Genomic DNA, 112,855 nt, shown 5'->3' with positions numbered 1-112,855 from the left:
TTCGCCAACCAGTGCTAGGCTGTGCCCGACAAGTGCGGCGAATCTTATAGGCGAGCCTCTAGGCCGTCAACACATTTCTCCAAAAAATTTAAATTATTGAAGGGGTTAGGGCATTTGCCCGACCACTCGCCTTTGCCCTCGAGCCATGTCGTGCGAGAATGCGCACTCTTTATGGTTTCTTTCTCGATGGTTAATCACGCGTCTATGACTGCACACCTAATCGATGGCAAGGCGATCGCCGCCAACCTGCGCAAGCAGATCGCTCAACGGGTCGAGGAGCGCCGCCAGCAAGGCCTGCGCACGCCGGGCCTGGCAGTGATTCTGGTCGGCACCGACCCCGCCTCCCACGTCTATGTTTCGCACAAGCGCAAGGACTGCGAAGAGGTCGGTTTCATTTCCCAGGCGTTCGACCTGCCCAGCGATACCACGCAGCAAGCGCTCACCGAGCTGATCGACCGCCTCAACGACGACCCGGCCGTCGATGGCATCCTGCTGCAATTGCCGCTGCCGGCGCACCTCGACGCCTCCCTGCTGCTCGAGCGCATTCGCCCGGACAAGGACGTCGATGGTTTCCACCCTTACAACATCGGTCGCCTGGCCCAGCGTATTCCGCTGCTGCGCCCGTGCACACCGAAAGGCATCATGACCTTACTCGAAAGCACCGGCCAGGACCTGTACGGCATGGACGCGGTGATCGTCGGCGCCTCCAACATCGTGGGTCGGCCAATGGCCATGGAGCTGCTGCTCGGTGGCTGCACGGTCACCGTATGCCATCGCTTCACCCAGGATCTGGCCGGCCATGTCGGTCGCGCCGACCTGGTGGTGGTGGCCGCTGGCAAGCCGGGCCTGGTCAAAGGCGAGTGGATCAAGCCAGGCGCCATCGTCATCGACGTCGGCATCAATCGCCAGGAAGACGGCAAGTTGGTGGGCGATGTGGTCTATGAGACCGCCCTGCCCCGCGCCGGCTGGATCACCCCAGTGCCAGGTGGCGTCGGCCCGATGACCCGCGCATGCCTGCTTGAGAACACGCTGTACGCCGCCGAAGAGCTGCACAAGTAACACAGCGCCCGATGAGAACGGCACCCCTGGCGGGTGCCGTTTTTTTGCCCGCCTACTCGCCTTCGCCGCCTTGCTCCCTACCCTTGGCAAGCTGCTTGCACAGCTCTCGCGCAGCGCCGGCCATCGCACATCCTCCTTATCTTGCGCAAACGATACACGCACCGATCCAGAGCGTGGCCGCCGTCAATGCCCCATAACTGGTCAGACCGGTCAGGCCAAAAACCCTTGCAATATGGGATTTTTCGCGGTTCCATGACTGCGCGCTGAACAAACCGGTAAGACCACAATAATTAAGTCCTGCGCTCTTTCGCCCCGTGCGGCATCGAAGCAAGGATACCGATCTGAGATCTCTCCCATGCTCAAATGGTGCTCGCGTTCGATCTTCCTGCAAGTTGTGCTCGGCCTTGCTCTCGGCATTGCCTGCGGCCTCAGCTTCCCCGACCTCTCCCTGCAACTCAAACCCCTCGGCGACGGCTTCATCAAGTTGATCAAGATGCTCATCGGCTTGATCGTGTTCTGCGTCGTGGTCAGCGGCATCTCCGGCGCCGGTGACTTGAAGAAGGTTGGACGCATCGGCCTGAAATCGGTCATCTACTTCGAAGTGCTGACCACCATCGCCCTGGTCATCGGCTTGGTCTTCGCCTTTACCAGCGGTATCGGCAGCGGCGCCAACATTCACCTTGACCAGCTCTCCGCCGCCGATGCCGGCAGCCTGGCCGAGCGCGGCCAGCATCTGCATGGCGCTACCGCTTTCTTCATGGACCTGATCCCCACGTCGGTGATCGGTGCCTTCGCCGATAACAATATCCTTCAGGTGCTGTTGTTCGCCGTGCTGTTCGGCAGCGCCCTGAACCTGGTGGGCGAATCGGCCGCCGGTATTTCGCGGCTGATCAATGAACTGAGCCACGTGATCTTCCGCATCATGGGCATGATCGTGCGCCTGGCACCGATCGGCGTGTTTGGCGCGATCGCCTTCACCACCAGCAAGTACGGCCTGGAATCGCTGCAGCACCTGGGTGGGCTGGTGGCGCTGTTCTACCTGACCTGCGCCGGCTTCGTACTGATCATTCTCGGCACCGTGATGCGCGTGTCGGGCTTGAAGCTGCTGCCGTTCATCAAGTACCTGCGTGAAGAGCTGACCATCGTGCTGGGCACCGCATCCTCCGACGCCGTGCTGCCGCAGATCATGCGCAAGCTTGAACACCTGGGTATCGGCAGCTCGACCGTCGGGCTGGTGATCCCTACCGGTTACTCGTTCAACCTCGACGGTTTCTCGATCTACCTGACCTTGGCCATCGTGTTCATCGCCAACGCCACCGGCACGCCGTTGGAGATGACCGACCTGCTGACCATCCTCCTGGTGTCGCTGGTGACTTCCAAGGGTGCCCACGGCATCCCAGGTTCGGCACTGGTAATCCTGGCGGCGACCCTGACCGCGGTACCGGCGATTCCGGTCGTCGGCCTGGTGCTAGTGTTGGCAGTGGACTGGTTCATGGGTATCGGCCGGGCACTGACCAACCTGATCGGCAATTGCGTGGCCACCGTGGCGATCGCGCGCTGGGAAAAGGACATCGACCTTGAGCGCGCGCAGAAGGTGCTCGATGGCAAACCGGGCTTCGCCATGACGCCGCGCAAGCCAGCCAACCCCCATCAACAGGAATTCTGAGCGAACCCGGCCGGCGTTGTCGCCGGCCCTCGCAGGAGCGAACCGTGATCAGCTCATCGACCGTCGTCAACTCAGTGGTGGAAAAACTGCGCAAGGCCCTGGCCCGCGGCCAGTGGCGCTCTGGCGACATGCTGCCTGGGCAGCGCGAGCTGGCCGAGCAGTTGGGCATCAGCCGGCCGAGCCTGCGCGAAGCAGTGACCGTGCTGGAAACCCTGGGCCTGGTACGTTCGCTGCCGGGCAAGGGGGTGCTGGTGCTCGACGCCGAGGCACCGACCCAGGACCCGGCTGGCGAAGCCACCGCGGCGGCAAGCCTGGCCGATGTGCTGGAGCTGCGCTACACCCTCGAGCCGTTCATCGTCGGCCTGGTGGCGCAGTCGGCGAACAGTCAGGACATCGGGCAGCTACGCCTGACCTTGATGGACATGCGCGAAGCCTTGGACGCCGATGACAGCGAAGCCGGGGTCAGTGCCTATATCGCCTTTCACGAAGCGCTGTTTGCCCTGACCACCAATCCGATCTTCCAGAGCGTGGTGCAACAGACCGGCAACGCCTTGAAGCAGAGCGCCAGCATGCTGCGCAATTCGCCCGAACACCTGGCCGCTCGGCTCAAGGAAAACGAAGCCGTGGTACGCGCCATTCGCGATCGCAACAGCGCCCACGCCAGCGCCCAGATGCGCCAGCACATCCTTGCCGAGGGGCTGCGCATGGGCATCGAACTCAACATCCCGGACGATCACCCGGGCCAATGACCACAGGAGAGCGACCATGACCGCCTGCGCCCACGCCGCCCCCCGCCTGCCAGCCCTGCTCGCCGCTGGCGAAACGCGCCTTTCGGCCGAGCAGATCTACCCGCGCCTGTTCGATGCCATTCTCGAGCAGCGCCTGCCACCGGGCAGCCTGCTGCCTGAACAGGCACTGGGCAATGCCTTTGGTGTCAGCCGCACCGTGATCCGCCGAGTGCTCGGGCGGCTGTCCGACCAGCAGGTGATCGTGCAGCGCCCAAGCCACACCGCACACCTGGCTGCACCGGACCCAGATCAGGCGCGTCAAGTGCTCAGCGCCCGGCGCCTGGCCGAGACCACCTTGATCAGCTTGGCCGCCCAGCGCGCACGGCCTGCGCAGATCCGCCAACTGCGGCAATTGGTCGAACGCGAACGCCAGCATCATGAACGCGGCGAGCGCTGCGCCGCCATCCGTCTAGGCGGCGAGTTTCACCTCAAGCTTGCGCAGGTGGCTGCCAATGCACCGTTGGCGAGATTCCTCAATGGCCTGGTGCCGATGACCTCGCTGATCATCGCCCGCTACGAATCACCCTGCTGCGAGCACTGCGCCTGGGAGGAACACGCGGCGATCATCGATGCGGTGGAGGCTGCTGATGCACGGGCGGCGCTGGCATTGATGCACGATCACCTCGATCGGCTTGAGCAAAAGCTCGACCTTGGCGGCTGAGCGCTGCTGGCCTTGAGCGGCGAGCGTGAAGCGCGCTGGCGCGGACTTCAGTGGCGCCTTGCTCTTCAGGCACGGGCCATGGCCGCGGTGGGCAAGCCGAAGATCCGGTCGAACGCCCAGTTGTAGGCGAAGGTGTAACACGGCACCAGAATGATGAAAGCCAAGTCAACCACGAACGCCTCGACCAAGGTCATGTCCAGCCACCAGGCAATCAACGGAATCAGGTACACCACCAAGGTCAACTGAAAGCCGATGGCGTGGGCCACGCGTCGCGCCACGCTGCGCCCGCGCTTGGTCTGGCCGCTCTCCCAGCGCTCGAACAAGCTGTTGTAGATCAGGTTCCACAGCATGGCGATGCTAGTGATCAGCACCGCCAGCGGGCCGGTATGCGACGCCTGGGTGTTGGACAGATACGCCAACCCCAACGTCGACATGCACAAGCCGATCAATTCATAGAATGTGACATAGACCAATTTACGTTTGACGCCCTGCACGGATTACCTCAAGTGATGGAATAGCAAGGCAGCAATCGTGCTTCAATTGGCTTGACAGGAAAAGTAAGCAGCCATCAGATTGACTGACAGGAGGCTGCCATGAACTTTTCCAGCGATAACATCCAGCTGTTTCTAGCGGTGCTCGACCGCGGTTCGTTTTCCGCTGCCGCACGCGCACTGCACCGTGTTCCCTCCGCCGTGAGCATGGCCATTGGCAACCTCGAGGCTGAGCTGGGCTACGCCTTGTTCGAACGCGGTCCGCGCGAGGTGCGGGCCACGGCCCAGGCGCGGGCGCTTGAACCCCATGCCAGGCTGATTGCCGAGCAGCTCGGGCTGCTGCAGGTGCATGCCCTGGAACTCTCCCAAGGGCTGGAGAGCAGCCTGAGCCTGGCTGTGGTGCCGGATATCGACCATCTGCCGCTGATGGCTGCGATTGCCGATCTGGGTGCGCGCTACCCATTACTCGATATCCAAGTGCTCAGTGCGCCGCAGGAGGACGCCTTGCACCTGCTCGACAGCGGCCGCGTCGACCTGTGCCTGGCGTTCGCCGGGCTGCACGTCGACCCACAGCGCAGCTTTCAGCACGTCGGCATGGAGTCGCTGGTCGCCACACTGGCGCCTACGCATCCAGCCTTGGTCGAAGGCCGCATCCGCTACCTCGAAGACTTGGTCAACGTGCGCCAGATTCTGGTGCGCAGCCGAGATCTACCGCTGCTCGACCCACGTCCCTTGATCGGCGCAACGCACTGGTCCACCGACAGTTTCGACCTGGCCTTGCAGATGGTCGAGGCCGGCCTCGGGTGGGGCGATCTGCCGCTGGCCAGGGTTGCGCCGCTGATCGACAGCGGGCGCCTGGTACGCCTGCGGTTCGGCAACACGCGCAATGAGTTGCAGCTGCCGGTTCACGCCTTTTGGCGCAAGCAGCAACCGCTACGGCAAGGTGCGCGCCTGCTGATCGAGTTGATGGCCAGCAAATAGTCCACCGTCCGTCGCGCAACGGCGCAAAAATCCGTAGCCGTATCAACCTTTTAACAGCCAGGCCGATACCCAGGAGACCGGTTCCGCGTTCCGCCACAAGCGCGCGCGGCCCTCCCCTCCATGGCTCAAGGTCTCGAAACATGAACCTGAAATTCCGCCACAAGATCCTTCTCAGCGCCTGCGGTGTCGTGGTGCTGGCCTTTGCCCTGTTCACGCTCTACAACGACTATCTGCAACGCACCACCTTGCGCCAGAACATCGAAGCCTCGGTGCAGCAAGCGGGCGCGTTGACGGCCAGCAGCGTGCAGAACTGGATGAGCGGGCGCATTCTGGTCATGGAAAACCTGGCGCAGGACATCGCCGAACAAGGCGCAGGCGCAACCCTCAATGGACTCATCGAGCAGCCAACCTACGCCAAGAACTTCCTCTTCACTTACCTGGGGCAAGCCAACGGCACCTTCACCCAGCGCCCCGATTCACAAATGCCGCCTGGCTACGACCCACGCCAGCGGCCGTGGTACAGCACGGCGGTCACGGCCGGTCAAACTGCGCTCACGCCCCCTTATCAAGGCGCCTTGGGCGATTTGATGGTGACCATCGCGGTACCCGTGAAAAGCAAGGCGGGTGGTGAGCTGATGGGCGTGGTGGGCGGCGACCTGACCCTCGACACCCTGGTGCAGATCATCAACTCGGTGGACTTCGGCGGCATCGGCCACGCCTTCCTCGCCGACAGCACGGGCCAAGTCATCGTCAGCCCGGACAAAGACCAGGTGATGAAAAACCTCGACGACATCTACCCCGGCAGCGGCTTGCGCGTGGCCACCGGCATGCAGGATGTCACGCTCAACGGCGAAGAGCGGCTGATTTCGTTCGCCCCGGTGGCCGGCTTGCCGTCGGCGCAGTGGTACATCGGCCTGTCGATCGATAAGGACAAGGCTTACGCGGCGCTCAGCCAATTCCGCACGTCGGCGATCATCGCCATGCTCATCGCCGTGGCGGCCATCGCCCTGCTGCTCGGTTTGCTGATTCCGGTGCTGATGCGCCCGCTGACCACCATGGGTCGCGCAATGCGCGACATCGCCGAAGGAGAAGGCGACCTGACCCGGCGCCTGGAAGTGCAGCACCAGGATGAATTCGGTGAACTGGCAAGCTCGTTCAACCGCTTCGTCGAGCGCATTCATACCTCGATCAGCGAAGTGTCCTCGGCCACCCGCCTGGTGCATGACTTGTCGGAGAAGGTGGTGAACGCCTCGAATGCCTCGATCATTGGCTCTGAAGAGCAAAGCATGCGCACCAACAGCGTGGCCGCCGCAATCAACCAGCTGGGCGCCGCCACCCAGGAGATCGCCCGCAATGCCGCCGATGCTTCGCAACACGCCAGCGGCGCCAGCGAACAGGCCCACGGGGGGCGTGAGGTGGTGGACCAGGCTATCCATGCGATGACGGCGTTGTCGCAACGTATCAGCGAGTCGTGCGAGCAGATCGAGACGCTCAATGCCAGCACCGATGAAATCGGCAAGATCCTCGATGTGATCAAGGGTATTTCGCAGCAGACCAACCTGCTGGCGCTCAACGCCGCGATCGAGGCGGCGCGCGCCGGTGAAGCCGGGCGCGGCTTTGCCGTGGTCGCCGATGAGGTGCGCAACCTGGCCCATCGCACCCAGGTGTCGGCCGAAGAGATCCACCGCATGATCACCAGTTTGCAGGTGGGTTCGCGCGAAGCGGTGCACACCATGAACACCAGCCAGGTGTCGAGCGAGCAGACGGTCCAAGTCGCCAATCAGGCCGGCGAGCGTCTGGCCAGCGTGACCCTGCGTATCGGTGAAATCGACGGCATGAACCAGTCGGTGGCCACCGCCACCGAGGAGCAGACCGCCGTGGTCGAGAGCCTGAACCTGGACATCACCCAGATCAACGCGTTGAACCAGCAAGGCGTGGAAAACCTCAACCAGACCTTGCAGCACTGCGACGCCCTGGCCCAGCAAGCCGGCCGCCTCAAACAGCTCGTCGCCACCTTCAGGATCTGACGGCGCCGCAGGCTGCAAGCTGCAAGAAAAAAGCGGGGCGGTGCTGGACTCGACATCTCGAATCCCGCACCGCCCCGCTCTTGCTTTCACTTGGCGCTCGCAGCTTGCAACGTGCAGCTCCCAAGGGGCGCAGTTATAACCTAATAACGAACAATTCTATTTAGCTATATGAACAATCTATATGCTGGCAGGCATCCGATAACGGGCAAAGCTGGGCAGTCGAGTAGCGTATGGATGTAGGTTCTTTCGGTTTCACCATTGCCGGACTGGTGGTGGGCTTCATCGTTGGCATGACCGGCGTTGGCGGCGGTTCGCTGATGACCCCGATTCTGCTGTGGTTCGGCATCAATCCGGCCACGGCCGTAGGCACCGACCTGCTGTACGCGGCCATCACCAAGGCCAGCGGCGTCTGGGTGCATGGCAAGCAGAAGAACATCGACTGGAAAATCACCGGCCTGCTTAGCCTCGGCAGCGTTCCTGCCGCAGCGCTGACCCTGTGGTTCCTCAGTACCCTGCATACCGACACCAGCGCACTCAATGCCATCATCAAGCAAGGCTTGGCCGTGGTGCTTATTCTCACGGCCCTGGCCATCCTGTTCAAATCGCGCTTGCAAGCCTTTGCCAATCGTCACGCCGGCGATCATTACCACCTCAGTGACCGCAGCCTCAACACCCTGACCGTACTGACCGGCGTGGTGCTGGGAATCATGGTCACCCTCACCTCGATCGGTGCCGGTGCGCTGGGCACCGTGGCGCTGTTTCTGCTCTATCCATTTCTCGCTACCCGCCGCCTGGTCGGCACCGAGATCGCCCACGCGGTGCCGTTGACCTTGGTGGCCGGCATCGGTCATGCGGGAATGGGCAACATGGACTGGTCGCTGCTGGGCTATTTGTTGCTGGGTTCGCTGCCGGGCATCTACATGGGTAGCCACCTGACCGGGCGGATTTCCGATCGCGTGCTGCGTCCTTGCCTGGCCGGCATGCTGCTGCTGATCGGTTACAAATTGGCGTTCTGATCAGCACACGGCGCTTGCTCAGCCCAGGCGCAAGCGCCATTGCCCAGTGAAGCTCAGCGTCACCCGCGACAGCGGCAACACATCGATGCGCAGCGCAGCTTCTTGCGCGCAATCCAGCACCGAGGCCAAGGCGGCGCGAATCACCCAAGGGTGAGTGACGGCCAACCAGTCTCCCGGGCTATCGAATGCCTGCAACCAGCCCTGCACACGGGCGCACACTTGCTCGAACGACTCCCCGCCGTGGGGCGCGCTGGAGGGATCGGCCAACCAGCGCGCCAGCGCGTCAGGCTGTTGCGCCTGCAGCTGTTTGAGCGCCAGCCCCTGCCAGCAGCCAAGATTGCAATCGGCCAACGCGGGGACAATTGGCACAGCGGGCGCCAGCCATTGAGCGGTTTGCGTGGCGCGTCGCTCGGGAGCGCTGAGCAGGCGCACAGCCGCTTCAGGCCGCAGCGGTGAGTCGTCGCTCAGCAGAGGGTCATCAGGCCGTGCCAAGCAGCCGTTCTTCTGCGCGAGGGTCAAGGCGTGGCACAGCAAGGTCAGGCGTATGGCTTTCACCGGCGGAGAAATCTCTGTGCAAAAGACCCATTGGTTTACCACGCCAGGGATATTTTTACTGCAACAAAGTCATGGCACAGCGCGGCGGTGGGTTATTATCCTACGCCCACTTAGGCAATCTGCCGTCAGAGCGCTTTACATGCCCAGCCGTACCTGCGACGCCAATCCTTTGCTCAACGCCTTGCGCGAACACACCCGCGACAGCCACAAAGCCTTGGAAGCGCGCCTGCCGTTTTTCGCTCCTTCGTTCGATACCGCTGCCTATCGCCGCCTGCTCGAGGCCTACTATGGCTTTCATGCTCCTCTGCAAGAGCAGCTGCATGACTATCAAGGCCCTGAGCGCAGCAAGATCCCCACGTTGCGCCGCGACCTGCAGGCACTCGGCCTGACCCAGACCGACGTCGAAGCTTTGCCGATCTGCCAGGCGCTGCCCGTGATCGACGGCCCACCCGCTGCGCTTGGTGTGATGTACGTATTGGAGGGCTCGACCCTGGGCGGCCAGGTGCTCAAGCGGGCCATGGCCGAGCGCCTGGGCCTGGACGCTGAAAACGGCTGCGCGTTCCTCGATGTGTATGGACCGTTGACCGGCAGCCACTGGCGCAGCTTCCTCGAGCGGCTGGCCCACGCCTCGGTGTTCCCGGCCGATCAGGCCGTGACGGTGAAAGCGGCTGTCGATACCTTCAGGCTGTTCGAGCGCTGGCTCGCTCACTGTGGTGTGCTGCTTGCGCGCTGAGTCTTGCGGCACCCTGTCACCGTGATCCAGCCGCGCCGCTTTCGCCAGGCCCCTGCAGGCTGAGCCGGCAGGGGTTGCCAGAGGCCCCCTGCGCGTGCTTCAGAAGGTGATGTTCAGCGCCGCGAACAGCGCTCGCCCAGGTTGGTTGTAGGTATTGGCACCGGAGCTACTGGCGTTGCCGCCCCGCAGAATCTGCTTGTCGAACAAGTTGTTTACGCCCACGCGCACATCGTAGTGGGCATTGAATTTGTAACCTGCGCTGACATCGACCAGGCCGTATGCCTCTACATCCTGCTGCGCTTGCAGGTCATAGTCCTGCTCGGTGCGGTAGTTGTAGGTCGGCGATTTCTGCTTGCCGAAATAGGTGCCCGAGAGCTGCAGCGACAGCTTGTCGGTGGCCTGCCAATCCAGGGTGCTGTTGACGGTGTACTGCGGAATCACCGACAGCGGCTCGCCGGTTTCGCGGCTGTCGTTGTCGAGCATCCAGGTCAGGTTGGTGTTCCAGTCGAGGGTCGGCGTGAGAGCGATGAAGACATTGCCCTCCAGGCCTTCGACCCGAGCCTTGCCGGCGTTATCCCACTGGGTGACGCGGCTGCCTGTACCGATGGTGTAGAGCACTTCGGTATCACCGATGATCTTGTTCTGGTAGTCGTTACGGAAGTACGTGGCGCTGGTGCGCCAGGTGCCACGGTCGTAGAGCAGGCCGATTTCCTTGTTGACGCTGATCTCCGGCTTGAGGTCGGCGTTGCCCTGCAAATAGCAGCCGCCATTGTTGCTTTGTTGCACGCTGCAGCCATTGCCCCGGCTGTAGAGCAGGTAGTTGGGATTGGACTGATAGAGATTGGGCGTCTTGTACGCGCGGGCGATACCGCCCTTGACCGACAGCGCCTCGGTCAGCTCATGCGACAGGTTCAAGCTGGGGCTGAAGTTGTCGCCGAAGGTTTCGTGGTGATCGAAGCGCAGGCCAGGGGTGACGGTGGTGTCACCGACGACGATGTTGTCTTCGATGAACAGGGCGTAACTGCGCGCGTTGATCTTCGAGCTGCTGCGGTCGAAGCCAATGAGGCCACCAGCGGAGGGATCCGAGCTTTGTGCACGCAAGGAGCCTTGGTCGTTGAGCGCTTCATAGAGGTATTCGCCGCCCAGGGTCAGCACATGCTCGGTGGCGCCAGCGGCGAATGGCAGGTTCACCTCGGTGCTCAAGCGCGTGTTGCGCAGGCGCGACATGGCCGCTCCTTCCTGGTTGGGCGCGCCCTCGGTGCGCCCCGCCAGGCCCTCGTTGAGCCGCCAGTTGCGCACGTACTCGTAAGCCAGGCTGGTCTTGCTGGTGCCCCAGGTGAAATCGCCCAGGTGAGTCAGGTCGTAGGTGCTGCGCTGCATGACGTTGGTTTCATGGCCATACAGGCTGGAGACGAACTCGACATCGCCACCGCCGTTGCTGTTCATGGTGTCGCCGGCAAAGATATTGCCCTGGCGGCTGTAGCCGGCACTGGCCTCGAAACGATGCTGGTCGTTCAGCCTCCAGCTCAGCAGGCCGTTGAGGTCCTTGTTGCGTACACCTTCGCGTCCGGCGACCAGGTCGCTGGTGGCATGCCCGGCGTTGATGTCGAGATCGTCGGCATCGCTCTTGGCCAGGCCCCCGTAGAGGCGAACACCCAGGTTGTCGGTCAGCCCGCCAGCGAGGTTGAAATTGGCCCTGCGGCTGGCGCCCTCGGCGCTGTCTTGTGGCAGCTGGGTGAACAGGCTGACGCTGCCCTTGAGCGCGTCGGTAGGACGCTTGGTGATGATATTGACCACCCCGCCCATGGCCCCGGAACCGTAGCGCGCCGCCGCCGGGCCGCGCAGGATCTCGATGCGCTCGACCGCCTCGGCTGGCACCCAGTTGGTTTCGCCGCGGGTATCGCGATCGCCGTTCCAGCCATAGCGCACGGCATTGCGCGCGCTGGAGGGTTTGCCATCGATGAGGATCAGGGTGTTTTCCGGGCCCATGCCGCGCAGGTCGATCTGCCGGTTGTTGCCGCGCGCCCCGCTGGCGCTGTTGCCGGTGAGGTTGACGCCAGGTTCGCGGCGGATCAGCTCGGAGAGGTCGTTGGCCGGTGGATGACGCTTGATGTCCTCGGCGGTGATCACCGAGCTGCCGAGTGCCTGGCGCGCTTCGCGCTCGGCGGTGACCAAGGTGTCTTCGATCACCAAGGCATTATCGGCCAACGGCAGTTCCAGGCCCGCCCCAGCTTCCGGCGTGACGGGTCCGCCAGCACTGCTGGCCATGGCCGGCGAAGCCAGCGCTAGCACGGCCAAGGCCAGGCCGTTGGTTGTTCTGGACGACATCGATACTTCTCCCTGCGATTGATGAGCGAACGACAAGCCTTCAGGCTGAGGCTTCCAGGGATGGGGAATATAAAGATTCTCAAATGGGTTTAAATCTTATTTACGAACTTTACATGTTTGTAACCAAGCTTTGCGCAGGTCAGCGACGCTCGTCAGGCGTGCCAGGGAACGCCGCGCTGGTCGCCGCCGTCTACAGTCACCTCTGCCCCTCCACTTGCCGAGAGTCGCCCACCCCATGCTGCCTGCCGCCCTGATCTTCCTGTTCACCTTGACCCTGGTCATCTGGCAGCCCAAGGGCCTCGGGGTCGGCTGGAGCGCCACCCTGGGGGCGGTGCTGGCGCTGTTGTTCGGCGTGGTGTCGCTGAGCGACATCCCCACGGTCTGGGCAATCATCTGGAACGCCACCGGCACCTTCATCGCCCTGATCGTCATCAGCCTGCTGCTCGATGAAGCAGGCTTTTTCGAGTGGGCCGCGTTGCACGTGGCGCGCTGGGCGGGTGGCAATGGCCGGCGTCTGTTCGCCTTCATGGTGCTGCTGGGCGCGGCAGTCTCGGCGCTGTTCGCCAATGACGGGGCGGCGCTGATCCTCACCCCGATCGTCATGTCGATGCTGCTGGCCCTGCGTTTCACCCCGGCTGCGACGCTGGCCTTCGTCATGGCCGCAGGCTTCATCGCCGATACCGCGAGCTTGCCGCTGGTGGTTTCGAACCTGGTGAACATCGTTTCGGCGGATTACTTCGGCTTGGGCTTCAACGCCTACGCAGCGGTGATGGTGCCGGTCAACCTGGTCGCCGTGGCCGCCACTTTGCTGGTGCTGTGGGTGTACTTTCGCCGCGACATTCCTGCCCGCTACCCGCTGCAGGCACTGAAGCTGCCGGCCCTGGCGATCCGCGACCGCGCCACTTTCCGGGTCGGCTGGCTGGTGTTGCTGGGCTTGCTGGCCGGCCTGTTCGTCCTGGAGCCCCTGGGCATTCCGGTCAGCGCCGTGTCCGCTGCCGGCGCGCTGGTGTTGTTCGCGGTCGCCGCGCGGGGCCGGGTGATCAAGACCGGTCGGGTGATGCGCGAGGCACCCTGGCACATCGTGGTGTTTTCGCTGGGCATGTACCTGGTGGTCTACGGGCTGCGCAACGCCGGCCTGACGGACTCGCTGACCGGCGTGCTGAACACCCTCGCCGGCCAGGGCGTATGGGCGGCGTCGCTGGGGACCGGAGTGATCGCCGCGCTGTTGTCCTCCGTGATGAACAACCTGCCCAGCGTGCTGATCGGCGCCTTGTCGATCCACGCCAGCGAAGCGCAGGGGGTGGTGCGCGAGGCCATGATCTACGCCAATGTGATCGGCTGCGACCTCGGCCCGAAAATCACCCCGATCGGCAGCCTGGCCACCTTGTTGTGGCTGCATGTGCTGGCGCGCAAAGGGGTGACGATTGGCTGGGGCTACTACTTCAAGGTCGGCGTGTTGCTGACCGTGCCGGTGTTGCTGGTGACCTTGGCGGCATTGGCGTTGCGGTTGAGCATGTAGGCTAGTCCGGGCCGCTGGACAACCCGGCACAGCCTTCGAAGACGTTAGGCCAATACCTCCTGCTGACGCAGCACCCAGCCACCCTGCCCGTTCACCTCCAGCTTATGGGTATGCAAGCGGGCCAAGGTGCTGCGGTGGCCGACGCTCACCCGCAAGGTGTCTGGCAGCTCATGGCGCAGCAATTCGTACATTGCCTGTTCCAGCCCCTCGTCCATGGCCGATGTGGACTCGTCGAGAAACACCACCTGCGGCCGGTTGTAGAGCACCCGGGCGAACGCCAGGCGCTGCTGCTCACCCACCGACAGAATGCTCGACCAATCACCGTCGACGCTCAGCCGATCCGCCAGGTGCGCGAGGTTGACCGCACGCAATGCCTGCTGCATGCGCGCTTGATCCCCCGCCTGACTGTCGGCTGGGTAGGCAATGGCTGCGCTCAGGTCGCCCAATGGCAGGTAGGGACGTTGCGCCAAAAACAGCGCTTGGGTACCCACAGGGCGCTGTACCGTGCCCTCGGCGTACGGCCAAAGCCCGGCCAGAGCGCGTAGCAGGGTGGTCTTGCCACTGCCCGATGGGCCTTTGATCAGCAGCGCCTGGCCTGCGTGCAAACGCAGGTCGAGGCCGGTGATCAAGGCATGGCCGTCTGGACGCCTGACCTGCAGGCCAACGATGTCCAACCCCTGCGCTTGTGCCTGGGTGTCGACCCGCGGCAAGGCGCTGGCCAACTGGTTGGCGTCCATGAAACCGGTCAAGCGATCGAGGGTGGCGCGGTACTGGGCGAAGGTGTCGTAGGACTCACGGAAGAACGATAGCGAATCCTGCACCTGGCCGAAGGCCTGGGAGGTCTGCATCACATCGCCGAGCTTGATCGCTCCGCTGAAAAAGCGCGGCGCCTGTAGCATGAAGGGAAACACCACGGCCACCTGGCTGACGCCCAGGTTGAAGCCGCTGAACTTGAGGTTACGAAACACCAGCGCCCAGACGTTGCCGATCAGCGCGGCGAAGCGCCCGAGCAGGGTCGCCCGCTCCACCGGCGCACCCTGGTAGAAGGCGATGTTCTCGGCGTTCTCGCGCAGGCGCATGAGTGCATAACGGAAATTGGCGGTGAGTTTTTCATTGAGAAAATTCAGGCGAATCAACGGCTGACCCAGGCGAAAGGCGATCCAGGTCGCGATCAGCACATAGATGTAAACGGCAAACACCATAGCCCGCGGAATTTCATGCCCCGCCACCGCCAGCGGCGCTGACAAACCCCAGAGAATGCCGGTGAAGGCCACCAGCGATACCAGCGCCCCGACCGCACCCAAAGCCAGGGACACGGAGGTGGAGACGAAGGCGTTGACGTCCAGTTCGATACGCTGGTCAGGGTTGTCCACCGGCTCTGCGAGAAAGCGGCCGCGGTAGTAGGCATCGTCTGCAAGCCACTGGCCGGTCAGGCGCTCGGTCAGCCACACCCGCCAGCGAATGCTGAACGCCTGGGTCACATAGAAGCTGAACAATGAGCGCAAGACGTGCACCGTGGCCAGCACCGCGAACACCCCGAGCAGGTACCAGAACGCGGTTTGGTCGAGCGCCTGCAGCGCACTGTAGAAACCGTTGTACCAGAACGAGAACAGCACGTTCATGCGCACCGAGACCAGCGTCAGCACCAGCAGCAGAGCGAACACCAACAGCGGACGCCAACTGCGCCTGAAGGTGAAGTACGGCCCGGCCAGTTGCCAGAACTGGCGGCCCCACTGCGTGTAGCGCACAGCCAAGGTGGCGGCGGCGAGAAAACCGACCAGGGTGATGAGCGAAGCGATGGCCAGCCAGCTCAGGCTTTGCTGCAAGGCCTGGTGCCAGTTCATGTTCATAGCGAGTATCCGTGACGACTGATTGCGCGAGCGTAGCACTGCGCAATCCGTCGCCCGGCATACATGACGGACATTTCATGTTGCGCTACCGGCCCCGGCGTGGTGCCCAGGGCCGGCAGACCAGCGCATCAGCCAAGCGCCTCCACCACTTTGCCATCCACCGCCTGCTCGCCGTGCTCGGCCATCCACTCGCCCAGCTGGCGGCGCATCGCCGGCGTCCAGAAACTCTGCAGGTGCTGGCGCACCCCCTGCACCGCCAGCGCCCGGTCCGGCTCGCTGTCGAAATAGTGGGCGATCTGATTGGCCATCTTGACCAGATTGTCGCTGCTCATCGGCGTACCTCGGCTTTTTCCGCGGTGCGACGCTCCTTGAGCAGGCGTCGCTGTTCGTCACTGAAGTCCTGGTAGCGCTTCTGCCATTCGGACGGATGGAACACCTTGACCACCTCCACCGCAGTGACCTTGTATTCCGGGCAGTTGGTGGCCCAGTCAGAGTTGTCGGTGGTGATCACGTTGGCCCCGGACTCGGGGAAGTGGAAGGTGGTATACACCACCCCGGGTGCTACCCGCGCGCTGACCTTGGCGCGCAGTACCGTCTGCCCGGCGCGGCTGCCAATGCCGACCCAATCGCCGTCCTGAACGCCGCGGCTCTCGGCGTCGCTTGGGTGGATTTCCAGGCGGTCGGCGTCATGCCAGGCGGTGTTGCCGGTGCGCCGGGTCTGCGCGCCGACGTTGTACTGGCTGAGGATGCGCCCGGTGGTCAACAGCAACGGGTAGCGGCTGTTGACCTTCTCGTCGGTGGGGACGTAGCCGGTCAGCATGAAGCGCCCCTTGCCGCGCACGAACTGCTCGATGTGCATGGTCGGGGTGCCGTCGGGCGAGGCTTCGTTGCACGGCCATTGCAAGCTGCCATTGCGCTCGAGCTCGGCGTAGCTGACGCGGTGGAAGCTCGGCGTCAGGCGTGCGATCTCGTCCATGATTTCGGACGGATGCCGGTAGCTCATCGGGTAGCCCAAGGCATTGGCCAACGCCACCGTGGCTTCCCAGTCCGCCTTGCCTGCCAGCGGCTCCATGACCTTGCGCACCCGCGAGATGCGCCGTTCGGCGTTGGTGAAGGTGCCGTCCTTCTCCAGGAACGAGCTGCCCGGCAGGAACACGTGGGCGAACTTGGCGGTTTCGTTGAGGAAGATGTCCTGCACCACCACGCATTCCATCGCCAGCAGGGCTGCGGTCACGTGCTGGGTGTTGGGGTCGCTCTGGGCGATGTCCTCGCCCTGGCAGTACAGCGCCTTGAAGCTGCCATCGAGCGCCGCTTCGAACATGTTGGGGATACGCAGGCCCGGATCCGGTTGCAGGGTGACGCCCCAGGCCTGCTCGAACTCGGCGCGAACGTTTTCGTTGGAAATATGCCGGTAGCCTGGCAGCTCGTGCGGGAATGACCCCATGTCGCAGGAGCCCTGCACGTTGTTTTGCCCCCGCAGCGGGTTGACCCCTACGCCTTCGCGGCCGATGTTGCCGGTGGCCATCGCCAGGTTGGCGATACCCATCACTGCGGTACTGCCCTGGCTGTGTTCGGTAACGCCCAAACCATAGTAGATCGCCGCGTTGCCACCCGTGGCATAGAGCCTGGCAGCGGCGCGAATCTGCTCGGCAGGTACGCCGCAGACCGGCGCCAGCACCTCGGGCGCATTGTCCGCCAGGCTGACGAACTCGCGCCAGCGGGCGAAGGCTTCGGTCTCGCAGCGCGCATCGATGAACGACTGGGCCAGCAAGCCTTCGGTGACGATCACATGGGCCAGGGCGTTGAGCATGGCCACGTTGGTGCCGGGCCGCAATTGCAGGTGCAGCTCGGCGCGGGCATGGGGCGAGTCGACCAGGTCGATGCGCCGTGGGTCGATGACGATCAGCCGGGCGCCTTGACGCAGGCGGCGTTTGAGCTGTGAGCCGAACACCGGGTGAGCGTCGGTGGGGTTGGCGCCGATCACCAGAATCACGTCCGCGTGCATCACCGAATCGAAGCTCTGGGTGCCGGCGGATTCACCCAAGGTCTGCTTCAGGCCATAGCCGGTCGGCGAATGGCATACCCGCGCGCAGGTATCGACGTTGTTGTTGCCGAACGCGGTGCGCACCAGCTTCTGCACCAGGTAGGCTTCCTCGTTGGTGCAGCGGCTGGAGGTGATGCCACCGATGGCGTCGCGCCCGTACTTGAGCTGGATGCGGCGCAGCTCGCTGGCGGCGTAGGCCACCGCCTCGTCCCAGCTGACCTCTTGCCACGGGTCTTCCAGGCGCTTGCGGATCATCGGCTTGGTGATGCGGTCCGGGTGCGTCGCATAGCCCCAGGCGAATCGCCCCTTGACGCACGCGTGGCCATGGTTGGCCCCGCCATTCTTGTCCGGGACCATGCGCACCAGCTGGTCGCCCTTCATCTCGGCGCGGAACGAGCAGCCGACCCCGCAATAGGCGCAGGTGGTGATCACTGCACGCTCGGGCTGGCCGATCTGCACCAGGCTCTTTTCCGTGAGCGTGGCAGTCGGGCACGCCTGCACGCAGGCGCCACACGACACACATTCGGAACTCAGGAAGTCATCGCCGCCAGCCGCCGCCACCCGCGACTCGAAGCCGCGCCCGGTGATGGTCAGGGCGAAGGTGCCTTGGATATCTTCGCAAGCGCGCACGCAGCGGCTGCAGACGATGCACTTGCTCGGTTCATAGTCGAAATACGGGTTGGAAACGTCCTTGTGCTCGGCCAGGTGATTGGCGCCGTCGTAGCCGTAGCGCACTTCACGCAGGCCCACCTGGCCGGCCACCGTCTGCAGCTCGCAGTTGCCGTTGGCCGAGCAGGTCAGACAATCCAGCGGGTGATCGGAGATATACAGCTCCATGACGTTGCGGCGCAGGTCGGCCAGGCGCGAGGTCTGCGTGCGCACGACCATGCCTTCGCTGACCGGCGTGGTGCAGGAAGCCGGGTACCCGCGCATGCCCTCGATTTCCACCATGCACATGCGGCACGAGCCGAACGCCTCGAGGCTGTCGGTGGCGCACAGCTTGGGAATGCTGGTGCCAAGCAGCGCGGCGGCACGCATCACCGAGGTGCCGGCCGGTACGCTGATGCTGCGGCCATCGATGTTCAGGCTGACCTGCACATCGCTGTCGCGGGCAGGGGTGCCAAGATCGGTTTGCGGATCGAAGTAATTGATCATCACTGCGCGGCCTCCGTGGTGGTCAGCCCGAAATCGGCGGGGAAATATTTGAGCGCACTGGCCACGGGGTAGGCCGTCATGCCGCCCATGGCGCACAACGAGCCGTACTGCATGGTGTCGCACAGGTCGCGCAGCAGCAGGGCCTGGTCATGCCGCTCGGTGAAATCGCTGCTGGCGATCAAGCGGTCGACCACCTCCATGCCGCGGGTCGAGCCGATGCGGCACGGCGTGCACTTGCCACACGACTCCTCGGCGCAGAACTGCAAGGCGAAGCGCGCCATGCTGGCCATGTTCAGGGTGTCATCTGCGACCACCACGCCACCATGGCCGAGCATCGCGCCCATGGCGGCGAAGGCCTCGTAGTCCAGCGGTGTATCGAAATGGCTCGGTGGCACCCAGGCCCCCAGCGGGCCACCAACCTGGGCGGCCTTCAGTGGCCGGCCGCTGGCGGTGCCGCCGCCGTAGCCTTCGACCAGCTCCCGCAGGGTCAGGCCGAAGGCCCGCTCCACCAGGCCACCGTGGCGAATGTTGCCGGCTAGCTGGAACGGCATGGTGCCTAACGAGCGGCCCATGCCGAAATCGCGGTAATAGGCCGCGCCCTTGGCCAGGATGATCGGTACCGAAGCCAGGGTCAGCACGTTGTGCACCAGCGTCGGCAGGCCGAACAGTCCCTGTAACGCAGGCAGCGGCGGCTTGGCACGGACGATGCCGCGCTTGCCTTCGAGCGACTCGAGCAGGGCGGTTTCCTCGCCGCAGATGTAGGCCCCTGCCCCGACCCGCACGTGCAGGTCGAAGGCCAGGCCGCTGCCGGCGACGTTGCTGCCCAGGTAACCGGCCTCACGGGCGATGGCCAACGCTTGATCGAGCACGCGAATGGCGTCCGGGTACTCCGAGCGCACGTAGATGTAGCCGGTGTCTGCGCCCACAGCCAGACCGGCGATGATCATGCCTTCGATCAGCAGGAAAGGGTCGCCCTCCATGAGCATGCGGTCGGCGAAGGTGCCGGAATCGCCTTCATCGGCGTTGCACACCACGTACTTCTGCCCTGCCCCGGCGTCGCGCACGGTGCGCCACTTGATGCCAGCAGGAAACGCCGCACCGCCGCGCCCGCGCAGGCCGGAGTCGAGCACGGCGGCGACCACCTCGGCACCGGCCAGCGCCACGGCCTGCCGCAAGCCTTCGAAGCCGCCATGGGAGCGGTAATCGTCCAGCGACAACGGCCGGGTAATGCCGGCGCGGGCGAACAGCAGGCGCTGCTGGGATTTGAGATAAGGCATCTGCTCCACCGGCCCGAGGGCCAGCGCATGGCTGGCAGGCTCAGTGGTCAGGGCATCGAGCAGTGAAGGCACGTCTGCAGCGGTGAGCGGGCCGAAGCCCAGCCGCCCGCTGGCACCGTCACACTCCACCAGCGGCTCGAGCCAGTAGAGCCCGCGCGAACTGGTGCGCTGGATGTCCAGTGGCAACTGGCGGCGCTCAGCCTCGAGCCGTAGCGCATCGGCCACCTGATCGGCGCCGACGGCCCGGGCGACCGAGTCGCAGGGAATGTACAGCTTCAGCATGTTTCACCCTCCAGGCAGCCAGAGACCAGCGCGCGCAAGCGTTCCGGGGTCAGGCGCGCATGCACCTGTCCGTCCAGCTCCAGGGCCGGCGAGCAGGCGCAGGCGCCCAGGCAGTAGACCGGGCGCAGGCTGATCGCACCGTCGGCGCTGGTACCGTGGTCGTCCAACGCCAAGTGTCCGCGCAGCTGCGCGGCCAACGCCTCGCTGCCGCGGCTCTGGCACGACTCGGCACGGCACAGGCGCAGGGTGTGGCGAGCAGGCGGTGCGGTGCGAAAATCATGGTAGAAGCTGATCACGCCATGCACTTCGGCAAGGCTGAGGTTCAGGGCGTGGGCGATGTCCGCGACAGCGGCCTCTGGAATGAAGCCGATGGCGTCCTGGATCGCATGAAGGATCGGCAGCAACGCGCCGGGGGTATCCTTCTCGCGAGCCAGGATACTCTGGACGACGGGCAGGTGAAGCAGTTCATCAGGCATACAGCGGACCTCGGCATCACGGACCCTGCCTGAATTGTTGTTGAGGGCAGGTATCCGGCGTGTTCTGCTGCGGCACACCGGCCACGTCACGGCGTCGTGGGCACGGGCACCTCCTTGCCGATGGGCGTGCGTCTGCGCGCACGGCGCTCATGGGCATCCATCAAGCATGGCATTTGTGGGGGTATTCGGTTGCATGCGAACGACCAGGCGCATTCTGAAACCGACCTGCGGTCAGCTTACCTGGAAATCTGTAGGAAACAGCGTCACGCCAAGCGAGGTGGTGAAGGTCATCGCCCCTTGCTCGTCCTGCTCGAGGGAATACAGCACGAATTCGCGACGCTCGAGCAGCCCGGTGTCACGCGCATACAACATCGACTGGTGCGCAATGCCATAACGCCCGTCGGGGCTTTTCACCTGCTCGTGCAGCGCGACCCAATCCGCCTGCCCCTGCCCCTGGCACCATTGCCGGGAATACAGATAGCCATCGTGCTCGCAGATCGGCAGGCCAATCTGCGAGCCGGCACCAATCAGTGCCTGCACATGCGCCTGATCCTGCACGGCAAGGGCGCTGTGATAGCCGAACAGCACCGTGTCGCCGGGCTGCTCGCCTTGCATCAATACTTGCAGCCAGTAGTCCTCGTCGTCGAGGTAGTAACGCAGCAGACGCAGCGATTGGCCGAGGTCCACTTCGCCGGTCGCCCATACGGTTTCAGCGCCTGGAACTTGCAGCTGGGAATAGCCATCGAGCTGAGCGGGCAGCGCCTGGGCAGGCGCGAAGATTGCGCCACTGCGCAAATTGAACGGCGCACTGGCCGGGATGGAAAGCGACATGAAAACTCCCTGAGGTCGCAGCGATCCTTGCTGGGGGCGACACCTTAACGGCTTTCAGGGGCGGAGCCAATGTTGAATGTTTTACTGAATTTCGTTGGCGAGCTGTGAAAAGTTGTCGGTATGGGAGCAGTCGAGCGGACACGGCGCTTGCATGAGGGTTGCCTGGTCAGCCCAGCGCAAGGACGTTGTCAGGATCTGCATGCGTGCGTTAGTCACGCACCTTGCAGCTGACAAGTCTTGCGCTCTCGGTGGCGCTAATCGGCAAATTGGTCAACGCGTATCGCTACAACGCGTTGCATTCAAGTCCGCAAGCCAACCCCTCCCTCACAGCAGGGCTCAGAAATCGTCCGGTGGGCTCTTCTCGAATTTCCACTCTGTGTGCTTCCTGGCCTGATGAAAACCCTCGCAGTAATGAACAAACTCATTACGATCAGATTCTTTCGAAAGACTGGCCAGGATTTGTTCGTAGGTGCTGCCTGAGCAATTTTTCTCGTTCGGGGCAGGTACTTTCTCATCGGCATTGGCCGACACGCTACACGCCAGGATAATGGCTGCGGAAATTTGTACGATAGGCTTCATAACATCCTCATTCATCACTCAGAGCAATCCAGTACTCTGATCATCTAGGCGCGAGTGACAGGAGCTTTCGCCGCGTCGCGCCTCGCAGTTTACAGGGGTCTCAGACCCCGCCGGCATCATACCGATTGGGTCGAGCGCACTCCAGCTAGCCGCTTCTGGCCTTCGGCCCACCCGCCTCCCGGTACTCATCCAGATCTTCCCCGCCGCAGCCTGTTTACGGGCGAACCTGTGGCTCTCTTGGTAGACTGTCGCCTTATGGCAGTTGATACGGATCCAAGCTGCGTTGCTGATGAAGCACGCCGCCTGCATGCTCAGTCCGATCGCTGTGATGAACATTGGTACCCAGTCTGGTTCGATGGGTACAAGCTGCCAAAGCGCTTGGTAAAAATGCCCTACGCCCGTAAATCGGTACAGAAAACGTTGAACGAAATTACTGCACAATCACGCCCCGAAGCGGCAATCACCCGCCCTGAGCCCTCCCGTCGCTTCAGCGTGGCGCCGATGATGGATTGGACATAGCTTCCTGCAAGACCAATGAATTCGCGACACTCAGGTAATCTTCCTTAAATCCGTACCAATTTTGTACCAACCCATCTTGCGCCACCCGTTGATCCCTACCTTGCGTACGCTGTGCTGGGAACTAAGTCTGTGCTACATAGCTGCCTCCAACCTGATTAAGGCACGAAACATGGACATGTCAGATCCCCACATCGGAATGGTTTCTTTCCAAAAAGCGCTGGATAACAGGGAGCTGTCGCTAGGACCTGTGCGAAACCACCAAGACCTCTACAGCCACATAGATCAGCCAGCCCCCGACACGATTCGGCTCACCTACGTTCGCCTCAATCCCGACCGCAGCACCGTCCAATCCTTCGTCAGCTGCGTCATGAACGGCTACGTGAAAGGCTTCCCCTGTGTGAGTGTGGGATACGCAGTTCCTGAGGCCTTACGCAATCAGGGCCATGCGAAGCAAATCCTGGCAGACGTAGTTAAAGACCAGGTGTATCAAGCGGGCCAGAACGGTATCCGAGAGCTGTATGTCGAAGCCATCATCGACATCAGAAACATCGCATCGCAACGAGTAGCGGATTCAATCCTGACCGGATCACGCGATCACCTTAATGAGGAAGCATCCGGCCGGCCTGCGGTCCGCTTCACTGCGAGATTCGATACTGCGACAGGAAAACAACTGCCGATCAGCTGAACAGCACACAGAAGTTTTACTGCAGTGGGAATAGAAAAAATCGCCCAACCCCCAATAGGTAGGGACTTGGGCGACTTATCGTATCTGTGCATGCATCCAGAAGCATGCTGGCAAATGAACTGGCCCCAACACGGCTAGCACGCTTGAGCTAACTCTTGTTAGCTTGGTAGCCATCGGGGCAGCGCTGGAGGAGCTCTCGCTTTGGTCAGCCATCGCGACTCTCGATATCCATATCACATCTGAAATAGAACGCCTGCAATCTCAAGCAGTCACTGGACTATCGGCATTCTGTAATGCTCGGCATCACCATACCTGTGCGAGCGCCTCTAGATGAGCCTTCTCTATAGCGTGAAGGCCCAACAGCGAGCAAAGCTTAATACCTACCCCGGTAATCATGGACGCCGCCGGCACTACCAGCCCAGGATGATACACGTTCGCCGTGCCCATTTCGCCCTGCTGGCTAAATCTACCCACCAAACTCTTCTGATATAGCGCCAAAGCTTCGACACTTATTATATGTGACTCAGGGTGCATCGGATTTTGCCTTGACCACGGTTCGCTTCTCGTCTTAAAGCTTGAAATACAATTTATGAGCTGCAGCAAACAGAACTGCCGATAGGTTAACCCCTCAGCAATAGCGAGCAGATAGTTAGCCTCCGCTTTATCAATATAAGGCTCAAATACCAAGTTAGCGTAGAAGTTTGCAATAAATGATAACTTAAGTTGTTCATGCTCATTTTTTGCCGCCAGCAATACACCCTCAAATACTTCTTCCGCCGGAGAAGGACCTTCGTTTAATTCTGTAAAGAAGGCATCACCCCGCCTTTCCCTCCACAGCAACTCATCCCGTATTTTTTCAATTGCTAAGGCAGCCACACCTGCCACCCTCTGGCTTTCTTTTGGAGACAAAAACCTCTGAGCAACATCATCTAATACAATCTTGCATGTCTCACCAATTACTGCACCTACCGCGGTACCGGCCATGGTTCCGCTAGGGGTTATAAGAGCACCCACAGCAGCGCCCACAGCGGAACCGGCTATGCTTGCCCCTTGGCTTAGAAAGGTCTGGTAGTTTTTCATAAGTTTTCCCTACATAACACATCTAGCGTAGATACATTGGAGTGACGCGACCTCTTCCTTATTAGGAGGTCGACCAGACCTTCAATACCCTCTAGTCCATAAGTCCTTCTAACATTTCGCTCAACTCTGCATCATCCAGAATACACCACCGAATGAAGGCCGAGTACGGGGCAGACCGCCTGATTAAAACTTTCATACGCTCCAACGCCCGTTCTTTATCAACATCAGTCGCAGCGGGCTCATAATAGGAGCCAATCTCATCAAGCAGTAGATTGTATTGGTCGAATACTTTACGCCTTAGAAAAGCACCTGACACACGCTTGTTCGCAGTGTGATCACTATTAAAAACCTTTTCCAACAACTGACAACTTCTCACAGTTCTGCCATCAGTCACCATCGCAACTAAACGAACAGATTTTGCATAAGGCGTTATGGGTGGAACATGCTTGATCGCCCTAAACACATCAACAGCGCCATCACAACAGTCCAATATGTCATTGAACTCCGCCCTTTTAATGTTGTTACATCGACTGCAGGCCAAATATAGATTAGACCAGTCGAACTTCTTATCGAGATCCTTCATGTGAGCATCGAAGTGCTCTACATTAATATCATGAGGCTCTTTAGTCTCACAAATATAGCATTTATCGAAAAAAATCTCTGATAATGCCTCATAAACATCAGCGCTATCATATTTCTGGCGAGCAGCCAGAGAAGCGGGAGCAGGGGCGGTGCGAGAAGTATTAAACATCCTTACTCCCGCTCTTGCTTTTGTTAACCACCACGCGAGCCTTTTTCAGAAAAAAAGCAGACTCACTGTCCAATACACCCTCATGCTCGCCGATATCTTTTACATAACCCTCAACAACATCCACATCCATATCCGGAGATTCTAGCAAGCGGCCTAGCGCTAGAATCTTTTCCTTCAAGACCTCAGAGACAGGCGACGTGTTAAAGAGACCCGAAAGTATCGATTCATATGAGTACATTGAAAGATCATCAACACACTCAAGCGTTGAGAGATCATAAATAACTGCGTCACTTATCGAAGACACAACAAATGGAGAATGTGTTGAAACGATAAACTGTATACATGGGAATGACCTCACCAAAAAAGCAAGTATTTTCCGCTGCAACGAGACGTGGAGATGGGCGTCTATTTCATCAACTATTACAATACCATAAACATCTGCCACACTAGTCGCACCCAACTGTATTTTTGTTAGGAGCTCAGCATAAATAGCCAATACTGATGAGAAGCCTGACGAAAGCTGCTGAAAACTGTAATCAGCCTTCCCGCTCTGCCTAATGTAAAACGCTTGCACATTGTAATCAAAGTGCAAAATTAGACTATCATCCTCAAACAACTCTCGTAGGTCTGCCTCCAGCTTATCAAACCACGCCGCAATATTGGCAGCCTCAGTCGGATTGTTAGCCATTCGAGGCGACTCAGCATATGCCTGCAGAGTCTTCTGAGAAACCAAATACTCTTCAAACAGCAGAGCAGCTTCAGATGTCTTCACTTCATCCTTTAAAGTCGCGGTGCTTTTGGAGCCCTTAGACTCACGTATTTTTGCTTGACGTGTAGCTGCAAACTTTAGCAGGACAGCTCGCTGCTCTTCAACATCAATTACAAAGCCCTGCAGATCACTAAACTCAACTGGCGGATTCAATGCAACCACTAATTGGGCTTTGTATCTTTTCACTGCATCTTCATAGAAAGAATAATTAGCATCAGCTTTAGTTAGGCTTTGCAATGCTCGCTGATTCGACTCCAAGAGGTTACGCAAGTCAGTAATCGGAGTATTTTGCTTTTGCATAACTCGCTTCTGCAGATACTCAAAGATGCTCTCAAGAAACTGTGTTTTCCCGCATCCATTGACCCCTGTAATAATCAGATTCCGATTAGCCAAGGGAATATTCGCAATTTTGTCCGAATATGGCAGCTTAGAGTTTATAGATTTTAAGTTATTACGCATAAAGTCAAGCCCTTGTTTTCCTTGAGCCGCATCATTGGTGAATTCCCAATACACTCTGTGAGCGACTAGCACAAAGATCGATAGTGAAGCTCATCACAAACAGAGTTCCAGGTTGATCCATGCTCTCACATCCAGTACTGTTTATCCATACAGCTATTAGTGAGCCTGATGCCATGAAATCGAAAATCATTCAATTCCCCTTCCCCGCCATCTCCCACACGACGACAGAAGAAATGGAGTGGCTCATAGCCAGCCTACCACTTCAGTTCGGGAGCGAACATTGCGAGATCGCACGCTCAATGGTTGGGTGGTCCGTCGAGGCGCTGGCTTTTCGCTCAGGAGTTTCACCCGGCGCAATCAGACGGCTTGAACGCGGGGCAGAACTGCTCCCAGTCACCATGCAAGCACTTGCTTACGCTTTTGAGGCGGAAGGTCTGGTATTTTTCGCTGCAAACGCCCCAATGCGTGGAGACAACTGCAGTGGTGCAACGCCCGACCCTCGTACCCGAGATGACTATCATTTTGTCGAATAACTCTACTCGGATATTGCCAACGGATGGTTCATCAAACCGGATAATTCACCTCCCGCACTGCCGCAATGGTGGTGACGAATCCGCTAGAAGAGCTGGTCTAGCACTACAGGATGCCAGTTCATGATCACCAGCTCGCCTGTCACCTCCGCTCTGCCCTGCCGCTGGTTTGTGTTGCTGTAACGAATATCCAGACACTCAAAATGGAAACCTTCAAAAGCGCGCCGGATGTCCGGGTGATCGTTGATGCTAACCATAACCCTGCCCTTGCACCGGCGCATGAAGTCCGCCATGCGCTCGTATTCGTCGAAAGGGAAATCGACGCCGTAGCCGGCGGTTTGCCAGTACGGCGGGTCCATGTAGAAGAAGGTGTGAGCTCGATCATAGCGCTCGGCGCATGCGAGCCAGGGCAGGTTCTCGACGTAGGTGCCTGCGAGGCGCTGCCACGCGGTGGACAGATTCTCCTCGATGCGCAGCAGGTTGATGGCCGGCCCAGTAGTGGCGGTGCCGAACGTCTGCCCGGTGACCTTGCCGCCGAAGGCGTGCTGCTGCAGGTAAAAGAAACGGGCGGCACGCTGGATGTCGGTGAGGGTTTCGGGGCGTGTCATCTTCTGCCACTCGAAGATCTGGCGAGAGCTGAGCGCCCATTTGAACTGGCGGACGAACTCCTCCAAGTGGTTCTGCACAACGCGGTAAAGAGTGACCAGGTCACCGTTCAGATCATTCAGCACCTCCACCGGGGCGGGCTGGGGGCGCATGAAGAACAACGCGGCACCGCCAGCGAAGACTTCGACATAGCATTCATGAGGGGGAAAGAGGGGGATCAAGCGGTCGGCCAGGCGGCGTTTGCCACCCATCCAGGGGATGATTGGAGAGGTCATAGGCATGCAAGTCTTTACTGTATGGATAAACAGGTGTTAGGCTCGCCGCGCTTTGTGCACAAGGCAGAGGCTGCGGCTGGACTTGCAGGAAGGGTCTGCGGGTTCGGTGGGCCGGGCTGGATGTTGACGCATCCCCCCGGCTCGCCTCTTTACTACTTGGTGACTTCGCGAACGTAGGCCTGACAGGCCTGCAGTGCGATCAGTCCCCGGTCGCCTTCGTTGGTGATGGCGACAATTCGTTGAGCATGCGCTGGGTCAAGTTGGGCGCGTACGACTCCATGTACCAGGCCTCCGGTACTGGTGGCTTCTCGCAACCCACCGTCACAACCCGGGGCGGCAATGGTTCCGGCATCGACAATGACTGACAGCCGCAGATCAGCGGTAGCAAGCCGGTCACGCAGGCGAGCCTGAGCTTGTTGAGCATCATTCATTTCCTTCCAGTGCGTTTTAGTCTGATCCTGCAGGCGGGCTTCCAACGCGCGATGAGCATCCTGTTGCTCTGCCAGTTTATTGAGCGCCGCTGCAGCGGCTTTTTCGCGCTCAAGGCCGTACACGCGATCCTTCTCCGCCAGCTGCTTGCCGTAGTCATCGGCCTGCACAGCGAGCTGCTTCCCATAGGCGTTGGTCTGCCACACCCAGGCTGTCCGGGCGCCGACAGCACATGCGAGCACCAGGGCCGCCAGGGCGATTAGCCGCGTAGCCCCGACGCTCACTGCAGCACCTCAAGCGCCCGGGCGTAGATCTCTTGGCGCTCCTTCAAACCGTTGAGGCCACCGTTGATGCGCTTGGTGAGCCTCTCGAACACGGCGTCACCTGGCTGAACGATCTTATCCGCCAAGCCATTCAAGCCTTCCTTCTGCCAGAACCAGCCGGCGGACATCACGGCATAAACCGGTTGCTCGAGCAGCTCTGGGGTGTTGAGCAGCCGGCTGTCGCCGAACAGGGCCTCGCTACAGGCCTCGTAGTTGTAGCGTCCGGTCACCTGAATAAGCCCACGGCCGCGATACAGCTGACCGTCGCCATCTGCCTCCGGCGTGTTACCCAGGCGCTGCGCCAGGCTGCCGGTGTCGTACTTCGACAGGTACTTGTCATTGCCGAGCTCGCGCACGTACTGCAACTGACCCGACTCGTGCCCCACCTGGGCGAGAAACGCTGCCATGCGCAGGCGTGAAACGATGGCGTACTTGCCCATTGTTGCGTTGAGGCCGGGAACAAAAACGCCGGCTTTGCGGCCGGCGTTCGGAAGGATCTGCTGCAACTGTTTTTCGCTGATAGGCATAGGTTTTCTCCCGTGATCGTGGGTTAGGTCGGGGACACTTCCACTGTGCGCAGTGGCTTGTCCGCTTTCTTCTTATTGCCTTTGGCCTTAGCCTTGCCCTTCTTACCGCCGTTGCATTCCACAGTGGTCGACCAGCCGGCGGCGCTGAAGACCTGCTCTACGCTGTCAACCAGGTACTCGCCGTCGAGCCCATTCTTGAAGCCTTGGGCGCTGATTGTTCGCTCAGCGAACAAGTCCGTACGACCGACCATTTCCAGGCGCACGCCGGCAGTGCTCCGGTTAAATGCGGCAAGGCGGGCCTTGGCGGCCTGCTGGGCAGCGGTCTTGTCGGGGTAAATATGCCGGTCGGTGTGTACACCCGGCAGGCCATCCGGGGCGTCGTCGTTGTCTAACTGGACCACCACCAACTTGCCGGTCTTTTTGTCCTGGTGCTGCGTCTTCACAGCCTTCTGCGTATTGCGGTCGCCCAGGCGGAACGAGTAGCGGCTCACGTCCGAGCGGCTGATGGTGACAATGGCCAGCGCCTTGCCGCTCGCGCTCTGGCCACCCTGGCGCGGGAGCACCAACAACTTGCCGCTGGCCACCTTCGCCGTGCAGTCATATTGCTTGGCCAGACGGGTGATGAAGTTGAAGTCGGACTCGTCGCGCTGGTCGACACGGGGCACCTTCGTCTCCACCGTGCACCTTGGCTCCCAGCCATTGCGAGCGGCCACGTTGCTGACGATTTTGGCCAAGGACACGTCCTCCCAGCTACCGCTGCGCGTGGTCTTGCCACTACCCCGCATGTCGCTGGCTTTCCCGCGCAGCGTGATGGTGTCCGGCGGGCCGGTGACCTCGATCTCGTCCACGGTATAACTACCCAACCGCGCCAAAGCCTGCCCGAAGTAGCCCAGGAAGATCTCAACCTTGGCGCCGCGAGACGGCAGCGTGACAGCCTGATCGCGGTCATCGATCTGCAGTTCGAAGTCATCCGAGTCCATGCCGGGCTTGTCCGAGGTGCGCAACAACAGCAAGCGGTCGTTGATCAGCGCAGTGATGTCCTTGCCATCTGCGACGATCTGATATGTCGGTTTCATGGGGTTGCTCCAGATATAAAAAACCCCGCCGGAGCGGGGCTTGTGATGGCTAACGCGGGATCAATCCCATAACGTGACCTCCTCGACCTCGGCCATTGGCAGATCGGGCAACTTGATCAGCACTCCAGCGCGGTATGGCTGAGGTTCCTCGGCCAGCCCTTGGTTGGCCCCCAGCACCGCCTCCACGGCGCCAACCAGCGTGCCATAGTAGGCGTGGCACAACGTGTCGAGCAGGTCACCGTCAGACGTTCTGCAGGTCATTGCCATAGCTGACAAACTCCAGGTTAAAGCCCTGCTTACGAGGAATACCGCCGGCCAGCAGCGCACCCTGTTCCTCATCCACGCTCAACAAGCACCAGGTACCCAGCACCTCGCCGTACCCGGTGGTCAGGGTCAGCGGCTGCAGGCGGCGACCAATACTGCGCAACTCACCCAGCTGGCCGATGCCACCCTTGTGCAGCGGGAATATGGCGCCTTTGATCGTCAGCTTATCCTCGCCCTGCCCCACAGCCTGCTGGGCAATCGAACGGGTCAAGCGCTCCTGCCCCGCCCAGCGGAACGCCGTCTTGCGCGTCAGCTCATCGAAAGCGGCGGTGTTGAGGTTGAAGTAGTAGGGTTGCAGCTTCGGATCCAGGGGCTGAATGATCAGCAGGTGTGGGAACGGCGTCACTGCGGCCGCCGCCGGAGTCAGGTCCGCGCCCAGCACGCTGCTGGGGAGGATGTTACTCAGGCTTGGGCTGATCGAACCCGCGATGCGGTTGACCGCTGCCCCGGCCTTGCTGGCCTGCTCCTTAAATGACCCCATACGCTCCTGCACCTGGGAGGCCGCCGAAACGGCCTGACTGTACTTAGCCGCCACCTGCCCCACGGTCGACTGCGCCACGTTGATGGCGCGCATGGTGCGCTGCAACTTCTCGCCCACGGCCGGACCGATGACTGGCAGGCTTTCCAGCTCTGCCGCTGCGCCGGTCATGTCGCTGACCGCTCCCGTCAATGGACCCAACATACCGTCGAGCGTCGTCCGCCCCGCCACCCCCGCTGCCACCAATGAGGACAGCGAGGATGTCAGTAGCTCCATGTAAGCCATGGCACCTCCTTAAATAATGTGAGCCGCGTCAAACAGCTGAATCGACGCCTGCCGAGCTGCCAGTTCACGCTGCAGGGACTGGAACAAAGCGCGCAGCGGGGCGTCCATGTCCCGCACCAGCTGGTACGGGTCCTTTACGTCGCCCTGTACGGTCACCGGCATGGTCAGCGCGATGGCGAAGCTTTGGTCGACCTTGGCCGGTTCGGCTTTCGTCTTCTCAGCCGGCTTGGCTGCTATCGGGGCTGTTTGTGCCGGCACTGGCGGCGGTGACTCTTTCACCAGGGCGCGCACCACTGCACCAGGTGCAGTGCGGGGCTGGCCTTCTTCAACGACTTTCTCAGCAGCCGGCGCCGACGAAGCCTTCGCCACTGCCGCCCCGAGAAACGGTGCCTCTACCTTCGGTACATCCTTGGCCTGCGGTTTGTCTTCTGCAATTTTCTCCGCCGGCGCCTTTGCCACCGCCGTACCAAGCATCGGTGCCTCTGCCTTTGGCGCCTCCTTGGCCTGAGACTTTTGCTCTGCGACCTGCTGCTGGGGATAGTCGCCGAACAACTTTTTACCCAACCATCCACCAACAGACTCGCCGCCCAGGCCACCCAGCACCATACCAATGGCACCACCCACGGCGCCGCCGATTGCAGTACCGAGCACCGGCACGACAGAACCCACTGCCGCACCGACCGTTGCGCCGTAAGCGCCACCTGCCCAGGCACCTGCAACCCCGCCGGTGAGACCACCGTAGCCCTCGGCCTTCTCATCGCGCGTTTCGGCGTTCATCGCCACATCGAGCACCCCGGGCACCACATCCATCAGCTTGCCACCGGGCACCTTCGACAGCGTTTTAGTCACGCTACGCACGCTGTGCACAGCACGCGCAACGCTACCCACCTCCCCCGCTATGCTGCTTGCACCAACAAGCGTGGGCATGGGCAGCGTCGGCGGCAAATTCACTCCCGGAACTTTGGCCGCAGGCGGCGGAGCATGCGGGGTACTGTTCGCAGCCACTCGCGGCTGTGCACTTGGCGTGCGCCGGGTATCCGCGAGCGCCCCCGCCCGGCGCCGGCGGCGCGCTCTGCGACTGCCAGCCTCACGAGGCCCCGCCTCAGCGACACTACCGCCCAGCCGACCGAAGGCATCGGCGTTTACCACAAAGACCCGTTGCGGCTCGCTTCCTAAACCACCCAGCGGGTCATTACTGGCTGGCACACCGAGTCCTTGGCCCAGCGCGTCTAAGCCCGCGTCAACCAGAGGATTTCCAGTCTTGGGCACCGGCAACCCGCCCGGCGCATCAATTTCCTTACCGCCGCGCCGGGTGCGAGTGCTCCGCCCCCGTGCCACGTTGTATGCGCCACGCAAAATCTTGACCCCGCCACGGGCGGTCAGCACCGCGCTGACGGCTGCTGCCAGACCAGCGAGGCCCATGATCACCGCCGGGAACTTGTCCGACAGCGTCGTCATGGCTTGAACAATCGCAGTAAGCCCCTGGGCTACAGCGTCAGTCGCCGGCCGGATGGCATCACCCACACTGCGCATCGAATCGCTCCAGGCCTGGCCGAGCTCCGCCCAGCGCTGCGACGATGTTTCGCGGCGTTCTGCCAGATTCTTGTCCAGGATCCCTGTCGCGTTCTGCGAGTCGGCCTTCAGCTGGCTGTACAGCCCACGATTCTGCGCATACGCGGTCAGAGCTGCCTTAACCTGCATGTCAGCGAACAGATCGCCAGTGCGCAGGGTCTTCTCCAAGGCTTCCAGTGCTGCCTTGGCTTTCTCCGGGTCGACTTCCTTGTCGATGTTGGCCTGGGCATCCTTCATCTTCTTGGCCTTTGCCGGGTCGGTCGCTTCGACGTACTTCATGGCCAAGGCCATGGACGACTCGATAACGTTCATACCCTTCTGCAGGCCAGTGTTCAGAGAGGCCTGGTAGTCGATGCCCACGTCCTTATAGGCCTTGACCACATCACCGGAACCGATCTTCTCCATCCAGTTCTTGAAGTTGTTCGCCGCTTCGTCCGAGCTGCCGGCGGTCTTCATCTGCACCTGCAGCATTGCGCCCAAGGACGAGACCGAGGCCATGCCGGTGATGCCATTATTCTCCATCCCCGCGAGCAGCTGCGGGAACCACTTGGCCATGTCGCTGGCCTCGAAGCTTCCCGCCTGACCCTGATACGCGATGGCTTCCAGTGCCTGCTCCATCACCTTGGGATCGGTGATCTTGGCGTTCTGCTGCAGCGCCATGATCATACTTGCCGTGTCGACGCCTGAGGCCCCCTGCCCGATGGCGAACTTGGCCGCCGTCGGTGCGTAGGCCATCGCCTTGTCCAGCTCCATGCCGGCGCCAACCAGCTGGTTGATCAGGTCGGCCACCTCATTGCGGCCCATGCCCGTGTCCTTCGCCGTCTGGATCACCGTGCGGCTGAGCTGCACTTCCTCAGGCTTGTTGACTGCATCGGCCTTGATCGCGATGTCGCGGATGATCGCCTGGTAGTCCGCGCTGATCTTGGTCGGGATGGCGGTCAGGCCCACCCCTGCGGCAGCGGCCCCCACATTGGTCTTGAGCGATGACTTGCCCGCGTTGATCTGTTGATGCCCTTTCAGCTGCAAGTCGGCACTCTTCGCATCCCGCGCCAACCGCTGATACTCGCGGCTGAGCCGGCCGACCTCGACGCCCTGTTTGCGCAGCGACTCTAGGTTCCCATTGAGCTTGCGCAGCAGCTTGTCGGCCCCGGCAGCACCGGTGTCGTGCGCTCGCTTCCATTCAGCCTGCAGCTTGATGGTGTCGCCAATGGTGCCCTTGAGCACCTTGGCTTTGTTGCTCGTCTGCTCGAGCTTCTGGATACGACCCTGGACGTCCTTGAACGCGGCACCTACCGACCCCGCGACAGAACCTCCAATCTCCAGGGCTAACTTCATCTTTGCCATCAGCTACCCCCTGCTCAGTCGGCGAGCCACCAGAGCATGTCCCCGAAGGACATGCCCGATATCTCAGCGGCCGAGAAATTCAGCTCTGCGGCCAGCCGTCTGGCCAGCCGCTTCTGCTTGTCAGCATCAAACGTCGTCGTCTTGCACCAGGCGAAAGTAACCCATCTGCAGGCGGCTGTAGTCCTTGAGGGCCAGGCCCTCCAAGTCCTTGACGCCGACCTCGGCGAGCGAAGCGAACAGGTTGAGCTCGCGCTGTTCGTCATCCTCGCCGGTGCCCTGCTGGGCAGCACGGATGTCGCGCACAGTCGGCGAACGGAGGCTTACGGCGTCAACCTGCACGCCATTCATTTCGGTGGGCTTGCTCAGCATGATGGTCACACGGTCGGCAGACACGTTCAGCCAGGTGGGGGTAGGTTTCTTGATAGCCATTGTGTATGTCCTTGAGTTTTGGAGGGATGGGGTTACAGACCGAGCGCAGTGCGCTGCGCGGCCAGCTGGTCGACGCCGTCGATGACACGCTTCATGCCCAGAGCGTCGATCTCATAGACGGTGCGTCCGTCGACCTCGAGCTTGTAGTAGGTCAGGCTGACGTTGTGCTTGATCTCGGCCTTGTCGCCAGCCTTCCAGTCGCCCATATCGACCTCTTTCAAGCTGCCGCGCAGGGTGACCATTACCGGGTTGATCTTGCCCTTCAGGCCCTTGAAGGCGCCCCGGAAGGTGCCGTTGAACGCAGTACCGTCGGCCAGGCCAAAGAATTTGAGGGATTCGCGGCGCACACCGGTGGTGGTGAAGGCCGCATCTTGCTTCTCCATGCCCTGGTCCATTTCCACCGGCATGTCCATCCCGCCCGGGCGATGCTCCTCCATCTTGAGAGTGAGCTTTGGCAGGGTCAGGCTGGGTACGTCACCCTGGAAGCTGATGCCGTCGACGAACAGGTTCAGGTTGGCCAGGGTTTCAGGGATCATTGCCATGTGAAGCGCTCCTTATGCGGCCGAGTCGAGGACTTCGGTCAGCCATTGATTGGTGATCTCGACGCGGAAATTCGGGTTCTCGGCCGGCGGCACATCGGTGAAGCGGATGTTCCAGTACACCTTGCCCTGCTCCAGCTGGCTGGCAGTGTTCAGCTCGGTGTCAGCGAACACCTCGAAGTTGATGATCGCGCCTTGGTTCTTCAGGTCGCGCATGAAGGCCTGCAGGCCCTCGGTGACGTCCTTGACATAGGTGGCGGTGATGGAGCGGTCGACCGCCCATTTGTGCCCATAGAGGATCGCGTCCATCACGATGTCCATGGTCCGCACTCGGGTGACAAACGCCCACTTCGGATCGCTCGACAGCGTGCGGTTGCCCCACAGGCGATAACCATCGTCGCGTATGATGGTGGTGATGTTGCCGTTATTGAGCAGGTTTGCCCGGCAGGTGTCGTCGCCGTCCAAGAACTCCACCGCGCGGGTGGTGCCGGTGATGCCGACAAACTCCTTGTTCGACGGCGAGGCCCAAAAGCCGTACTCGTTATCGGTCCAGGCGAACAGGCCTGCCACCCAGGCCGACGCCGGCGCATCTACAGTGGCCTCAGCCGTGGTGTCCCAATACTTCACGCCAGGGTCGACCATGAATGCCCGCTTGGCGCCAAACTCAGCCGCGTAAGCCAGGGCGGCCTCGTCGGTGGTGCCGGGGCCGTCAATGATGGCGATCCCGCGCAGCTTATCGGCCATGGCCACCAGGGCGGTACCGACCGCTTGGGTGGAGCTGTGCTTAGGCGCCACCAGCAGGCGCGGCTGGGCGTTGAATCGGCTTTTGCCATCAAGCAACGCCTGCAGGCCGGTGCGGGTGCCGTCAGCCAGCACGCCGCCGATAATGGCCGAGGTCTGCGCTGCAGCGTCGGCCGTCTTGGCCACCCCGCACGCCACGATCACCGCTTTGGCGCGCGTGTAGATGGCTCGGCAGGCCTTGGTGATGGCCGAGTCAGCACCAAAGGCGGCCACCGCCTCGCGCTCGCTGGTGATCATCACCAGGTCGTTTGCCTTGGCCGTGGCGCCGGCGCCAGGGGTGAAGGTATCGACCAAGCCAATGATCGAGGAGGACGGCAGGGCGATGGTGCGCGCGCCGGTGTCGACGTTCGTTACAGTAACGCCGTGAAAGAAACCGCTCATAGTGAAACTCCAGATAAGCGAAAGCCCCGACGCGCAGGACTCTCAAGAAAGGAACGGGCAAGAAAAAGCCCCGACAGTGCGGGGCTTTATTGAACTTGTTCGGCGATCCAGGGCGGGGCCGTGGGTCGTTCTGCCGATTGAGGGAAGGCCCCTGTCGCGGGCCAATCTCGTAGCGCCTGACGGTAGGTCAGCAGCTCGGCATAGCGCTCGCCTGTCAGCGTCGTGACGCTGCCCAGGTCGACCTCGTCGCGATGGCGAGTGGTCAGCCACTCAGTGGCTACCAGCTCTCCGTCGCGCCACGCGCGTTCCTGCTGGGCGTAGTCCGGCACCACCACCGGCAGGGGGTGCTTGGTGATCTGTCCGGCCGCATCGATCTTCCAGACGCCATCAGTACGGTCGCCCAACTGTTTGAACAGATCATCACTGACCTCTACCGCGCCCTTGGGAATCTCATGCACGCCTTCAATCAGACGCAGCTGCAGCACGCCCCCAGCGCCAAACGTTGCGTATTTCATTAGCACCCCACCGAGAAGGCAAAGCCTGCGGCCGAGGCGCCGGCACGCGAGCGAAAGATGAACCGCGAGTTATCGATGATCCCGCTGGCGTGGTAGTCGAGTACGCCACTGCCCTGCGTGTAGTCGCACGTCACATTGACCATGAACACCTCTCGCGGGTACGGGATCGGGAAGTAAACGTAAATGTCTGCATCCGGCGACACCGGGGTGTTTTGCCATTGCAGAATCAATCCCCCCAAGTAGCTGGGAAAGATGACGTAACCCACCCGCCCTGTCGCAAAGGTGAAGCCCCAGCGCAGTTTACGCGGCGTGACCGCGACGTTGTCCGCCGATCCTGCGTCAACCTGCGTTTGAGTGGCGACTTTGAGCAAGCCTGAAGTCGCCTCGGTCGCCTGCTTGACCAACTTGGCGATGGCTTGGAAAACGCGCAATGGCGTCATCGCCTTTGTATCGTCTACACCGGCTTCTGCCTCGGGTTGTGAGGCCTTGGCGATGCTGTAGCCATCCAAACTAGTGGCCTTGTTGGCTTTGTCGTTCGTCAGCGCCGTGGCCACCTGCTGCAGCAGGTTGTTGGTTTCGGTCATCGTGTAGGCGTTGCCGATGCCGTAACCCCCCAGGGTAGTCGACACGTCCGCCTTGCTTTTCGGGTCGAAGTTGCCGCTGTGGTAAATCGCCCTCCAAGTGCCGTTGCCTTGGTCGTCTACACGACGAAAACCTAACCAGTTGTTGGTCACGCCGCCCAGCAGTTCCAAGCTGTAATTGGAATCGGGATACTTGATGTGGAACCCCGCCCCATAATCCACCTCGGCGGGCTTGTCGGTAGTTTTGCTGCCCACGCTCACGAACTGGGTACCGCCAAGCGCGGCCATCGGCCCGTCAATCTGCGGCGGGGTGGTCAGCAGCCCCCCTGCCCCTTTGGGCATGGCGTCAAGGATGCCGTACCCGCTCAAGGTCGTAGGGTTATCACCCGCCACGACAACGCCACGACTATTGATCTGTACCTTGGTGTAGGTGCCGGCGACCTTGTCAGGAGGCAGGATGTTGAGGAACAGATTGTCCACATAGCTACGCGGCGCCAGTACCACAGACGGGTCAATCTTTAACTGCACATTGGCCGTGCTGGTCACGATGATATTCAGCCGCACGATCTGCGTCTTGCCCGTGCCTTGGGTGAGCAAGGGCTTGAAGCTCGGGGCGCAGTTGGCGACTGCAACCATGTCGCCGTCCACGTCATACAGGCCAATCTCGCGAATCCACCAGCCGCCCACGTCGGGCGGGATGATCTGCTCGGCAATGATGATATTGGCGTTGGCAGGGTCTACTTTCACCTGATTAAGCGGCGCCCGGCGGCGCTCATTGATCAGGCGCGTTTGCTTTCGATCAGGGATAGGTTCTGTGCCGTTGGCATCGCCCACGCCCATCTGTGCAAAGGTCCAAGGGATTCTCAAGGCATTGGCATTTGCCTGCTTGGCTTCTCCCACCTCCGTCAGAATGGCAAAAAACTGACTGCTCGCTGTCGTCATGAGTACACGTCCAGATATTCGATTTGATGTTCTCGGCCTACGTGGCCATAGATGCCGCTGACCTCGATATCGAGCGACAAGGGAGGGTAAACGTCGATTTCCTCACCCTCTTGCAGCCCCAAAGCCAAGCGCATGTAACCTGGACTGGATAAGGCAATGGCCAGGCCCGTCAGGTGCCTGCTCACAGGCTTGGCATCATCGATCAGCCGGGTTAGCTCTTGATACATATCCTCGGTGATGCCGGTATCGAGCACGCCCACCTGCAGCTCGAAGGTGCCCGGCACACCCTCGGGGAACGTCTGCCACCACTCGCGCACCTCAATGAGGTAACCCAAGGGTTCGACTACTCGACGCAGCGCGCCGATGGTGCCTTTATGTGCATGGATGTAGAACGACGAGCGGATCACCGAGCGCTTGACCGCCTCAGACCACCGATCATCCCAACGGTCTACCGACCAGGCCCAGGCCAGCAAAAACAGCAGCCGGGCTGGACAGGTATCAGGGTTGTAGAGCCGGCGTAGGATGATCGCCAGTTGCTCATCGGACGCGTGCTCCAGGGAGATCTCCAAGGGAGTGCGGTTGAGCGGGAGTAAACTGCTCATCACTCACCCCGCCCGACCGTGAACCCTGTGCACCAGGCCGCTTGCGACTTACTCGGGCGGATATCCGCCCAGCCCGTCAACTCGACCCGGCCCACCCCGTCGATATGCAATTGGGCGTCGACCGCCGAACGGGCCACCTCCACCCCCAAGCGCCGACGGGGGTTGATCCAGGCCGCCAGACGCGCCTTGCACTGCTCCAGTACGCCCTCGCTTTCCGGCCCGGTGCTGGCCATGTACAGCTTGGCGTTGATTTCATACGGCAGAATCTCGGCACTCTGCACCACCACCCGATCCGCCACCGGGCGCACGTCGTCGTCGTTCAGGTAGGCGGCCACCGTGGTCAGCAACTCGGCCGAGGCGGCGCCGGTGCCCTCCAGGGCCAACACCGTGACATGCACCACCGCCGGCGACGGGCTTTCGGCCGTGGCATCCGCCACCAGGCCCGAGGCGTTGCGCGCGTGCAGGATGTAGCTGTTACGCGGGCCGGCCGTGGTCAGCCCCTCGTAGACCAGCTGCACCCGCTCGCGCAAGGCGTCGTCCTCCTCCAGCACAGCCGCCACCGGCGGCACCGCCGTCAGGTCCTCGGCCTGGACCACCAGGCGCGACAGGTTGACGTTGGCGGCCAGCTGGTCCAGGTCGGAACCCTGGGCATAAGCCAGCAGCAGCGCCTTGGCCGCGTCATTGATCCGCGCCCGGTGCTGCAGCTTGCGGTAGGCGCCGACCTCCAGCAGCTTGACCACCGGATCGCTCTCTAACGGCGCGCTCCAGTTGTCGCCCATGTGCGCGCGAAATGTCGCCAAGTCGGCCTGATACAGCGCCTCGTAGTCCAAGTCCTCCAGCACCTGCGGCGCCGGCAGCTGGGAAAGGTCAATCGCACTCATGCACTCACCTCCAATACAACGTCGTCACCGAGGTAGGCGCCGGTCAGCGACAGCGTGATTTGCCCGCCGATCACCGCCGTGACGCGCACGCGCTCCAGCTTAAAGCGCGGCTCCCAGCGCCCCAGGGCGCGCGCCACCTCAGCTTGCACCGCGCTTTTCCAGCCCTCGCTAACCGGCAGGTCAACGTAGCGGCGAAGGCTGCTGCCGTATTCAGGACGCATGCGTCGGCTACCTACGGGAGTAGTCAGGATGTCCTCAATGGACTGTTTCAGATGGGCCGTGCCGGACAGCGGCTGCCCCGTGCGGCGATCCAGTCCGATCATGGGTTATCCCTGCTGCTGCTCGAAGTCGGGGCGCTTGCGGAGGTAAGCGATGGCTGCCGAATCATCACCCATCACCACCACCCGAGCCCCCGTGACTCGTAACTCCCGGAAGTTCGGCATGAGCAGCACGCGCTCTTTGTATTCCTTGTCCCGAAAGGTGATCGGCTTGGCCGGTTCCGGCTCCGTGGCGATCTCCAGCCCTACCCCCTCAGCGAGAGACTCTTTTTCTGCTTTGGCCATACTTCCTCCAGATACGAAAAAGCCCGCATTTGCGGGCTTGATTCAGTGCTTGTGGTTGGCCGTGTTGCCGGCCGTATCAATGATCCGGCCACCACCGTTGATGTCGCCTGAGACCTGTAGCGGCCCCACGATCTTGACGTTACCGGTCAGCGTGATGTTCGCCGACTCGGCCGTGATGGCGTCGTCGGTGAGCACTGCCTTGGTACCTCCCACTTCAATGGTCACAGTGCCGGAAGGCACCTTGATGGTGTAACTGCTGGCCGCCCAGTCGTAGACCAGGGAGCCACCATCATCGAAGCGCCAAACCTCGACATGGTCGCGATTGTCCGGCTGATCACCTGCATTCCCGTACAACCCCGGCACAAAGGTGCCCTGTGCCGGCTCGCCGCTCGGGCTGACAAGTACGCCCTGCTCGCCCAAGCTGGGCGACCGCCAGTGACGGGCCTTACCAGCGGCTTGCGCGTGCCAACGAACCCAGGCGCTCGTCCAGGTGCCGCCATCCGAAACGCGCACGCGCGCTGCGGCCAGATCGACAGCCACCACCGTGCAGGGGATCACCATGCACGCCAACATGCGGTCGTGCATGGCGGATGTGTAACTCATGCCATGTCCTCCGGCGCCAGGTACTGATGTTCGCTGCCTGGGCCGGTTTCTGGGCTGAAACCGAACACCAGAGTACCGGGCGGCTGATCAGGCCAGGGCCACTCTTCCTCGCCGAGATAAACGACCTGCGTCCACTCGACCACCCAAACAGCCAACCCATCCAGCTCCGGGCGGCTCCAGTCAGGCTCAGCCCGAACCAGCAAAGCAGGTTCCACTTCTATGCCCCAGGTCTGCATCCGCAGCAGCACTGCCAACTGCGCAGCGATGAACGCCACCACATGCAGGTGGTCGTCGTATTCGGTACCGACGATGGCTCGCGCCTCGAAGCGTGCATCAATCGCTACTTCGCCGGTCCCAGGGTCATGTTCGGCCGGCTCAAAGCCGGAAAACTCCAACACGACAGCCGGTACCGATATCGTCTGCAGCCGCCCTGGCATCGTGCCAACGTAATTCAAGCCAGGGACCACGCGACCGATGGTCTCTTCCATGGCGGCGTAAACCCTCGCCAGGGGGATTGGATCATCAGCCATTACCGGTTCTCCGTGTGAGCTTGTGCAACTCGAAGTTCAACTCTTGCTCCATCACGACCAACAGCCGCTCATGAGCTTTGTTCGTCCATGATTCAAAATGGGGCCGGACTTCCTCGAGCGAGATCTTGGCCTTAGCCAAGGGGAAACGTCCGACACTGGTCGTCTCGGCAATCCAGCCCGAGCGGCCCTTTTTGCGAACGGTTTTCGTACTGTCGGGGTAGTCTTTGGCGGTGAAGTGCTTACTGCCGGCCCGAATCCAGATATCAGGGTTGTTGCCGTACACCTGGCGATAGAAGGCGCCCTTGTACCGCCTCCCGGCCACAGAGACACCTGACCGACTCTGGTTAACCCGTCCAGCTCGGCTGGCCTCAATCGGGTTGATGCCAAACCATAACCTCCCCTGCCCGTTACCTCCCATCGGGTAGGCCATTAGTCGCTGCCTTACTGCCGCGATAGCAATGCGCTCCTGTCGGCCTACCGACCTTGCGATATGCGTACGCAGCCAGCGTAAGGTTTTGTTGATGGCCCGGCGCTGGGCAGCATTGATGGCTTTGGGAACCAAGCCGGCGAACTGCTCGAACCCCTTAACTTGCTTGGGGTTCAACTGCAGTGTGATCAGAGCTGACCTGGCAGACTCCTTGTGATAGCTCCCGACACTCATCGCACCTCCCGAAGAGCGAAGTTGATCCAGCCCGTGCCATCCGGGTCACCTCTGGCGATGATGTAGCGGCCACCGCCATCAGCTGGAGCAAGGTCACAGACCAGGTACAGGCCTTCCTTGATGCCTGCCGCTTGACTCACTCGCACCGAAAACACCGGCTGGCGAAGCCCGGTGTTGATCGTGCCGACCTTCGGCTGCTGCCATGGAACGGACATAAACCCGGTGACCGGTTCGGCGATACCTTCGATCTGGACTTCATCCCCCAGCTCATCTAGCAGCGCCGTGTCCATATCCGCCACCAGATCGCGGAAGGCCATGGTCAGTTACCTTGGTCGAGGTCGTCTTTCTCCTCGTCTTCTTCCTCCTCCTCTTCCTCGTCCTCTTCACCGCCATCATCGGTCGGTGCAGGACTCGGGGTCGGCGACGGTGCAGCTGCACGCTTTGGTGCACGGCTGCCGGAGGAGTCCAGCTTGCCACGGGCCACGATGCGGCCTTCGGCGATCAGGAATTCGCGGACCTCCACGGAGGGCGGCACGTAGACCTCGCCCTTGCGCACGGTCTTGGTACCGTCCTGAACACAGCCATCGACCACCACGTACTCGATCTTGGCAGCCATGTCACACCACCTTGGCGGAGAGGAACGCGTTCGGCTCGAGCAGACCAGGCAATGGTGCAGCCTGAACCTTCAGCCAGCGCTGACTCGGCTCTTGGGTAACCCAGCTCTTCGGGAAGCGCGCCGCCTCGACCAGGCCGCTTTCGATGGCCTCCAGATCCTGAATCGCCGCATACAGCATCGCGTTGCGAGTCGCGGTAGAGCCCAGGATCAGGCCGCCCGCCGGGATCATTGGCTTTTCACCGTCCTCGTCATCCAGGTACCACTCGTCGTACGCATAGAGGTCTACACCCGGATCACTCAGGTAGCCGAGGTAGGTCACACCGTCGGGGAGCTCTTCTGGCTTGATCATTCCCAGGTCGACACGACGAGTGTTCAGTTGCTTCATCACCATGTCATTGCTCTGGAATGCATCCTGCGCCTCAGCGCTCAACACGGCGACGTTTGCCGAGCGGCCCGAATCCTTCGCAATCAGGCGGCGCCACTGGCGCAGATTGCCGATGGGGTCCGAACCGGCAGTGTTCCAGCGGCCGGTGGCGAGCGAGACCTTGTGGGTGTCCTCCATGAGGAAGTCGATGGTGTCATCCACGCCATCGCCGACAACGCGGATACGGCCAGTGGTCAGCGCCTGGGCGCACATCCACTCTTCTCGGCGAATGATCTCGCTCTCGAGGTCCACCAGGTCACGGCCGAGCCGCTCGCCTGCGCGCTCAAGCGGTGTGCGAGTGGAGAACGGGTTTTCACCTGCGCCTCGCTTGAGGATCAGCCCCGCCTGAGTAACACGCTTGGGCTGGATGTACGGCGGCTTGTAGGTCGACGAGGCAATGCCGGTGCGCTGCGAGACGCTACCTGGCAGGGTCGGGTGAACGAACGGCGCCATCTTGCGCTGCCCTTTCACGATATCGATGGTCACCGTCTCAGTGGGGAAGGTTTCGGGGAAACCGCCGTTGAAGAAGGTGTTCATGAGGAAGCGGCGCGGCGTTGCCAGCTGCTCAACGGCTTCCAGCATGGTTAGCGTGTCGAAAATGTCAGTCATGTGGGCTCCGATTAACGAATGAAGAGGCAGAGAGGACGCAGCGCCGCTTTGGCAACTGCCAGGGTCAGGCCATCACCGAGGGTGAGCTGACTGCCCAGCACCTGGCCGGTCAGGCGAAGTGGCGCGCTCTTAGCGCCATCGGTCGTGTCTACGTCCTGGTCGAGGATCACTTTGGGCGTCTGGGAGCCGTCTTCGGCAGCGGCCTTACACAACAGGTACTCACCAGATGCGGTGACTTGCCCCAGCACAGCACCGCGCAACAATTGCTGGCCGGCGGCGATGACGCCGGATTCCATCACAATGGGAAAGTCGCCCGCCTCGATCTGGGAAGGTGTGAAGGTATGGGTAGTTGGGTTGGCCATGAGGAGCTCCTAGTTAGCGGCGCGAGGCGCCAGAAACGATTGCGCTGACAGCGGTCTTGCGCTCGCCAGCTGGACCGCCTTCCGGCGGGGTGCTGCCGGTGATGCCTTGCGCATCACCCTTGATGCCAGCGAGCGAGATGCCGCGATCTTGCGAGGCCTTGAACAGCACCAGCGCAGTGGCTTCAACCGAGCTGCCATCATCGATCGCCGCGCCGATCTCCTTCTCGAAGCCCTTCACGGCCAGGGCATTGATGCCCTTGATACGCTCACGCTCGGCCGTGGCGCCTTCGGCGCGAATCGCTGCGGTATCAGGTTGATCGGCCTGGGCGATTTCGATGGTGTTGGGGTCGGTGCCAGCTGCAATGGCAGTGCGCAGTTCTGCCGTGGTCTTGACGGTGGTCATGGTGTTTGTCCTTGGTAAAGTAATGGCCGGCTTGGCCAGTTCGGTGATCAGGGATTCCAACGAGCCCACGCGATGGGCCAGGCCGTGCTGGACGGCGTCCGCTCCTACGCGAATGCCACCGTGGTCGCCCATCTCGGGTACCTTCTCGGCAGCCACGCCGAGGTTGCGGGCAACCTTGCCCACGAAGACTTCCGCCATCGCGTCGATGGTTTCGCCCATCTTGGCGCGGCCTTCCTCGGTACCGAGGTCGGGTCGCTTGTTCGGCGCGTTACGGCTGACGATCTGGTAGCGGGTGCGACCGGTCTTCTTTTCGTCCTCAACCACGGCCTCGACCACAACGCCGATGCTTCCGGCCAAGCTGGCCTCGTCGATCACGATCTCGCCCGCCGCCGAGGCGATCCAGTAGGCCGCGCTGGCTCCGATGCCGCCGATGTAGGCAACGATCCGCTTGCGCTCCCGGCCGGCGTAAATAAGCTCGGCCAGTTCGTTAATACCGGATGCCACACCACCTGGGCTGTCGATGTTCAGCACGATGGACTTGACCTTTGGATCGTCCAGGGCACGCTGAATGTCCGTGGCCAGGATCTGGGTGCTGGTGGCACCGCTGATCTCGGTGAACAGGTTGGCGTACCGAAAAATCGGGCCGATGACCGGCACTACTGCCACGTTGCCACGCATAGTGACGCGCCGGGTTTCATCCAGCCGCTCGCCGCGCTTGGTCGCCAGCGCCACCGGATCGCCCATGCGGTCGGAGATGGTCAGCAGGTTGTCCAAGGCGTCGGGCAACATCAGCCAGGGCTGCGAGGCAGCCAACTCAAGTGCACGAGGCATGGTTATTCCTCTTTGGGATTGTTTTCAGGCGGGGACTCAAGCCCGCTCTTGGGCAAGGCCTGCATGTTGTGCTCACGGCGGTAGGCGACCTCGCGTGTGCGCTGACGAATAACCTGCTGCCAGGGCTCACCAGTCATCGCCGCCGTTTCCAGCGTCTCGTTACTGACACCGATCTCGATGCGCTTGCCTGCGGCGTTGGCTTCCTTGAGCTCGTCAATCGCGCCTCGAGCCGGCCCGATCCAGATGGCCTGGCAATAGGCTTTGCGCTTGGCTGAGTCGCTGTAACCAGGTAGGTCAATCAGCCCTCTGGCCACTGCCTCATCAATGACCAGCTCACGACTTGGCTGGCAGAAGTCACAAGCTAGCCACCAGCGTCGCAGGCTGTAGAAGCGCCAGGCCTGCAACATCGCCGCCCGAGCGGCGCTGTAGCTGCTGCTGTAGTGCAGCAACAGCTCTTCCAGCGGCAGCTCCAGCGCGGCGCCGATCTCTTTCACCACTGCAGTGAAGAACGGATCGAACTGGGCGTTTGGCCGGCCGGGGTTGGCGATCATCGGTTCCTCACCGACGCCCAGGTCAACAATCGCACCTTCGCCCAGCGCGATTGCACCATCAGAGGTGTCATCTCCGCCGGGCTGCTCCTCCGTCAGCGCGGACATGGGCAGGTTGTTGTTATTGAAGCCGTCGCTCTTCTTGATGAACACAGTGAACATCGCCGAGATCACCGCTGCCATCAGCTCGGCGCTGCTGTACCGCTCCAACTTCTGCAGCGGCTCCAGCACCGGCGACAAGTAAGGCGCGCCGCGCTTCTGTCCTGGTCGCTCTTTGTCAGCCATGACGTGCAGCACCCGGCGGCGCCCGGTTTCAGCACCGAACACCGCCAGCCGTTCCCACTGCAGCGTCTTGCCCAGCAAATGCTCGCCGGGATAGCCGGTGCATACGTGGTACGCAACTGGCGCGCCCAGCCCGTCGAATTCGACTCCTTCCACCAAATCTGCCCGGTCCATGCCGCCATTGGGGTTGCCGACGCGGTCAGATTCGATCAGTTGCAGGCGCGTGCTGAAGATGCAGCCAGCCCGTTCTTGATCGGGACTGGCAACAAATACGTCGCCGGCCACCATCGACGAAACCAGCACCAGGGCCTGCAGCTGGTAGTGATTGAGCGAAGCTTCTGCATCACACTCTCGCGGGTCATCGGCGTACAAGGACCACAACCGGTCCAACTGCGCGTTGAGCTGCTCGGCCTCTTCTTCGGTCAGACCCAATGCCTCATGATCGACCTGGGCGCGGCAGACCAGTCCGGTGCCCACCACATTGGTACGCAATCGAGTGATCGCCGCTCGGGCGACCAGGTGGTTGCGCATGGCATCGCGGGAGCGGGCCACCAGCATGCGGCGCTCGCTGTGGTTGAAATCGCGTCGAGGGCTACCCAAGCCAGGAATCCAGCTGGCCACGCTGCGCAGCATTCGAGAGGCGCCACGCCAACGGGTTTCAACACCACCGCCGCCGCCCTGGGCAACAATCTGCTGCCCGTCAACCGATGCCCTGGCCACTCGGATTGCTTCCGTCATCAGCTGTTCAGCAGCTGAATCCCGCTTTCGGAACGGCCACATAGTCAGATCCCCACATAGGAAACGCGGTTACGGCCACGGCCTTGCCGGGCTGCCGTCTCTGCCGCGACATCGGCTGCGTACTGCCTTTCCAGCAAGCGCAAGCTGTTGAGCTCGGCCAACTGGATCTCACGATCCTGCCGACGCAAGCGCTGCCCGTTCTTCAGGACGCGAGAGATCGCCGCCCGGACCTCATCAAGGCGTTGTTGTGCATCTGTCATGGTGAACCTCGGTTAGCTGACGCGGCTCCGAGTGCCCCTGCCGCGCGCAACTGCGCGGCGGGGAACCGGCGCCACCGCCTGCTCAGTTGTGAAGAGGGTGGGCTGAAGCAGTTGCTGCTCCAGCTGGTCCCACTCGTGATCGCGCAGCAGGTGCGTTTTCAGGCTGCGAGCTGCGTGCAAGGCGTACACCTCGCAGTCCAGGGCTTCGTTGCGCCGCCCGGCCTTTTTCTGCCAGACCATCTTGCTGGGGTTGCGCGGGTGCGGGGCCAGCACCTCGTTGGTCACCTGCTCGTAGTAATCCGAGCGGATCTCGCTGTACCAGTGCATCCGCCCCGGCCCGGCGCCCTTAAGCTTCATCCGGCCATCGATCAATGTCTTGGCCTTGTGAGTGCCGACGATGAACACGCGCAGGCCATACTTCGCTGCCTTGGTGTTGTCTTGGCTGGTGTCCGCAGACTGGGCCGGCTTGGTGAAGATCTCCCGGTCCCGGCTATCGATGGACGCGCCCTTGATCGCCATGATGTTGAACCGCTGGCGGTCTCTAACGTAGGTGTACACGGCATCGCTGGTATTACCATCAGAGCTGTCGATGCTGACCGCCGAGACGGCGAGCTGGGCACCGCTCTCGGTAGGGATCGGGGTTGCGATGATCTTGTCCAGCTCGGTCCACACGGGGTCGTGGGGGTCGATGGGGTTGCCGGGCAATTCGCCCCAGTAAAGCCGCCAAGACTCCTCACCCCTACCCCATCCGACGATTACCAGGGCAAGACGGTCGCCTTGGACGTCCACGCCGACCGTGACCAGCAGTGTGCCCTTCGGCGCAGTCATCTCGGCGTAGGGTTCAGCGCGCTTCTCCAGCTCGTCCGTTTTGGGTGCGTCGCTCTTGTACTCGTAGCTTTCACCCATCGAACTGTTGGTGAAGGCGATCATTGGGCCAATATTGCCCAACCGCATGGCATGTTCGGCCTGCAGCTTCTTTTCCATCAGCACTTCGAAGCGGGAGCCGTGAAACGTCGCATACAACTCGTTGAGGATGTATCCGGCAATGCCTCGAAATTCGGCAGTGGCTTCCCAACGCCCGTGCTTCAGATTGGCGTTTTTCTGATGGTCATCCCAGATTTCCCCGCAGTGAGGGCATGCGTAGTAAGCCGTTTCTGGTCGCCGCTTGCCGTACACCTCGTGGAAGTAGTGCTCGTCCTCGTCACAGTGCAGATGATCGAAGCTCAGCGGGTGCGACTGACCACAGCCGTGGCATGGGACCAAGCCCACCCGCTTGTCCGACAGCTCCAGCTCCGCGTCGATAGCAGATAAGCCCTTGATGGTCGGCGTACCACCAATGATGATCTTCGAGCGGCGGAAGGTCTTCAAACGCTCCTTCGCCAGCTTGATGCTGTCCCCCTGCCCCCGCAGGTTCAGGTTGCAGTCGTCGGGCTCTTCGATGGCAACCTTTGGCACCGGTGTGGACTTCACACTGGCCGGGCTGTTGGAGCCGACCATTTTCAGAAATCCTCCGGGGAAGCGCTTGAAGTCCTGTCGCTGCTGCAGCTTGCGGCTACGCAGGTCGACTTTCTTCCGCAGCCGCTTGGTGGCCTCGATCATCGGTTCCAGCTTTTCCGCGACGTACTGCTTGGCCGCCTCAGCCTTGGGGAACAGAATCAAGATGGGTGATGGCTCGAGGTCGATCCACTTGCCAATGGCGTTGCCCAGTACTCCCGACGTCCAGGCCACCTGAGCCGACTTACGACCAACGATCTCAGAGACGTTCGGGTCATCCAGCGCCTCAAGTGGTCCGCCTGGCCAGATCAAGTGCGGGGTAATGTCGAAGCGATACTTACCTGGTGCAGCCGATTCTTCGGGCGCGAGCCAGCGAAATCTGTCGGCCCACTCGATGATGGTCATTTTCGGCGGAGGCGCCCACTTGCGGCAGACGCGCCCCATCGCTTTACTCGCCGATTTCTTCAGAGCCCTCCTCGTCGTCCGACTCGTCAGGATCCCCAGCGAGATCGTCGTCCTCGTCATACGCGGACAATCTCCTCAGTATTGATTCGATGGGCTCGCGGATCAGCTGGTCATCGACCTGAATGCCGTACTTCGCAGACAACGTCGCGGCCAGCTCATCGGGGAACGTGTTGAGCAGTTCGATCTTCGCAGCAGTGATCACCGCCTCGAAGCGCTCGACCATCTCGGCCTCGATCACAACTTCACCGAGTTCACGCGCCAGCGCGATCTCTTCGCGGTCGCCACGAATACGGTCGAGGCGATCACGTGTTGATTCCTTCTTGCCGTTCAACGCGGCTTGTCGCATCAACCACTCAACCACCGCCTGGGTGTCGTACTGGTTTTCGTTGCCACGCCCCAAGCCGAATTCGATTACTGGCATCCCATCCTTCTGCCAGCGGCTCAGCGTCCGTTCATCTCGGCCGATGATCTCGCCTAGTTCGACCTTGCTGACTGTCTTGCCCATCACTAAGTCCTTGAAAAGACGGACATCCCTGCAGGAATCTCAGCTGCAGGGAAACCGCGAGTCTGCGCACCCGTGTAGGGGGCGGCCCGGGGGGAGGACCCAAAAATCAGCGGGCGCCGCCCGACCCCACCCCCATCCCCGGCGACGGTCACTGCCCCGCCTCGCCGCTGGCCGGCGGTACCTGTTCGACGCCCAGCCGTTTGGCAGCCCAGCGCTCATACAGGCCAATCGCAACGTCTGCACCGGCTGTTGCAGTCAAGCAACCAAAGGCAGCGGCCGCCCAGATCGACGCACCGGCCGAGTACAGCAGCATGATGGTTGCCATCCCGCAGACCACGCATGCGCCGGACCGCAGGGCAATCCGCCGGACCAATGCCCAACCGCGTGCCCCCGCTCGATCCGCACGCCACATTTCACCGGATACGCCGCCGACCAGGGACAGCACGATCACCATCCAGATCGGCATCTCAACTAACGCTTGTTGTTCATTTGTCATGTCTTGGCAGCTTCCTCTGAAACAGGCCTTGTAAGGTGCTAATGTCAAAGTGCAACCACAAAGGCTAAGGAGGCCTTATGCATTTCTTGCACAAACGCGAGCATTTGAACGAAGGTGATGTCGTCGAGGTTGACTGCTCCCACCAATGCAACGTCCGGCTCACAACCGACACCCAGTTTTCGAACTTCAAGAATGGAAGGCAGCACCAGTACTACGGTGGTTTCTATAAGCAACTACCGGCACGTGTTGCTGCTCCACATTCCGGCTACTGGAATATCACCATTGATCTAGGGGGTGGCTCCGCCCAGATCCGCCACTCGATCACTATTCATCGAAATGGCTAACTCACCTCGACATTGATCAAGCGCTATCTCCAGCGCGCGCTCTAAGCGGTTGAGTGTTCCATCGGCCCCGTAGGCATCGCTTGTAAATCCGCCTACGGGGCTTCTCGACCAGATCAGTTCTCCGCCGTCATCTCGCACTTCAACTCGCATCTTCATCTCCTAAAGTGCACCCAAAAGAAAACCCCGCCAGTTGGCAGGGTTCTCGATGCTCCGACAGATCGGGGCGGGTTGCACAGCACAGTGCTTGTTGGGTCAGCGCCTAAGCGCACTTTTCACATCGTGGTGACTTTTTACAGGCCACCGGAAAAACCGAAAAGGGGCTATTTTCGGTTATCCGCTTCGACGCTACTTCGGCGCATCTTCGGCGCACACTCGACGCATAGTGACCCGACGAACGGTTTGTTGCCGGACGCGACCAGCGCGGGCGGCAAGGATGGCAAACACCTGCAGATGCAGGGCTTTTACCCAGTTGCGATAGGTGCGATCAGCATCTTCCGCCAGCCCAACCACCCTCATTTGCTCCCGAATAGTGAAGCCCAAGAAGTAGCGCATCTCTGCCAGCTTGGCCAACGTTTCCCCCCGCTTGTCTCGCCTCCCCAGTTGGATGACAGCAGCATCTACTTCTGCTGCTGAGTGATCCATACCAGCACCGGCAACCAGAATGCGATGACCCGACACGCCACCGCGAGGCGCAGCCCCCTTCCATTCCATGATCGTCCCCATCTGACTACCCAGACTCGCCTTAAGCCCAAACAGGCGGCGCTGTTCTCCCCAGTGGAGCATCAGTTCGCCCACCAGGCGCAGGCGCTCGGCGGGATCAATAAGCTCTGCGATATCGATCTGGTGCTGCGTGACCCGCAGTAGGAGACCCACTTCCTGATCCATGCTCATCGCCATTCCCCCCAAACCTGCACCCAACACCCATTTCCAAAACCCGACACAAACCCAACACAAATAAAACCCAATGAAATCAGTTGATTAGATGAATGTGTGTTGAGTGTGTTGGGTTTGTTGGGTTTATTGGTTCTCGCATAGAGTTTTTTTTCTTCATTGATGGCAGTGCAAAAAATTACGCGCACGCGCGCGTGCGTAGACAAACCCAACACACCCAACACACCACCCGTGCAAGCCACTGATTGCGGGCAATCCGACTGTGTTGGGTAGCTCAATCCAACCCGACACAAACCCAACACACCCAACACACAAATAGAGGTAGTCATGCCGCGAGCACCCTCTTAACGTGGTCCCAGCCATCAACGTTCCAGCCAGCCAGCTTCGCCCTGGCACGCCACTCGACGACGTTCTTGCCCAGCTCGGCCGACTTCATGGATGGGGGCAGGGAAGGATCACCATCGTCAGGAAAGAAGAACGCGGCGAACCGCCGGTTGTTGCCATCGGTCCAGGGAATCGCTCGGGTCTTCTCCACTTTCGCGCTGAGCATCAGCGAGAACTTCGTCTGGCTCATCACGCCTTCCCGGTTGTGCGAGCACCACTCGGCGAACATGGCGTACACATCGCTTGTCAGCGCGCACCCCCACAGGCCGTGCCCCAACTCACCGGCACGCCACAGATAGAAGAAGGTCTGCCAAGCAGTGCGGCTCAACTCAACCAGGCGCTGGCGAGCCTCGGTTTTGGGCGGCCGCGTGCGCTGGTTGAATTCCCCCAACTCGACATCAAGCAGCCAGCCGTACAAGGCAGCCACTCCACCGTTCGCCAGCTCCCGGCTGATCGCCTTCTGGCGCTCCGGCGGCAGCGTCTCAAGAGGCCACATCACCAACATCCGTCGGTCGTCTTCGCTGATCGGCCACGGCATGATCTCGTTGCTGAGGAACGCCGAGTTCATATGGTTGGCCTCTTCCCAGCCGTTGATGAACTTCGACTCCATGCGCACCGTCTTGCCGGTGATCATGTGTTTGATCTTGCCGACTTGGTTGTAACGTTGGTCTCGGCTGACAACCTCTTCAAACACTGCCCACAGCTTGCGGCTCTGCCAGGCGTTGAAACTACCTTCCAACTGGGTCTGCCCGACTGTCGCGCCATACTGGCCATACAGCTCGCCCATTACATCCGCGAACATGAGGCTTTTGCCTGAGCCCTCCATGGTGGAGTGAAACAGGATCGCGGTGTCCATCTTCGCGCCCATGTGCTGCAGCGGGTAGGCGAGCCACTTGACGAGCCATTCCAGCGCCTCCGCGTCGTGGTTGCACAGGAATGACATCAGCCAGCGCAGGTTCTCGCAGGCCGCGTCATTACGCATGGGCTCGAGCGGCAAACCCTCGAAGGTGTTGATATAGATGGCCGGATCTTTGGTCATGGTCGGATCGAACACGATGTGGTCCACGTCGACAACACGGCGATCCTGGCTGTTCAGCCACCACTTATATTCGTCACCCAAGGCCATCTTGACCGCGCCTTCAGGTATACGGCGCTTTTTCTCCCGATCCCAGACATCCTTGGTGCCGTCGATGTAGACGTACCGCTCAATGGGATCCAGCTTCAGGGCGCCGCCCTTCTTTGCCCCCAACCTTTTAACCTGTTCCAGCTCTTTCACTTGGTCGAGCGACATCAGCTTTTTGTCTGTCCGCTCCATCCACTGTTTGGCGAGCGGCTTGCCTACAAGCGCCTCGAACCCGGCACGCTTCATCGACTGTCCTTTGTCGAGATCCCACACGTTAGTGGAGCCCTCGACCAATGCGAATCGGCGCATGGCGCTTTTCAACACCAGACCATCCGCCCCCTCCCCCCCGGAGGCCGAGGAGGCGGCCGAGCTGGGCGCTTCAACGTCTGATGGGCCGTGGGGAAGCTGTGCGGCATCGCTGTCGGCGAGCGTAGGCAGCTCGGACTGCTCGACAACTGATGGGGCGTGGGGAAGCTCACCCAATGGCGGCGGGGCAGGCGGACGGGACTTCGCGTCAATACCGAGGATCCGAGCAGCAGCCCTGGTCGCAGACTTCTGGTCGCCGTCGTGCATCAGGATGCAGAACACGTCAAACGCATCGTTCTTGTGCCCATTCGCCAGCGGATCAGAGGTGTGATGCGAGTAGAGCTTGCCATCCTTGATGGTCACACCGGGCAGCCCTGAACTGCTATGTGGGCTCAACCACTTCCCATCGATGCGCTTGTAACCATGCGCCTCAATCATCGTGGCGATGTCATGGATGCGGTTGAATTCAGGGATGACCTCGGGGAGCCGGTCACCAGATCGGGCTGCCGCTGATGATGAGGTGGCCACGGGGCGAGCTGCAGGCGCAAGCGTTGCCGCCTTGGGCTTCCAAGGGCAAACAGCTTCCCCCTTCGGCTTGAATTCGTCCCAATTCTGCCAGATGGTCAACAAGTCGCCCGGCAATTCCGGCAAGCCGTCTGCATTCGGCGCTGTACGCCATGTGTAAGGCTTGCGAGTGCCAGGGTGAATGGATGGTGGCAACACATCCTGCACCAGACCGCCTCTAAGCTCGAAAACTGTAACTTTTTTGAAGGGCTCAGCCGCCATGCGGAATGCCGCCTCGCGTCCTGCATCCCCCTCGTCCATGGCAGCCTTTACTTGCACCATGAGCCCTTTGTAGATGGTGCCATCAGGGTCGTTCTTGTTTGGCCAAACCAAGGCGTGGCGACTCAGTTCCACTCCCTCAGGAACGCGGAACATCACGCGGAATCGTTCAGGGTTGCCTACTGAGGTGGGGAACGCATCAGCGAGCGCGTCAACGTCGAGCCCAAGGGTCTGCTGCAAGACCTGCCGGGTCAGCTCAACGTCATCAACGTCGAGCGAGCAGACACGACTCGGCCCGAGCACAACACCAAGATTGTGATTCGGGCTCGCAGTCCAAAACGCCTCAGCCTTAGAGACGTCCGTGAAGTAGCCACCTGGCTTGTTCCAGCCGGCACCCTTCGGCCCCTTCTCACCTGGTTCAATCGGAACCAAGGCGAGATCGAAGGCTTCAATGTACCGCCGCGCCCAATCAGCTGTAGTAGAGGTTGGGCGCTCGCTCATCTGCGGCGCTCCCGCAGTTCCTGGCAGCTGATGCAAGTCTCGCACCCCGCCACCAGTTGCTGCCGTACCTCCGGGATTGGTTCATCGCAGTCTTCGCAGAACTGCGCGCTCGGCTTAGTCGCTGGACGAACGCGGCGCTGAAGCGCCACCTGCAGGTGGTAGTCGGCCTGGTCATTGGCCACATCGATTACATCAGCCATGAGCTTCGTCCTCCATGGACTGACGGGCACCCGCCATGATGGCCAGCACTTGGCGGATCACATCCATGCCGCGCTGCTCAAGGTCGAGCACTTCACCAGCCGTCCAGACATTGTCGGCGGCACCGTCGTGCAAGGTACCGACAAACTCGCTGGACTCTTCAAGGAGCTTCGCTACCGCCTGCAGCGCTGCATTGGTCGCTGGGACTGGCTCTGGGCGATACCAGACGGCACCCGCCGGGCGGACGAGCGCATCAAGCAGCCGTGGATCAGCGGTCCAACGGACGATCTCTTCAATTTCGTCCGGGCTGGGCCAACGACGCTCTTCGGTGGGGTGAAGCTTCTTCTGCAGGGCATCCACGTCCATGACCATATCGAAGGCCAGCTTGGTGATGCCACCGTGATAGTCGCGACCAGCGCGATAGAGCGCCTGCCGCAATGCGAGGACCGGACCAGCGTCCGGCAATAGATCAACGCGACTCATAACCGTAAATCCTCGGTTTACGGTGTAGTCACAGGGCTTTCAACGTCCTATCCTGTGAATACGACCGGTGTGTTGTGCTTTGCGTGCTGTGCGGGCATTTCACGCGGTTCTAGTCATCCGGCGATTCTTGTGGTGAGAGGCAACCGGATGGCGGGCTTTACGGTGCTAAGCACCGTCAACGTTGAGCTGGGGAGATTCTTGTGGTGAGAGGCCCCAGCTCAACGATCCTTCTTGTCCTTGTTTCTTACTACCTGTTCCTCGTAAAAAGCTTCGATAGACTTTCCTACCTCATAGCGGACCGCCGCTCCCTTCGTTGCGCGATAGATAGTTGGCTGCGTAACGCCAACCCGCTCTGCAATCGCACGTTGCGAAAAGCCCTTCTCGATCAGCGCTCCCAGCATCTCTTGTATGGACATGATGCAACCTATTCGTTAGCGAATAACCTGATGTTACCCAAACGAATAGGACAGAGCAATACACTTGTGATACGCAAACTAATCAGAGCCAACAGCAGTGATAGGGAATCGCGTAGCAAAGCGCATGCATGAACTCGGCCTGTCCGGTGGCGAACTCGCCCGGCGCTCGGGAGTACCACAGCCAACCATCCATAGGATCCTGTCGGGCACGTCAGCTAGCCCCCGTCAGGAGAATGTGGAGCGAATCGCAAAAGTGCTCGGAGTCACGACCGAGTGGCTATGGAAGGGCGAAGGGAGTAATCCCCCGCCACTCGGACCAACGGCCAATGTGGAGCCAGGACCCAAAGTCCGTGGTTTCGTACCTCTGATTTCTTGGGTACAGGCTGGAGCCTGGTGCGAGATGCAAGAACCGTTCGAACTTGAGGATGCAGAAACGTGGCTCCCCTGCGTCATCTCGCACAGCAGCACGACGTTCGCCCTGAGGGTTCGAGGGCTTTCCATGTTTAACCCTCATGAACGCCGCTCTTTCCGAGAGGGAGACATCATCTTCGTGGACCCGGCGAGGGACTATGAAAATGGCTCACTCGTTATCGTTAAACTGGCTAACAGCAAAGAGGCAACGTTCAAGCAGCTGGTCGTCGAGGGTGATCGGCGATTTTTGAAGCCGCTGAACCCCTCGTGGCCTGACCCAATCATCGAACTGCCGAGTGACGCAACCATCTGTGGTGTGGTCATCTCGAAGGTGGAAATTTTTTAAACACAAAACGAATAGACTTCGTCTCGTTTAGGTATTGACCGGAAAAATTCGTTTAAGTATTGTCTGGACCACCATCCTCTCACCACCGAGGTCCAGAAATGCCAACTGCACAGCCAAACAGTGGGTGTAAGGTCTACCTGCACCCAACCACCTGCACCCGCCCTTCCACCGTTGAAGCATTTCAAAGGTCAACCGGGCTTCGCCTTGTCGTCTCCCCTGCCGGTCATGTCCGCGCCATCCCCAATGGGGGTGAGGCATGACCGAATTCACCATCAATCTGCGTCGAGTGATGCTTCTGGAAGGGACGCTGGAGCACGGCGGCAGCGCTACCTGCCCGCTGCGACGCCCTGAAACCATCGTAGATGCTCACATCCAGGTGGAGAACGACGACCGCGACCATCACCTGCAGGTCCGTTTCGGTCCGTTCACAGGCTCGATCACGCTGCGCCGCGGCGACTCGACCAAGTACATGTCCCTGCGCGACTTTCTGCAGGACGTAGCCAATGGCCGAACTGAGTCGGGACAGCAAATCCAGCGCGCTATCGCCCTGATGGAAGCGCTGGACTGTGTGAGCCAGGTATTACCGGAAGGCTTGCATGCTTACATCACCCCCACGACCGACGAGCACCATCCTTTCGGCACCGTTGTGACCAACGACCAGGGGGAGGTCTACGCGACGGCATACGGCAGCTGCAAGACCGCGCTCGCAGATGCAGTGCGCACAAAGCTCGGCCAAATCCCCGAGGGGCATGGGGAGCACCGATGACAGAGACGCTTGGGCAGTTACGCAAGCAGTGGACCACTCCCTGCCCGACGTTGACTGCTGTGCGAGAGCACTACTTCCCTCACATCAAGACAGACCGCCGGTTCAGGGAGTTGATTAACACCGGAAAGATTGGGCTGAAGCCTAGAAAGCTGCACCACTCAGCTCGAGCCCAGTACGTGATTTACCTGCACGACCTCGCCGACTACCTCGACACCCAAGCGAAGCAGACGGTATAGCAGAGGCGGCCCCGGCCATCAGGGGCATCGCATCCAGCACCTGGCCATCACCACACCACCGGCCGGTGCTGGGCACTTTGAGCACAGCACATGCAAACACATCAGTACGCGCTCGCCGCTGGTATAGCCTGGATGGTCACCCTGATCATCCTTCCTTTCCTGATCGCCAAGGCACGCCGCCTTGCTTATGCCCGAGGCTTCGAGGCCGGCAAAACCTTCCACGACCAGACCTTGAGCTTGCAGCTCAAGGAAGCCAAACAGGCGCTGGACGATCTACGCGCAGAGCTGCTGCGCACCCAGCAAACCGGCAATGTGCAGCTTGCCGCGCGCCAAGCCAGCATTGCTGCGCTTAAGGCAAGTATCAGCGAACTTGAAGCCCGAATCATGGCGTACACCGGCCTCGCGGTGACGAAGGCGGACTACGACAAACTAGTAAGCGCCTCGTCCACGATGCGCCTGGCTCAGCGCACCTTCAAAGCCCTGAGAACCGAAGTCGAGGCAACGCGAGCAGGCGCCCAGGCTGAAGTCATTGACGAGCTGGCCAAGCGGATCCATGCCCAGCTGCGCAGCACTCCGGCCAGCGCCGCCAACGCAGGGGCTGCAGCATGACGACTCAGAATCTTCGCAGTTGCCTCGTCCACGGCCCAGTCGGGTGCGGCAAGACCACCAATGCCCAAGCCATCGCAAAATCGCTGGGCCTGAGCCAGATCCTCGACAACTGGGACGCAGGGGCACCTGTACCGCTGCTGGACACCCTGGTGCAGACCAACGCTGACAATCCAGGCTGGTACTTCAAAGGCCGAGTGATGACCTTCGACCAGGCCATGCAGATCACCTATCAACAGGAAGGCCGCATGAGCACGCACCGTCATGATTGGTACATGAGCGAAGGTGATGACGGCGGCACATATCACTGCAGGAAGTGCGGGCGCGATCACCAAGGCACTGTCCCAGAAGCTCACGACTGCTCAGTATCAAACGCCGAGCACCACGCCATCGCTTGGCTCGGCCAGGCCGGGCTGTACCGCACTCGGTTTGACGCCGTGCGCAACTGCGAGCAGTCCGTCAAGCCAGTATCCGCCAACGATCTGTTCGAACTTGCCAGGAAACAGGTGCTCAGCCAGCTCAACGAGGGCCGTCAACATGCCTAACTCGACGCGCACCTGGCAGCTGATCAGCCTTGCGCTCACCGTGGCGCTGATCGCCACCTTGGTCAAGCTGTATCGCAGCAGCTCCGCCCACCCCACTGCTACACGCACGCTACCGACTGTAAAAAGCGCCACAAACCTTGAACATCTGGCTCTCAGCCCGAACACCCGCCGAGTCCATGAGAGGTACTTGCTGTGATCGACACATCGACCTACACACCGACCACGCGCACGCCCAAGGGCATGCAGCCGATGCTTCGGCCCGCCATGTCGTTCATCTGCGACATCTGCGGTAAAGCTCGCGTGAAGGGCAACCACGACCAGCGCTCCAAGACCCGCAAGGCAGCCGGTTTCATTATCCGCCGGAGGGCTATGGCATGAAAATCGACCTCCAAATTTGGAGCACTAAAGTTAATCACTGCAGGTCCTTATCAATGCTACCCGACAGGCAGAACTCCGCTCGATCCTATAGCGTAGAGCCGACTTCGCAGCAGCAGGAGGGCCATGCATGAACACAGCCTTTGTTTTGATGGCGCAGTACAACGGCATGGCGATTATCTCGCTCGAACAGGTATGCAGTGACTACTTCACCCACCTCACCCCTGACATGTTTCAGCGGAAGGTTCTTGCCGGACAGATCATGCTTCCTATCACCAGGCTCGAGACAAGCCAGAAGAGCGCGCGAGGCATTCATATTGCCGATCTGGCGCAATACCTGGATCAGCAGCGGGAGGCTGCGCGTAAGGAGTGTGCACAATTGAACAAGACACTCCGGGCCGGCTAACCGGGAGATCGCACCTCGCATGGCCGGGTGTCGGTGGTCGTCGACATCGTCGATGATCAACCCGGCCCGATCTTTGGCGAGGACAGCTAACAATCCATAGCTGCCCTTCGCGAAAGGCAGCTCCCGGCCGCAAGCGGCCCTTTAGGTGGTTGCTGCATGTGACGGCTTCTGGCTGGTTCCTGTAATTTCTCTACCCCAACCTCACTTGAAGAGCGCCCTATTCATCGTCTTCATTTGCGGCCTCGTTGGAAAATGCTTTACCTTGGGTAACTTCTAAACCCTCTCGATACAGCATTGGAACTTTCCATGTGTTCCGACCGCGTATTTCCTCAAGGAAGCCTATTTCCTTTAGATGTCTTATGGCCTTATTAAGCTCTCCATCTACTATACCAAGCATCGAACTCAGGGAAGCGAGGTTATGCTCAGCCTTAGAACCTCGGAATTTGTCTATACGACTAGCGGTTTCCACTCCAGCTTCTGCCATCAAAGTGTCCTGAACGCGCTGAGCACTAAGTCTCACTTGAGCTGCTTTAATTGCGTCAGAAGCTATCAGGATTTTTTCAGTCTCTAGAGTTCTTGGTGTTCTGGCGTCCGCGCGCATTTGTTCTTCACGAGCCATCTCAACCAAATCGATCAGATTCCTCGGGGGGCGGACATCATTGCCGTCACGTATCCTCGACATTACCCAATTTAGCGTCGTAGGCTTTCGTTCTGCTTGATCAACTTTGGGGGGAAAAATCTGATAAAAAATCTGCTCATCAGTAGAGTTTTCTCCAGATATTTTTTCAATAAATTTTTCTCCATCTTTGATTCTTCGAGTCAGGAGATTCAATAGATCGGCCTCATCCCAGATAATTTCTTTTTTTCTTGCATTGATGTGGGTAAGATTGACGAATCCATCTCCGATAATTCTACGAAATAGGTCGCGTCGCACGAACAATTTCAAACGTAATTGATCAAACTCCCAAAGATCAAGATATGTCCTTAGCAATGCACGTAGCGCTGGTATCTCTATATCGGGAAAGCCCTGAAAAGCTTCGTCAAGGCGATCCATTGCCACCCAGACTTTAACATCTAGTTCTTTGAGGCAATCGTTTAATAAATTCAAGGAATTTTCGTGAGGTATTTCTTTTACAGGAGCCTCTTCATTTTTCCCGAAATGTAATCTCGGTATTACTATGGGCACTCCGGTCTCAGAAATGCTCATTTCCATCTCCGCGGATGTAGGAGAGAAAACTTTTTGAATAGAGTTGATAATCTTGCTAAAAATGGTTGCGGGTTTATCATCAGCGGACCGCAACCCTGTATCGACCAAGAGTTTTTCTAGTTTGATAAACGCCGGCGTCCCGGCATCTTCCACGATACCGAGAGCCCAATTTCCGATCAGGGAAAGAAAGTACGCCTTCCACAAAGAAGAATATTGCCCCTCAGTTAATTGCTCTTGCTGCACAAGCTTCTGAAATATCGGATTACCTGACGGATTAAAACCCGCCAAAACCTCGATACCTTTTAGCTCAGGCAGACTAGCATATCGTTTCTGAAGAATGCGGTATACCGCTGTTTTACCCGTACCTTTATCGCCCGCTATAATATCTGCGCGATCACTAATCAGAGCATTGAACGCTTCGTTTTCTACAAAATACTTTTCTAGTGATTGGTCAAACTCAGCAACAGAGTTCCCTACATCTAGTAGGTTTAAGACTTCCCGTGTATCAGTAGTAGTGTTCATGCTGATCTCCTTACGCACATGTACAAATCAGTTTGCTCAGCGCTTTCTGCCTGAATTCTGGTCAGGACGCAACAAAAATAGCGCTATTTGGGGAGCGAGGGGCGTCCCGTGTCAGCTTCGGGCTGTACATCGGGCCAAAATGCAGTATTAGCCCAGCACGAGCGTCCTCTCTTGGCCATTAATCGCCCTCTGCCAAGGGCAACTTTGGGTCGAAAGCGGTTATCCTTGACCGGCAGATTACGCACCAAAGCGGACTCCTACCACCAGTAAGCGTTGATAGAGGCAGTATTGTTACCCACCCGACTACTCAGCCCGGGCTCCGAGCTTAACCGGTGCCTGAATGATCTGATCCAGCCACTTCCAGCCTTTGTACCGATCCCCTCGCCCACGCAAATGGGTATACCGCCGCAGCGAGTTCCAATCACGGTGACCGGATACGCTTGAGACCCTCGGTATGTCCCAGTCCATTTCAAACAACCGGCTCACCCCTTCGTGTCGCAAGTCATGGAAGTGCAGATCGTCGATGCCGGTCATCTTGCATGCCTTGGACCAGGCGGTGCCAATTGAGTCTGTGTTGTAAGGAAAGATCTCAGCACACTCTCGCGGCATGCTCTGTACGATGATCCAGGCCTCATCAGGCAGATAACACCAGACATCATTACCAATCTTCTGGCCCGGATTTTTCATATCACGCACTTTCACAGCCTGCTGATGCTCATCCAGATCCTCCCAACGGATGCGCGTAATCTCATCCATCCTGCGCGTGGAATAGATCGCAAACGCCACGACCTTGGGCATGTGAATCACGCTGGGTCGCCGCTCCAGCATCCCGAAGAAATGGTTCATCACCTTATCTAACTCTTCCAATACCGGCCGTCGATCCCGTTCCCGGCTCCGCATGTTATAGCCGAACTTCTTAAGCACAAGCCGTGCATCAGTCATCGCTTGCGGATTGATTTCATAGCCCCAGGCAGCCCTGGCCAACGACAATACCGACCCCAAGTGCGCCAAATCATTTCCAGCCGTCTGCGGCTTGATCCCTCCCCCTTCAGGACTCATTCGCCAAAGGGCGTAGTCCACCAGCACCTGCTGGCTGATGTCAGAGTCGACCTTCTCACCTAGGTAGCTGTTCTTGATGGCGTTCAGCGTGCGTCGCTTGGTCTCACCCAAAGGCCGAGCTTTCTCTGCCTCCACCAAGTAACGGTCGATCATCTGCTTGACCGTTTGCCCTACCCGGGTGGCACGCTCGATAGCACCGGGTTCAGCCAACTCGCTTTCCCGTCGCTTCGCCCATGCCACTGCAGCCTGTTTGCGGGCGAACGTTTGGCTCTCTTGGTAGACTGTCACCTTATCGCGATTAATGCGGATCTGGACGAGGTAGCTAGTGCTGCCATCGGCCTTTTTGCGCGTTCTGATCGTTGCCATCTGAGATTGGTACACGTCGTCTGTCGATTGGTACATTGTACCAAGCACTTGGTAAAAACGCCCCAAAACCCCTGAAAATTGGTACGAAACACGTTGAACGAAATGACCGCAAAATCGGGCTCAAAGCCACAAACCACGCGCTCTGAGCCGTCACGCCGCTTCAGCGTTGCACCGATGATGGACTGGACCGACCGCCACTGCCGGTTCTTCCTGCGCCTGCTGTCCAAGCACACCCTGCTCTACACCGAGATGGTCACCACCGGCGCGCTGCTGCACAACGATGCCGAGCGTTTCCTGCGCCACGACATCGCCGAGCACCCGCTGGCCCTGCAGCTCGGCGGCAGTGTACCGGCCGACCTGGCCGCCTGCGCCAAGCTGGCCGAGGCGGCGGGGTATGACGAGGTCAACCTCAACGTCGGCTGCCCGAGCGATCGGGTGCAGAACAACATGATCGGTGCCTGCCTGATGGCCCACCCGGGGTTGGTCGCGGACTGCGTGAAGGCCATGCTGGATGCGGTGGCGACGCCGGTGACGGTCAAGCATCGAATTGGCATCAACGGCCGCGACAGCTATGCCGAGCTGTGTGATTTCGTCGGCCAGGTGCGTGACGCGGGCTGCCGCAGCTTCACCGTGCATGCACGGATTGCGATCCTCGAGGGGCTGTCGCCGAAGGAAAACCGTGAAATTCCGCCACTGCGCTACGACATCGCCGCGCAGCTCAAAGCAGACTTCCCGGATTTGGAGATCGTGCTCAATGGCGGGATCAAGACGCTGGACGCGTGCCAGACGCACCTGCAAACCTTCGATGGCGTGATGCTCGGGCGTGAGGCGTATCACAATCCCTACCTGCTGGCTGAGGTCGACCAGCAGCTGTTCGGCAGCCTGGCGCCTGTAGTCTCGCGCAGCGAAGCGCTGGCGCAGTTGCGGCCTTACATCGTCACGCATATGGAGAACGGCGGCGCGATGCATCACATCACCCGGCACATCCTGGGGCTTGGCCAGGGCTTCCCAGGGGCGCGGCGGTTCCGTCAGTTGTTGTCGGCCGACATTCACAAAGCGGCAGATCCGCTGAAAGTGTTCGATCAAGCGGCGCTGTTGATGGAAGGTCGCTAGAACAAGCGGTACCCAGCGCCCGGCTTTGCGGGTGCCCGCCGGTAATGTCTGCTCGGCTCATGGAACCTCGGCACCCCAGCTGACTCGAATCCTCACCATTGGCAGAACCCCTCGCCTGACCGCCCTCTTGAGCGGCCGTCGGGCCTCGGGTAATGTCGAGTAAATGCACAGGACAGAGCACGCCATGACCTCCAAGCTGGAACAACTCAAGCAGTTCACCACCGTGGTCGCCGACACCGGGGACCTGGATGCCATCACCCGCCTCAAGCCGGTCGATGCCACCACCAACCCGTCGTTGCTGCTCAAAGCCGCCGACATTGCCGGTTACGCCGACCTGCTCAAGCAGGTCAAGAGCGAGGCGAAGGGCAATGTCGATCTGGCCTGCGATAAATTTTCCGTGGCGGTAGGGTCGGGCATCCTCAAGGTCATTCCCGGCCGCATCTCCACCGAGGTGGATGCGCGACTGTCCTTCGATGAACCCGCGCTGCTCGCCAAAGCTCGCCAGCTGATCGATCTGTACGAAGCCGGTGGCGTGTCGAAGGACCGCGTGCTGATCAAGCTGGCCTCGACCTGGGAAGGCATCCGCGCCGCTGAAAAGCTGGAGAAAGAAGGCATCCAGACCAACCTCACCCTGTTGTTCTCCTTCGCCCAGGCCCAGGCCTGTGCCGATGCTGGCGTATTCCTCATCTCGCCGTTCGTGGGCCGCATCTATGACTGGTACAAGAAAAGCACCGGTCAGGATTACGTCGGCGCCGACGATCCAGGCGTGCAGTCGGTAACGCGCATTTACAACTACTACAAAGCCAATGGCTACGACACCGTGGTCATGGGCGCCAGCTTCCGCAATGTTGGCCAGATTGAGCAGTTGGCCGGCTGCGACCGCCTGACCATCAGCCCGGATCTGCTCGACAAGCTGAGCAATGACCAGGGTGAACTGCCGCAGGTGCTCAAACCTGGTAATGCCGGCGAGCCCAAGCACGTTCTCAATGAAAGCCAGTTCCGCTGGGCAATGAACGAAGATGCCATGGCCACCGAGAAGCTCGCCGAAGGCATCCGCCAGTTCGCGCGCGACCAGGAGAAGCTGGAAAAAGTCATGGCCGAAAAAGGCTGATACATCTGTGGTTTGCCAGACGGGCGGAAAATGTTCAGCATTTTCCGCCCGTTTATTTTTGCCGGCTGCAAACGTTGTGAACTAACGCCAGATGACCTCCTCTCCATTGCCCCTTGTGCTCGCCGGCCCCGTGCTGCGCCGCCTCGAACCTCAGTGCCTGGCGCTGTGGATGGTCGGTAGCCAACCGTTGCCCGTGCAATTTGCGTTCGACGGCACCGCCCAAGTCGATTGCCAGGTCGTGCCGATTGGCAAGCATGCCTTCATCCACTTGCTGCAGATTGAGTTCAGCGAGCCCTTGCCGTGCAATGTTTTCCTCGAGTTCGATGTATTGATCGACGGCAAGGGCATCGCAGACTGGGCGCCACACCTGCTTTACCCCGGCAACCGACGGCCAAACCTGGTGCTGCGTGAGCGTTTCGATCACGTGCTGCACGGCTCGTGCCGCAAGCCGCATCACCCGGCGGCCGACGGGTTGCTCTGTGCCGACCGCTTGCTGCAGGCCTGCGCGCAGCCGCAGGAGCGCCCCGCCGTGTTGTTGATGACGGGCGACCAGGTCTATGTCGATGACGTGGCCGGGCCGATGCTACGGGCTATCCATACGCTGATCGAACGGCTGGGCCTGTTCGACGAGGCACTGGAGGGTGCGGTGGTCGCTGACAGCCAGGCGCTCTACCGGCACCCGGCCAGCTATTATCACCGCGCCGACCTGCTGCCAGCGCAAAAGCGCAATGAAACGCTGCGCGAACGTTTCTTTGGCGGCAAGCGCAAGCCGATCTTTTCGTCCAGTAATGCCGACAACCATTTGGTGACCTTGGCCGAAGTCATGGCCATGTACCTGTTGGTGTGGTCGCCGGTGCCCTGGCGCCTGGTGGACCTGAGCATGCCGGCAGGGTTGAGCGATCAACACCGGGCGCGCTATGGCGAGGAGCTGCCGCGCATCGAGGCGTTCGCTGCCAACCTGGGTGATGTCGCGAGGGTGATGGCGCATCTGCCCAGCCTGATGATTTTTGACGATCACGACATCACCGATGACTGGAACCTCTCGGCGCAGTGGGAAGAGACAGCCTACGGCCATCCTTTCTCGCGACGCATCATCGGCAACGCGTTGCTCGGCTACCTGTTGTGCCAGGCCTGGGGCAACGATCCACAGGGGTGCAGCGGGTTGATCGCGCAGTGCCAGCTGCCGACGACGCGGCAAGACGAAATGATCGAGCGCTTGCTGCAGTTCCAGGGCTGGCAATTCACCCTGCCAAGCGCCCCGCCGCTGCTGGTGCTCGACACCCGCACCCGCCGCTGGCGCAGTGAAAGCGACCTGGCCCGGCCGTCCGGGCTGCTGGACTGGGAGGCGCTGAGCGAATTGCAGCAAGCGCTGCTGGACCATCCCTCGGCAATCATCGTGTCGCCGGCGCCGATCTTTGGCGTGAAATTGATCGAGACGGTACAGCGGGTATTCAGCTGGCTGGGCTACCCGTTGCTGGTCGATGCCGAAAACTGGATGGCGCACCGGGGCGCCGCACAGGTGATCCTGAATATCTTCCGCCACTCGCGCACCCCAGGGCACTACGTGATCCTTTCAGGCGACGTGCATTACTCGTTCGTCTACGAAGTGCTGATCCGTCACCGCCAGCGCAGCCCGCACCTGTGGCAAGTGACCAGCAGCGGCATCAAGAATGAATTCCCGCGGCGCCTGCTGGATGTGCTGGACCGGCTCAACCGCTGGCTGTATGCGCCGCGCTCGCCGTTGAACTGGTTCACCAAACGCCGGCAGATGGAGGTCGTACCGCGCGTTCCAAGCCGTCGCAAGGCAGGAGAACGGCTGTGGAATGGGGCTGGGTTGGGCCAGGTGTTTTTCGATGAACAAGGCCGGCCGGTGCAGGTCTATCAGCTCAGTGCAGATGGCAGCGAAGCCGCAGCGTTCGAGCGCGATGCGTGACCTTGAGGTCAGCCGCTGATCAGGCAGCGTCCCGACCAACGCGACAACGCGGCTATCAGGTGCGCTCCAGCGCACTCACCAGGTCGTGAAAGGCTTCGCGGTTGGAATCATTGAGCCCCATGAGAATCTTGTGCGCTTCGAGCACCTTGGAGCGCACCACGTCTTCGTTCTGGTCCTGTGACGGCAGATCGCTCAGGCATTCCGGGCACGGCACCGGGTGCTCGACGATATTGAACACCTGATCGAAGCCCATGGACTGCAGCAAGCGCGAGATGTCAGGGTTGGTGGTCACCACGGTGGGCAACAGGCCGACCTTCTGCCGCGACAGGATCGACAGCTTGGCCAGCAGGCCCAAGGTGGTGCTGTCGATGCTCTCGGTTTCGGTCAGGTCGATGACGATCGTCGAGAAGTTCAGCGCAGTGAAAATCTTCTCGATCGTGGCATCCAATGCCGAACACAGCGTCAGGCGCACTTCACCGACAAACTTCAGTACAAAGGTACCGCTCTGCTCGGCGAACTGGATTCTACCGGTACTCATTGAAGGTTCCTGCTCAACACCAATAGGGCGATATCATCCGGCATCTCCCCAAGCGTAGCCAATCCAAATCGTTGCCGCAGCCCATCCAGGCTACCACCCGCTGTCTTGACGATGTCCGGCAAGCCAGCTTCTTTATCTTTGAGCGTGTCGCCCGGCAAAAGGTCCAGGATGCCGTCGGACATGAGGGTCAGGCTGAACTGCTCAGGCAGCTCGATCACCAGGTCCTGGTAGGTGGCCTCGTCGAACAATCCGACCGGCAAGCCACGGCCTTCCAGGTAACGGGCCTGGCCTGGGGTGTACAGCACCGGCAACGGCAGGTGCCCACCGACGGCATAGGTCAACAGGCCCGTCTCCTCGTCGATCACGCCACCGACCATGGTGACATGTTTACCCAGTTTGCAGTTGATCAGCCCGCGGTTGATGTGACTGAGCACCTGTGAGGGTTTGAACTCACGCTGCTTGCTGCGCTTGAATTCGAACAGCAAGCGCGTGGTCATGAACTTCAGCAGTACGGTGACGAACGCCGAGGATGCCCCATGCCCGGACACATCGGCCAGGTAGAAGGCGATCCGTCGCTCATCGACACGGAAGTAGTCGGCAAAATCGCCCGACAGGTACAGCGACGGAATGATCTGGTGCTCGAAGGCGAACTCACCCAGCGTCCAGGGGCTTTCCGGCAGCATGTTCATCTGCACCTGGCGCCCGGCGGTCTGGTCTTCCTGCAGCAGGTGCAGGCTGGCCTCGAGCTCGCGGTTGGCTGTTTCGAGCTTTTCCCGGTAGCGCTGGTTTTCCTGCACCAGGTGCGAACGATCGAGGGCCCGGCGTACCGAATGTTCGAGCACGGCCAGGTCTTCCAGCGGCTTGATCAGGTAATCTGCCGCGCCCAGGCGCAGGGCCTCGACTGCGTCGCTCATCACCCCGGCGCCAGACACCACGATCACCGGCAATTGCGGCTCGCGTTCACTGATCTGACGGATCAGTTCGAGCCCGCCCATCTGCGGCATACGCAGATCGCAGATGACAAGGTCGGGCTGCTGTTGTTCGAAGACCTGAAGGCCCTGCTGGCCATTACCGGCCTGGAGCACACTGAAGCCACTGTCTTCCAGATAGGCGGCGAGGCTCGCACGGACCACGTCGTCATCATCGATGATCAGCAGCGTTGCACTGATTTTCTGCATGTGGGCGAACGGCGCCGATTTGGGTTGGTGCAGGAACGTCTGCAAGGCTGACATCCAACTGCTGGAATACTCTGTGGTGAAGCTCAACTTGAGTTGTAGGCCAATAACCCAGCCCAGGCAACCCAAGGATCTACCGCGTAAGGCGCAGACGGTACTCCCATCCGCAAAGCGTTTCAAGCTTACGTCGGCTGAGTTCGCTGCAGTTTGCCGACCAAATCACCGAGAGTTATAAAAATACTGTTTGAAGTGCCCAATGGTTAGGACATGGCGCGGGTCGTTGGCTCTACCCCGGCGCTTCGCACGTCATCGCGCATTGGTTCGCCACTGCGTTTGCATAAGCCTGTAACAAAAACGGCGACCCAAAGGTCGCCGTCAATGCACCGCAAGCGCTTAGAAGTCGTCTTCGACTTCGCCGTCCTTGACCTTGAACTCGCGGTTCTGCAGGTAGGCATTGCGCAAGAAGATGTACTTGTCGCCTTGGATCAGCTTCTCCGCTGGCAGCAAGCTGGCGCGGGTGTCGACCACATCCAGGGCAAAGATCGAGTTACGGGTCGGCACATGGTCGATGTAGCGATAAGGCTTGGTGTAGGTGTCAGGGTAGCGTGCCAGGCCATCACGCACGGTGCTCGGCCCCAACAGCGGAATGACCACGTACGGGCCGCTTGGCACGCCCCAGTAACCCAGGGTCTGGCCGAAGTCTTCGTCGCTGCGCTGCAGGCCCATGCGGGTGCCCACGTCGAAGAAGCCGCCGATACCGAAGACGGTGTTGACGATCAGCCGCGCCGTGTCCACGCCAGCCGCATGCGGCTTGAGCTGCAGCACGTTGTTGGCCAGGTTGGTGACATCGCCGATGTTGCGGAAAACGTTATGAATGCCATCTTCGAGAAATTGCGGGGTAATGGCGTCATAGCCCTGGGCCAACGGCTTGAGGGCATAGGTGTCGATCGTATCGTTGAAGCGGAAGATCGGGCGGTTGACCGCTTCCCAGGGATCTTCCTCGGTGGCGGCCTGGGTGGCAGCCACAGGCGCCAGCAGCAAGCTGGCGCAGACACAGGCCTGGGTGAATCGCTCGATCACACCGGCACCGATCCTACGCATAGATGTTTCTCCATCGAAATTCTCGGCCGCAAGCGCATCAGGTGCGCCGCACTCAGCCGGCAGTATAGAGACTTGCACGCTGATAAACAGCTTTACATTTTGCTGCTCAAAACATTGTGAACAGACGTTGCCGTCATGCCTTGGTAACACACAGTCACTAGCCTGCAGCGTATTTCAGGAAAGTCCCCATGCTCGCTGCACCTGTCATCCGCTCTGTTCTGTTCGGCCTGCGCGATTGCCTGCTCCAGGTCATCGACCAGCAGCCGCGACCTGCGCCTGGCGCGCTGGCAACCCTCGCCAGCCTGCGTGACGCACAGATTCCCTGCATCTGGCTGGACCAACTGCCCGACGCCGAGGGTAAACATCTGGCCGAGGTCTTGCCTGCCTGGCTGCCAGGGTACGCGCACAAAGGCACGCCCTGGCCCGCACCCGACCCCTGCTGGCAGGCCTTGATGGCCATGCAGGCCGAACAGCTCGAAGGCTGCGTGCTGGTCAGCGGCGAGCCCAAGCTGCTGCAAGCAGGCCTCAATGCCGGCGTGTGGACGGTGGGTCTGGCGGCCTGCGAGCCGGTGGGCGAGTCCAATGCGCTGCAGTGGCAAGGCATGACCGTACAACAGCGCGACATCGCCCGCGGCAAAGCGACTTTGGCCCTGTTCAACCTCGGCGTGCATTCGGTGATCGACCACCTTGCCGAGCTCGATACCTGCCTTGCCGACATCGCGCTGCGCTGCAGCAAAGGTGAAAAACCCTGATACATGCCAGTGGGCAGCTCACCGGCAAAGCGCCAGTCAGTGGATTACCCTAGAACACAGGTGAGAACCTTTGCCGCTTCGCTGAGGTCCATGCCTTTGCCAAGCCATTGATGGAGTACAGCCAAATGCCTGCCCGCGAATTGCAAGAACGCCTGAACAGCCTGCGCGAGCAACTGGATCGCAACGTACCGCTTTCTGATCAAGAAGTGGCCGCACTGCATGAGGAGGCCCGGGAGATCGAAGCGCAGCTGAAGCTCGAGGAAGCCACGGCCGACAACAACATGGTCGACGGCGTCAACCTGGCAATCGAGCGCTTCGAGGCCGAGCACCCGGACCTCACCGCCACCCTGCGCAGCATCGCCAACTCGCTGCACAGCATGGGCATCTGAGCTGCCCACCCGCCTGGCGGCTGCGCCCGATTACTGGCGAACCAGGCGCAGGTTCGCCGGGCTGATCGCAGCGGTACTGCGATAGGGGTTGATGTCCAGCCCGCCGCGGCGCACATAGCGCGCGTATACCGTCAGGTGCTCGGGCTGCAGTAGCTGTTTCAAGTCCAGATAGATGCGCTCGACGCATTGCTCGTGGAAATCGGCATGCTGGCGGAAGCTGATCAGGTAGGTCAGCAAGCTGGCATGGTCCAGCGCCCGGCCCTTGTAGTGCACCACCACACTGCCCCAGTCAGGCTGGCCGGTCACCGGGCAGTTGGACTTGAGCAGGTTGCTGTGCACCGTTTCCTCCACCACGCGCTGCGCGTCACAGCTGAGCAACGCCGGTTGCGGATGAGCGTAGTTGTCGATGGCAACATCCAGACCGTCAATGCACTGACCCGGCAAGGCCACCACACCTTGTGCCTGCACGTCATCCAGGCTGCGCACCTGTACGCCAACCGGCTTGCCCGCAGCTGCCGACAGGTCCTTGACCAGGCACGCCTGCAATTCGGCCAGCGAGGCGAACACGGTCTGGTTAAGTGAGTTCAGGTACAGCTTGAACGACTTGGACTCGATGATGTTGGGCGAATCGGCCGGGATGGCGAACTCACCAATGGCAACCACCGGCTTACCCGACGGCAACAACCATGACAATTCAAAGCAGTTCCAGTAATCCACACCCTGCCAAGGCAATGTCTGCGCAGTGACGCCCAGCTCGGCCCACTTGGCGGTACGTGGAATGGGGAACAGCAATGAAGGGGTGTAGGTAGCGATGTATTCGCTGGACTTGCCCAGCGGGGAATGTTCGGCGGCGGGGTGCATGGAAACTGACCTGAAGGTTCGAAATTGCTCCTAGTCTACCGGTTTTGCATCCCGCCTTGCAGGCCCGCCTACTCGATGGTCAATGACCCGACCATACCCGCTTGATAATGGCCAGGAACGTTGCAGGCGAATTCGATCGGCGCCGACTTGCGGAACGTCCAGGTCAGCTCGGCACGCTGACCGGGCTGCACCAGCACCGTGTTGCCCCCGGCATGGCCGTGCTCGCCATGATGACTGTGGGCAAGGTCGGTGGCCGCGGTGGAGCGCTCGCCCTGCATGGCGAGCATCTGCTTCTGGTGCTCGGCGTGCATGGCCTTGTCACCCAGGTTGAATTCATGGGGCAGCTGGCCCTGATTGATAACCACGAAACGCACGGTTTCCCCTGCCTTGACCTGCAAGTGCCTGGGCTCGAAGGCGATATCCTTGAGCAGCACCTCGACCGTACGCGTGGCGGCACGGGCCGGAGCCGGCTCGCCGAAAGCGAAGCTGTCACCCTCCTGCGCAGCACCCGGCAAACTGATCAGGGCCAGTGCGGCAGCAATGAACAAGCGTTTCATGATTTCTCCAACGAACCCGAGTGATTGGCAGCACGTTAAACTGCTGCGACTGGCGCGGACCTGACGGCAAGATTACAACTTTGTAAGCCAAGGCCTGAAGCCAGGCCCGTCACGTATCATTGCCGTCAAATCCCTGTGGCCAGCTGGGCCACCGGCGCCCACCGGGCTAGACGTCACCTGCAAGGCTGTGAATCGAGCATGAAACTGCTGATCGTCGAAGACCAACTGCGCACCGGCCAGTACCTGAGTCAGGGCCTGAGTGAAGCGGGCTTTACCACCGAACTGGCGCACGACGGCGCCACCGGCCAGCACCTGGCGCTGAGCGGCGATCACGACCTGTTGATCCTCGACGTGATGCTGCCCGGTCGGGATGGCTGGCAGATTCTGCAAGCCGTGCGCCAGGCCGGATTAGGCACGCCGGTGCTGTTTCTCACCGCCCGCGATGCGGTCGAGGACCGCGTCCACGGCCTGGAGCTCGGTGCGGACGATTACCTGGTCAAACCTTTCGCCTTCTCTGAGTTGCTGGCCCGCGTGCGCAGCTTGTTGCGCCGCGGTGCCGGGCCAGGCCAGGACACCCTGCTGGCCCTTGCCGATCTACGCCTGGACCTGCTGCGCCGGCGTGCCGAACGGGGCGGTTCACGCATTGACCTCACGGCCAAGGAGTTCGCCCTGCTCGAGTTGCTGCTGCGCCGTCAGGGCGAGGTGCTGCCCAAGTCGCTGATCGCATCGCAAGTCTGGGACATGAACTTCGACAGCGACACCAATGTGATCGAAGTCGCCGTGCGCCGCCTGCGCCTGAAGATCGACGACCCCCACCCCAAGAAGTTGATCCACACTGTGCGCGGCATGGGCTACGTGCTCGAAGAGCGCCACGACTGATGCCCCGGTTGTCACTCACCACGCGCCTGGCGCTGCTGTTCGCCGCCTGCACCGCCGGCGTCTCGCTGAGCGCCGGCTTGCTGTTCAGTCATGCCAGCGCAGAGCATTTCATCGAACTGGACCGGCAACTGCTGACCTCGCGTGTGTCGGTGCTGCGCAGCCAGATCGACGGAGTAGGCAGTCGCCAGGCACTGACTGATCGATTGCCTGCCCTGCGCACCGAGCTCAGTCACCAGGCGGACCTCGCCCTGCGCATCGACGGACCCGATGGCGCGCTTTGGTTCAGCAGCCGTGATGCCTTGCCCACACCGCCCGCGACCCTTGGCTTGAGCACCGTGACCGCCAACGGCGTCGACTACCGCAGCCTCAGCGTCAAAGCGCACGAGCCAGGCGCTGCGCAGCTGACCGTGTTTCTCGATATCACCCATCACCAGCATTTTCTGCAAGGCATGCAGCGGCTGATCTGGCTGACGGTCGGGCTTGCCGCCTTGGCCACTGCCCTGCTCGGCGCCTGGGCGGCGCGCCGTGGCCTGCGCCCGTTGCGCCAGATGGGCAAGGTGACCGCCAGTGTGTCGGCCCGCTCCCTGACCACTCGGCTGCCGGTGGCGCAGATGCCGCAAGAACTCGCGGCGCTGGCCGGCAGCCTGAATGCCATGCTGCAACGGCTGGACGATGCGTTTCAGCGCCTTTCGGCTTTTTCTGCCGATATCGCCCATGAGCTGCGTACGCCGCTTTCCAACCTGCTGACCCATACCCAGGTCACGCTGACCCGCCCGCGTACCCTGGAGCACTACCGTGAGGCGCTGCATGGCAACCTTGAAGAGCTGCAGGCCATGGCGCAGATGATCAATGACATGCTGTTCCTGGCGAAGGCCGACCACGGCCTGCTGGTGCCCGGGCGAACCCAGTTGGCCATGCACGAAGAAGTCGATGCGCTGCTGGAATACTACGCGCCGGCAGCAGAAGACTGCGGGGTGATGTTGCGACGCGAGGGCACCGCCGCTGTGCACGGCGACCGGCAGATGCTGCGCCGAGCCCTGTCCAATCTGCTCGACAACGCGCTGCGCTTTACACCCCCAGGTGGGTCAATTGTCGTGACGCTGTCGCCTGGCATGCAGCTGTGTGTGGCCAACACCGGCACGGCGATCGACCCCGCCGCATTGGCGCGCCTGTTCGACCGGTTTTACCGCGCAGACCCTGCGCGCCGCGAGGGCAGTCAGGAACATGCAGGGCTGGGCCTGGCGATTACCCAGTCGATCGTGCAGGCGCATGGCGGCAGCATCCGGGCAAGCTGCGAAGACGGCTGGACGCGCTTCGAGATCGACCTTCCCAGCCTCTGATGAAATGGGCTGCGGGGCAGCCCAGCTCGCCGCCGTTTCAGACCGCCAGCCCAATGGCAGGCTGCACTTGGGACGCCCGGTACGCCGGGTATAGGGTCGCCAGGAAGCTCATCAGCAAGCCTGCGGCGCAAATCATCAGCACATCACCACCCTGCAGCTCCGATGGCAGGCTGCTGATGAAGTACACATCGGAAGTGAAGATGTGCTGGCCGCTGATCCGCTCCAGCCAGCCGACGATCTGGCTGACGTTGAGCGCGGCGATAACGCCCAATACGCCGCCGATCAGCGTGCCGACCACGCCGATCAAGCTGCCCTGGACCATGAACGTGCCCATGATCTGCGCAGGCGTCGCCCCTAGCGTACGCAAGATGGCGATGTCCGGCCCCTTGTCGTTCACCACCATCACCAGGGTGGCGATGATGTTGAACGCCGCCACCGCGATGATCATCAGCAACAACAGGCCGATCATGGTCTTTTCCATCTTCATCGCGCTGAACAGGCTGCCTTGGGTGTGCGACCAGTCATCAGCGCGGTAGCCATCGCCCAGGTGCGCGGCGATGGCCTTGGACACCTGCGGCGCAGCGTACAGGTCATGCAACTTCAGGCGCACACCTTGCACCTGGCCCGGGGCCCAGCGCTGCATCTCGCCAGCATCGGCCAGGTGCATGTAGGCTTGCGAGCCGTCGAGCTCGGCGCCTACCTTGAAGATGCCGACCACGGTCAGGCGCTGCATGCGCGGGGTGATGCCGCCTGGCTCCTTGCTGATTTCCGGCACGATGAGGGTCAGTTTGTCGCCGCTGTTCAGGCGAAAACGCCGGGCAGTCAGTTCCCCGATCACCACCCCGTACTCGCCCGGCTGCAAGTCCTGCAGGCGACCTTGCACGATGTGCTGGCCGACGATCGAGACCTTGTCTTCTTCGGCCGGGTCGATGCCACTGACCTGAATGGGCTGCATGGCGCCTTTGTACGACAGCATGCCTTCCATTTCCGTGATCGGCGCCGCCGCCATTACCGCTGGGTTTTGCAGGGCTGCATCGGCCACCTTGTGCCAGTCGTCCAGCGGCTGCACGCCAAGGATGGCGGCATGCGGTACCAGGCCCAGGATGCGCGAGCTCATCTCGCGCTGGAAGCCGTTCATCACCGACAGCACCACGATCATCGCCAGCACGCCCAGCGACAGGCCGATCATCGACGTCATCGAGATGAATGAGATGAAGTGATTGCGGCGCTTGGCCCGGGTGTAGCGCGCGCCGATGAAGATGGGCAAGGGTCTGAACATGTAGGAAACACCCAATGAAAACGGGGAAACGGGGCGGCGCAGCCACCCCGTGCAAGCGCTTAGATAGCCACCAGGTGGCCGTCGTCGAGCTTCAGCACTCGGTCCATCTGACGCGCCAGGTTAAGGTCATGGGTCACCACCAGGAACGCCGTGCGCGAGGAACTGGACAACTCTTGCATCAGTTCCTGAATACCCTGGGCGGTGTGATGGTCCAGGTTGCCGGTCGGCTCGTCGAGCATCACCAGCCCAGGACGGTTGACCAGGGCACGGGCAATCGCCACGCGCTGACGCTCGCCACCGGACAGCTCGGCAGGTTTGTGATGCAGGCGATGGCCGAGCCCAACCCGCTTGAGCAAGGCGTCGGCGCGCTCGCGCGCTTCGGGAATGGCGGTGCGGCCGATCAGCAGCGGCATGCACACGTTCTCCATGGCAGTGAACTCAGGCAGCAGGTGATGGAACTGATAGACGAAGCCCAGCTCGCGGTTGCGCAGCAGGCCACGGGCCCGCTCGCCAAGGGCCGACAGCTCTTCGCCGGCCAGCCACACACTGCCCTGGCTCGGCCGGTCGAGGCCGCCCAACAGGTTCAGCAAGGTACTCTTGCCCGAGCCGGAACTGCCAACGATGGCCACGCGCTCACCTGGATGCAGCTCCAGGTTGAGGCCGGACAGCACTTGTACCGACTCCGGGCCCTCGTCATAGGACTTGCCGAGGTTACGGCAACTCAGAACGGCTTTATCACTCATGCGCGACTCACTCATAACGTAGCGCCTCTGCTGGCTGGGTGCGTGCCGCACGCCAGGCCGGATACAGGGTGGCGAAGAAACTCAGGACCAACGCCGCACCGCAGACCATGTACACATCCTGGGCCTGGATCTGCGAAGGCAGGTAATCGATGAAGTACACGTCGGCATTGAGGAACTTGTGGCCGATCAGTTTCTCGATGCCGGCGATCACCGCGCTCACGTTCAACGCGGCGATGATCCCGACCACAGCGCCGATCAAGGTGCCGATCACCCCGATCACCGTGCCCTGGACCATGAAGATCAGCATGATCTGCCCAGGCGTGGCGCCGAGGGTGCGCAGGATGGCGATGTCGCCACGCTTGTCGTTGACCACCATCACCAAGGTGGAAATGATGTTGAAGGCTGCCACCGCGACGATCAGCAGCAACAGCAGGCCGATCATGGCCTTCTCCATGCGGATCGCCTGGTACAGGTTGCCGTGGCTACGCGTCCAGTCGCGGCTGAAGTACTGATCTTCACCCAGCTGCTGGGCGATGTTCCAGGCCACCCGCGGTGCCTGGAACAGGTCCTCGAACTTCAGGCGCAGGCCCTGTACCTGGTCGGGTTTCCAGCGGTGCAGGCGCGACAGGTCGGTGAGGTTGGTCAGGCCCAGGTAGCCGTCGATCTCGCCGGCACCGACGTGGAAGGTGCCGACCACGGTGAAGCGCTTCATGCGCGGAAACATGCCGGCCGGGGTCACGCTGACCTCGGGGGCGACGAAGGTGAGCTTGTCGCCGACGGCGACCCCCAGCTTGGCGGCGGCCTTGTCGCCGATCATGATGCCCCACTCGCCCGGCGCCAGCTGATCGAGGCTGCCCTGCTGAATGAAGTTGTCGATGATCGACACCTGGCGCTCGCGCGCTGGATCGATGCCATTGAGCAACACCTTCTGCACCTTGCCATCATGGGTCAGCAAGCCTTGCATCTGGGTGTAGGGCGCGACCGCCAGCACCTGTGGATTCTGCTTTACTTGTTCAGCGAGGGCGGGCCAATCGTTGATCGGCTGGCCGCTTTCCAGCGTGGCATGCGGGATCATGCCCAACACGCGGGTCCGCATCTCGTGGTCGAAACCGTTCATCACCGAGAGCACCACGATCATCACCACCACGCCCAGGGCGAGGCCGATCATCGAGGTCAGGGAAATGAACGAGACAAAGTGATTGCGGCGCTTGGCACGGGTGTAACGCGTACCGATGAATGCGAAGAGAGGTCTGAACATGTCGGGGCTTGTTCGGAGGAAAGGGAACGTCCTGGTGGCGAGGCGCCTACAGCGGCTTTACACTCGGACCACCGCCGCAACCATGGGTTCGCCATGACGACATTAGACGAAGAAGATCGCCGCGAATACTACCGCATCGAAGATCGGATCGCACTGGAAATCAGCCCCCTCAGCGCGGCCGAAGCCCTTGAGGCAGAACTGTTGCAGGATGATTCGCCACTGTTCAACCTGCTCAGCGAACTGCACCTCTCGGACTTCGAGTCCCAACATTTGCTGCGCCAGTTGAGCGACAAGGACCGCACCCTCGCGGCGTTTCTGCGCGCGCAGAACAAACGCCTCGACCTGCTGAGCGCGGTGGTCGCGCAGACCCTGCTGGGGGAAATCGGCCAGCCGCAGCGGGTGGTCATTTCCGAGGGTGGCATCGAATTCGCCCAGGCGCAGGCGGTCGCCCCGGGCAGCCGGGTGAAAGTGAAGATGGTGTTGATGCCGCGCGCCCACGGCCTGCTGCTGCGCGGCCGGATCACCCACTGCGACCCGCGCCCGGACGGCACCTTCGAGGTCGGCACCGAATTCATCGACATGACCGATGCCCAACGGCAACTGCTGGCCCGCTATATCCTGCAACGTCAACAGCAGCAGCGCCGCCAGCAACTGGAACAAGACGGCCCCGCCGCCTAGGCTCATCCCCCTGATTTGAAGGAACGAACGTGACCCTGATCTACGGCCACCGCGGCGCCAAAGGCGAAGCCCCTGAAAATACCCTCAAGAGTTTCCAGCAGTGCCTGGCGCACGGCGTTAACCGCTGCGAACTCGACCTGCACCTGTCGGCCGACAACCAGCTGATGGTGATCCACGACCCCACGCTCAAGCGCACCACCGGCCGACGCGGCAAGGTGGTCGAGCACCCCGCTGCCGAGCTGGTGCGCATCGACGCGCGCAAAGGCGGCCCAGGCCATGTGCAGCCCTGCCCGATCCCGACGCTGGAGGAGCTGTTCGAAAAATGCGCTTTCGAGCATTGGCAACTGGAGGTCAAGAGCGCTTCGCGTACCCGCGCCGCGACCACGGTGCTGGCTATTCGCGAGCTGGCCCAGCAGTTCGGCCTGCTGGACAAAGTCACCATTACCTCAAGCTCGCGCGAGGTGCTGGGCGCCGCCCAGGAACTGGTGCCGGATGTGCAACGCGGCCTGGTGGCCGAATACGCCTGGCTCGACCCGCTGAAGGTGGCGCAGAACTACGGCTGCCAGATGCTGGCGCTGAACTGGACGCTGTGCACCCCTGAGCGCCTGCTCAAGGCCCAGGGACAAGGGCTGCACGTATCGGTGTGGACGGTCAACGAGCCGGCGCTGATGCGCAGGCTCGCTGATTTTGGCGTGGATAGCCTGATTACAGACTTTCCCGGTTTGGCCAAGACCACCCTCGGGTAGGGCTGAAATCGGTCTCCCCGACCGGCTCAGGCCACCGGCCGGAGCCGCTCAAAAAAGCCGGTTCAGGCCGTCGTAGGCAGCTACCCGATAGGCTTCGGCCATGGTCGGGTAGTTGAAGGTGGTGTTGACGAAGTATTTCAGGTTGTTCTGTTCGCCCGGCTGGTTCATCACGGCCTGGCCGATATGGACGATTTCCGAAGCCTGGTAGCCGAAGCAGTGCACGCCGAGCACCTCGAGGGTTTCGCGGTGGAACAGGATCTTCAGCATGCCCTGCGGCTCGCCAGCGATCTGCGCCCGCGCCATGCTCTTGAAGAACGCCTTGCCCACTTCATAGGGCACCTTGGCCTGGGTCAGTTCCTGTTCGTTCTTACCGATCGAGCTGATTTCCGGAATGGTGTAGATCCCGGTCGGCACGTCGTTGACGAAACGCCAGCTGCCGTTGTCGACGATGCTGCCGGCTGCCGAGCGGCCCTGGTCGTGGGCGGCACTGGCCAGGCTCGGCCAGCCAATCACGTCGCCGGCACCGTAGATGTTCGGCACCGACGTGCGATAAGCCTCGTCGACCTCGATCTGGCCACGGCTATTGACCTTGATGCCGATGTTTTCCAGGCCCAGCTTGTCGGTATTGCCAGTGCGGCCGTTGCACCACAGCAAGGCGTCGGCCTTGATCTTCTTGCCCGACTTCAGGTGCAGGATCACACCGTTGTCCAGTCCTTCGACGCGCTCGTAGTCCTCATTGTGGCGGACCGTGATGTTGTTGTTGCTGAAGTGATAGCTCAGGGCCTGGGAAATTTCCGAGTCGAGGAAGCTCAACAGCTGCCCGCGGTTATCGACCAGCTCCACCAGCACGCCAAGGCCGCTGAAGATCGACGCGTACTCGCAGCCGATCACCCCAGCGCCGTAGACGATCAGCTTGCGCGGGGTATGGCTGAGGCTGAGGATGGTGTCGCTGTCGTAGACGCGCGGGTGATGGAAGTCGATGTCCGCCGGGCGGTACGGGCGCGAACCGGTGGCGATGATGATGTGCTTGGCGTTGAGCTTTTCCACCACGCCATTGGGGCAGACCACTTCGATGGTTTGCTCGTCGGCGAAGCTGCCAGTGCCGAAGAACAGATCGACGCGGTTACGGGCGTAGTAGCCGGTGCGCGACGCGACCTGCTTGGCGATGACTTTTTCGGCGCTCTTGAGCACGTCCGGGAACGAGAACCAGCGCGGCTCGCCGATGGCGCGGAACATCGGGTTGGTGTTGAACTGCATGATCTGCCGCACCGAGTGACGCAGTGCCTTGGACGGGATGGTGCCCAAATGGGTGCAGTTGCCGCCGACCTGGCGGCGGCTGTCGACCATCGCCACCTTGCGCCCCGCTTTGGCGGCGTTCATCGCCGCACCCTCACCGGCCGGGCCGGAACCCAGCACCACTACGTCGTAGTTGTAGACAGCCATGCGTACTCCTTCAGAACTGGCCCGGGGTTACGGTTACCCACGGGACTCGATCATGCCGCCGGAGCGCCATGAGAAAATTCGGGTGCAGTCTAATCAAGCGTGAACGCCGCGCACATTACCCCTTGGTCGCGTCGTAGGCCAATTTTGCCTGCACTACATGTCACACACCGGTCCGTGGCGGCATCATCCCTGGCAACGCTTTCAATCGCCTTTCAGCGCACGCTCGAAGGCCGGGGTCGCTCGGGAGACGAAGCCACCCTCGGCCCGAGTCACGAACATTGCCGGCAGTTCATGTTTCACGGCAAAGGCCCACGCGCGCTGCGGACCAAGAATCAGCAGCAACGTCGAATAGCCATCGGCCTGCATGGCCGAGGCATCGAGCACGGTGACCGCGGCCAGATCATGGTCGACCGGGCGCCCCAGGCGCGCATCGAAGGCGTGCGAATAGCGCTGGCCATTGTCCTCGAAATAGTGCCGGTAGTCACCCGAGCTCGACACGCTGAGCCCTTGGACGGGGTACAGCCGGCGAGCCATCTGCCGGTCCGGCCCTGGCAATTGCAGGGCGATGCGCCAAGGGCTGCCGTCAGGCTTGCGGCCAACGGCCTTGAGTTCACCGGTCGCCTCGGCGACGAAACTGGTCACGCCCATGGCCTGCAGGCGCGCGGCGAGCAGGTCCACCGCGTGGCCGGCGGCGATGCTGTTGAAATCGAGCTGCACCGGGGCATCCTTGCACAACGCCTGACCTTCCAGCCGCAGGTGCTGGTAGCCGACCCGCTGCTGGGCGCGGGCCAGTGCCCTGGCACCGGGGATCTGTTCGTGCCGAGCTTGCGGGCCGAAGCCCCAGAGCCTCAGCAGCGGCTCCACGGTCAGGTCATAGGCGCCGTCGCTGAGCTGCGCCAGGTGCAGGCCGAAACTGACCAGTTCACGCATATCCTTTGGCAGGATCATGCAGCGGTGGGCCGGCAGTCGGTTGAACTGGCTGACGGTGGAGTCGGCGCGGTAGGTGGAGTAGTGCTGATCGATGTCATGCAAGATGGCTTCGACAGCCGCCTGCACTTGCGCAGGCGCAGGCCCACCGGCCTCGCGCACGTATTGGATGCTATAGCTGCTGCCCATGGTCGGGCCGCCCAGGCGTTCCACGCTGGGGCCTTCACTGCAGGCGCTGAGCAGCATCAGGATGAACAGGACGGCGGTGCGCAATCAGGATTTCTCGGTTCGAACAGGCGGGCAAAAAAAACGGGAACCCGAAGGTTCCCGTTGTTTCAAGCGTTTACAAGCGGATCAGCGTGGAAACGCTGGCGGGTTCACACCGGCCATGTCTTCCATCACACGCACCACCTGGCAGCTGTAACCGAACTCGTTGTCGTACCAGACGTACAGCACGACGCGGTTGTCGTTGGCGATGGTCGCCTCGGCATCCACCACACCGGCATGGCGCGAGCCGACGAAGTCGGTCGATACCACTTCCTGGGAGCTGACGTAGTCGATCTGCTTGTGCAGTTCCGAGTGCATGGCGGTCTGGCGCAGGTACTCGTTGATCTCGTCGCGGCTGGTCGGCTTCTCGAGGTTCAGGTTGAGAATGGCCATCGAAACGTTCGGCGTCGGCACGCGAATGGCGTTGCCGGTCAGCTTGCCCTTGAGCACCGGCAGTGCCTTGGCGGCGGCGGTGGCTGCGCCGGTTTCGGTGATGACCATGTTCAACGGCGCGGCGCGGCCGCGACGGCTGCCCTTGTGGAAGTTGTCGATCAGGTTCTGGTCGTTGGTGAACGAGTGAACGGTCTCGACGTGACCATTGACGATGCCGTACTGGTCGTTGATGGCCTTGAGCACCGGCACGATGGCGTTGGTGGTGCACGAGGCGGCCGAGATGATCTTGTCATCGGCGGTGATATCGCCGTGGTTGATGCCGTGCACGATGTTCTTCAGCGCGCCTTTGCCCGGTGCGGTGAGGATCACGCGGGCAGCGCCCGGGCAGGCCAGGTGCTGGCCCAGGCCGTCGGCATCACGCCATACACCGGTGTTGTCGACGATCAGCGCGTTGTCGATGCCGTACTGGGTGTAGTCGACTTCGCTCGGGCTCTTGGCATAGATGATCTGGATCAGGTTGCCGTTGGCGGTCAGGGTGTTGTTGGCTTCATCGATGGTGATGGTGCCATCGAACGGGCCATGCACCGAGTCGCGGCGCAGCAGGCTGGCACGCTTGACCAGGTCGTTCTCGGCGCCCTTGCGCACGACGATGGCGCGCAGGCGCAGGCCGTCACCGCCACCGGTTTTCTCGATCAGGATGCGCGCCAGCAGGCGGCCAATACGGCCGAAACCGTACAGCACCACGTCGGTGCCTTTGCGTGCGGCAGCGTTCTGCTGGCCCACCACGTCGGCCAGCTCTTCACGCACGAACTGCTCGGCGCTGCGGCCGTTGCCTTCTTGCTTGAACTTGTTGGCCAGCTTGCCCAGGTCGACCGATGCTGCGCCCAGTTTCAGCTCGCTCATGGCTTTGAGCAGCGGGAATGTCTCGTGCACGGACAGCTCGGTCTCGTCGGTCTGACGGTGACGCGCAAAGCGGTGGGCCTTGAGGATCGAGATAACCGAACGGTTGATCAGGCTGCGGCCATAAATCGAGCTCACCACGTTGTTGTTGCGGTAGAGCTGACCGATAAGCGGGATCATCGCTTCAGCCAACGCTTCACGATCGATCCACTCACCAAGACACTGGTCGGGCTTCTGAGTCACGGGAACCTTCCACATGTAGGGACAGAAAAAAGGGGCTACATTATGACGCCCCAACGCTTAACCGGCAATGAGCGCCTGTCGTCGATGACAAAGCCCGCTGTCGAAGGCCTGTCGAGCCTGACAGCAGGCACCGTCACCGGTACAATCGACCTCTTTGCCGCAACGCTTGGAGTGCAATCTCCCGTGTCAGTTCTGCGCCTACCGCAAATGTCGGCTACGGCCGGCAAACAAACCTGGGGCAACCTGCCCGGTGCCGCCCTCAGCCTCGCCATCGCCGAGGCCGCCAGCAGCGCCGGGCGCTTTACCCTGCTGCTGACCGCCGACAGCCGGGCGGCCGATCGCCTGGAACAAGAGCTGCGCTTTTTCGCGCCCGAGTTGCCGGTGCTGCCGTTTCCCGACTGGGAAACCCTGCCCTACGACCTGTTCTCGCCGCACCAGGACATCATCTCCCAGCGTATCGCCAGCCTTTACCAGCTGCCGGAGCTGAGCCACGGTATCCTCGTGGTGCCGATCACCACCGCCCTGCACCGCCTGGCTCCGACGCGCTTCCTGCTCGGCAGCAGCCTGGTGCTGGACGTGGGCCAGACCATCGACGTCGAACAGATGCGCACGCGCCTGGAAGCCAGCGGCTACCGCTGCGTAGATACCGTCTACGAACACGGTGAGTTCGCCGTGCGCGGGGCGTTGCTCGACCTGTTCCCGATGGGCAGCAAACTGCCCTACCGCATCGACCTGTTCGATGACGAGATCGAAACCCTGCGCACCTTCGACCCGGAGACCCAGCGCTCCATCGACAAGGTCGACTCGATCCGCCTGCTGCCGGCCCGGGAATTCCCCATGCAGAAGGAGCAGGTCACGCGCTTCAAGGCCCGCTTTCGCGAACGCTTCGATGTGGATTTTCGCCGCAGCGCAATCTTCCAGGATTTGGCCAGCGGCATCATCCCGGCCGGCATCGAGTACTACCTGCCGCTGTTCTTCGAAGAAACGTCCACGCTGTTCGACTATTTGCCCAGCGACACACAGGTCTTTTCCCTGCCGGGCGTCGAGCAGGCGGCCGAGCACTTCTGGAATGACGTGCGCGGGCGCTATGAAGAACGCCGCGGCGACCTGACGCGGCCGTTACTGCCCCCGGCCGAGCTGTTCCTGCCGGTCGAAGACTGTTTCGCCCAGCTCAAGCGCTGGCCGCGGGTGGTGGTCAGCGCCGACGATGTCGACGCAGGCGCCGGCCGTGAGCGTTTCCCGGCCCGCGCCCTGCCTGATCTGGCCATTGAGGCCAAGGCCAACCAACCGTTGGCGGCCCTGGCCGGATTCCTCGACCAGTTCAGCGGCCGCGTGCTGTTCACTGCCGAATCGGCGGGCCGGCGCGAAGTGCTGCTGGAGTTGCTCGAGCGCCTCAAGCTGCGCCCACAGGCGGTCGACAGCTGGGTTGACTTCATCACCGGCAGCCAGCGCCTGGCGATCACCATCGCCCCGCTCGACGAGGGCCTGTTGCTGGATGATCCGGCCATCGCCCTGGTTGCCGAGAGCCCACTGTTCGGCCAGCGCGTGATGCAGCGCCGGCGCCGCGAAAAGCGTGGCGAGGCGGCTAATGACGCGGTAATCAAGAACCTCACCGAGCTGCGCGAGGGCGCGCCGGTGGTGCACATCGACCACGGCGTCGGCCGCTACCTGGGCCTGGCCACGCTGGAAATCGACGGTCAGGCTGCGGAATTTCTGACCCTGGAGTACGCCGAGGGCGCCAAGCTGTATGTGCCAGTGGCCAACCTGCACCTGATCGCCCGCTACACCGGCAGCGACGATGCCCTGGCACCGCTGCACCGCCTGGGCTCCGAAGCCTGGCAGAAAGCCAAGCGCAAGGCCGCTGAACAGGTGCGCGACGTAGCGGCCGAACTGCTCGACATCTATGCCCGGCGCGCTGCGCGCAAGGGCTATGCATTTGCCGACCCGGCCGCCGATTACGCCACCTTCAGCGCAGGTTTCCCGTTCGAAGAAACCCCCGACCAGCAAGCGGCAATCGAGGCGGTGCGAGCCGACATGCTGGCGGCCAAGCCCATGGACCGCCTGGTGTGCGGCGACGTCGGCTTCGGCAAGACCGAAGTCGCCATGCGCGCCGCGTTCATCGCCGTGCACAGTGGCCGCCAGGTGGCGGTGCTGGTGCCGACCACCCTGCTCGCCCAGCAGCACTACAACAGTTTCCGTGACCGCTTCGCCGAATGGCCGGTCAAGGTCGAGGTGATGAGCCGCTTCAAATCGGCCAAGGAAGTCGCTGCGGCCGCAGCGGACCTGGCCGAGGGCAAGATCGACATCCTCATCGGCACCCACAAGCTGCTGCAGGACGATGTGCGCTTCAAGGACCTGGGCCTGGCGATCATCGACGAAGAACACCGTTTCGGCGTGCGCCAGAAAGAACAGCTCAAGGCGCTGCGCAGCGAGGTGGATATCCTCACCCTGACCGCCACGCCCATCCCCCGCACGCTCAACATGGCGGTGGCCGGGATGCGCGACCTGTCGATCATCGCCACCCCGCCGGCCCGGCGCCTGTCGGTGCGCACCTTCGTCATGGAGCAGAACAAGAGCACGGTCAAGGAGGCCTTGCTGCGTGAACTGCTGCGCGGCGGCCAGGTGTATTACTTGCACAACGATGTGAAAACCATCGAGAAGTGCGCAGCCGAACTCACCGAGCTGGTTCCCGAAGCGCGCATCGGCATCGGCCATGGGCAGATGCGCGAGCGCGAACTCGAACAGGTGATGAGCGACTTCTACCACAAGCGCTTCAACGTGCTGATCGCCTCGACCATTATCGAGACCGGCATCGACGTGCCCAGCGCCAACACCATCGTCATCGAGCGTGCCGACAAGTTCGGCCTGGCGCAACTGCACCAGCTGCGCGGTCGGGTCGGTCGCAGCCATCACCAGGCCTATGCCTACCTGCTGACGCCGCAGCGGCAGAAAATCAGCGCCGACGCCGAAAAACGCCTGGAAGCGATCGCCAATACCCAAGACCTCGGCGCAGGTTTCGTGCTGGCTACCAACGACCTGGAAATCCGCGGCGCCGGCGAACTGCTCGGCGAAGGTCAGAGCGGACAGATCCAGGCGGTCGGCTTCACCTTGTACATGGAAATGCTCGAACGGGCGGTCAAGGCCATTCGCAAGGGCACCCAACCCAACCTCGAACAGCCCCTGGGCGGTGGCCCTGAAATCAACCTGCGCTTGCCGGCGCTGATACCCGAGGACTACCTGCCGGATGTGCATGCGCGGCTGATTCTGTACAAGCGCATCGCCTCGGCGGCCGACGAAGACGGCCTCAAGGACTTGCAGGTCGAGATGATCGACCGCTTCGGCCTGCTGCCCGAGCCGACCAAGAACCTGATGCGCCTGACCTTGCTCAAGTTGCAGGCAGAGAAACTCGGCATCAAGAAAGTCGACGCCGGGCCCAATGGTGGCAAGCTCGAGTTCGAGGCCGAGACCCCGGTCGACCCGCTGACCCTGATCAAGCTGATCCAGGGCCAGCCAAAGCGCTACAAGTTCGAAGGCGCGACCCAATTCCGCTTCATGGTGCCGATGGAACGCCCAGAAGAACGCTTCAACATCCTGGAGGCGCTGTTCGAGCGCCTGACCCCAAAGCCTGCGTAAGGAAGATTCATGCGTGCCATTCGTTGCCTGACCCTGCTGACTGCGCTGTTCGCGCCAGCAGCCTTCGCCGAAGGCCTCTATCAGGTAGAAATGCTACTGGTGAGGCAGAACAACGTGCCTGCCTTCACCAGCCCGTTCGCGCCGGAAGACTGGCGCGCAGGCGCTCCGCGCTTGGACCAGGCTGCAGAGCGTCCGCTGGCGCTGCAGGACGAAGCGACCCGTCTGGCGGCTACCGCCGACTACACCGTGTTGCTGCACAAAGCCTGGCAGCAGCAGGTCGGCAGTGAGCCAAGCCGCATTGCCCTGGGCGCCGGTGAAGAGCAGTTCGGGCATTTCCCGATCGAAGGCAACCTGAGCATTACCCAAGGCCGCTTCATCACCGTGGCTGCCACTTTCTGGGTCAATCAGCTCGATGGCAACGGCAGCGTCCTGCAAAGCGAGCAGTTCAAGCAAAGCAACAGCACCATGAAAGGCGCCCAGCTCACCTTCCTCGACGGCGGCCATCTGGGTTTGCTGGTCAAGGTCACGCCGCCTGGCATGCCCAAGATGCCAGCGCTGGACCCGGAGCTGATGGAGCAGTGAAGCGATGACGCAAGACGCTTTCGAGATACTGAACGACTATCCGAACTGGACACAGTCGTTCAGCAAAGCGGTACTGCAACGCGGCGAGCGCTACGCCGAGGAGGGCCGGGTCAAACTCGACAGCATCAGCGATTCGCAGATCAGTGCCACCTGCGCGGGCAGCGGCGGCAACCTCTACACGCAATCGCTGCAGGTGAGCGTCGCCGGTGGCCGCTGCTATGTCGACGGCGATTGCAGCTGCCCCGTGCAGCACAATTGCAAGCACTGCGCCGCGGTATTGTTCAGCCTCAGCGATCTGCACAACAGTGGCCAGGGCCCCCAGATCAACCCGAACAGCCTGTCACCCGAACTGTTGAGTTGGCTGACCAACCTCGAGCAGGCGCCACGCAAACCCCAGGCAAGCAGCGACAAGCGTGGGCGCATGGTCTGCTACCAGCTGCAGCTGGGTGCCGGTGCCGGTGCCGGTGCCGGTTGCAGCCTGATGGTGCGCAAAGGTACCCGCAGCGAGGAAGGCATTCGCTTCAGTCGCGTCACCTCGCTCTATGACTTTCTCTATGAACCGCCGCGCTTCGTCACCGAAGAAGACGTCCGTATCCTGCGCCTGCTTTCGGCATTGAACCAAGGCGGTAGCCAGGACCGCGGCTACTACCTCAAGGGGCATGAAGGCGGCGAGCTGTTCCAGCGCGTGCTGGAGACTGGGCGCATGTTCTTCGACGTGGATTTTCCACTCATCAGCGAAGGCGAAACGCGCCAGGGTGAGTTTCGTTGGGTGCGCCTGGCAAACGGCAATTACGAGGGCATGTGGTATCACGGCGAACAGCCCCTGGCCTGCGTCATCCCGCTGATCCCGCTGTATTATTTCGACGTCGCCAGCCGGCAGGTCGGCAAGGTCGAGCATGACCTGGACCCGCACGTGGCCGTTCAACTGAGTTTGGCCCCTGAGGTGCCTGAGCGTCTGGTGGTGCCGTTGAGCCACAAGTTGAGCGCGCTCACACACAAGGTGCCGACCCCTACCCCGGTTCAGGAACAATTCATCGACACGCTGCAGCCCACCGCCCACTTGTCGCTCGGCAGCCTCGAATTCACCGCGTACATGCCCAAGACCGGGCGCATGCAACGGCAAATGCAACACCGCGCCGCACTGGCATTCGACTACGACGGTCTGCGCACCAGCGGCACTGACGACAAGCCCCTCACCCGCCTGGTCGGCTCCACCAGCCAACGCATCCGCCGCCAGGCGCCCGCCGAGCAAGCGTTGCGCAAGCAATTGCGTGAGCTGGGCTTCAAGGCGGCCACGCGGCAGAGCAAAGCGCTGCCTGAGAACGCCGGCGAGATGTTCGAGCTGCCCGACGACGAAGCCTGGCTGCGCTTTGCACGCGAGGGCCTGCCACGCCTGCGCGAGGCCGGCTGGGAGATCGACATTCACCGCGATTTTGCCTTCAGCCTGCAAGAGGTGGACGACTGGTACGCCAACATCGACGAGGCACCCGGCCATGAGTGGTTCGACCTCGAGTTGGGCATCGTGGTCGAGGGCCAGCGCCACAGCCTGTTACCCATCGTGCTGCAACTGCTGCGCAGCAGCCCCGAGCTGCTGCGTCCCAGTGAGCTGGCGCGGCGCAGCGACGACGAACACCTGCTGATCGACCTCAACCGAGGCCGCCAGGACAGCCCGGCCTTGCGCGTGGCCCTGCCCTATGGCCGCATCAAGGCGTTGATGGGCACCTTGGGCGAGCTGTACCTGCACGATGACCCGGTGGGCCCTGCAGTGCGCATGGACCGTACCGACGCGGCGCGCTTGAACGCGATCGACCATCTGCCACTGCAGTGGGAAGGTGGCGCCCAGGTGCGCGACCTGGGCCGGCGCCTGCGCGATGCCCGCGACCTGCACGTCGATGCCCCCAGCGCCTTGCAAGCCACGCTGCGCCCTTACCAGCAACAAGGCTTGAACTGGCTGCAAGCCCTGCGCGAAATGGGCACTGGCGGCATCCTCGGCGACGACATGGGCCTGGGCAAGACCCTGCAGGCCCTCGCCCACCTGCTGCTGGAAAAGCAAGCCGGGCGCCTGACCCAGCCGGCGCTGGCGGTCATGCCCACGAGCCTTGTGCCCAACTGGCTTGACGAAGCCCAGCGATTTGCCCCGGACTTGCGCGTGCTGGCCCTGCACGGTCCGGGGCGCAACAAGCATTTCACCACCCTGCACGAGTACGACCTGGTACTCAGCACCTATGCACTGCTGCCCCGCGACCTGGCGCACCTGCGCGAACACCCGTGGCATGTGCTGATATTGGACGAAGCGCAGAACATCAAGAGCAGCACCAGCAAAGCAGCCCAGGCCGCTGGCGAGCTGCAGGCCAACCAGCGGCTGTGCCTGACCGGCACGCCCATGGAAAACAACCTCGGCGAGCTGTGGTCGATCTTCAATTTCCTGATGCCCGGCTGGCTGGGCGATGTGAAACGCTTCAATCAGGAGTATCGCTCGCCGATCGAACGCCATGGCGATGCCGAGCGCCTGGCCCACCTGGTCAGTCGGGTACGGCCTTTCCTGCTGCGTCGCACCAAGGAACAGGTGGCCACCGAGTTGCCGGCCAAGACCGAGATGGTGCACTGGGTGGACCTGAGCGACGCGCAGCGCGATACCTATGAAACAGTGCGGGTGGCGATGGACAAGAAAGTGCGCGACGAGATCGCCCGCAATGGCGCCTCACGCAGTCAGATCGTGATCCTCGACGCCCTGCTCAAGTTGCGCCAGGTGTGCTGCGACCTGCGTCTGGTCAAGGGCGTCGAGGCCAAGGGCAACCAGGCTGACAAGGGCAAACTCGGCGCGCTGCTGGAAATGCTCGAGGAGTTGCTCAGTGAAGGGCGCCGAGTGCTGTTGTTCTCGCAGTTCACCTCGATGCTGGCGCTGATCGAAGACGAACTGAAAAAGCGCGCGATCCGCTACAGCCTGCTGACAGGCGATACCCGCGACCGCCGCACGCCGGTGCAGCAGTTCCAGCAAGGTCAAAGCGAAGTCTTCTTGATCAGCCTCAAGGCAGGTGGCGTAGGCCTGAACCTCACCGCCGCCGACACCGTGATCCACTTCGACCCGTGGTGGAATCCGGCCAGCGAAAACCAGGCCACCGACCGCGCCTACCGCATTGGCCAGGACAAGCCGGTGTTCGTGTTCAAGTTGATCACGCGTGGCACGGTTGAAGAGAAGATCCAGGCCCTGCAACAGGAGAAGGCGGCGCTGGCGGCGAGTCTGCTCGATGGTGGGCAGGCCGGCCAGTGGCGATTGGCGGATGAAGAGATCGAGGCGCTGTTCGCGCCTCTGCCTGGCAAACGGGGCCGCTAAGCCAGTTCAGCCAGGCCTTGCGCGCAAGCTGCGAGGCGCCGAGCGGCTCAATCGACCAGCTGCGCTTGCTGCAAGGCCCCGAGGGCCTCCAGCCAACGTGGCTGCTGGCGATAATCCGTCCTGGCGAAGCCACGCCCGCGCATCTGCGCAATGCGCGGCGAAGGGGCAACCTTCAAGCGCTGTGCTGCGCTCAGCGCAAGCTCCGCTGCCGCCCGGTCGTTGCACACCAGGCCCATGTCGCAGCCGGCGCTCAGCGCCGCCTCGATGCGATTGGCCGCATCACCCACCACATGTGCACCGGCCATGGACAGGTCATCGCTGAAGATCACGCCGTCAAAGCCCAGCTCACCCCGGAGAATGTCCTGCAACCAGCGCCGGGAGAAACCAGCCGGCTGATTGTCCACCTGCGGATAGATCACGTGCGCGGGCATCACCGCTGCCAACTGCCCACTCAAGCGACTGAAAGGCAGCAGATCCGCCTGGCGCAATTGCTCGAGGCTGCGTTCGTCGGTTGGAATCGCCACGTGCGAGTCCGCTTCAGCCCAACCGTGGCCGGGGAAGTGCTTGCCGCAGGCTGCCATGCCCGCCGCGTTCATGCCGCGAATGAACGCGCCAGCCAGCTGCGTGGCGCGCTCGGGATTACCCTCGAAGGCGCGGCTGCCGACCACGGCGCTGCGCTGGTGATCGAGATCGAGTACTGGTGCGAAGCTAAGGTCAAGCCCTACTGCCAGCACTTCGGTTGCCATCAACCAGCCACACTGCTCGGCCAGGTACTCGGCATTGGTGTTGTCGGCGATAGCGCGCATCGCCGGCAGGCGTACGAAACCTTGGCGCAGGCGCTGCACACGCCCGCCTTCCTGGTCGACGGCCAGGATCAGATCTGGGCGAACGGCGCGAATCGACGCGCACAGCTCACGCACCTGGCGCGGGTTTTCAATGTTGCGAGCGAAGATGATCAAGCCGGCCACTTGCGGCTGGCGCAACAGCTGGCGATCTTCGCTGGTGAGCCATGTACCGGCGATATCCACCATCAGAGAGCCTTGCAGGCTGGCGGTCATAGACAATCCTTAAATGACAGATTCGGTAATGCCAGGGGCCATTGCCTCGGCCTCAGGCCTTGGCAGGCACGCTGCTGGCCTTGCTGCGCGGGCGCAACTGCGCGCTGGCCATGGCGGGGTCGGTCACGCCAGTGTCGGCGCGCATGCCCGCAGCCAGGAATGGCACCATCAGGCGCATGACCTGTTCGATCGAGGTGTTGATACCAAAATCGGTTTCGGCAATGGCGCGCAACGCCTTGATCCCGGACATGCTGAACGCCGCGGCGCCGAGCATGAAGTGCACCCGCCAGAACAGCTCCAGCGGCGGGATGCGCGGCGCGGCCTCGTTGACCAGCAACATGTAGCGGCGGAACACCTTGCCATACATGTCTTCGAGATAGCGCCGCAGGTGGCCCTGGCTCTGGCTGAACGCCAGGCCCAGCAGGCGCATGAAGATCGACAGGTCATTGTTGCTGCGCGGCTGCACCACCAACGCCTGTTCCACCAGCATCTCCAGCAGCTCTTCAAGGCTGGGCTTGGCCTCGGGCCTGGCCTGGCGCCGCTCGAGTTCGCGCTCCAGGCTGGCACAGAAGGGCCCGAGGAAGCGAGAGAAGACCGCTTGGATAAGCGCCTTCTTGGAACCGAAGTGGTAGTTGACCGCAGCAAGATTGACGCCTGCCTTGCTGGTGATCAGGCGCAATGAAGTCTCGGCAAAGCCTCTTTCCGCGAACAGCTGCTCGGCAGCATCGAGTATGCGTTCAACGGTTTCCGATTGGGCCATCACTACTCCGCCAGACAGAGACAAACAGGTGTTTGAAACATACGTTTCATGGCAGTGCCTGTCAAGGCTCTGTGACCGGCCGGTCGCCATTAAAAGGCGCCTGGCCGCGGGCTGCAAGGTGCAAATGACGCTCGGCCCGCGCTTTACCGTCGTGCGTTAGGCTTGCCTCGCCCGCAGTACTGTATATAATTCCAGTCACTGTATAAAAAGACAGAGCCCCTGCCATGTTGAAACTGACGCCACGCCAAGCCGAAATCCTGGCCTTCATCAAACGCTGCCTCGAGGACAACGGCTTCCCGCCAACGCGAGCGGAAATCGCACAAAAGCTGGGCTTCAAGTCTCCCAATGCGGCCGAGGAGCACCTCAAGGCGCTGGCGCGCAAAGGCGCGATCGAAATGACTCCAGGCGCCTCCCGCGGCATCCGCATCCCGGGTCTGGACGCCAAGGCCGAGGAAAACGGCCTGCCAATCATTGGCCGTGTTGCTGCCGGTGCGCCGATCCTGGCCGAGCAGCACATCGAGCAATCGTGCAACATCAATCCGAGCTTCTTCCATCCTCGCGCCGACTACCTGCTGCGCGTTCACGGCATGAGCATGAAGGACGTCGGCATCTTCGACGGTGACCTGCTGGCCGTACATACCTGCCGCGAAGCGCGCAATGGCCAAATCGTCGTGGCCCGTATCGGCGACGAAGTGACCGTCAAGCGCTTCAAGCGTGAAGGCAGCAAGGTGTGGCTGATCGCTGAAAACCCAGAGTTCGCCCCTATCGAAGTCGACCTGAAAGAACAGGAACTGACCATCGAGGGCTTGAGTGTCGGCGTTATACGCCGCTGAAAACAGGAGGCGCCATGCAGCCATTCACCCATGTACAACATCAGGTCCAGCTTCCGCTCTTCGAGGCGTTTCTGGCCCAGCCGGTGCTGCCGGGCTTGAAAGCCGTCGAGCAAACAGGCAAAAGCAGCGACCCGGCGTTGTTCAGCGAACTGTCCCTGCGCGGCGCCCCCGAACATTGCCACAGCCTGCTGGCACCCGTGCTGCGCGAGCTCAGCGAAGACGCCCAAGCGCGCTGGCTGACCCTCATAGCCCCGCCTGCGAGCGTCACCCAAGCCTGGTTGCGCGATGCCGGCTTGAACCGCGAGCGCATCCTGCTGCTGCAGCCTCGCGGCAATCAGAGCGCCTTGCAACTGGCTTGCGAAGCCTTGCGCCTGGGCCGCAGCCACACGGTGGTCAGCTGGCTGGGCGGCATCAATGCCAATGCACGCCTGCAATTGCAACGCGCTGCCAGCACTGGAAACGCACAAAGCCTGAACATCCGCCTCGGCTGATATTCAGGCTTTGCCCATGAATCCCTGCGGTCGCTGCATCAATGCAACACGCGCGGCCCTTCGTCTCGCTCCAGCTCGCCATCCATCAGACGACCCGCCATCTGCACGCCCACACTGAGCATGGCCTTGGCCACTTCGACATGTTGCCCCTGCAGGAACACCTTGGCGTCTTCCGAGAAATCCAGGGTTACCAGGGAGCCTTCATCCTCGGCGCGACGCAGCTCGATACGGCCATCAGGCAACTCGACAATTTCCAGAAACGACGTAGACATATAAGGCAGTTCTCCACGAAAGGCCGTTAGTGTACCAGCGCAAGCCGCTGTCAGCACTCACTCAACGCGTCGCGGAAACGTCTCACCAAGTCTTTGAGATGATTTCGCCAGCTCTCCAATTCTTCGCGCGACAGCGCAGGCTGCCCGGGTTGGTCGAGGTTGACCGCCTGGATCAGCGGCTGGGTGACATCCGTTTTGGGGGCTTTCCTGGCGACCGGTGGTCGGAACAAATCGGCATAAGCGTTGAGCATTTTCGCCAACCAGGTTTCCCGCTGACGGGCGAGCTCCAAGAGCTCGGCTACCTCAGGAATGGCAATGCCGTTGAGGGCCTCGTCAGCCAACGCGTGCTCGACAGTAGCCACAACCGGCAGGCGATAGAACCCGCCGATTTCATGACACATGCCCAGCAGCGCGCCATACAGATGAAACAACGCCGCCTCACGCTCGGCCTGGACCAGCCCTTGTGCATTCATCGCCTGGCTGGCTTCGGCCTTGGCCATCGATTCGAGCGCGAGTCCGGCGAAGAAGAATTTCTGGTTGGTGCGGGTATACAGTTCCTGGGCCATGTCGCAAGACTCCACTGGGCGCTGGGCAATGCCTGCATCATAAATGAACAGGGCCGCAAAGCGGCCCATTTTCATTACCCACGCGTTAGCGCTTGTCTTCGACCTTCCACGCCCCACCGTCGTAGAACGCCTTCCAGCCGGTCGGCTTGCCGTCGACTTCGGACTGCACGTACTGCTCCTTGGTCTTGCGGCTATAGCGGATCACGGTTGGGCGGCCATCCGGATCTTTCTGCGGTGCTTCACACAGGAAGTGATATTTGGGGTCGATTTCATGCTTGTGCGGCACGATCTCCATCACCAGCGGCGCACGGGTTTCGCGATTCTTGGGGAACTGGCTGGCGGCCAGGAACAGCCCCGAGGCGCCATCACGCAACACATAGGTGTCGTCGACCTTCTCGCACTTGAGCTCGGGCATGTCGACCTTGTCCATCTTCGGCGGCGCTGCCTCGCCGCTTTTGAGCAGCTTGCGCGTGTTCTTGCACGCAGGGTTGGTGCAACCGAAGAATTTGCCGAAACGCCCGGTCTTGAGCTGCATCTCGCTGCCGCACTTGTCACACTCAAGGCTCGGCCCTTCGTAGCCCTTGATGCGGTAGCTGCCCTCTTCGATCTCATAGCCCGGGCAATCCGGGTTATTGCCGCAGATGTGCAGCTTGTGCTTCTCATCGAGCAGGTAGGCGTCCATCGCCGTGGCGCAGATCGGGCAGCGGTGCTTGCCCAACAGGACGCGCGATTCGGACTCGCCCTCATCGTCGGCCGCGATTTCATCGCCAGGCACCAGGTTGACTGTCGCCTTGCAGCGCTCTTTGGGCGGCAGGCTGTACCCGGAGCAACCCAGGAAGACACCGGTGGAGGCGGTACGAATCATCATCGGCCGACCACATTCCTTGCAGGCAATGTTGGTCATGGTCGGCTGATTGGCGCGCATCCCGCCTTCGGCAGATTCGGCGTTCGACAGCTTCTTGCTGAAGTCGCCATAGAATTCGTCGAGGACGTTTTTCCAGTCACGCTCGCCGTGGGCCACGTCGTCGAGGTTTTCTTCCATGCCGGCGGTGAAGCCGTAGTCCATCAGGTTCGAGAAACTCTCGGAGAGGCGCTCGGTGACGATATCGCCCATCTTCTCGGAGTAGAAGCGACGGTTGTGCAGCGTCACATATCCACGGTCCTGAATCGTCGAGATGATCGCCGCGTACGTCGATGGGCGGCCGATCCCACGCTTTTCCATCTCCTTGACCAGACTGGCTTCGGTGAAGCGTGCCGGTGGCTTGGTGAAGTGCTGGCTGGGGTCCAGCTCGATCAGCTTGAGCACCTCACCCTGCGCCATTTCTGGCAGGACGTCGTCTTCGCCGGGCTTGCTCTGCTGCGGCAATACGCGGGTGTAACCGTCGAACTTGAGGATACGCCCCTTGGCACGCAGCTCGAAGTCGCCCGCTGCCACGGTAACGCTGGTCGACAGGTACTGCGCAGGCGGCATCTGGCACGCCAGGAACTGGCGCCAGATCAATTCGTACAGGCGTTCGGCGTCCCGCTCCATGCCGCTGAGCTTGGTCGGGTGGGTGTTGACATCCGAGGGGCGGATCGCTTCGTGCGCTTCCTGAGCGCCCTCCTTGCTGCCGTAGAGCATCGGCGCTTCGGGCAGGTACTGCTTGCCGAATTCGCGCTCGATATAGCTGCGTGCCATGTCGAGGGCGTCGGTCGACAGGTTGGTCGAGTCGGTACGCATGTAAGTGATGTAGCCTGCCTCATACAAGCGCTGAGCCATCATCATGGTCTTCTTCACCCCGAAGCCCAGGCGATTGCTTGCAGCCTGTTGCAGGGTCGAGGTGATGAAGGGCGCCGACGGCTTGCTGCTGGTCGGGCGGTCTTCGCGCTTGACCACGCTGTAGCTGGACGCCTTGAGCTGTTCCAGGGCGGCCATGGCCTGCGCTTGGTTGAGCGGCTTGAAGGCTTCGCCCTTCTGCCGCGCCACTTCGAAACGCACCTTGGCGTTTTTGGCGGTGCCCAGGTCGGCGTGCACTTCCCAGTATTCTTGCGGCACGAAGGCGCGGATCTCGCGCTCGCGCTCGACTACCAGCTTGACCGCTACCGACTGCACGCGGCCAGCCGAAAGGCCACGGGCGATCTTGGCCCACAGCAGCGGCGAAACCATGTAGCCAACCACGCGGTCAAGGAAGCGCCGCGCCTGCTGCGCGTTGACACGGTCGATGTCCAGCTCGCCAGGCTGCGAGAACGCTTCCTGAATGGCTTTTTTGGTGATTTCGTTGAACACCACGCGCTTGTAGCGGCTGTCATCACCACCGATGGCCTCGCGCAGGTGCCAGGCAATGGCCTCCCCTTCGCGGTCCAAGTCGGTTGCGAGATAGATGGTGTCGGCATCCTTGGCCAGGCGGCGCAGCTCGTCGATGACCTTTTCCTTGCCAGGAAGGATCTCGTACTTGGCCTTCCAGCCATGCTCGGGGTCGACGCCCATGCGCGCTACCAGCTGGCGCCGCGCCTTCTCTTTCGGCGACAGCGCCGGGGCCTCACCCGCAGCCTTGCCACGCTTGGCGGCTGGCTCTTTGCTTGCGCTGGCCGAACCGCTGGTGGGGAGGTCTCGGATATGGCCGATACTCGACTTCACCACGTACTGGTTGCCCAGGTACTTGTTGATGGTCTTGGCCTTGGCCGGGGATTCCACAATGACCAGCGATTTGCCCATGGATCGGAGTATTCCTGAATCTGAAGATGAAAAACGCGTCAGGTGCCGGACGCGGCACCGCTATATATAGTGGCGAATGAGTGAGGTCAAGCGTGGTCGATCATGCTTGCGACCCGCCGGACAGCTCGGCCAGCCCTTCTTCGACCGTGACCAAAGCAAAGCGTGGCACCTGCTCGCCGTCAACCTCGACGCTCTCCTGGAACATCGACAGCGGCCTCACCCAGAAACCGTAATCACCATACAGGCATTGATAGAAAACCATCCACTCTTCGTTTTCCGAGTGCCGTGCAACGGTGAAAACACGGTACTCAGGCCCTTTGTAATGGCGATAGATCCCTGGCTGTATCCGCATGTGTCGCTTCCTCGAAACGCATAAACCTGAAAAACAAAAACCGGGGCACTAGGCCCCGGCTGCTGGCATCGCCCGCGATCAGACGCGTTCGAAGACAGTCGTGATACCTTGGCCCAAGCCAACGCACATGGTCGCCACGCCCAAGGTGCCGCCATTTTGCTTCATGACATTGAGCAGGGTGCCGGAAATGCGTGCACCCGAGCAACCGAACGGGTGGCCCAAAGCGATGGCGCCGCCGTGCAGGTTAACCTTCTCATTCATCTTGTCGAGCACTTTCAGATCTTTGAGCACCGGCAGGGCCTGCGCGGCAAAGGCTTCATTGAGCTCGATGAAGTCGATATCGGTCATGCTCAGCCCCGCGCGCTTGAGCGCTTTCTGGGTCGATGGCACCGGCCCGTAGCCCATGATCGCAGGGTCGACACCGGCTACAGCCATCGAACGGATCACCGCCAAGGGCTGGATGCCCAGGTCCATGGCGCGCTGCCCGGACATGACGATCATGCACGAGGCACCGTCGGTGATCTGCGACGACGTACCGGCAGTCACGGTGCCGCCCTTGGGGTTGAAGGCAGGCTTGAGCGAGGCCAGGCCTTCGAGGGTGGTTTCCGGACGGATGGTTTCATCGTAGTCGAAGACCTTGAGGAAACCGTTCTCGTCATACCCTTGCATCGGGATGATCTCGTCCTTGAACTTGCCTTCGACCGTCGCCTTGTGCGCCAGCTGGTGCGAGCGCAGGCCGAACTGATCTTGCTGCTCACGGGTGATGCCGTGCATCTTGCCGAGCATCTCGGCGGTCAAGCCCATCATTCCCGAGGCCTTGGCAGCGTGCAGGGACAGATGCGGGTTGGGGTCTACGCCGTGCATCATGCTCACGTGCCCCATGTGCTCGACACCGCCGACCACGAAGACATCGCCGTTGCCGGTCATGATCGCCTGGGCGGCGGTGTGCAGCGCGCTCATCGACGAGCCACACAGACGGCTGACGGTTTGCGCGGCCGAGGTGTGGGGGATCTGGGTCATCAGCGACGCCATGCGCGCGATGTTCCAGCCCTGCTCCAGGGTCTGGTTGACACAGCCCCAGATCACATCCTCGACTTCCTTGGGGTCGACCTTGTCGTTGCGCTCGAGCAACTTGCTGATCAGGTGCGCCGACATGTCTTCGGCGCGGGTGTTGCGGTGCATGCCACCCTTGGAGCGGCCCATGGGGGTGCGACCGAAGTCGACAATCACCACGTCTCTTGGATTCAGGCTCATATCAAATCTCTCGCTCTAGCTCGTTGACCACTCAGTTGAAGAAGCGCTGGCCGCTCTTGGCCATTTCACGCAGCTTCGCGGTCGGGTGGTACAGCGGCCCCAGGTCGGCGTAGCGGTCGGCCAGGGCAACGAATTCGGCTACGCCGATCGAATCGATGTAGCGCAGCGCACCGCCACGGAACGGTGGGAAACCGATGCCGTAGACCAGGCCCATGTCTGCCTCGGCGGCAGTGGCGACGATACCGTCTTCCAGGCAGCGCACCGTTTCCAGGCACAGCGGGATCATCATCCAATTGACGATGTCTTCATCGCTGACCTCACGCTGCTCGAAGACGACCGGCTTGAGCACGTCCATCACGGTGGCATCGAACACCTTTTTCGGCTTGCCGCGCTTGTCCGTCTCGTAGGCATAGAAGCCCTTGCCGTTCTTCTGACCCAGGCGCTTGGCCTCGTACAGAGCATCGACGGCCGAACGCCGATCATCCTTCATGCGGTCCGGGAAGCCCTCGGCCATGACATCGCGACCGTGGTGGCCAGTGTCGATACCGACCACGTCCATCAGGTACGCAGGCCCCATGGGCCAGCCGAATTTCTCCATGACCTTGTCGATGCGCACGAAATCCACACCAGCGCTGACCAGCTTGGCGAAACCGCCGAAGTACGGGAACAGCACGCGGTTGACCAGGAAGCCAGGGCAGTCGTTGACCACGATCGGGTTCTTGCCCATCTTCTTGGCGTAGGCCACGGTGGTGGCGACGGCCACGTCACTGGACTTCTCGCCGCGGATCACCTCGACCAGCGGCATCATGTGCACTGGGTTGAAGAAGTGCATGCCGACGAAGTTTTCCGGACGCTTGAGCGCCTTGGCCAGCAAGTTGATCGAGATGGTCGAGGTGTTGGAAGCCAGAATGGCGTCGTCTTTGACCTGGCCTTCGACTTCGGCCAGCACCGCTTGCTTGACCTTGGGGTTCTCGACTACCGCTTCGACGACGATGTCGACGTTGGCGAAGTCGCCGTAGGACAGCGCTGGGCGAATGGCGTTGAGCGCCTCGGCCATTTTCGCCGGGGTCAGGCGGCCTTTTTCGACGCGATTGCCGAGCAGTTTGGAGGCCTCGTTCAGGCCCAGCTGAATGGCTTCCTCGCGGATATCCTTCATCAGGATCGGGGTGCCTTTGACCGCCGACTGGTAAGCGATGCCGCCACCCATGATGCCAGCGCCGAGCACCGCGGCCTGCTTGACGTCGTGGGCGATTTCGTCGTGCGCCTTGGCCTTGCGCTTGAGCTCCTGGTCATTGAGGAACAAGCCAATCAGGCTGGCGGCAACTGGCGTCTTGGCCAGCTTGGCGAAGCCTGCGGCCTCGACTTCCAGGGCCTTGTCGCGGCCGAAGTTAGCCGCCTTCTGGATGGTCTTGATGGCCTCGACCGGCGCTGGGTAGTTCGGCCCAGCCTGGCCGGCAATGAAGCCCTTGGCGGTCTCGAAAGCCATCATCTGTTCGATGGCGTTGAGCTTGAGTTTCTCAAGCTTCGGCTGACGCTTGGCCTTGTAGTCCAGCTCGCCGCTGATGGCACGCTTGATCAGGTCCAGGGCGCCTGCCTGCAGCAGCTCAGGGGCTACCACCGCATCGACCACGCCAACCTTGAGGGCGTCTTCGGCGCGGTTTTCCTTGCCGGCGGCAATCCACTCGATGGCGTTGTCCGAGCCGATCAGGCGCGGCAGGCGCACGGTGCCGCCGAAGCCTGGGTAGATGCCCAGCTTGACTTCGGGCAGACCGATCTTGGCGCTGCTGGACATGATCCGGTAGTCGGCCGCCAGGCACATTTCCAGGCCGCCACCCAGGGCGATACCGTTGATGGCCGCGACAGTCGGCACTTCGAGATCCTCGAAGGCGTTGAAGATGCGGTTGGCTTCCAGGTTGCCGGCAACCAGCTCGGCTTCGGGCAGCTTGAAGTTGTCGACGAATTCGGTGATGTCGGCGCCGACGATGAACACGTCCTTGCCGCTGCTGACGATCACACCCTTCACCGAGGCGTCGGCCTTGATGGCATCGACGGCCTGGCGCAGCTCGTCCAGGGTCAGGCGATTGAACTTGTTGACGGACTCACCCTTGAGATCGAACTTCAGTTCGACGATGCCGCTTTCAAGAGCCTTAACCGTGATGGCTTTACCTTCGTAAATCATCAACTGATCTCCACGATATGGAAGCTGAACTGTACACGCCGATCGCTGGGCTCAGGCAGACCACGCTGCCCCGCGCCCAGGCACACCCGTCAGCGCGCTAGTCGGGATCGTGATTGAGCGATGTGACATACAAACGCTCAATTCATACGCCCGTTTGATTTGGGTGTGCACACATTCTCCGAAATGCCCGGCATTGTCAAATGCTGCACCGAGGTCAAAAACGCCGTCGTTGCGGCCATTTACCAGGGTCCGACGCCTCTCTGCCGATCCAGTGATTACCGATCATTCATCCTGGCAATTGACAACGTAAATGTACTTGGCGCTGCATGCCGATCGCTGCAGCAGACGGCGAACCCGCTACACTGTGAGCAGTTTCAAGAATTTTCCCGGCCTGCCTGGCCTTTTCTGCAGTGCAGAAACGACAAAGCGGCAACCTGGTAGCTACCGGGTTGCCGCTTTGTCGTTACAGGCGGGGTCAAGCGAGGGTTTCGAAGGCGTAGGCAATATCCTGCAAAACTGTTTCATCGCCCCGCTCGCTCCAGTACAACGCCAGCATGCGTGTGTCGGCCTCGACCTTGTAGACGGTACGCGGCAGGCGGGCGAACACCTCGATCAGGCGCGGTTCGGCACAGGCTTCCTTCCACTGGTTCCACCACACCCCAGGGCTGACTTGCCAGTAACACCAGCAATCTTCATGGCCGCGGCGCCGGGCGCGATGGTACTGCGGACAAGGGCTCGGCGGCGCCTGCTCGAACCAGTGCGGCCACTGCTGCGGCGCCAACTGCATGGCCATGCCCATGCGCCGCGCTTGCAGGCGCAAGTCCATCTGCTGGCCCTGCTTGCGCGACAGGCGCAGCCAGGAAAGCGGGCTGAGAATCAGCGCAAGGATTGACACCACTAGCCATACCGTCATATCTGTAGATCCCATAAAGCGTTGCAAATGAGCGGGTTACTCAGGTTTCACCGATGGCCCGCCAGAAAGCGACCATACTTCTACCAACGCCCTCGTCAGGAGTACAGCTCATGTCCTATGAACATCTTTTGGTCGCCGTCGACCTCACCGAAGAGTGCGATCCGGTGATCAAGCGTGCCATGAAGCTCGCCGAGCCAACGGGCGCCAAAGTGTCGCTGGTGCATATCGTCGAGCCGATGGCCATGGCGTTCGGCGGCGACGTGCCGATGGATCTGTCGCAGTTGCAGCAACAGCAGTTCGACCAGGCCAAGGAACGCATGCAACGGCTGTTCCTCAAGTATCCCGGCATCCAGCATGGCGACTTGCACCTGACCTATGGCCAGCCGCGCCAGGAGATCCACCAGCTGGCCAAAGAGCACAATTGCGACCTGATCGTGGTGGGCAGCCATGGCCGCCACGGCCTGGCCTTGCTGCTGGGCTCCACCGCCAATGACGTGCTGCATGGCGCCCCGTGCGATGTGCTGGCAGTGCGCCTGCTGAAGAAAGACTGAGGCCGCCTGGGCCGGCCTGCTCGCGGATCAGCCGCGAACAGGCCAGCCCAGCTGATCAACCTTCGAGCTCAGCCCAACGCTCGACCAGCGCGTCCAGTTCACCCTGCAGCTTTTCTATCTTGGCCAGGACTGCCGAGGTTTCGGCAATTGGGCGCTGATAGAAACCGGCAGCGCTGACTTCTTCCTGCGCTTGGGCCATGCGTTGCTCAAGGGCATCGATCTGCCCCGGGAGCATTTCCAGCTCACGTTGCAGCTTGTAGCTGAGCTTTTTCTTCGTGGCGTCCGCCGCTGGCGCCGCCGCCGCAGGCGCAGCCGGTTCGGCGGTTTTCTCGACGACCGCGCTGTTGAGCTCGGATTTGCCGCTCTTGCTTTCGGCCACGCCGAGCAGCTTCGGCGAGCCGCCCTGGCGGATCCAATCTTCGTAACCCCCGACGTATTCGCGGACCTTGCCCTGCCCTTCGAACACCAGGGTGCTGGTGACCACGTTGTCGAGGAAGGCACGGTCGTGGCTGACCATCAGCACGGTGCCCTTGTAGTTGCACAGCACCTCTTCGAGCAACTCGAGGGTTTCGACGTCCAGGTCGTTGGTCGGCTCATCGAGCACCAACAGGTTGGCTGGCTTGCTGAACAGCTTGGCCAGCAGCAGGCGCGCGCGCTCGCCACCGGACAGGGCCTTGACCGGCGTGCGCGCACGCTGCGGGCTGAACAGGAAGTCGCCTAGGTAACTCAGGACATGACGGCTCTGGCCGTCGATGTCGATGAAGTCACGGCCTTCGGCGAGGTTGTCGATGACGGTCTTTTCCAGCTCCAGCTGGTGGCGCATCTGGTCGAAATACGCCACTTCCAGCTTGGTGCCGCGCTCGACCTTGCCAGCGGTGGGCTCCAGGTCGCCCAGCATCATCTTCAGCAAGGTGGTCTTGCCGGTGCCGTTGGCGCCGAGCAGGCCAATGCGGTCTTCGCGCTGCAGGACCATGGAAAAGTCCTTGACCAGCAGTGGACCGCCGGGATGGGCGAAGCTGACGTTCTCCAGCACCATGACCTGCTTGCCGGACTTTTCGGCGGACTCGATCTGGATGTTGGCCTTGCCCTGGCGCTCGCGACGCTCGCCGCGCTCGACGCGCAAGGCCTTGAGCGCACGCACCCGGCCTTCGTTACGGGTACGACGGGCCTTGATGCCCTGACGGATCCACACCTCTTCCTGGGCCAGGCGCTTGTCGAACAGCGCATTGGCGGTTTCTTCGGCAGCCAGCGCGGCTTCCTTGTGCACCAGGAAACTGGCGTAATCGCCATTCCAGTCGATCAGGCCACCGCGGTCCAGTTCGAGGATGCGCGTGGCCAGGTTCTGCAGGAAGGAGCGATCGTGGGTGATGAACAGTACGGCGCCGTTGAATCCGTTGAGCGCTTCTTCGAGCCAGGCGATGGCGCCGATGTCCAGGTGGTTGGTCGGCTCATCGAGCAACAGCAGATCGGGCTCGGACACCAGGGCCTGGGCCAGCAGCACGCGCCGGCGCCAGCCGCCCGAGAGCTCGGCCAGGGTCTTGTCGGCAGGCAGCTGCAGGCGGCTCAGGGTGCTTTCCACCACCTGCTGCAGGCGCCAGCCGTCACGCACTTCCAGTTCGTGCTGAACGTGCATGAGTTTTTCCAGGTCGTCGTCGCCCTGAATGTTCTGGCTCAGCTGGTGGAACTCGGCCAGCAACTCGCCGACGCCGTCCAGACCTGCGGCGACCACATCGAACACGGTGCGCTCATCGGCCACCGGCAGCTCTTGCGGCAATTCGCCGATCTTGAGCCCCGGCGCGCGCCAGATATCGCCATCGTCAGCCTTCTGCTCGCCCTTGACCAGGCGCAGCATGCTCGATTTGCCAGTGCCATTGCGGCCGATGATGCACACCCGCTCGCCACGGGCGATCTGCCAGGATACCTTGTCCAGCAGCGGCATCGCGCCGAATGCGAGGGACACATCGCTGAATTTGAGCAGGGTCATGTTCGTCTCCAGAAAGCGGGCGCGCATTCTACCTGACTTGGCCGTTGCGGGCATCACGTTGCCGGCTGCCGAGCGTCGCGGCGACGCCCGGTCGCGGTAAATGGCTGGTTACAAGCACAGCGCTATCATCGGTCGCCGGCAAACGGCTAAGCTAGGGCAATCGGATCCTCATCGTGTCGGCCTGGCCGCCACTGCCCCATGGTTCAACTGCCCGGACGTATCATGCGCAGCCGCCTGTTACAAATTGCTTCATGCCTGCTGCTTAGCGCCGCCACCGCCAGTGCCGCGCAAGCCATCGAGCTTTCCCAGCAACGCCAATACTACGACGAAGCCAAGCGCGCGCTGGCCAAGGGCGACAAGGGCCCATACCTGCGCTATGCCCAGGCGCTGAGCGACTACCCGCTGACGCCGTACCTGGCCTACGACGAACTGACCGCGCGCCTGAAAAGCGCCAGCAACCAGGAGATCGAAGCGTTTCTGGCCAAGCACGGCGACCTGCCCCAGGCCAACTGGATGAAACTGCGCTGGTTGCGCTGGCTGGCCGAACGCGGCGAATGGGACACCTTCGCCAAGTACTACGATCCCAAGCTCAACTTCACCGAGCTCGACTGCCTCAACGGCCAGTACCAACTCAGCCACGGCCAGCGCGCCGAGGGCTTTGCCAGCGCCGAAAAACTGTGGAACGTCGGCAAGGCACAACCGGCCGCGTGCGATACCCTGTTCGGCATGTGGGCCGCCGAAGGCCAACTGACCGAAGCCAGGCGCTGGAACCGCGCCAAGCTTGCCGCCCAGGCGCGCAACTATCCGCTGGCCAACAGCCTGGTGCAGGGCCTGACCACACTCGGCGCCCAGGGCAAGTTGCTCATCGACGTCGCGCAGAAGCCTGAGCTGCTCAATCAGCCGTCGCGTTTCACCCCGGTCAACGAGGCCATGTCCGATGTCGTCAGCCTGGGCCTGCGGCGTCTGGCCCGTCAGGACCCGGAGCGGGCCATGGCGCTGCTCGACGACTATGCCCAACGCATGCACTTCTCGCGCGACGAGAAAGTCGCCATTGCCCGCGAAATCGGCCTGACCCTGGCACGCCGCTACGACCCACGCGCGCTCGACCTGATGACGCGCTATGACCCGGAGCTGCGCGACAACACCGTCAGTGAGTGGCGCCTGCGCTTGCTGCTGCGCCTGGGCCGCTGGGAAGACGTCTACGAGCTGACCAAACGCCTGCCCCAGGACCTGGCCAGCAGCAACCGCTGGAAGTACTGGCAGGCCCGCAGCCTGGAGCTGGCGCAGCCGAACAACCCGCAGATTCCGCTGCTGTACAAGAACGTCGCCCGCGAACGCGACTTCTACGGCTTCCTGGCGGCCGATCGGGCGAAAACCCCTTACCAACTGAACAACCGGCCGCTGGTCCTGAGCCCGCAATTGGTCAACAAGGTGCGCAACGCCCCTGGCATCCGCCGCGCGCTGGAGTTTCATGCACGTGGCCAGATCGTCGAAGGGCGCCGCGAGTGGTACCACGTAAGCCGTCACTTCAGCCGCGACGAAATGGTCGCGCAGGCGCGCCTGGCCTACGACATGCGCTGGTACTTCCCAGCCATCCGCACCATCAGCCAGGCGCAGTACTGGGATGATCTGGAAGTGCGCTTCCCGATGGCCTACCGCGACACCCTGGTGCGTGAGGCCAAGGTGCGGGGCCTGCATTCGAGCTGGGTGTTCGCCATTACGCGTCAGGAGAGTGCCTTCATGGAAGATGCCCGCTCCAGCGTCGGTGCCAGTGGCCTGATGCAGGTGATGCCGGCCACTGCCAAGGAAACTGCGCGCAAGTTCAGCATCCCCCTGGCCTCGCCCCAGCAGATGTTCAACCCGGACAAGAACATCCAGGTCGGCGCGGCCTACCTGAGCCAGGTGCACGGTCAGTTCAATGGCAACCGTGTTCTGGCTTCGGCAGCGTACAACGCAGGGCCGGGGCGGGTTCGCCAGTGGCTCAAGGGCGCCAAGCACCTGAGCTTCGACGTGTGGGTGGAGTCGATTCCGTTCGACGAGACCCGTCAGTACGTGCAGAACGTGCTGTCGTACTCGGTGATCTACGGGCAGAAGCTCAACGTGCCACAGCCGCTGGTGGACTGGCACGAGCGCTACTTCGACGACATGTAACCGCTGCAGGCCTGCACCGGCATTGCCCGTGCAGGCCTGCCCACGTCCTGGCTCACGCCAGGACTTCGACCTTCATACCGACTTCCAGCCACCCTTCGCCATCGACCGCCAGGTTCTGCCCAAACAGAATGTCGCCGTCCTTCTCCCGGTAGGTTTTCAAGGTGCTCAACGGCTCGCGGTCGGCGCTGCGCGCGCCGGTTGCAGGGTCCAGCGTGGTGAAGATGCAGCGCACGCTTGGCTTGAGCAGGCGGAATTCCAGGGTGCCGATGCGAATGCGCATCCAGCCGTCCTCGGCAAATGGCGCAGCGCCCGCAACCACCAGGTTGGGCCGCAGGCGCAGTACTTCCATCGGTCGGCCAACCCGGCGGCTGAGGTCATCCACCGAGCCCTGTCCTACCAGCAGCAAGGGAAAGCCGTCCGGAAATGCCGCGCGATCACTGTTCAGGCCATAGCCGCTGGGCAGATACCGTGCACGCTGCTCGGGACAGTGCACCAGGCGCACCGCCTTGCCTAGCCACTGCGACAGCCAGGCAGCCACCTCGTCTCCGGCGTCCGGCACGCGCAAGGTGTCGCGCCACAAGGTCACACCCCGCAGCGCAGTATCGGCATCGGGCACCGGCACGCTCAGCGGCGCCTGTCCCGGCACCTGCAGCAGCAGCCCTCCAGCGGCGCTGTCGCTGGCCTGCAACTGACTCAACTGCGGCCAGGCCCGTTGGGTGAGGAAACGTCCATTGTCCTGCTCGACCACCATCCAGCGCCGGTCACCCTGAAGGCCCAACAGGCCCACGCCGGATGCCTGCAAACGCTCGGCCTGCCCCGACTTCACCGGATACCGGTACAACTCACTGAGAAACATCCCTGCGCGCCTCGTGCCAACTCAAAGCACAAGCTTATACCTGGCCGCTGGCTGGATCACGCGTTGCTGGTGTCGAGCAACAGGCGTTGCTTGACCACTTCGACCAGACGGTCGGGCTGGAACTTGGAGAGGAAGTTGTCGCAGCCGACTTTTTTTACCATCGATTCGTTGAAGCTGCCCGACAGCGATGTGTGCAGGACCACGTAGAGCCCGCGCAGACGAGGGTCATTGCGGATTTCGGTGGTCAATCGGTAGCCGTCCATCTCAGGCATCTCGGCATCGGTGAACACCATCAGCAGCTTCTCGCAGACATCTTCACCGGCATCGGCCCAGCCCTTGAGCATGCGCAACGCCTTGAGGCCGTCGCTGGCCACATGCAGCTTGACGCCCAACTGCGAGAGGGTATCGCGCAGCTGCGCCAGGGCCACACTGGAGTCGTCCACCAGCAGCACTTCGCGCCCGCGAGCACGGGCCAGCACCGGGTCGGCGAGTTTCTCGCCCGATACCCGAGCGTTGTACGGGACGATCTCGGCCAGGACCTTTTCCACGTCGATGATCTCCACCAACTGCTCATCGACCTTGGTGATGGCGGTCAGGTAGTGCTGGCGACCCGCGCTGGTGGGCGGCGGCATGATCGCCTCCCAGTTCATGTTGACGATGCGATCCACGCCACCCACTAGAAACGCCTGCACCGAGCGGTTGTATTCGGTGACGATGATGGTGCTGTCCGGCCCCGGTTGCAGCGCGCGCATGCCAATGGCCTGGGACAGGTCGATCACCGGAAGGGTCTGACCCCGCAGGTTGACCACGCCACAGACGAACGCATGGCGTTGCGGCATCAGCGTCAGGCGCGGCAGCTGCAGTACCTCCTGCACCTTGAAAACATTGATCGCGAACAACTGACGGCCGGCCAGTCGGAACATCAGGATTTCCAGGCGATTCTCACCCACCAGCTGTGTGCGTTGGTCGACTGTGTCAAGAATGCCAGCCATTGGAAAACCCCCTGGTTTGGTAGTGAAAAAAAGAACTGAACGGCCCTGTATCGGCCATTGGTCGGGCATCTTGACCCCAGGGTGAAAAACGCCCGAAGGGCAATTGATATCACAATAACATCATGCTTTACTGCCGGCAGGTCTATTTGTGATAGGCCAGCAATCGCCAAGCGGACTGCACTGCTCTCAGGGAAACCCCTAGAGGCAATCAGGTGCAACCTGATGTTCGCGATATCCTTTAGCCATTATTGTGACGCCATTCTCACTGCATGAATGGAGTCAGGCTTTTGCTAGCGATCGATAAGGCGTGGCCGTCAATCTCTCCCGCGCAACGCGCAGGAGCGGCATGATGGACGGCACGGCGTCATACGACACGGTGCAGGGTTTCCTGCTGGACGCTCAGGTGTTGCTGACCCAGGCCCAAGAATGCCTGCAGCATTTGGAGTTGATCGCTAACGATGCAGATGCCTGTCAGTGCCTGAACCATGTACTGGCCACCCTGGCGCGCCGCGCCGACAGTTTGGGTTTGCCGGAAATCGCCCACTACGCCAGCGTGCTGCATCAGTTACTGGCCCCAGCGTGCCAGCAACGACGGCTGAACAACGGCGCCTTGCCAATCCTCAATGCCTGCTTGGTCCTGCTGGCGTGGCAACTGGAGCTGGTCGATAGACGCACTGGCCGCCTGGCTCTGGAAAACGGCGAGCAGAGCGCATTGCTCAGCGAGCTGGCAGAAGCCCTTGATCAGCCACTGCCGCAAACGTGTGCGTCTTGCACCGAGCAAGGTCGACTGTGTGCTCATTCAACGGGCGCAACCCATCCCGACCTGGTCACAGACGTTGCCAGCTGGCTTGGTAAAAACAATCGCTAACCCGGCGACGCTCGTACAACATGTAATCTGGTGTTAGTTGGTAAAGCCGCACTTGAGCGCGCTTCGTTTAATTAACATGCAGCAACATCTGGTGATATAGCCGGCGATATTTCGTTACATTGGGTCGTTGTCAACAAACCCATTCAGCGCCCCGCAAATACTGAGGTTTACACCTACCCTGTGCCGCGACCAACGCGTGGCAAAGTGTTAACATGCGCGCTAACTAAGCCAGCTCGGCACTCTAAATAACGCGCAGGGGCTGGTTTGCCAGCGTTGTGCATGGCCTCAATCAGCAAGACTTCAGTGGCTTTTCATTTTATGTTCCCACGCTTGAAGAAATCTCTGCGCCGCCGCCCGCGCGTTACCTTGCTGCGCTGGGCGACGGCGCTGCTGTGTGTGGCCTCGTTGCTGGCCAATCTGACCGTGGTGGTGCTTGAACATACCCTGCCTGCCTGGCTGCTGGCGCTGCAGCTGCTCGCCACCCTGGGTGTTGGCGGGTACATGAGCCAGGGCGCCAGGTCCATCAGCTTGCGTCCGGCAGAGTTGGCTGGGCGGATGCTCAAGGTGCAGGAACAGGAGCGCCAGCACCTGAGCCGCGAATTGCACGACGACATCGGCCAGTTGCTGACCGCCGCCAAGCTGCAGCTGCAGTGGTTGCAACGGCGGGTCCCAGACGACCTGCAGGCGCACTGTGGGGGTGTCTGCCACACCCTTGAAGACACCCTGGGCAAAGTGCGCAATGTCACTGCGCTGCTCAATCCCAGGCAGCTGGCCAGCTTGGGCCTGGAAGCCTGCCTGCGGGCTCACCTGGTACGTACCCTGCAAAGCACCGAGCTGCACTGGAGCCTTGAATGCCAACAGCGCCTGGGTGGCATCAACGAGGAGGTCGCCATGGCAGCGTTTCGTATCACGCAAGAGGCCGTCACCAATGTGCTGCGCCATGCCCAGGCGAGCAACCTCGTCATCCGCCTCGAACGTCGTGCGGACGGGCTGGGGCTGTCGATTCAGGACGACGGCCTAGGCTTCACGCCTGCCGCCAATCCGGCAGCGGTTGGCCAGCGCGGCATGGCCGGAATGCGCGAGCGGGCCACCGCGCACAGTGGCGCCCTGGTCATTGACAGTCAGCCGGGCAGCGGCACGCGCATCGAGGTCGTGTTTCCCTGGCCGCCACGCACCCATGAACGCGCCAGGACGCCTGCTCGATCATGACCTGTAGATTGCTGCTGGTGGACGATCATTCGCTCATTCGGGCCGGCGTTCGAGCATTGGTCGGCGACATTCCCGGCTACACGGTGATCGGCGAGGCCGACGATGGCGACCAATTGTTGGAGCGGGTCGGGCAACTGGCACCGGACATCGTCCTGCTGGACATCTCGATGCGCTCGACCAGCGGCCTGGATGCCCTGACGCAACTGCGCGCCAACGGGCATACCTGCAATGTGCTGATCCTGTCGATGCACACCGATCCGGACCTGATCATGCGCGCCTTGGAAAGCGGCGCCCATGGCTACCTGCTCAAGGATGCCACGGCCACCGAGCTCGAGCAGGCGTTGACCGCCTTGCGTAATGGCGAGCGCTACCTCAGCCCGGCCATCGCCCACACCGTGATCAACCAGGCGCTGATGCGCAGCCATGGCGGCAAGCAAGCGACGGTCGACCGACATAATCTGACGGCCCGCCAGATCGAAATCCTGCGGCTGATCGTGCGCGGCAAATCCACGCGCGAGATCGCCGCAGGCTTGGGCCTGTCGATCAAGACCGTGGAAACCCATCGCTCGCAGGTCATGAAGCGCCTGCAGATCTACGACGTGGCGGGCCTGGTGTTGTTCGCCGTGCGCGAAAAGATCATCAGCCTGGATGACTGAGCAGCGGTGAGTCACTTGGCAGGTGCAGGCGCAGCGCTGATGGCCGTGCCTCGAAGCGCAGGCTGTCAGCTTTCAACGGCTCGCCATCGAGGTTGATGTCCAGGCCCTGGGAGCATTTGATTTCCACCCACGGCAAGCGGGTGCGCACGAACAAGCCTTCACCGCCGAGCAGGTCACGCAGTGCACCGACCATCTCCACGGGTGCAGGCAAGATGGCGACATCGAGCAAGCCATCATCGACCAGGGCCTCCGGGCACAGGGCCTGACCGCCGCCGGCTTGGCGACCGTTACCGATGCCGAGCGCCAATAGGTCACCCTGCCAATCGAAACCCGGTCCGGACACTTGCACCGAGGCGGCCTGCAATTCACTGAAGCGTGAAAGTCCAGTGAACAGGTAGGCGGCAGCGCCGAGCATTTTTTTCAGATCTTCCGAGGTGCTGGCGGTGACCTGGCTGCCGAACCCGCCGGTGGCCATGTTGAGGAACAACTGATCGCCCACCTGACCGAGATCGACCGGCCGCGCGGGCAGCTCAAGCAGTGCCAAGGCTTCGGCTGGCTCCAGCGAAACGCCAGCGGCCTTGGCGAAATCATTGGCCGTACCCAGAGGTAACAGCGCAAGGCTGGCTTCGGTACGCGCCTTGCCCATGGCTTCGGCGACCTCGCGCAGGGTCCCGTCCCCGCCACCGGCGATGACCTGCCGGTAACCGTCTGCCAGGGCCTCGCTCACCAGACGCTGAGCATCGCCCCCTTCCCAGGTGACACGCACATCCAGTTGCCAGCCGCGCTCGCGCATGGCCATCACGGCCTCGCGCACCGCCTCGTTCATGGCCTGCTTGCCATGCAGAATCAACATTGCCTTGCGCTCTGACATGACAATTTCTCCCTCACGATCATTCAGTCCTGATCTCGACCACGCAGAACGCCGGAATGCTGCACACGGCGCGCAAAACAGCTGATCGTGGCGCCATCGCGCTGGCCCCAATTATTCCTGTGGGATTTGCGCGCGTCCGCCTTGGCGCCTGACGCGCTATCGCGTCGTATCAACAAGGCGGTCGCGCGCGCCTGTCACAGACGTTATTGGCCCGAAACAAACGTAGGAGCGAGCAGAGCTCGCGATGCGCCGCGCGGGCAGCGCTCGATCTCAAGGGCGACAACACCCTCCCGCCCTGCCCATTGCAGCAAAAACCGGATTCCGACACCCTCCAGACGCACATCATCGATAGGGAGATCGAGCGCCGCTCGCGCGGCGCATCGCGAGCTCTGCTCGCTCCTACACTTGTACGCCTTGGCGCATGGCGCGCTATCGCGTCGTATCAACAAGGCGGTCGCGCGCGCCTGTCACAGACGTTATTGGC

112 protein-coding genes and 1 pseudogene are annotated in these 112,855 nt (G+C 61.5%); 40 read left to right on the top strand and 73 right to left on the bottom strand.

The features are described 5' to 3' along the window. Nucleotides 1-204 precede the first annotated feature (204 nt). From folD to FS665_RS00920, 4 genes are all read left to right on the top strand, one after another. Nucleotides 205-1,059 carry a bifunctional methylenetetrahydrofolate dehydrogenase/methenyltetrahydrofolate cyclohydrolase FolD gene (gene folD / locus FS665_RS00935; RefSeq protein WP_145181984.1) on the top strand — a complete coding sequence of 285 codons (855 nt, stop codon included), beginning with the start codon at nt 205-207 and terminating at the stop codon, nt 1,057-1,059. A gap of 355 nt (nt 1,060-1,414) precedes the next feature. Next, complete coding sequence (locus FS665_RS00930) at nt 1,415-2,725, top strand: C4-dicarboxylate transporter DctA (RefSeq protein WP_145181981.1); 1,311 nt, start codon at nt 1,415-1,417, stop codon at nt 2,723-2,725. 44 nt (nt 2,726-2,769) lie between these two features. After that, complete coding sequence (locus tag FS665_RS00925) at nt 2,770-3,474, top strand: FadR/GntR family transcriptional regulator (protein WP_145181978.1); 705 nt, start codon at nt 2,770-2,772, stop codon at nt 3,472-3,474. 16 nt (nt 3,475-3,490) lie between these two features. Next, complete coding sequence (locus FS665_RS00920; RefSeq protein WP_145181975.1) at nt 3,491-4,174, top strand: GntR family transcriptional regulator; 684 nt, start codon at nt 3,491-3,493, stop codon at nt 4,172-4,174. A 65-nt stretch (nt 4,175-4,239) separates the two neighbouring features. On the opposite strand, the gene FS665_RS00915 is transcribed toward FS665_RS00920, so the two are convergent. Next, nucleotides 4,240-4,668 (bottom strand): PACE efflux transporter, encoded by a 429-nt coding sequence (locus FS665_RS00915; protein WP_145181973.1) that lies wholly within the window; start codon nt 4,666-4,668, stop codon nt 4,240-4,242. 99 nt (nt 4,669-4,767) lie between these two features. Between FS665_RS00915 and FS665_RS00910 the strand changes: the two genes are divergently transcribed. The 4 genes and pseudogenes from FS665_RS00910 to FS665_RS00900 all read left to right on the top strand — a co-directional run bounded on the left by FS665_RS00910 (nt 4,768) and on the right by FS665_RS00900 (nt 8,689). Beyond that, the gene (locus tag FS665_RS00910; RefSeq protein ID WP_145181970.1) at nt 4,768-5,646 is read left to right on the top strand and encodes a LysR family transcriptional regulator; all 879 of its coding nucleotides are present in this window, start codon (nt 4,768-4,770) and stop codon (nt 5,644-5,646) included. 140 nt (nt 5,647-5,786) lie between these two features. Beyond that, nucleotides 5,787-6,815 (top strand): annotated as a pseudogene (locus FS665_RS23840) (cache domain-containing protein); the annotation flags it as partial. A gap of 117 nt (nt 6,816-6,932) precedes the next feature. Next, a complete protein-coding gene (locus FS665_RS23835; protein ID WP_371921218.1) occupies nt 6,933-7,673 on the top strand; it encodes a methyl-accepting chemotaxis protein in 741 nt (246 codons plus the stop codon). 230 nt (nt 7,674-7,903) lie between these two features. Further along, nucleotides 7,904-8,689, top strand: coding sequence for a sulfite exporter TauE/SafE family protein (locus tag FS665_RS00900; protein ID WP_145181964.1), 786 nt, complete (start codon nt 7,904-7,906; stop codon nt 8,687-8,689). Nucleotides 8,690-8,707: 18 nt separating this feature from the next. On the opposite strand, the gene FS665_RS00895 is transcribed toward FS665_RS00900, so the two are convergent. Further along, nucleotides 8,708-9,244 carry a histidine phosphatase family protein gene (locus tag FS665_RS00895; protein WP_145181961.1) on the bottom strand — a complete coding sequence of 179 codons (537 nt, stop codon included), beginning with the start codon at nt 9,242-9,244 and terminating at the stop codon, nt 8,708-8,710. Nucleotides 9,245-9,383: 139 nt separating this feature from the next. On the opposite strand from FS665_RS00895, the gene FS665_RS00890 reads away from it, so the two are divergent. Further along, the gene (locus FS665_RS00890; protein ID WP_145181958.1) at nt 9,384-9,977 is read left to right on the top strand and encodes a biliverdin-producing heme oxygenase; all 594 of its coding nucleotides are present in this window, start codon (nt 9,384-9,386) and stop codon (nt 9,975-9,977) included. A gap of 99 nt (nt 9,978-10,076) precedes the next feature. On the opposite strand, the gene FS665_RS00885 is transcribed toward FS665_RS00890, so the two are convergent. After that, a complete protein-coding gene (locus tag FS665_RS00885; protein ID WP_145181955.1) occupies nt 10,077-12,305 on the bottom strand; it encodes a TonB-dependent siderophore receptor in 2,229 nt (742 codons plus the stop codon). A gap of 235 nt (nt 12,306-12,540) precedes the next feature. Between FS665_RS00885 and FS665_RS00880 the strand changes: the two genes are divergently transcribed. Continuing rightward, the gene (locus tag FS665_RS00880; RefSeq protein ID WP_145181952.1) at nt 12,541-13,824 is read left to right on the top strand and encodes an arsenic transporter; all 1,284 of its coding nucleotides are present in this window, start codon (nt 12,541-12,543) and stop codon (nt 13,822-13,824) included. Nucleotides 13,825-13,868: 44 nt separating this feature from the next. Here the strand turns inward: FS665_RS00880 and FS665_RS00875 are convergent, their stop codons facing one another. The 7 genes from FS665_RS00875 to trbK all read right to left on the bottom strand — a co-directional run bounded on the left by FS665_RS00875 (nt 13,869) and on the right by trbK (nt 22,318). Continuing rightward, the gene (locus FS665_RS00875; protein WP_145181949.1) at nt 13,869-15,674 is read right to left on the bottom strand and encodes an ABC transporter ATP-binding protein/permease; all 1,806 of its coding nucleotides are present in this window, start codon (nt 15,672-15,674) and stop codon (nt 13,869-13,871) included. 128 nt (nt 15,675-15,802) lie between these two features. Continuing rightward, the gene (locus FS665_RS00870; RefSeq protein WP_145181946.1) at nt 15,803-16,006 is read right to left on the bottom strand and encodes a formate dehydrogenase subunit delta; all 204 of its coding nucleotides are present in this window, start codon (nt 16,004-16,006) and stop codon (nt 15,803-15,805) included. Continuing rightward, nucleotides 16,003-18,873, bottom strand: coding sequence for a formate dehydrogenase subunit alpha (gene fdhF / locus FS665_RS00865; protein ID WP_145181944.1), 2,871 nt, complete (start codon nt 18,871-18,873; stop codon nt 16,003-16,005). The genes FS665_RS00870 and fdhF overlap by 4 nt, the downstream gene beginning before the upstream one ends. Next, nucleotides 18,873-20,432 (bottom strand): NADH-quinone oxidoreductase subunit NuoF, encoded by a 1,560-nt coding sequence (locus FS665_RS00860; RefSeq protein ID WP_145181941.1) that lies wholly within the window; start codon nt 20,430-20,432, stop codon nt 18,873-18,875. Before FS665_RS00860 ends, fdhF begins: the two co-directional genes overlap by 1 nt. Continuing rightward, complete coding sequence (locus FS665_RS00855; RefSeq protein ID WP_145181938.1) at nt 20,426-20,908, bottom strand: formate dehydrogenase subunit gamma; 483 nt, start codon at nt 20,906-20,908, stop codon at nt 20,426-20,428. Before FS665_RS00855 ends, FS665_RS00860 begins: the two co-directional genes overlap by 7 nt. 231 nt (nt 20,909-21,139) lie before the next feature. Beyond that, nucleotides 21,140-21,739 (bottom strand): DUF2491 family protein, encoded by a 600-nt coding sequence (locus FS665_RS00850; RefSeq protein WP_145181935.1) that lies wholly within the window; start codon nt 21,737-21,739, stop codon nt 21,140-21,142. Nucleotides 21,740-22,075: 336 nt separating this feature from the next. Further along, nucleotides 22,076-22,318, bottom strand: a complete 243-nt coding sequence (gene trbK, locus FS665_RS00845; RefSeq protein WP_145181932.1) for an entry exclusion lipoprotein TrbK — start codon at nt 22,316-22,318, stop codon at nt 22,076-22,078. Nucleotides 22,319-23,006: 688 nt separating this feature from the next. Between trbK and FS665_RS00835 the strand changes: the two genes are divergently transcribed. Continuing rightward, nucleotides 23,007-23,522: a GNAT family N-acetyltransferase gene (locus FS665_RS00835; protein WP_145181925.1), complete on the top strand. Its 516-nt coding sequence runs from the start codon at nt 23,007-23,009 to the stop codon at nt 23,520-23,522. A gap of 303 nt (nt 23,523-23,825) precedes the next feature. Here FS665_RS00835 and FS665_RS00830 read toward each other — a convergent pair whose 3' ends face one another. The 3 genes from FS665_RS00830 to FS665_RS00820 form a co-directional block, all read right to left on the bottom strand. Beyond that, nucleotides 23,826-24,602, bottom strand: a complete 777-nt coding sequence (locus tag FS665_RS00830; RefSeq protein ID WP_145181922.1) for a hypothetical protein — start codon at nt 24,600-24,602, stop codon at nt 23,826-23,828. A gap of 91 nt (nt 24,603-24,693) precedes the next feature. After that, complete coding sequence (locus tag FS665_RS00825) at nt 24,694-25,353, bottom strand: HNH endonuclease (RefSeq protein WP_145181920.1); 660 nt, start codon at nt 25,351-25,353, stop codon at nt 24,694-24,696. After that, the gene (locus FS665_RS00820) at nt 25,346-26,635 is read right to left on the bottom strand and encodes an AAA family ATPase (protein WP_145181917.1); all 1,290 of its coding nucleotides are present in this window, start codon (nt 26,633-26,635) and stop codon (nt 25,346-25,348) included. Before FS665_RS00820 ends, FS665_RS00825 begins: the two co-directional genes overlap by 8 nt. A gap of 179 nt (nt 26,636-26,814) precedes the next feature. On the opposite strand from FS665_RS00820, the gene FS665_RS00815 reads away from it, so the two are divergent. Next, nucleotides 26,815-27,114 (top strand): helix-turn-helix transcriptional regulator, encoded by a 300-nt coding sequence (locus FS665_RS00815; RefSeq protein WP_145183325.1) that lies wholly within the window; start codon nt 26,815-26,817, stop codon nt 27,112-27,114. A gap of 83 nt (nt 27,115-27,197) precedes the next feature. Here the strand turns inward: FS665_RS00815 and FS665_RS00810 are convergent, their stop codons facing one another. The 29 genes from FS665_RS00810 to FS665_RS00670 all read right to left on the bottom strand — a co-directional run bounded on the left by FS665_RS00810 (nt 27,198) and on the right by FS665_RS00670 (nt 50,411). Beyond that, nucleotides 27,198-27,992, bottom strand: a complete 795-nt coding sequence (locus FS665_RS00810; protein WP_145181914.1) for a DNA adenine methylase — start codon at nt 27,990-27,992, stop codon at nt 27,198-27,200. 152 nt (nt 27,993-28,144) lie between these two features. Then, the gene (locus tag FS665_RS00805) at nt 28,145-28,705 is read right to left on the bottom strand and encodes a lysis system i-spanin subunit Rz (RefSeq protein ID WP_145181911.1); all 561 of its coding nucleotides are present in this window, start codon (nt 28,703-28,705) and stop codon (nt 28,145-28,147) included. Continuing rightward, the gene (locus FS665_RS00800) at nt 28,702-29,271 is read right to left on the bottom strand and encodes a glycoside hydrolase family 19 protein (RefSeq protein ID WP_145181906.1); all 570 of its coding nucleotides are present in this window, start codon (nt 29,269-29,271) and stop codon (nt 28,702-28,704) included. The genes FS665_RS00805 and FS665_RS00800 overlap by 4 nt, the downstream gene beginning before the upstream one ends. Nucleotides 29,272-29,294: 23 nt before the next feature. Beyond that, complete coding sequence (locus FS665_RS00795; protein ID WP_145181904.1) at nt 29,295-30,347, bottom strand: phage late control D family protein; 1,053 nt, start codon at nt 30,345-30,347, stop codon at nt 29,295-29,297. A 60-nt stretch (nt 30,348-30,407) separates the two neighbouring features. Further along, nucleotides 30,408-30,614, bottom strand: coding sequence for a tail protein X (locus FS665_RS00790; protein ID WP_145181901.1), 207 nt, complete (start codon nt 30,612-30,614; stop codon nt 30,408-30,410). Beyond that, on the bottom strand, nt 30,589-31,434 hold the full coding sequence (locus FS665_RS00785) for a phage tail protein (RefSeq protein ID WP_145181898.1): 846 nt from the start codon (nt 31,432-31,434) through the stop codon (nt 30,589-30,591). Before FS665_RS00785 ends, FS665_RS00790 begins: the two co-directional genes overlap by 26 nt. Before the next feature lie 9 nt (nt 31,435-31,443). Continuing rightward, nucleotides 31,444-34,350, bottom strand: a complete 2,907-nt coding sequence (locus tag FS665_RS00780) for a phage tail tape measure protein (protein ID WP_145181896.1) — start codon at nt 34,348-34,350, stop codon at nt 31,444-31,446. Between the two features lie 126 nt (nt 34,351-34,476). After that, a complete protein-coding gene (locus tag FS665_RS00775; RefSeq protein WP_145181893.1) occupies nt 34,477-34,779 on the bottom strand; it encodes a phage tail assembly protein in 303 nt (100 codons plus the stop codon). A 32-nt stretch (nt 34,780-34,811) separates the two neighbouring features. Further along, a complete protein-coding gene (locus FS665_RS00770; protein WP_145181890.1) occupies nt 34,812-35,321 on the bottom strand; it encodes a phage major tail tube protein in 510 nt (169 codons plus the stop codon). Nucleotides 35,322-35,333: 12 nt separating this feature from the next. Continuing rightward, nucleotides 35,334-36,500, bottom strand: coding sequence for a phage tail sheath family protein (locus FS665_RS00765; RefSeq protein WP_145181887.1), 1,167 nt, complete (start codon nt 36,498-36,500; stop codon nt 35,334-35,336). An 86-nt stretch (nt 36,501-36,586) separates the two neighbouring features. Next, the gene (locus FS665_RS00760; RefSeq protein ID WP_145181884.1) at nt 36,587-37,015 is read right to left on the bottom strand and encodes a phage tail assembly chaperone; all 429 of its coding nucleotides are present in this window, start codon (nt 37,013-37,015) and stop codon (nt 36,587-36,589) included. Further along, nucleotides 37,015-38,538, bottom strand: coding sequence for a phage tail protein (locus tag FS665_RS00755; RefSeq protein WP_145181881.1), 1,524 nt, complete (start codon nt 38,536-38,538; stop codon nt 37,015-37,017). Before FS665_RS00755 ends, FS665_RS00760 begins: the two co-directional genes overlap by 1 nt. Next, on the bottom strand, nt 38,535-39,140 hold the full coding sequence (locus tag FS665_RS00750; RefSeq protein WP_145181878.1) for a phage tail protein I: 606 nt from the start codon (nt 39,138-39,140) through the stop codon (nt 38,535-38,537). The genes FS665_RS00755 and FS665_RS00750 overlap by 4 nt, the downstream gene beginning before the upstream one ends. Then, nucleotides 39,140-40,021, bottom strand: a complete 882-nt coding sequence (locus FS665_RS00745; RefSeq protein WP_145181875.1) for a baseplate J/gp47 family protein — start codon at nt 40,019-40,021, stop codon at nt 39,140-39,142. Before FS665_RS00745 ends, FS665_RS00750 begins: the two co-directional genes overlap by 1 nt. Further along, the gene (locus FS665_RS00740; RefSeq protein ID WP_145181873.1) at nt 40,018-40,344 is read right to left on the bottom strand and encodes a GPW/gp25 family protein; all 327 of its coding nucleotides are present in this window, start codon (nt 40,342-40,344) and stop codon (nt 40,018-40,020) included. Before FS665_RS00740 ends, FS665_RS00745 begins: the two co-directional genes overlap by 4 nt. A gap of 3 nt (nt 40,345-40,347) precedes the next feature. Next, entirely contained in the window at nt 40,348-40,584 is a 237-nt protein-coding gene (locus tag FS665_RS00735; protein ID WP_145181853.1) for a hypothetical protein, read from the bottom strand. Nucleotides 40,585-40,626: 42 nt separating this feature from the next. Then, the gene (locus tag FS665_RS00730; protein ID WP_145181850.1) at nt 40,627-41,187 is read right to left on the bottom strand and encodes a phage baseplate assembly protein V; all 561 of its coding nucleotides are present in this window, start codon (nt 41,185-41,187) and stop codon (nt 40,627-40,629) included. Then, on the bottom strand, nt 41,184-41,717 hold the full coding sequence (locus FS665_RS00725) for a hypothetical protein (RefSeq protein ID WP_145181840.1): 534 nt from the start codon (nt 41,715-41,717) through the stop codon (nt 41,184-41,186). Before FS665_RS00725 ends, FS665_RS00730 begins: the two co-directional genes overlap by 4 nt. Beyond that, entirely contained in the window at nt 41,710-42,378 is a 669-nt protein-coding gene (locus FS665_RS00720) for a hypothetical protein (RefSeq protein WP_145181838.1), read from the bottom strand. Before FS665_RS00720 ends, FS665_RS00725 begins: the two co-directional genes overlap by 8 nt. Then, nucleotides 42,375-42,695: a hypothetical protein gene (locus FS665_RS00715; protein ID WP_145181835.1), complete on the bottom strand. Its 321-nt coding sequence runs from the start codon at nt 42,693-42,695 to the stop codon at nt 42,375-42,377. Before FS665_RS00715 ends, FS665_RS00720 begins: the two co-directional genes overlap by 4 nt. A 2-nt stretch (nt 42,696-42,697) precedes the next feature. After that, nucleotides 42,698-42,994 (bottom strand): hypothetical protein, encoded by a 297-nt coding sequence (locus FS665_RS00710; protein WP_145181832.1) that lies wholly within the window; start codon nt 42,992-42,994, stop codon nt 42,698-42,700. Between the two features lies 1 nt (nt 42,995). After that, a complete protein-coding gene (locus FS665_RS00705; protein WP_145181829.1) occupies nt 42,996-44,027 on the bottom strand; it encodes a major capsid protein in 1,032 nt (343 codons plus the stop codon). A gap of 11 nt (nt 44,028-44,038) precedes the next feature. Continuing rightward, a complete protein-coding gene (locus FS665_RS00700) occupies nt 44,039-44,389 on the bottom strand; it encodes a head decoration protein (RefSeq protein ID WP_145181827.1) in 351 nt (116 codons plus the stop codon). 13 nt (nt 44,390-44,402) lie between these two features. Then, the gene (locus FS665_RS00695; protein WP_145181824.1) at nt 44,403-45,623 is read right to left on the bottom strand and encodes a S49 family peptidase; all 1,221 of its coding nucleotides are present in this window, start codon (nt 45,621-45,623) and stop codon (nt 44,403-44,405) included. A 2-nt stretch (nt 45,624-45,625) separates the two neighbouring features. Continuing rightward, nucleotides 45,626-47,233, bottom strand: a complete 1,608-nt coding sequence (locus FS665_RS00690) for a phage portal protein (RefSeq protein ID WP_145181821.1) — start codon at nt 47,231-47,233, stop codon at nt 45,626-45,628. A gap of 2 nt (nt 47,234-47,235) precedes the next feature. Beyond that, nucleotides 47,236-47,451, bottom strand: a complete 216-nt coding sequence (locus FS665_RS00685; protein WP_145181818.1) for a hypothetical protein — start codon at nt 47,449-47,451, stop codon at nt 47,236-47,238. A gap of 12 nt (nt 47,452-47,463) precedes the next feature. Then, nucleotides 47,464-49,350, bottom strand: coding sequence for a phage terminase large subunit family protein (locus tag FS665_RS00680; protein ID WP_178108269.1), 1,887 nt, complete (start codon nt 49,348-49,350; stop codon nt 47,464-47,466). A 43-nt stretch (nt 49,351-49,393) separates the two neighbouring features. Beyond that, nucleotides 49,394-49,915 (bottom strand): terminase small subunit, encoded by a 522-nt coding sequence (locus FS665_RS00675; RefSeq protein WP_145181815.1) that lies wholly within the window; start codon nt 49,913-49,915, stop codon nt 49,394-49,396. A gap of 148 nt (nt 49,916-50,063) precedes the next feature. Continuing rightward, nucleotides 50,064-50,411, bottom strand: coding sequence for a phage holin family protein (locus FS665_RS00670; protein ID WP_145181812.1), 348 nt, complete (start codon nt 50,409-50,411; stop codon nt 50,064-50,066). Between the two features lie 77 nt (nt 50,412-50,488). Between FS665_RS00670 and FS665_RS00665 the strand changes: the two genes are divergently transcribed. Next, nucleotides 50,489-50,755, top strand: a complete 267-nt coding sequence (locus tag FS665_RS00665; RefSeq protein WP_145181809.1) for a DUF1883 domain-containing protein — start codon at nt 50,489-50,491, stop codon at nt 50,753-50,755. A gap of 345 nt (nt 50,756-51,100) precedes the next feature. Here FS665_RS00665 and FS665_RS00660 read toward each other — a convergent pair whose 3' ends face one another. From FS665_RS00660 to FS665_RS00640, 5 genes are all read right to left on the bottom strand, one after another. Next, entirely contained in the window at nt 51,101-51,640 is a 540-nt protein-coding gene (locus FS665_RS00660; protein ID WP_145181805.1) for a hypothetical protein, read from the bottom strand. A gap of 331 nt (nt 51,641-51,971) precedes the next feature. Continuing rightward, a complete protein-coding gene (locus tag FS665_RS00655; RefSeq protein ID WP_145181801.1) occupies nt 51,972-54,743 on the bottom strand; it encodes a bifunctional DNA primase/polymerase in 2,772 nt (923 codons plus the stop codon). Further along, the gene (locus FS665_RS00650; RefSeq protein WP_132846510.1) at nt 54,740-54,943 is read right to left on the bottom strand and encodes a TraR/DksA C4-type zinc finger protein; all 204 of its coding nucleotides are present in this window, start codon (nt 54,941-54,943) and stop codon (nt 54,740-54,742) included. Before FS665_RS00650 ends, FS665_RS00655 begins: the two co-directional genes overlap by 4 nt. Further along, nucleotides 54,936-55,424: a phage regulatory CII family protein gene (locus tag FS665_RS00645; RefSeq protein ID WP_145181798.1), complete on the bottom strand. Its 489-nt coding sequence runs from the start codon at nt 55,422-55,424 to the stop codon at nt 54,936-54,938. Before FS665_RS00645 ends, FS665_RS00650 begins: the two co-directional genes overlap by 8 nt. Nucleotides 55,425-55,642: 218 nt before the next feature. Beyond that, the gene (locus FS665_RS00640) at nt 55,643-55,840 is read right to left on the bottom strand and encodes a helix-turn-helix domain-containing protein (protein ID WP_145181795.1); all 198 of its coding nucleotides are present in this window, start codon (nt 55,838-55,840) and stop codon (nt 55,643-55,645) included. Between the two features lie 97 nt (nt 55,841-55,937). Between FS665_RS00640 and FS665_RS00635 the strand changes: the two genes are divergently transcribed. The 8 genes from FS665_RS00635 (at nt 55,938) to FS665_RS00600 (ending at nt 59,531) form a co-directional block, all read left to right on the top strand. After that, entirely contained in the window at nt 55,938-56,597 is a 660-nt protein-coding gene (locus FS665_RS00635) for a LexA family transcriptional regulator (RefSeq protein WP_145181792.1), read from the top strand. 256 nt (nt 56,598-56,853) lie between these two features. After that, nucleotides 56,854-57,363: a hypothetical protein gene (locus tag FS665_RS00630; protein ID WP_145181789.1), complete on the top strand. Its 510-nt coding sequence runs from the start codon at nt 56,854-56,856 to the stop codon at nt 57,361-57,363. Continuing rightward, a complete protein-coding gene (locus tag FS665_RS00625; protein ID WP_145181786.1) occupies nt 57,360-57,599 on the top strand; it encodes a pyocin activator PrtN family protein in 240 nt (79 codons plus the stop codon). Before FS665_RS00630 ends, FS665_RS00625 begins: the two co-directional genes overlap by 4 nt. Nucleotides 57,600-57,689: 90 nt before the next feature. Next, on the top strand, nt 57,690-58,208 hold the full coding sequence (locus FS665_RS00620; RefSeq protein WP_145181783.1) for a hypothetical protein: 519 nt from the start codon (nt 57,690-57,692) through the stop codon (nt 58,206-58,208). Next, a complete protein-coding gene (locus FS665_RS23590) occupies nt 58,205-58,750 on the top strand; it encodes an AAA family ATPase (protein ID WP_256674876.1) in 546 nt (181 codons plus the stop codon). Before FS665_RS00620 ends, FS665_RS23590 begins: the two co-directional genes overlap by 4 nt. Next, a complete protein-coding gene (locus tag FS665_RS00610; RefSeq protein WP_145181780.1) occupies nt 58,743-58,946 on the top strand; it encodes a hypothetical protein in 204 nt (67 codons plus the stop codon). Before FS665_RS23590 ends, FS665_RS00610 begins: the two co-directional genes overlap by 8 nt. Continuing rightward, entirely contained in the window at nt 58,943-59,128 is a 186-nt protein-coding gene (locus FS665_RS00605; RefSeq protein WP_145181778.1) for a hypothetical protein, read from the top strand. Before FS665_RS00610 ends, FS665_RS00605 begins: the two co-directional genes overlap by 4 nt. Nucleotides 59,129-59,255: 127 nt before the next feature. Continuing rightward, the gene (locus tag FS665_RS00600) at nt 59,256-59,531 is read left to right on the top strand and encodes a pyocin activator PrtN family protein (RefSeq protein ID WP_145181775.1); all 276 of its coding nucleotides are present in this window, start codon (nt 59,256-59,258) and stop codon (nt 59,529-59,531) included. 217 nt (nt 59,532-59,748) lie between these two features. Here FS665_RS00600 and FS665_RS00595 read toward each other — a convergent pair whose 3' ends face one another. Next, entirely contained in the window at nt 59,749-61,260 is a 1,512-nt protein-coding gene (locus FS665_RS00595; protein WP_145181772.1) for a P-loop ATPase, Sll1717 family, read from the bottom strand. Nucleotides 61,261-61,563: 303 nt separating this feature from the next. Beyond that, complete coding sequence (locus FS665_RS00590) at nt 61,564-62,685, bottom strand: site-specific integrase (protein WP_145183318.1); 1,122 nt, start codon at nt 62,683-62,685, stop codon at nt 61,564-61,566. A gap of 102 nt (nt 62,686-62,787) precedes the next feature. Between FS665_RS00590 and dusA the strand changes: the two genes are divergently transcribed. The 3 genes from dusA (at nt 62,788) to FS665_RS00575 (ending at nt 66,842) form a co-directional block, all read left to right on the top strand. Then, nucleotides 62,788-63,798, top strand: a complete 1,011-nt coding sequence (dusA, locus tag FS665_RS00585; protein ID WP_145181769.1) for a tRNA dihydrouridine(20/20a) synthase DusA — start codon at nt 62,788-62,790, stop codon at nt 63,796-63,798. A gap of 184 nt (nt 63,799-63,982) precedes the next feature. Next, nucleotides 63,983-64,909 (top strand): transaldolase, encoded by a 927-nt coding sequence (tal, locus tag FS665_RS00580; RefSeq protein WP_145181765.1) that lies wholly within the window; start codon nt 63,983-63,985, stop codon nt 64,907-64,909. Nucleotides 64,910-65,000: 91 nt separating this feature from the next. Then, nucleotides 65,001-66,842, top strand: coding sequence for an alkaline phosphatase D family protein (locus FS665_RS00575; RefSeq protein ID WP_145181762.1), 1,842 nt, complete (start codon nt 65,001-65,003; stop codon nt 66,840-66,842). A gap of 55 nt (nt 66,843-66,897) precedes the next feature. Here the strand turns inward: FS665_RS00575 and rssC are convergent, their stop codons facing one another. The 3 genes from rssC to FS665_RS00560 form a co-directional block, all read right to left on the bottom strand. After that, on the bottom strand, nt 66,898-67,380 hold the full coding sequence (gene rssC / locus FS665_RS00570) for an anti-sigma factor antagonist RssC (RefSeq protein WP_145181759.1): 483 nt from the start codon (nt 67,378-67,380) through the stop codon (nt 66,898-66,900). After that, a complete protein-coding gene (gene rssB / locus FS665_RS00565; RefSeq protein WP_145183314.1) occupies nt 67,377-68,558 on the bottom strand; it encodes a two-component system response regulator RssB in 1,182 nt (393 codons plus the stop codon). Before rssB ends, rssC begins: the two co-directional genes overlap by 4 nt. A gap of 390 nt (nt 68,559-68,948) precedes the next feature. Then, nucleotides 68,949-69,656: a VacJ family lipoprotein gene (locus tag FS665_RS00560; RefSeq protein WP_145181757.1), complete on the bottom strand. Its 708-nt coding sequence runs from the start codon at nt 69,654-69,656 to the stop codon at nt 68,949-68,951. Nucleotides 69,657-69,844: 188 nt separating this feature from the next. On the opposite strand from FS665_RS00560, the gene FS665_RS00555 reads away from it, so the two are divergent. Both FS665_RS00555 and FS665_RS00550 read left to right on the top strand, forming a co-directional pair. Further along, on the top strand, nt 69,845-70,408 hold the full coding sequence (locus FS665_RS00555) for a phosphonoacetaldehyde phosphonohydrolase-related protein (RefSeq protein WP_145181754.1): 564 nt from the start codon (nt 69,845-69,847) through the stop codon (nt 70,406-70,408). A 125-nt stretch (nt 70,409-70,533) separates the two neighbouring features. Further along, a complete protein-coding gene (locus FS665_RS00550; protein ID WP_145181751.1) occupies nt 70,534-70,797 on the top strand; it encodes a DUF4404 family protein in 264 nt (87 codons plus the stop codon). Nucleotides 70,798-70,827: 30 nt separating this feature from the next. Here FS665_RS00550 and queF read toward each other — a convergent pair whose 3' ends face one another. Together queF and FS665_RS00540 are read right to left on the bottom strand one after the other, a co-directional pair. Continuing rightward, nucleotides 70,828-71,658: an NADPH-dependent 7-cyano-7-deazaguanine reductase QueF gene (gene queF / locus FS665_RS00545; RefSeq protein WP_145181748.1), complete on the bottom strand. Its 831-nt coding sequence runs from the start codon at nt 71,656-71,658 to the stop codon at nt 70,828-70,830. A 68-nt stretch (nt 71,659-71,726) separates the two neighbouring features. Next, nucleotides 71,727-72,215 (bottom strand): plastocyanin/azurin family copper-binding protein, encoded by a 489-nt coding sequence (locus tag FS665_RS00540; protein ID WP_145181745.1) that lies wholly within the window; start codon nt 72,213-72,215, stop codon nt 71,727-71,729. 198 nt (nt 72,216-72,413) lie between these two features. Here FS665_RS00540 and FS665_RS00535 point away from each other — a divergent pair, with 198 nt between their 5' ends. Both FS665_RS00535 and FS665_RS00530 read left to right on the top strand, forming a co-directional pair. Then, a complete protein-coding gene (locus FS665_RS00535; protein WP_145181742.1) occupies nt 72,414-73,094 on the top strand; it encodes a heavy metal response regulator transcription factor in 681 nt (226 codons plus the stop codon). Beyond that, complete coding sequence (locus FS665_RS00530; RefSeq protein ID WP_145181739.1) at nt 73,091-74,434, top strand: heavy metal sensor histidine kinase; 1,344 nt, start codon at nt 73,091-73,093, stop codon at nt 74,432-74,434. Before FS665_RS00535 ends, FS665_RS00530 begins: the two co-directional genes overlap by 4 nt. 37 nt (nt 74,435-74,471) lie before the next feature. Here the strand turns inward: FS665_RS00530 and FS665_RS00525 are convergent, their stop codons facing one another. The 3 genes from FS665_RS00525 to FS665_RS00515 are packed head-to-tail and all read right to left on the bottom strand — an operon-like array spanning nt 74,472 to nt 77,714. Beyond that, on the bottom strand, nt 74,472-75,713 hold the full coding sequence (locus FS665_RS00525) for a lipoprotein-releasing ABC transporter permease subunit (protein WP_145181736.1): 1,242 nt from the start codon (nt 75,711-75,713) through the stop codon (nt 74,472-74,474). A 59-nt stretch (nt 75,714-75,772) separates the two neighbouring features. After that, entirely contained in the window at nt 75,773-76,456 is a 684-nt protein-coding gene (gene lolD, locus FS665_RS00520; protein ID WP_178108267.1) for a lipoprotein-releasing ABC transporter ATP-binding protein LolD, read from the bottom strand. Nucleotides 76,457-76,463: 7 nt separating this feature from the next. Next, nucleotides 76,464-77,714, bottom strand: a complete 1,251-nt coding sequence (locus FS665_RS00515; protein WP_145181730.1) for a lipoprotein-releasing ABC transporter permease subunit — start codon at nt 77,712-77,714, stop codon at nt 76,464-76,466. A 93-nt stretch (nt 77,715-77,807) separates the two neighbouring features. On the opposite strand from FS665_RS00515, the gene FS665_RS00510 reads away from it, so the two are divergent. After that, a complete protein-coding gene (locus FS665_RS00510; protein ID WP_145181727.1) occupies nt 77,808-78,392 on the top strand; it encodes a PilZ domain-containing protein in 585 nt (194 codons plus the stop codon). Between the two features lie 29 nt (nt 78,393-78,421). Next, nucleotides 78,422-79,138 (top strand): glycerophosphodiester phosphodiesterase, encoded by a 717-nt coding sequence (locus tag FS665_RS00505; RefSeq protein WP_145181724.1) that lies wholly within the window; start codon nt 78,422-78,424, stop codon nt 79,136-79,138. Nucleotides 79,139-79,186: 48 nt separating this feature from the next. On the opposite strand, the gene sthA is transcribed toward FS665_RS00505, so the two are convergent. From sthA to FS665_RS00490, 3 genes are all read right to left on the bottom strand, one after another. Further along, nucleotides 79,187-80,581 (bottom strand): Si-specific NAD(P)(+) transhydrogenase, encoded by a 1,395-nt coding sequence (gene sthA, locus FS665_RS00500; RefSeq protein ID WP_145181721.1) that lies wholly within the window; start codon nt 80,579-80,581, stop codon nt 79,187-79,189. 201 nt (nt 80,582-80,782) lie between these two features. Next, entirely contained in the window at nt 80,783-81,781 is a 999-nt protein-coding gene (locus tag FS665_RS00495) for an FAD:protein FMN transferase (protein ID WP_145181718.1), read from the bottom strand. A gap of 81 nt (nt 81,782-81,862) precedes the next feature. Further along, nucleotides 81,863-83,326 carry a glyceraldehyde-3-phosphate dehydrogenase gene (locus FS665_RS00490; RefSeq protein WP_145181715.1) on the bottom strand — a complete coding sequence of 488 codons (1,464 nt, stop codon included), beginning with the start codon at nt 83,324-83,326 and terminating at the stop codon, nt 81,863-81,865. 168 nt (nt 83,327-83,494) lie between these two features. On the opposite strand from FS665_RS00490, the gene mfd reads away from it, so the two are divergent. Genes mfd through FS665_RS00475 form a run of 3 tightly spaced genes read left to right on the top strand, consistent with a single transcriptional unit; the run spans nt 83,495 to nt 90,860 of the window. After that, nucleotides 83,495-86,944, top strand: coding sequence for a transcription-repair coupling factor (gene mfd, locus FS665_RS00485; RefSeq protein WP_145181712.1), 3,450 nt, complete (start codon nt 83,495-83,497; stop codon nt 86,942-86,944). Between the two features lie 9 nt (nt 86,945-86,953). Next, a complete protein-coding gene (locus FS665_RS00480) occupies nt 86,954-87,526 on the top strand; it encodes a peptidoglycan binding protein CsiV (RefSeq protein ID WP_145181709.1) in 573 nt (190 codons plus the stop codon). A gap of 4 nt (nt 87,527-87,530) precedes the next feature. Beyond that, nucleotides 87,531-90,860, top strand: coding sequence for a DEAD/DEAH box helicase (locus FS665_RS00475; protein ID WP_145181706.1), 3,330 nt, complete (start codon nt 87,531-87,533; stop codon nt 90,858-90,860). A gap of 47 nt (nt 90,861-90,907) precedes the next feature. Here the strand turns inward: FS665_RS00475 and nagZ are convergent, their stop codons facing one another. Further along, on the bottom strand, nt 90,908-91,906 hold the full coding sequence (nagZ, locus tag FS665_RS00470; RefSeq protein ID WP_178108286.1) for a beta-N-acetylhexosaminidase: 999 nt from the start codon (nt 91,904-91,906) through the stop codon (nt 90,908-90,910). Between the two features lie 64 nt (nt 91,907-91,970). Then, nucleotides 91,971-92,678: a TetR/AcrR family transcriptional regulator gene (locus FS665_RS00465; protein ID WP_145181700.1), complete on the bottom strand. Its 708-nt coding sequence runs from the start codon at nt 92,676-92,678 to the stop codon at nt 91,971-91,973. A 224-nt stretch (nt 92,679-92,902) separates the two neighbouring features. On the opposite strand from FS665_RS00465, the gene lexA reads away from it, so the two are divergent. Together lexA and sulA are read left to right on the top strand one after the other, a co-directional pair. Further along, a complete protein-coding gene (gene lexA, locus FS665_RS00460) occupies nt 92,903-93,511 on the top strand; it encodes a transcriptional repressor LexA (RefSeq protein WP_145181697.1) in 609 nt (202 codons plus the stop codon). A 14-nt stretch (nt 93,512-93,525) separates the two neighbouring features. Then, a complete protein-coding gene (gene sulA, locus FS665_RS00455) occupies nt 93,526-94,002 on the top strand; it encodes an SOS-induced cell division inhibitor SulA (RefSeq protein ID WP_145181694.1) in 477 nt (158 codons plus the stop codon). A gap of 38 nt (nt 94,003-94,040) precedes the next feature. On the opposite strand, the gene FS665_RS00450 is transcribed toward sulA, so the two are convergent. From FS665_RS00450 to FS665_RS00420, 7 genes are all read right to left on the bottom strand, one after another. Further along, a complete protein-coding gene (locus tag FS665_RS00450) occupies nt 94,041-94,274 on the bottom strand; it encodes a hypothetical protein (RefSeq protein WP_003248777.1) in 234 nt (77 codons plus the stop codon). Between the two features lie 50 nt (nt 94,275-94,324). Further along, complete coding sequence (locus FS665_RS00445) at nt 94,325-94,840, bottom strand: DUF6586 family protein (protein WP_145181691.1); 516 nt, start codon at nt 94,838-94,840, stop codon at nt 94,325-94,327. A gap of 85 nt (nt 94,841-94,925) precedes the next feature. Then, complete coding sequence (topA, locus tag FS665_RS00440; RefSeq protein ID WP_145181688.1) at nt 94,926-97,535, bottom strand: type I DNA topoisomerase; 2,610 nt, start codon at nt 97,533-97,535, stop codon at nt 94,926-94,928. A gap of 100 nt (nt 97,536-97,635) precedes the next feature. Continuing rightward, on the bottom strand, nt 97,636-97,887 hold the full coding sequence (locus FS665_RS00435) for a DUF1653 domain-containing protein (protein ID WP_145181685.1): 252 nt from the start codon (nt 97,885-97,887) through the stop codon (nt 97,636-97,638). A gap of 78 nt (nt 97,888-97,965) precedes the next feature. Beyond that, the gene (fadA, locus tag FS665_RS00430) at nt 97,966-99,141 is read right to left on the bottom strand and encodes an acetyl-CoA C-acyltransferase FadA (protein WP_145181682.1); all 1,176 of its coding nucleotides are present in this window, start codon (nt 99,139-99,141) and stop codon (nt 97,966-97,968) included. Between the two features lie 31 nt (nt 99,142-99,172). Beyond that, nucleotides 99,173-101,320 carry a fatty acid oxidation complex subunit alpha FadB gene (gene fadB / locus FS665_RS00425; RefSeq protein ID WP_145181679.1) on the bottom strand — a complete coding sequence of 716 codons (2,148 nt, stop codon included), beginning with the start codon at nt 101,318-101,320 and terminating at the stop codon, nt 99,173-99,175. A gap of 475 nt (nt 101,321-101,795) precedes the next feature. After that, entirely contained in the window at nt 101,796-102,233 is a 438-nt protein-coding gene (locus FS665_RS00420; protein ID WP_145181677.1) for a hypothetical protein, read from the bottom strand. 110 nt (nt 102,234-102,343) lie between these two features. Here FS665_RS00420 and FS665_RS00415 point away from each other — a divergent pair, with 110 nt between their 5' ends. After that, a complete protein-coding gene (locus FS665_RS00415) occupies nt 102,344-102,784 on the top strand; it encodes a universal stress protein (RefSeq protein WP_145181674.1) in 441 nt (146 codons plus the stop codon). 55 nt (nt 102,785-102,839) lie between these two features. On the opposite strand, the gene FS665_RS00410 is transcribed toward FS665_RS00415, so the two are convergent. After that, a complete protein-coding gene (locus FS665_RS00410; RefSeq protein WP_145181671.1) occupies nt 102,840-104,768 on the bottom strand; it encodes an ATP-binding cassette domain-containing protein in 1,929 nt (642 codons plus the stop codon). Nucleotides 104,769-104,990: 222 nt separating this feature from the next. On the opposite strand from FS665_RS00410, the gene FS665_RS00405 reads away from it, so the two are divergent. Further along, entirely contained in the window at nt 104,991-106,919 is a 1,929-nt protein-coding gene (locus tag FS665_RS00405) for a transglycosylase SLT domain-containing protein (protein ID WP_145181668.1), read from the top strand. A 52-nt stretch (nt 106,920-106,971) separates the two neighbouring features. On the opposite strand, the gene FS665_RS00400 is transcribed toward FS665_RS00405, so the two are convergent. Continuing rightward, nucleotides 106,972-107,775, bottom strand: a complete 804-nt coding sequence (locus FS665_RS00400; RefSeq protein ID WP_145181665.1) for an MOSC domain-containing protein — start codon at nt 107,773-107,775, stop codon at nt 106,972-106,974. Between the two features lie 56 nt (nt 107,776-107,831). Next, nucleotides 107,832-108,767 carry a chemotaxis protein CheV gene (locus FS665_RS00395; protein WP_145181662.1) on the bottom strand — a complete coding sequence of 312 codons (936 nt, stop codon included), beginning with the start codon at nt 108,765-108,767 and terminating at the stop codon, nt 107,832-107,834. 349 nt (nt 108,768-109,116) lie between these two features. On the opposite strand from FS665_RS00395, the gene FS665_RS00390 reads away from it, so the two are divergent. The 3 genes from FS665_RS00390 (at nt 109,117) to FS665_RS00380 (ending at nt 111,500) form a co-directional block, all read left to right on the top strand. Then, entirely contained in the window at nt 109,117-109,635 is a 519-nt protein-coding gene (locus FS665_RS00390; protein WP_145183311.1) for a histidine kinase, read from the top strand. Nucleotides 109,636-109,953: 318 nt separating this feature from the next. Beyond that, nucleotides 109,954-110,844 (top strand): sensor histidine kinase, encoded by an 891-nt coding sequence (locus FS665_RS00385; protein WP_145183308.1) that lies wholly within the window; start codon nt 109,954-109,956, stop codon nt 110,842-110,844. Beyond that, nucleotides 110,841-111,500, top strand: a complete 660-nt coding sequence (locus tag FS665_RS00380; protein ID WP_145181659.1) for a response regulator transcription factor — start codon at nt 110,841-110,843, stop codon at nt 111,498-111,500. Before FS665_RS00385 ends, FS665_RS00380 begins: the two co-directional genes overlap by 4 nt. Here the strand turns inward: FS665_RS00380 and yegS are convergent. Beyond that, nucleotides 111,484-112,371, bottom strand: a complete 888-nt coding sequence (gene yegS, locus FS665_RS00375; protein WP_145181656.1) for a lipid kinase YegS — start codon at nt 112,369-112,371, stop codon at nt 111,484-111,486. The genes FS665_RS00380 and yegS overlap by 17 nt on opposite strands. Nucleotides 112,372-112,855 lie beyond the last annotated feature (484 nt).

It is taken from the genome of Pseudomonas sp. URMO17WK12:I11, assembly GCF_007677725.1.
Taxonomy (GTDB): domain Bacteria; phylum Pseudomonadota; class Gammaproteobacteria; order Pseudomonadales; family Pseudomonadaceae; genus Aquipseudomonas.
This window is presented reverse-complemented; position numbering and strand designations above follow the sequence as displayed.

Bases quoted from the DNA above. Each gene is read 5' to 3' on its own strand.
- FS665_RS00610 (WP_145181780.1), top strand. From the start codon at position 58,743: ATGCCTAACTCGACGCGCACCTGGCAGCTGATCAGCCTTGCGCTCACC.
- dusA (WP_145181769.1), top strand. From the start codon at position 62,788: ATGACCGCAAAATCGGGCTCAAAGCCACAAACCACGCGCTCTGAGCCG.
- queF (WP_145181748.1), bottom strand. From the start codon at position 71,658: ATGCACCCCGCCGCCGAACATTCCCCGCTGGGCAAGTCCAGCGAATAC.
- FS665_RS00670 (WP_145181812.1), bottom strand. From the start codon at position 50,411: ATGACAAATGAACAACAAGCGTTAGTTGAGATGCCGATCTGGATGGTG.
- FS665_RS00875 (WP_145181949.1), bottom strand. From the start codon at position 15,674: ATGAACATGAACTGGCACCAGGCCTTGCAGCAAAGCCTGAGCTGGCTG.
- FS665_RS00410 (WP_145181671.1), bottom strand. From the start codon at position 104,768: ATGACCCTGCTCAAATTCAGCGATGTGTCCCTCGCATTCGGCGCGATG.
- FS665_RS00685 (WP_145181818.1), bottom strand. From the start codon at position 47,451: ATGACAGATGCACAACAACGCCTTGATGAGGTCCGGGCGGCGATCTCT.
- folD (WP_145181984.1), top strand. From the start codon at position 205: ATGACTGCACACCTAATCGATGGCAAGGCGATCGCCGCCAACCTGCGC.
- FS665_RS00695 (WP_145181824.1), bottom strand. From the start codon at position 45,623: ATGCCTCGTGCACTTGAGTTGGCTGCCTCGCAGCCCTGGCTGATGTTG.
- lexA (WP_145181697.1), top strand. From the start codon at position 92,903: ATGTTGAAACTGACGCCACGCCAAGCCGAAATCCTGGCCTTCATCAAA.
- FS665_RS00400 (WP_145181665.1), bottom strand. From the start codon at position 107,775: ATGTTTCTCAGTGAGTTGTACCGGTATCCGGTGAAGTCGGGGCAGGCC.
- FS665_RS00920 (WP_145181975.1), top strand. From the start codon at position 3,491: ATGACCGCCTGCGCCCACGCCGCCCCCCGCCTGCCAGCCCTGCTCGCC.
- FS665_RS00435 (WP_145181685.1), bottom strand. From the start codon at position 97,887: ATGCGGATACAGCCAGGGATCTATCGCCATTACAAAGGGCCTGAGTAC.
- FS665_RS00830 (WP_145181922.1), bottom strand. From the start codon at position 24,602: ATGAAAAACTACCAGACCTTTCTAAGCCAAGGGGCAAGCATAGCCGGT.
- rssC (WP_145181759.1), bottom strand. From the start codon at position 67,380: ATGAGTACCGGTAGAATCCAGTTCGCCGAGCAGAGCGGTACCTTTGTA.
- FS665_RS00415 (WP_145181674.1), top strand. From the start codon at position 102,344: ATGTCCTATGAACATCTTTTGGTCGCCGTCGACCTCACCGAAGAGTGC.
- tal (WP_145181765.1), top strand. From the start codon at position 63,983: ATGACCTCCAAGCTGGAACAACTCAAGCAGTTCACCACCGTGGTCGCC.
- FS665_RS00640 (WP_145181795.1), bottom strand. From the start codon at position 55,840: ATGTCCATACAAGAGATGCTGGGAGCGCTGATCGAGAAGGGCTTTTCG.
- FS665_RS00380 (WP_145181659.1), top strand. From the start codon at position 110,841: ATGACCTGTAGATTGCTGCTGGTGGACGATCATTCGCTCATTCGGGCC.
- FS665_RS00645 (WP_145181798.1), bottom strand. From the start codon at position 55,424: ATGAGTCGCGTTGATCTATTGCCGGACGCTGGTCCGGTCCTCGCATTG.
- FS665_RS00825 (WP_145181920.1), bottom strand. From the start codon at position 25,353: ATGTTTAATACTTCTCGCACCGCCCCTGCTCCCGCTTCTCTGGCTGCT.
- FS665_RS00790 (WP_145181901.1), bottom strand. From the start codon at position 30,614: ATGGCAATGACCTGCAGAACGTCTGACGGTGACCTGCTCGACACGTTG.
- FS665_RS00810 (WP_145181914.1), bottom strand. From the start codon at position 27,992: ATGACCTCTCCAATCATCCCCTGGATGGGTGGCAAACGCCGCCTGGCC.
- FS665_RS00795 (WP_145181904.1), bottom strand. From the start codon at position 30,347: ATGAAACCGACATATCAGATCGTCGCAGATGGCAAGGACATCACTGCG.
- FS665_RS00385 (WP_145183308.1), top strand. From the start codon at position 109,954: ATGTTCCCACGCTTGAAGAAATCTCTGCGCCGCCGCCCGCGCGTTACC.
- FS665_RS00775 (WP_145181893.1), bottom strand. From the start codon at position 34,779: ATGGCTATCAAGAAACCTACCCCCACCTGGCTGAACGTGTCTGCCGAC.
- FS665_RS00510 (WP_145181727.1), top strand. From the start codon at position 77,808: ATGACGACATTAGACGAAGAAGATCGCCGCGAATACTACCGCATCGAA.
- topA (WP_145181688.1), bottom strand. From the start codon at position 97,535: ATGGGCAAATCGCTGGTCATTGTGGAATCCCCGGCCAAGGCCAAGACC.
- fadB (WP_145181679.1), bottom strand. From the start codon at position 101,320: ATGATTTACGAAGGTAAAGCCATCACGGTTAAGGCTCTTGAAAGCGGC.
- FS665_RS00555 (WP_145181754.1), top strand. From the start codon at position 69,845: ATGCTCGCTGCACCTGTCATCCGCTCTGTTCTGTTCGGCCTGCGCGAT.
- FS665_RS00655 (WP_145181801.1), bottom strand. From the start codon at position 54,743: ATGAGCGAGCGCCCAACCTCTACTACAGCTGATTGGGCGCGGCGGTAC.
- FS665_RS00740 (WP_145181873.1), bottom strand. From the start codon at position 40,344: ATGATCGGACTGGATCGCCGCACGGGGCAGCCGCTGTCCGGCACGGCC.
- sulA (WP_145181694.1), top strand. From the start codon at position 93,526: ATGCAGCCATTCACCCATGTACAACATCAGGTCCAGCTTCCGCTCTTC.
- FS665_RS00420 (WP_145181677.1), bottom strand. From the start codon at position 102,233: ATGACGGTATGGCTAGTGGTGTCAATCCTTGCGCTGATTCTCAGCCCG.
- FS665_RS00650 (WP_132846510.1), bottom strand. From the start codon at position 54,943: ATGGCTGATGTAATCGATGTGGCCAATGACCAGGCCGACTACCACCTG.
- fadA (WP_145181682.1), bottom strand. From the start codon at position 99,141: ATGAGCCTGAATCCAAGAGACGTGGTGATTGTCGACTTCGGTCGCACC.
- trbK (WP_145181932.1), bottom strand. From the start codon at position 22,318: ATGAAGCCTATCGTACAAATTTCCGCAGCCATTATCCTGGCGTGTAGC.
- FS665_RS00600 (WP_145181775.1), top strand. From the start codon at position 59,256: ATGAACACAGCCTTTGTTTTGATGGCGCAGTACAACGGCATGGCGATT.
- FS665_RS00595 (WP_145181772.1), bottom strand. From the start codon at position 61,260: ATGAACACTACTACTGATACACGGGAAGTCTTAAACCTACTAGATGTA.
- FS665_RS00700 (WP_145181827.1), bottom strand. From the start codon at position 44,389: ATGGCCAACCCAACTACCCATACCTTCACACCTTCCCAGATCGAGGCG.
- FS665_RS00390 (WP_145183311.1), top strand. From the start codon at position 109,117: ATGGACGGCACGGCGTCATACGACACGGTGCAGGGTTTCCTGCTGGAC.
- FS665_RS00395 (WP_145181662.1), bottom strand. From the start codon at position 108,767: ATGGCTGGCATTCTTGACACAGTCGACCAACGCACACAGCTGGTGGGT.
- FS665_RS00525 (WP_145181736.1), bottom strand. From the start codon at position 75,713: ATGTTCAGACCCTTGCCCATCTTCATCGGCGCGCGCTACACCCGGGCC.
- FS665_RS00860 (WP_145181941.1), bottom strand. From the start codon at position 20,432: ATGCTGAAGCTGTACATTCCCTGCGACTCGGTCGCCCGGGCCGTCGGC.
- FS665_RS00630 (WP_145181789.1), top strand. From the start codon at position 56,854: ATGACCGAATTCACCATCAATCTGCGTCGAGTGATGCTTCTGGAAGGG.
- FS665_RS00550 (WP_145181751.1), top strand. From the start codon at position 70,534: ATGCCTGCCCGCGAATTGCAAGAACGCCTGAACAGCCTGCGCGAGCAA.
- FS665_RS00715 (WP_145181835.1), bottom strand. From the start codon at position 42,695: ATGGCCTTCCGCGATCTGGTGGCGGATATGGACACGGCGCTGCTAGAT.
- FS665_RS00620 (WP_145181783.1), top strand. From the start codon at position 57,690: ATGCAAACACATCAGTACGCGCTCGCCGCTGGTATAGCCTGGATGGTC.
- rssB (WP_145183314.1), bottom strand. From the start codon at position 68,558: ATGCAGAAAATCAGTGCAACGCTGCTGATCATCGATGATGACGACGTG.
- FS665_RS00745 (WP_145181875.1), bottom strand. From the start codon at position 40,021: ATGAGTGCGATTGACCTTTCCCAGCTGCCGGCGCCGCAGGTGCTGGAG.
- FS665_RS00890 (WP_145181958.1), top strand. From the start codon at position 9,384: ATGCCCAGCCGTACCTGCGACGCCAATCCTTTGCTCAACGCCTTGCGC.
- FS665_RS00625 (WP_145181786.1), top strand. From the start codon at position 57,360: ATGACAGAGACGCTTGGGCAGTTACGCAAGCAGTGGACCACTCCCTGC.
- FS665_RS00855 (WP_145181938.1), bottom strand. From the start codon at position 20,908: ATGCCTGATGAACTGCTTCACCTGCCCGTCGTCCAGAGTATCCTGGCT.
- FS665_RS00835 (WP_145181925.1), top strand. From the start codon at position 23,007: ATGGACATGTCAGATCCCCACATCGGAATGGTTTCTTTCCAAAAAGCG.
- FS665_RS00680 (WP_178108269.1), bottom strand. From the start codon at position 49,350: ATGACCATCATCGAGTGGGCCGACAGATTTCGCTGGCTCGCGCCCGAA.
- FS665_RS00535 (WP_145181742.1), top strand. From the start codon at position 72,414: ATGAAACTGCTGATCGTCGAAGACCAACTGCGCACCGGCCAGTACCTG.
- FS665_RS00405 (WP_145181668.1), top strand. From the start codon at position 104,991: ATGCGCAGCCGCCTGTTACAAATTGCTTCATGCCTGCTGCTTAGCGCC.
- FS665_RS00885 (WP_145181955.1), bottom strand. From the start codon at position 12,305: ATGTCGTCCAGAACAACCAACGGCCTGGCCTTGGCCGTGCTAGCGCTG.
- FS665_RS00575 (WP_145181762.1), top strand. From the start codon at position 65,001: ATGACCTCCTCTCCATTGCCCCTTGTGCTCGCCGGCCCCGTGCTGCGC.
- sthA (WP_145181721.1), bottom strand. From the start codon at position 80,581: ATGGCTGTCTACAACTACGACGTAGTGGTGCTGGGTTCCGGCCCGGCC.
- FS665_RS00930 (WP_145181981.1), top strand. From the start codon at position 1,415: ATGCTCAAATGGTGCTCGCGTTCGATCTTCCTGCAAGTTGTGCTCGGC.
- FS665_RS00490 (WP_145181715.1), bottom strand. From the start codon at position 83,326: ATGTGGAAGGTTCCCGTGACTCAGAAGCCCGACCAGTGTCTTGGTGAG.
- FS665_RS00780 (WP_145181896.1), bottom strand. From the start codon at position 34,350: ATGGCAAAGATGAAGTTAGCCCTGGAGATTGGAGGTTCTGTCGCGGGG.
- FS665_RS00785 (WP_145181898.1), bottom strand. From the start codon at position 31,434: ATGGCTTACATGGAGCTACTGACATCCTCGCTGTCCTCATTGGTGGCA.
- FS665_RS00475 (WP_145181706.1), top strand. From the start codon at position 87,531: ATGACGCAAGACGCTTTCGAGATACTGAACGACTATCCGAACTGGACA.
- FS665_RS00750 (WP_145181878.1), bottom strand. From the start codon at position 39,140: ATGAGCAGTTTACTCCCGCTCAACCGCACTCCCTTGGAGATCTCCCTG.
- FS665_RS00730 (WP_145181850.1), bottom strand. From the start codon at position 41,187: ATGAGTTACACATCCGCCATGCACGACCGCATGTTGGCGTGCATGGTG.
- FS665_RS00690 (WP_145181821.1), bottom strand. From the start codon at position 47,233: ATGTGGCCGTTCCGAAAGCGGGATTCAGCTGCTGAACAGCTGATGACG.
- FS665_RS00910 (WP_145181970.1), top strand. From the start codon at position 4,768: ATGAACTTTTCCAGCGATAACATCCAGCTGTTTCTAGCGGTGCTCGAC.
- FS665_RS00540 (WP_145181745.1), bottom strand. From the start codon at position 72,215: ATGAAACGCTTGTTCATTGCTGCCGCACTGGCCCTGATCAGTTTGCCG.
- FS665_RS00450 (WP_003248777.1), bottom strand. From the start codon at position 94,274: ATGTCTACGTCGTTTCTGGAAATTGTCGAGTTGCCTGATGGCCGTATC.
- FS665_RS00660 (WP_145181805.1), bottom strand. From the start codon at position 51,640: ATGGATCAGGAAGTGGGTCTCCTACTGCGGGTCACGCAGCACCAGATC.
- FS665_RS00815 (WP_145183325.1), top strand. From the start codon at position 26,815: ATGGAGTGGCTCATAGCCAGCCTACCACTTCAGTTCGGGAGCGAACAT.
- FS665_RS00770 (WP_145181890.1), bottom strand. From the start codon at position 35,321: ATGGCAATGATCCCTGAAACCCTGGCCAACCTGAACCTGTTCGTCGAC.
- FS665_RS23590 (WP_256674876.1), top strand. From the start codon at position 58,205: ATGACGACTCAGAATCTTCGCAGTTGCCTCGTCCACGGCCCAGTCGGG.
- yegS (WP_145181656.1), bottom strand. From the start codon at position 112,371: ATGTCAGAGCGCAAGGCAATGTTGATTCTGCATGGCAAGCAGGCCATG.
- FS665_RS00720 (WP_145181838.1), bottom strand. From the start codon at position 42,378: ATGAGTGTCGGGAGCTATCACAAGGAGTCTGCCAGGTCAGCTCTGATC.
- FS665_RS00850 (WP_145181935.1), bottom strand. From the start codon at position 21,739: ATGTCGCTTTCCATCCCGGCCAGTGCGCCGTTCAATTTGCGCAGTGGC.
- fdhF (WP_145181944.1), bottom strand. From the start codon at position 18,873: ATGATCAATTACTTCGATCCGCAAACCGATCTTGGCACCCCTGCCCGC.
- FS665_RS00465 (WP_145181700.1), bottom strand. From the start codon at position 92,678: ATGGCCCAATCGGAAACCGTTGAACGCATACTCGATGCTGCCGAGCAG.
- FS665_RS00900 (WP_145181964.1), top strand. From the start codon at position 7,904: ATGGATGTAGGTTCTTTCGGTTTCACCATTGCCGGACTGGTGGTGGGC.
- FS665_RS00800 (WP_145181906.1), bottom strand. From the start codon at position 29,271: ATGCCTATCAGCGAAAAACAGTTGCAGCAGATCCTTCCGAACGCCGGC.
- FS665_RS00590 (WP_145183318.1), bottom strand. From the start codon at position 62,685: ATGGCAACGATCAGAACGCGCAAAAAGGCCGATGGCAGCACTAGCTAC.
- FS665_RS00705 (WP_145181829.1), bottom strand. From the start codon at position 44,027: ATGACTGACATTTTCGACACGCTAACCATGCTGGAAGCCGTTGAGCAG.
- FS665_RS00675 (WP_145181815.1), bottom strand. From the start codon at position 49,915: ATGGGCAAGACAGTCAGCAAGGTCGAACTAGGCGAGATCATCGGCCGA.
- lolD (WP_178108267.1), bottom strand. From the start codon at position 76,456: ATGAGTGATAAAGCCGTTCTGAGTTGCCGTAACCTCGGCAAGTCCTAT.
- FS665_RS00760 (WP_145181884.1), bottom strand. From the start codon at position 37,015: ATGAAATACGCAACGTTTGGCGCTGGGGGCGTGCTGCAGCTGCGTCTG.
- FS665_RS00765 (WP_145181887.1), bottom strand. From the start codon at position 36,500: ATGAGCGGTTTCTTTCACGGCGTTACTGTAACGAACGTCGACACCGGC.
- FS665_RS00665 (WP_145181809.1), top strand. From the start codon at position 50,489: ATGCATTTCTTGCACAAACGCGAGCATTTGAACGAAGGTGATGTCGTC.
- FS665_RS23835 (WP_371921218.1), top strand. From the start codon at position 6,933: ATGCGCACCAACAGCGTGGCCGCCGCAATCAACCAGCTGGGCGCCGCC.
- FS665_RS00755 (WP_145181881.1), bottom strand. From the start codon at position 38,538: ATGACGACAGCGAGCAGTCAGTTTTTTGCCATTCTGACGGAGGTGGGA.
- FS665_RS00445 (WP_145181691.1), bottom strand. From the start codon at position 94,840: ATGGCCCAGGAACTGTATACCCGCACCAACCAGAAATTCTTCTTCGCC.
- FS665_RS00870 (WP_145181946.1), bottom strand. From the start codon at position 16,006: ATGAGCAGCGACAATCTGGTCAAGATGGCCAATCAGATCGCCCACTAT.
- FS665_RS00480 (WP_145181709.1), top strand. From the start codon at position 86,954: ATGCGTGCCATTCGTTGCCTGACCCTGCTGACTGCGCTGTTCGCGCCA.
- FS665_RS00735 (WP_145181853.1), bottom strand. From the start codon at position 40,584: ATGGCCAAAGCAGAAAAAGAGTCTCTCGCTGAGGGGGTAGGGCTGGAG.
- FS665_RS00880 (WP_145181952.1), top strand. From the start codon at position 12,541: ATGCTGCCTGCCGCCCTGATCTTCCTGTTCACCTTGACCCTGGTCATC.
- FS665_RS00725 (WP_145181840.1), bottom strand. From the start codon at position 41,717: ATGGCTGATGATCCAATCCCCCTGGCGAGGGTTTACGCCGCCATGGAA.
- FS665_RS00560 (WP_145181757.1), bottom strand. From the start codon at position 69,656: ATGCGTAGGATCGGTGCCGGTGTGATCGAGCGATTCACCCAGGCCTGT.
- FS665_RS00515 (WP_145181730.1), bottom strand. From the start codon at position 77,714: ATGTTCAGACCTCTCTTCGCATTCATCGGTACGCGTTACACCCGTGCC.
- FS665_RS00710 (WP_145181832.1), bottom strand. From the start codon at position 42,994: ATGGCTGCCAAGATCGAGTACGTGGTGGTCGATGGCTGTGTTCAGGAC.